We start from the raw sequence: 115,343 nt of genomic DNA, 5'->3' as shown, positions 1-115,343 counted from the left end.
GCACGCGATAAAACTTCTGCTGCCCAATCTGAAGACTGTTGCTGCTTAGAAATATTAACATTTAGCAGTTCACTACAAATTTCTTTTAATCCATGGCGATCAGTATAGGTACGCGTGAGTTTTGACGCAATCTTTGTACAAAAAACGGCATCTGGCATAACACCAAATGTATGCGCTAAAATAGCAAGATCAAAACGCCCAAAATGAAATATTTTGGTAATTGTCTTATCTTCAAGCAATTTAACCAAATTGGGAGCACTTTTTTGTCCTTTGGCAATCTGTATAACGTCAGCAGTACCATCTCCAGAAGAGAGCTGAACAACACATAAACGATCACGGCACGGTTGTAATCCTAAAGTTTCAGTATCAATCGCAACAGCATCAATTTGATAATTATCTAAGTTTGGTAAATCACCTTGATGAACGCGGATCTCAGTCATTTACCCTCCTATTTGCTAAAGCCACAAGAATACGCGCCCAAGAGCGTTGCCCTTTATGAAACGATTTTAGATTATATTTTTCATTAGGTGAATGAATACAGTCATCATTTAGTGCAAAACCAACCAAAACACTTTCCATGCCAAGAATTGATTTAAAATCTCCAACAATCGGAATTGAACCACCCATGCCCGTTAATAAAGCCGGATTGCCCCACTCTTGTGATAAAGCATCCTTAGCTGCTTCGATAAAAGGAGAATTATAGGGAAGCTGAATTGCTCGAGAAGCACCATGATTCTGAAATACAACTGTACAATCTGCAGGAAGTAGACTACGTACATAATCACGAAAAGCTTGACGTATTTTCTCTGGATCTTGCTTGTGTACTAAACGAAAAGATACTTTTGCACTCGCTTGAGAGGCAATAACCGTTTTTACCCCTTCTCCTTCATAGCCACCACTAATACCATTAATTTCTGCTGTAGGCCGCGTCCATATGAGCTCTAAAATGCTCCGTCCTTTTTCACCAGAAGGGATGGAAAGCCCAATAGGACCAAGAAAATTTTCAGCATTGCAATTAAGCTCATTCCATGATTGCAAAATATGTGGAGGTGTTTCTTCTACTCCATCATAAAAGCCAGGAAGCGTTACCCTATTATTTTCGTCATGAAGTCCTGCTAGAATCTTAGTTAAAATACGAATGGGATTGGCTGCTGCTCCTCCAAAAGCACCCGAATGCAAATCACGATTAGCAGCAGTAATTGTAACCTCTTCTGCCAGAATCCCCCGAAGAGCAACAGAAACAGTTGGTGTATCTGTATCCCACATCCCTGTATCGCAAACCAATGCACAATCAGCTTTCAATTCATCCCTATTTGCTTTTAAAAAAGGTATAAGAGAAGGAGAAGCACTCTCTTCTTCACCTTCGCATAAAATAGTAACTTTGACAGGAAGCTGCCCCGTTTCTTGCTTAAATGCACGACATGCTTCAATAAAAGTCATGAGCTGACCTTTGTCATCTGAAGCTCCACGAGCACAAATAACTTTTTCTCCATTTCTTTCTTTTAAAGAAGGTGTAAATGGATCATCCTCCCATAAACTCAGTGGATCAACAGGTTGAACATCATAATGTCCATAAAACAACACATGCAGACAATTCTCTGAAGGTCCTGGATGATGCCCAACAACCATTGGATGCCCTGGTGTATCACAACGTGAAGCTTCAAAGCCAATGCTTCTTAAATCCTCTACTAACCAATCAGCTGCTTTACGACACTCATCCTTATAAGCCGAGTCTGTAGAAATTGATTGAAAACGTAAAAGAGAAAAAAGGCGTTCAAGGCTCTTTTCTATATTCTGATCAAGATGGGTTAGTACTTTATTAAGCATAAAAAAAACTTTCAGTTTTAACAAAATTGTATAAATGACTTTAAGCCTCTTGTAGGATTTTGCAAGACATCTTATTTATTTTTGACACTGTAAGCAGTAAAAGCTTGAACGCCCAGACTGCACAATACGTACAATAGGCATTCCACATTGCAAACATTCCTTGCCTTCTCGTCCATAAACTGAAAAAGCGTGTTGAAAATAACCAAGTGAGCCATCTGTATGAATATAATCACGTAAAGAAGACCCACCAGAAGAAATCGCTTCAGTAATCACATTGCGTATATTGTATGCTAAGGAATCTGCAAATTCGCGTGCAATTACAGTTTTCAGTGCCAATGTAAATGCACCACGCTGTGGTGACAGTTGGCTACGCCAAAGCGCTTCGCAAACATAAATATTCCCAAGACCCGCAACAATTGACTGATCAAGCAAAGCTGCTTTAAGCGATGATTTCTTATTAACAAAAGCCTTTTGTAAATAACGACCAGAAAATGCATGACTCATAGGCTCAAGTCCTAACTTCTTTAAAAGCGGATGCTCATAAAGCCTGTCTGTATCTGCTAAAAGTATAAACCCGAAACGACGAGAATCATTATAAGTGAGACGATAAACTTTACCGCTTGTCGCTTGAATATTCATTACAAGGTGATCATGCGCAACCAATTTGCCCATAGGAAAATATTGTTTTCCTAACAGCTTATCCTCTATGCGCCACGACCCTGACATTCCTAAATGACTTAAAATTGTTTCATCCTGTGAAAGATGAAACAATAAATATTTTGCACGTCGATTAAGTTCCATGATTGTCCTGCCCATAAGTCGCTCAGAAAACGCCTCTGGAAAAGGAAAACGCAAATCTCTACGATTAAGCGTGACAGATAGTATCTTGGCACCAGTTACAACCGGCTCAAGTCCACGACGAACCGTTTCTACTTCAGGAAGTTCAGGCATTCATTTTCTTAATGATTACACATTGGAAAATAAAGTGTTATTGAATAATACAATGATATTAAGCCCACTCTCCCTTACGAAAAACAGGAACTTTTGCACCATCTTGCGTAATACCATCTATGTCAATTTCACCTGATCCAATCATCCAGTCAATATGTATCACACTTTTATTACCGCCACGCGCTGCAATCTCTTCTGCTGTCAATGATGCTCCATCCAAAAAGCACTTGGAGTAACATTGCCCTAATGCAATATGACATGCAGCGTTTTCGTCAAATAATGTATTATAAAAAAGGAGTCCACTCTTAGAAATCGGTGAAGAATGTGGAACGAGAGCAACTTCGCCTAATCGACTCGCCCCCTCATCACTTTGCAAAACCTTTTGCAAAACTTCCTGCCCCATTGAAGCACGGGCATCAATAATACGCCCTGCTTCAAAACGCATCTCAATATTATCAATCAATGCTCCTTGATAAGAAAGTGGCTTCGTCGCACGAACAAAACCTTCAACCTTATAAGCATGGGGAGTAGTGAATACCTCCTCTGTCGGAATATTAGGGTTGCAGACAACCCCATTTTGAGCAGCCGATGCACCACCATGCCATTCATGATCATCTGCCAAACCAACTGTTAAATCAGTACCTGGTCCGATAAAATGCAGAGCAGAAAAACGTTGTTCATTAAGCCAAGATGACCGTTGCTTCAAAGTTGCATTATGTATACTCCACGCATGCACCGGATCCTCTTCTGTAACACGTGAAGCAGAAAAAATTGCATCAGCTAACCTCTTAATCGCCTCATTAAGCGGCAAAGAAGGGAATACCGCCTCAGCCCATCCCGCCGTTGGATAAGAAACAATCGACCAGTTCATGACAAAATTTGATATTTTTTTGAGAGCAGGCTGATAAGCCATTGACGTAGCCTTATTCAATCGCGCTACCTTATTCGAGTCTTGATTAGAAAGAAGAAAAGGATTATCACCAACAACAGCTAAACGCGCAGCCCCATTTCCAAAAGCCTTCGCCATTCCCTCATAAAGCCAAGAAGGAGCACAATCAAAACTAGAAATATGCGCATTTTCAAAACGGGTAAGCGATAACACATCATCACTAAAAAGTGGCGTAATTACACCAGCACCAACCTTATAGGCATGATATGCAATACGCCGAACAAAAGGTAATGCTGAAACTGGAGCAGTCAAAACAAGATCCTGCCCCTCTTGTAAATTCAGCCCAACTTTTACTGTAATTTCTGCAAGACGATTAAGCTCTTCACGTGAAATTGTTTCATGAATATCAAAGTACATCACCAATACCCTTCGTTGGATTATGAATAAGATTACCGGCTTCTGTACCGTTCTTCTAACATTGCAACAATTGCATTTAACTGATCTGAGGAAGGCATAGTATATGCCACAACCGATTTATTTTCCTCTTTCTTATCTGTACGATTAGGCGCAGATGCGGGAATAGGAACTTTATCAAGCTGTACCATAATAAAAGGTGCGGTATGCGCTTTTTTCACCTGCACTAACTCTATTGAAGGAGATACATTTTGCCTTTCCTCTGCTTTTATTTCTTTACTTTCTAAACTTGCATCCATAAAATTCGGCACATTGCCAGAACGTTCTTGGGCAAAAGCATAAGCAACATCATAAGGGCGATTATTAGCAGGAACCTGAAGCGATCCATCACGCGCACGCTTTTCATAAAAGGCATTGCCTCCCGCAACACGAACATAGTGCATGTTTTTATAAGGGAAAGATAAACCGGCAGTATGAAAAAACATGGCATTTTTAATTTTCTTATCCCGTTCACCACGCAAAACAGCATCAGCTGCCTCTTTAACACGAGCAACAGATGCCGGTTCCGTCATAGGACGCGTTAAAACACCGGGAGCGAACTGCTTATACTGACCAACTACACCACAAATCGTCTTTGGATAAGCAGTTGAATTAACACGATTCATAACAACCGTTCCAACTGCAATCATTCCTTCACGACTTGTGCGATTTGACTCAAAATACATTGCACGCATGAGACACTGGCGCTCTGTCAATGGATACATCACTGTTTCTGTCTTCTTATTATCATTCACTTTTCCAGCATCAAAATGATTTGAAGCACACCCGACAATAACCAACGGTGCTACACAACAGGCAACAAAAAAAGTCCAACGATTTTTTTTCATCTTATGCAACATATTTCCATGTCTTTGAAATATTCAAAATTTGAATAAGTTTTAAATGTATATTCACAGAAAGTATACGACTAATTGTTACGACTTAGTAAAATTTTAATACAAAAAGTAATGAAAAGGCATTTATGCAAAATAAAAATAAAAAATTCTTAATCTACTGTACAAATTAAATCAATATTGCCCTTATTGATGATCAGATGTAGCTAGACAATATAAACCCTCACGCTTCACTCGCAACAAAATACTAATTTCTCAAAAAAACTATCTGAATATTTGTACAAAAAAAAGATTGGGGATTAAAACCGTTTGCGTTCTATACTGAAACTCCTAACACGACTATCCCCTTTGCTATGAATTTTAACAAAATGATCAGAAAGAAGCTTTCCCTCCGACTAAAAAGTAAATGATGGCATCACTCGGATATGAAAATATGCCAAACTACCTAACAAAAATCCGCAATATCAGCTTTTAAAAACCTCTTTGCTTTTTCTCCATCGCTCATCATGCGCACATCAAATCCTTCTCCGGCTTATAAAATGCACAATGCTTCCTTTTGTCCAGCGCAAAAGCATTTTATGCATCTGAGAAAAAATTTTAATCTATTTTTTCTCATCTATTCCAACTTTATATGTAAGATCATCACGAGGACGATCAGAAGACATATGGTAACCAGTTATAATATAGTGCAGTGTTTCAGCAATATTGGTGACATGATCACCAATTCGTTCAATATTTTTTATACAAAAAAGTAAATGCGTACAAACCGTAATATTGCGCATATCTTCCATCATATAAGTTAAAAGTTCACGAAAAAGAGAGGTATACAGAGCATCAATTTTTCCATCTCGCTCACGTACTGCATCAACACGATCCAATAAGCGACTCGTGTAAGCACCCAATACCTCCTTTAACTGATTTTGTGCTAAAGCTGTAATCGTTTCAAGCCCACAGTAAAAAGTTTTGGGTTGACGTGTTTCTGCAATAGCAACCGTTCGCTTAGCAATGTTTTTGGCCATATCTCCAATCCGTTCAAGATCAGAAGAAATGCGGATAGCTCCAACAATTTCACGCAGATCAACAGCCATCGGTTGGCGTTTACAAATAATGGTAATCGCTTTTTCATTGATGTCGCGTTCTGCTTTATCTAAAAATAAATCATCAGCAATAACTGTAGTAGCAAGCTGAAGATCACCACATACAATCGATGTTATAGAACATTCAATCATTCGTTCTGCATGAGACCCCATTTCTATAACTTTTTTTTCCAAATAGTTTAGTTCTCTATCGTAAGAACGGACAGTATGATTCATAGACATGCCCTATACTCCTCAATTCACCTATCCAAAACGCCCCGTAATATAATCTTGCGTACGTTTCTCTTTCGGTGAGGTGAATATCATTTCAGTTGCACCAACTTCTACTAAATACCCCAGATGAAACATGGCTGTATATTGAGAAACACGAGCTGCCTGCTGCATTGAATGTGTTACAATGACGATTGTATAATCCTTTCGTAAGGCATCAATAAGCTCTTCAATACGTGCCGTTGCAATTGGATCAAGAGCTGAACAGGGCTCATCCATCAAAATAACTTCAGGACTAACGGCAATAGCACGTGCAATACATAAACGCTGTTGTTGCCCTCCTGACAAACTGGTCGCTGCCTCATGAAGGCGATCTTTTACTTCTTCAAATAAACCCGCCTGCCTTAAACTCTTTTCAACCACATCATGCAATTCGGCACGCGATTTAACTAAACCGTGAATACGTGGGCCATAAGCAACATTCTCAAAAATAGATTTTGGAAAAGGACTAGGCTTTTGAAAAACCATACCAACACGCGCACGCAATTCTACAACATCAATTCGCGAATCATAAATATTTTCCCCATCTAAGGTAATGAGGCCGGTTATTTTAGCGCCTTCAATTGTATCATTCATACGATTAAAACAACGCAAAAAGGTCGACTTTCCGCACCCTGAAGGACCAATTAAAGCCGTAACTTGTTGTTCGGGGATATCCAGAGTAATACCATGGAGTGCTTCTTTGTCTCCATAAAAAACCTTCACATCCTGTCCACGCATTTTAACCTTCATTACAAAATTTACCTTACTTTAAAACACAAACTGTATCGAAATGATTACTTTTCTAAGTTACTGGCGCCGTTCAAATCGCCGACGTAAAAATACAGCAGAAATATTCATGAAAGCGAGAAAAATCATTAATACGATAATAGCACCCGAAGTTTTTTCGACAAAAGCGCGTTCTGCTTCACCCGCCCACATAAAAATTTGAACAGGCAAAGCTGTTGCCGGATCCATTGGTGTAGTGGGAATATTTACAACAAAAGCAACCATTCCAATCAAAAGCAAAGGTGCCGTTTCACCCAGAGCCTGAGCGACACCAATAATCGTACCAGTCAAAATACCAGGGGCAGCCAAAGGAACGACATGATGAAAAACCATTTGTGTTTTCGATGCTCCCAACCCTAAAGCTGCCGCACGAATAGAGAGAGGCACAGCCCGTAAAGCAGAACGCGTCGCGATAATGATCGTTGGGAGCGTCATAAGAGCTAAAACAAGCCCTCCAACGAAAGGTACTGAACGCGGTAACCCGAAAAAATTAACAAAAACAGCAAGTCCTAAAAGACCAAAAACAATCGAAGGAACAGCTGCAAGATTATTGATATTAACCTCAATAAAATCTGTAAATTTATTTTTGCGTGCGTATTCTTCAAGATAAAGAGCTGTTGCTATTCCTATTGGGAGCGAAACTAATAAAACTATGGCTATCATGTAAAAAGAGCCGATTATCGCAACACCTAATCCCGCAGTCTCAGCGCGACTTGAAGCACCAAATGTAAAAAAACCAAAATTGAATGTTTTATAAAGTGTACCGTCCTGAGCTAAACGTTTCATCCATTCTACTTGGCGATTAGAAACTTTGCGTCTTTTCTCTGCTACATGCAAATCAATCTGTCCTTTATAGGCAGAATCAATGTCTGCAGCCGCTAAAACTTTGATTTTTTGCGTTGTTCCAATGAGCTTTGGATTCTTTGTCACCATTTCACGGAGTTGAATGCGTACACTGTTTGAAAACATGCGGTTAACATCCCGCAATGATGCTCGATCATTTTGATCTAAATCAAGCTTTTTTGCTAAAGCATTGCGTACAAGAAGCGGATAATTAGCAGTTACTAATAGCTGTGGATTTGTCTCACGTTGACCACTTGGATCGATTATCTTTTCATCTAAATAAACTGATAATGATATTTCACTTTGAAAAAAAGCCGTATACCCTTGACTAATGATAGACCATAAAAGAGCAGATAGAAAAAACAAACCAATAAAAATAGCAATCAGACCATACATACGGAAGCGACGCTCAGCCCAATATCGGCGTTTGAGACCGATATTGCGACGATGCAAAAGAAAATCCTCATTCATTCATATTGTTCCCGATATTTGCGTACAATGTAAAGAGCAAGAATATTCATCAAAAGAGTTACAATAAAGAGCGTCATTCCCAAAGCAAAAGCTACAAGAGTTTGTGGAGAATTAAACTCAAAATCACCTGTTAATTGATTAACAATCTTAACCGTCATTGTAGTCATCGCTTCGAATGGATTAAGTGTCAAATTTGCTGCAACACCTGCGGCCAAAACCACAATCATTGTCTCCCCAATTGCACGTGATGCCGTCAACAAAATTGCTCCCATAATTCCCGGAAGCGCTGCCGGTATAACGACCTTTTTAATCGTTTCAGATTGCGTTGCTCCTAGCCCATAAGATCCTTCACGCAAAAAACGTGGAACAGCTGTGATAACATCATCCGATAAGGAAGAAACAAAAGGAATCAACATAATTCCCATCACAAATCCCGCCGTCAAAACACTTTGGGCCATAATAAAACCAACACCACCAGAAAGAGAAATAGAGAGATCTTGTAAAAATGGTCCTACAACTTTCAAAGCAAAAAAACCGTAAACAATGGTTGGAATACCAGCAAGCACTTCTAACAATGGTTTTACAATTGACCGCAATCGCGTAGAAGCATATTCAGCCATATAAATGGCAGAAAATAATCCAATAGGAACAGCAAAAAGCATTGCCACAAACGCAATATAAAGTGTGCCAGCAAAGAGTGGTATGAGACCAAATTGCCCCACTTCATGAGCTGAACCGCTCGCTGAAAAACGCGGATCCCAAACCGTTCCCAAAAAGAAATTGGAAAAGGATACAGACTGAAAAAAACTCATTGTCTGAAAGAACAGAGAAAGCGCAATAGCAGCTGTTGTCAAGACCGCAACTATAGACGCGCAAACCAACCCAATAACGATTAAACATTCAACTTTATTGCGCGCACGCTGGCGCGGAGCAACTTGCATAATACCAAAGATAAAGCCACACAACGCAATTATAAAAAATAAACTATGACCAATAAACCGCAGCTTTTGAGAAGAAGAAAACCATGACTGTACTATCCTTAACACATCATCTGTTGCTGCATGAGGTAAAACAAATCCCTTCGCCAATAATTGTGCACGCACTTCTTCATACGAAGCCGTAACAAGGTCCCCGTCAAAGTGGTGAATAATTTTGACCAAACTGCGGATAGTCCCTAAAACAATATCACGATTAACAACCTCTGTCAGGCGTGCACTATACGCCACAACCTCTCGTGAGGCACTATACTCTAAATAAATTGCACTCCCACTATCCCAAATAATTAAAAAAACAAGAGCTGGGATAACAGTTATCAAGAATGTCCACCAACCATAATAATATGTACGTGAATGCATCTTGTATTGTGCGTATTCAAGAATGCGAGCCCGTAGATAAGAAATACAAAAGCCAACAAACCCAAGAATCAACAGTAGAAAAATAATGAAGGAAATGCGCATATTATCTTTCAATTTTTTCAAAAAACAGCAGCCAAAACTCTTACATCGCAAATTTAGAAAATTATTTCAAAATCATCACTTTACTAGCAGAAAATGCAGAGCGCTGCGCTTGCCTCTCCTCTTCAGAAGCAATAACCAAACCATATTCAGCCAATGGGCTACCTGGACCAATCATTTGATCAGAAAGAAAAAATTCAACATATTCCCGCAAACCTGGAATGATATCTAAATGCGCTTTCTTAACATAAAAGAAAAGTGGACGAGAAATGGGGTATTCACCACGAGAAATTGTTTCAACGTTTGGTGCAAAACCATTAATATTTGCAACCTTTAGCCTATCAGCATTATTTTCATAAAAAGACAAACCAAAAACACCAACTCCTGTTTTATTAGAAATCAGACGAGCAAATGTTTCAGAATAATCACCATCAATATCAATGGCTTTTCCATCTTTACGCACAGCAACACAGGCAGCATGAATTGCCTTATCATCCATCCCCATAGATTTCATCGCATCAAATGCTCCACTGGCTTCACAGCCCACAGCTAGCAATTTTTCTTCAAAAACTTCACGCGTTCCATGTTTTTCTCCAGGAATATAAGCTGCTATCGTCCAGTCAGGAAGAGTGCTATTGACTGCATTCCATTTCAAAACTTTATTTGGCTGCAATTTTCCATCCACAACAACCTGCGCAGCGAGTGCTCTATAAACATCCACTGGCTGCAATTTCCAATCAGGACCATTTATATTGGTTGCAAAAACAATGCCATCATACCCGATGCGTATTTCCTCCACATCTTTGACACCAGCATCAAAACAAGACTGTAATTCACTAGGCTTCATTGCCCGAGAAGCATTAACGATATCAACAGCACTCTCCCCAATGCCACGGCAAAACTCTTTAATACCAGCACCTGAGCCACCCGATTCAATAACAGGAACCTTAAAATTAGGGTACATTTCCCCAAATATCTCAGCAACGATTTTTTGATAAGGTAAAACGGTAGATGAACCAGTAATCTGAATTTGATCACGTGCATTGCCAATATTCACTGACAACAAAACCGCGAAAACCAGTCCCACTCCAACTGATAACAATCTGCTCATTCATACACTCCCTAAAATATCAACCAAGATCTCTTGTTTCTATCATACGATAATAAGGATTTTAATTCACATTTGCAGTATGACAAATATAAAAAGCGACATTTATAATTTTTCTGACAAAATCATATTTGGTTTTCGGTTCAAACAAATTTCATTTGAACGTTTAAACTCAACAACATCCCAGAAAAGATGAGCAACATCTGCACCACCAAAGCGTTTAATTTCACGAATACCCGTAGGAGATGTCACATTGATTTCTGTTATATAATCTCCAATAATATCGATCCCTACAAGAAGAAGACCACGTTCACGCAAAGCTGGAGCAAGACGGTTACAAATTTCATGATCACGTTCTGTTAAATCAACATTTTCCGCCTGCCCTCCAACATGCATATTAGAGCGCACATCCATTTCTACTGGAACGCGATTAATTGCTCCAACAGGTGTACCATCAAGCAAAATAATCCGCTTGTCCCCTTTTCGCACTGCATCCAAATAACGCTGTACAATAAAAGGTTCGCGATAACTTTTTGCAAACATTTCTAAGAGTGATGGTAAATTGCGATCATCCTGTTTTAAATGAAAAACATCTGTGCCCCCATTTCCATAGAGTGGTTTAATAATGATGTCGCCAAACTTAGCTCTAAAATCAGTTATTTCTGCAATATCTTTTGTAATTAATGTTTCTGGCATCAAATCAGAAAATTCAGTAACAAAAATTTTTTCTGGGCTATTGCGCACCCATGCTGGATCATTCACAACCAATGTCTTAGGATGAATGCGTTCTAACAAATGCGTTGTGGTGATATAATTAAGATCAAATGGTGGATCTTGGCGTAAAAGAACCACATCCATATTTATTAATTCTGTGCGTACAGACTCTCCTAATTGATAATGATGCCCCTCTTCATCGCGTACAATCAACGGCTCTAATCGTGTAATCACACAACCATCGCGCATCGACAAGCAATCTGGTGTATAATGAAAAAGTGAGTGTCCACGTTCTTGTGCTGCTAATGCGAGCGCGAATGTTGTATCTCCTTGAATCCGAAGCGTTGAAATATGATCCATTTGAATGGCAATTTTCATAAATAAAACCTCCTATGACTGACAGAGCTTGGTCTATACGCCATAAATTTAGTAAACAATAAAAGAACTATGACAAGAGAAAGCCTATGATACAAGAAGATGATATAAAATTAAGCAACCAAGAAATTGAACGCTATGCACGCCACATCCTTTTGCCTGAAATTGGTGGAGCGGGACAACAAAAGCTCAAACTTGCACGTGTCCTTGTCATTGGTGCCGGTGGTCTTGGTGCTCCTGTTCTAACTTATTTGGCTGCAGCAGGCATTGGAACCCTTGGAATTGTTGATGACGACATCGTTTCGCTTTCCAATTTACAACGTCAAGTGATTCACAAAACAAACACGATTAACCAAAAAAAAACTGAGAGTGCCAAAGCCACTTTAAAAGAAATTAATCCCCATATTACAGTTGAAAAACACAATCTAAGACTGGATAAAAGTAATGTGGATAAATTGTTAAATGCCTACGACATCATTGTTGACGGTAGTGATAATTTTGCCACGCGCTACCTGCTTGCTGATCACGCTGCCCAATGCGCAAAACCCTTAATAAGCGGTGCTGTAGAACGTTTCAACGGCTCACTAACAGTGCTCATGCCTTATAAAGACAATAATCCTCACTACCGCGATTTATTCCCCAATCCACCAGCTCCCGGTACTATTCCGACATGTGCTGAAACCGGAATCATAGGTGCTTTACCCGGGGTTATTGGAACACTACAAGCAATGGAAGCAATTAAACTTATCACAAATATTGGTGAACCCTTAGTGGGAAAAATTCTCCTCTACAATGGATTATCAGCACAATTTCGTGTAATCGCCTATAAGCGGCCAGATCCCAATGCAAATACAGCAGCCATTAAAGTCTGCGTATAAAAACTTTTGGAACGAAAAAAATATAATCAGCAGAATCATCGTCAACCATCTCTTTACTGTGCTTAATAATCACTCCAGGTTTCAGTACTTTAACGATCTTCAAATCATGACTGATAAAAACAGAGAGCCCAAATGATATCTTTGCTGTAGAGGAAGTAAAAGAGCAATGCTCTGCACCTGCACATTTATATCAAGAGAAGATATTTGTTTCATCAAGCATAATAAAACGTGGTTTGATAATGATTGCGCGTGAGAGAGCAATCCGCTGTCTCTGTTCACGAGAAAACTCATGTAGTTAAACGGGGAAAAGGAACCATCACCTCTCATGCAAAGCTTCAATATATTAATAATCTCCTCTTTTTCAATATTCTCACAACTTCTGAGAAAGTTCTTTTCTCTACACTCTTGAATAAAAGCAAAGTTGCAGTTTTTCAAAGAAATCTCAAAAACTGTGTTCGGTGAAATAAACCAGATTCAGCAGTAAAGAATTCTGTGTGACTTCCGTGCGCTTCATTCAGTCATTTGCTACATAGAAAAACTTCTTGCAGCAGATTGTCATGCTTCATGAGTAAAACACATCCTAATCATTTTTCTGATCTATAAAATTTCAGAAACAATTACTTTTTAAACCGTATTTTCATATAGTTTTTTTCAAAATAGATTTACCAAAGAGCGCCATCCACTTGATGGTGACTAAACCACACATGAAAAAAGTCAAAGTCGGTAGTACAAGGTAATAAGATGGTGAAATTTTTGCAGGAAGAAAAGAGATGGCGCTTAATACCGCTATTGAAAATATTCTTCCGCTAAAAGATGCCGCCCCGACAATGCCAGAAATATGTTGGGATTGTTTTTGGTTAAGCTCTGAAAAAAACAAGCTCTTTGCTCCTATCGGTACAGTGCAAATAAATCCATGAATTAACGAAAATGCGATAACTGACGCAGCAATTTGACTACTCTGAACGAAAAAATAAAGAGCCATACACATAAGGGCAGAGAAGAATGAAAAATACTTTATAGAGTTCTTATATTTTTTATCAAATACGTGATATTTCGACATCAGTGAATTGGAAAAATATTGCGCTGAGAAGGCTCCGATATGACAGCACATGAGGACCAGCATCTGCGAGCTTTTGAGGTGGTCAATTTTCCCACCTGAGAGTATTATAGGCTGCCAGAAATGATAAATAACCTGGATGCCAGCGCTGAACAGGCACATCAGCAAAATAAACCATGTTCCTCCCACGGTGTTTTGAAATATCCAGAGCGTTTCCTTAGCATTTTGCAAGATCGTCTTTGTTTTTGTTCCTTCACCCACAGATATTTTTTCTTCAGGAACAATAAGAAATATAAAGAAAATTATTCCCATCATCAGACTTGAGATAAGATATCCCATGAAATATTGCCCAGAATAATAGATCGTTGCAATTCCTAGGACACCACTGATAATGCTACCAAAAGAGTTTATTCGGTGAGAAAGATGCGCATAATGCGAAAAGCGGTCTTGTCTGTTGCCTAGAGAATGGTAAATCCATCCGTCAATGGCACTGGCAATGAAGCAAATCCCCGCTGCATAGAAAATTTGTGCAACGATAAGCATTATCATATTGGGGGCTTGAAGACAGAGAAGATAAAACACTGCCGTCATAAAAACTCCAGCTGTGACTGAGTATTTACGTCGATACCTGTCAGCGAAAACAGCACACGGAAAATCAAGAAGCAAAACGGTTATCGAAAAGACGACTTGCAGCAAAGCCAATTGAGAAAGGGTAACCCCCATAGATATTAGAAAAATAGCGTGATAAACACCGATTAGCATTCGTATCGCATGGTAAGATCCATGGGTTACAGCAAGCGTTTGAGGTCTGTTCATTGTTTTGTTCCACAAACTTTGCAGTGAGGGTTCTTTTTTAAGGAACGCTCTTCTGTGAAAAGTTTGCTACTCCATATCCCCACACGGCGATCCGTGGAAAGGAGATCACCATAACCACCCAAAAATTTAAGAGCATCGTTAGCACACATGGCAGCTGAAAGAGCATTCACAGGAGGAAATGTTGCAACTTTAAAATTATTATTAATAGAAGCGCAAGCCTCATAGATTAAACCATCGCTTTTTTCGGGGAGATTTCCTATGGATGAGCTGCATGCATAGCAACCTGTTTTTTCAGGTATGTAAAAAGGTCCCAATATAGCAATGTCATTGACATAACCGGAATTTATATAAGCTTGTTGATTTTTTACACACCATTGATTTATCCATGGTACCAGATGGTCAGGTTCATCAGCAGAAATGATCCACAAATCGGCTCTGGGCAATTTGTTGATATCTTCTTTCGTCGTGATTGACATTTGTAATTCACTAACCTCACTTTGATTGTTTCTTCGTGTCAGCTCACGTCGAAGAACGGTTGTCTTAGGAAGTCCAACATCTTGTTCAGTAAAAAGAATTTGTCTGGTAAGGTTGGTTATCTCGATCACATCATTATCGACAAGAATTAATTTTCCCACACCAGAAGATGCAAGTATCGCTGATACATGATTACCGATTCCGCCACATCCTAAAATAACCACCACTTTGTGTGAAAGGGTACGTTGAACAGACTCTGGATCCATACCGTAACTTTGATAATGGAGATGATTTCTGGAATACCGATGATTGAAGATATTGTCCGATGTCTCCGCTAAAACAAGGAAATGGTTAGAAAAAAGAAAGTCAAATGCGTGGTTAAAGTCTTCTCTTAACATGATGGATGATAGCGCAGTATAAGCTTCTTCCACCGTCTTTTTCTCAATCCATTGTGCGGCGAGAAGTACAAAATTTTCCCAGTCTTTTTTCTTGTTAATAACAAACTGCTTTGAACCAGCACCGAAAATTGCATCGTCTTTACGGACAAGAACGCGGGTATATTTTCCCAAAATATATTGCTGTTCCATTGCTCCCCCCACTTATTCATTATAATAAACTTTTCCCTGAAAAGTCATTCCAGGGAAAAGAACTCTACTTATCAATTAAAACCGATATGATCCATGACATCCCCCCCCTTTATACTTATATGTTTTTATTATGCATCACTCATGTGACAGAAGCGAATCTTTATCAAAACATAATTATTGTCAATACACTATATGGCATAAAGTGCGCATCTTTACAAAATATGGATAGAACTCCTTAGAAAACAGAAAATACCCCAATGCATAGTAAGACTCTCTTTTGCCTTCGGAAAGATCAGGGAAGCTTGTGCTTGTTGGGCTTTATTTTCTATGGCACTTAGTTAGTTAGCTAACTTCAACAAAATTCAAATGACATATTCAACAGTATTTATTCACCTTCTTTGATAGAGATGAGAGCAATTTTATTTTCAAGCGAAACTCTCAATGGAATTTTGTTTGATGCTTTTATTTCCCAACTTCGATTGGATTATTTTGATTCAATCAATCACAGGCATATTGTGTTTCACTCCCAAAATTAGAGAGAAAGAATGGAGCTGAAACTTTTTTCACCAATGCACAATTTTTAAGTGGCTACCGAATTTAACGCATTCCCCACTTCTTTACCAGATAAATTTTGGGTAATCTATTTTTATTCTTGAAAATGAAAATCTTCTGATAAAATAATGCGTTTTGAGAAAATTAAGTTGCTTTTCTGAGCATAATTAACTGCATGAATCTCAAAATTTTAATTGAATGTTCTTCATAATAAAAAAACTACCATCTACCAACGATAAACCAACGAGGTAAGTATAAATACCTGCATATTTTTATGTTACATAGTGGATCAATTGGGCAACAAAAAGTAGATTGATGCGTGGATTAAAAAACACATTAAAATCAAAAATAAAGATCTAAAAAACAACCACATCTCTTTCTAAAGTGATTTACTTTTGGAATATTTCATCTTTATTCTGAGATGATTTGCCTTCTTTATTATCCATTGGCAAAGGAACAGGATGATCAGATAAACTACGTAAATAAAGTAAAAGATCGGCACGATCTTGGTCATTTTTGATCCCACGAAAAGACATTATTGTTCCTGGAAACGTTTCACGCGGCGAATGCAAATAACGATCTAAAGTCACAAAGTCCCATTTCTGATCAGAGTTGGTACGCAACGTCCGTGAATAAGCAAAGCCTGGTGCAGCGGCCAAAGGACGGTTAACGATCTCCCAAAGGGTTGGACCAACACGATTGGAACTATCACGTCCAGAAGTATGGCATATGGCGCATTGGCGAAAAACTTTACGTCCATTTTCAAGCTTCCCCTGTTGAAGACGATCACTCAATGACAAAGAAGGAGAAGATGCCTGTTGTTTTTTCTTAAGCACATTATTTTCTGTAACTGTATGAGAAGGTTGAACCGATGCAGAATTATCGTAGAGCATATCGCTGAGTGTGGAAATTCCCACCACAATAAGCAACACAAAAAGACAAGCGCAACCAAAAGAGGTTATTGTCGAACGATTCATAAAAATTCAAACATTTATATTTTCACTACCGCTTTTATTTTAAGCTTTTTCAATATAATACACAACTTATAAACACAGCAACACACGGCATTTGGAATTTTGTAATGACACTTGAACCGATTATTTTGATTCCTGCCCGTATAGGCTCAACCCGTCTACCTCAAAAAGCTCTCGCTGAAATCTCTGGAAAACCGATGATTGTTCATGTTGCTGAACGAGCGAAAAAAGCCGCATTAGGACGTACTATCGTTGCAACAGATCATAAAGATATTGCCAAAACCGTTACAGCTTATGGACATGAATGTATCATGACATCTCGCGATCATAAATCTGGATCAGATCGCATTTATGAAGCTTTAACCCATATTGATCCTGAACAACGTTACAATACTATTTTGAATCTACAAGGTGACCTACCAACGATAACGCCTCGTGAAATCATCAGTGCTTTACGCCCTTTAGAAAATAGCTTAACTGACATTGCAACCTTGGGTGCTAAAATCATTGAAGGAGATGAAAAAATAGATCCGAATGTTGTCAAAATTATTGGTACACCGCTTTCCCAAAATCGCCTTCGTGCTCTTTATTTTACCCGAGCAACAGCGCCTTATGGAGATGGTCCTCTTTACCACCATATTGGAATCTATGCCTACCGCCGCAAAGCACTTGAGCAATTTATAGCACTCAAACCCTCACCGCTTGAGCAACGTGAAAAACTTGAACAATTACGTGCACTAGAGCATAATATGCGTATTGATGTAGAAATAGTGGATACAATTCCCTTAGGAGTTGATACGCAAAGGGATCTTGAGAGAGTACGCAAGATTTTAGCATGAAAATACGTAACAAAACCAATAAAATTTCCTTCCAAGGAGAATACGGCGCCAATTCCCATATTGCTTGTTCTAATATGTTTCCCAATATGGATGCTATACCCTCTGCTACGTTTGAAGACGCACTTAACTTAGTGGAAAACGAACAAGCCGATCTTGCCATGATTCCTATTGAAAATACTCTTGCTGGCCGCGTTGCGGATATTCATCACCTGTTACCGCAATCATCCCTCTATATTATTGGTGAATACTTTTTACCTATCCATTTTCAGCTCATGGTTTTACCCGGTGTTACACATGAAGAAATTAAAACCATTCACAGCCATACACATGCTCTTGCACAATGCCGTAAAATCATACGTAAAAATGGCTGGAAACCTGTCACTTCTGCTGATACAGCTGGAGCTGCAAAATTTATTAAAAAAAATGGAAAGCGTTCACAAGCAGCCTTAGCTCCTCTGATCGCAGCAGAACTTTATGGACTTGATATTCTTGAAAAAAATGTTGAAGATAGTCCTCATAATATTACCCGTTTTGTTATCCTTTCACGTTCTCAAAAACATGTACCAAAACCGCAAAACGGCGAAAAAATCATTACTAGCATTCTTTTTCGAGTCCGCAATGTCCCAGCTGCCCTTTATAAAGCTATGGGAGGATTTGCTACAAACGGTATTAATATGACAAAATTAGAAAGTTACCAAATTGGTGGAAACTTCAATGCAACACAATTTTTTGTTGACATTGAAGGACACCCTGAAGATCCCATGATGCAACTCGCTTTGGAAGAACTCGCTTTCTTTTCTGCTGAATTTCGCATTATAGGTATTTATCCATCTAAAAATGATCGCACGCCACATAGTGAAAGACAATTAGATAACTTCTCTTTATAATAGACAAAAAATGGATTTATAAAAATAATTTATTGTTTTGCGTCTTAAGTTAGAACTTCGGATATAATAAGATTCTCTCATTTCAAATCCCTGTTTATGTTGAATCAATCAAAATCATCCGCTTTCACATCACAAGAGGGACTGGGTTTGAACAAAAAACGTTTTAGAAAGAAGTGAAAATACTTCTTATGAGCCACCTCAATACAAGAGGTGTCGCAACATTAGGAGGTGGAAAAGAGTATGTAGTACTGGCTTCTACCTTTATAAGCGTAAAGATGTTGCTGAACAATGGATTTTGCGTTATGTTCTTCACGAGTTGCGCCATAAAATGAGCTTAAGAATAAAGAGAGGTATCTCTTTAAAATACTGAAGAAGAAAATGCGCGGCAGCATCTACTTACAGAATAATTTAATCATCTAGATAGCATCCCTTCTCGAATTTATATAATAATGAATCCAAGTTCAACCAACACAAAAACATGCCATAAATACAAATATTGGGAATGAAAGTTTGCTTTAGCCATCATGCCCCTTATATAATAGTAAGGAGTGCATTGAGAATACAAGCGATCTTTCACAGTGATTTATCCTGAAGCAATAAATATAAAGCTTGAAAATGAGGTCAAAGACAATTAAATTACTACATGATAACATCAAGTAAAAGTGCTTTTAAACACTGCGGTTTAAGCATTTTTCAAGGCCGTTTTTATAAAGCTAAAAAATGTAGTTTAGCTCTGCATTTCCCAGTTAAATTCAACCTTCGTATATTCATCAAAACCGATACAAATTAATCGATTTGTGGGATAACAAGGGAAAACGCGATGAAAAGAATTTTCACTCAAGGATTATTAGCTGTAAATATGCTGGTTTTCTCCACTGTTGCATTTGCTGGATTTGGTGAAAACAAATGGAATTTTGCGCCGAACGAAAGTGTTACAATTGGTATGCCTAGTACAATACAACAAGGCTTCGAGTGCGGTTGTGAGAAATTTAACCCCGAGACAGTATCGTTTACTTTATCGTACACAGCTTCTTCTGATTTAGAAAAATTAAAAATTGTTGCTGACGATGAAAATAAAATAACGCATGATAAAGAAAATAAAATATTTATCCTTAAAGATGTAAAGTCTCTCGTTTTAGGCTTTCCTGGGTCGGGGAGCTATATTTTTAAAAACATTACTAACACAGATGTTATTGGCATAGAGTGTGATGCAGGGGATTTTTAATAATATTTTCTATAGTACCTAATTTTGAAGGAGGTTGCTTAATTATTTAAGCAAATCTTTTTTTTAAGCAGGCTTAATGAATTCTCAAAGCTCACTTTGTCATGAATTTGAATTTCAATAGATCTTCAACAAAGTCAAATTTCTTAACAAAGTTGGCTATTGTAAAAATTTTACAATTTTAAAGCAGATGGAATTGTTCTGTAATTTCTGTAAGCTGTTAATCAATTTATAAACTAGCTACAAACCACATCGCCTATAAACCATATTATAGCAAAAAAACAACTAAATCATAAAACTTGCACTTTTATGCTCTGTAAATGTATTCTATACTTTGTCAAATACAGAAAAAATGTGAAACACACACGCCAATTCAGCAACAATCTTTTCCTTCGATTTTCTAACTTCAGCTTATTGAACGACCTCTTATACTTCCCCTTTCTTTAATTACTGCAAACTAGCTATAATTCTGTGAGCAGATTTAACAAATTAAGCCCCTCTGCCACTATTTCCTAACCAACGAGCATCTTCTTACAGCTAATCGTTATGTTAACAAAGTAAATACCTTGTTCATACCAGATAAATGTGGAGCGCTCTTCCAAGGGAAATTGATACCCCATATTTGTAATTCATAATATGAGAATTAAGTCCAAAGGAAAAATTTTCGGTTGTTCTGTCCATATTTTTCGTTTCTTAGCTTGATTTTTTATTTTAAATCGACAATATGTAACCGGGAGGTTGGTGATGGACGAGCCGCTCGCCAACTGGGTCAGGTCTGGAAAGAAGCAGCCCCAACGAGTTCTGGTACGGGTCATCGTACCAGCCTCCTATTTTGCTGGATAAATCATACTTTTGTCGTTTTTCAGTATATGATCTTCAATCTTCATAGCACCATGTATATACAGTTCATAGCACCATGTGTATACAGCAAGTAAAGGGTTCTTTGTTGTTTTTAGGCAAATAATCCTGTTTCTTAAAAAAATAAATTGATTGAGAAAAAATCCTTTTATATTAGATTGCAGTATTAGCTCGTGCCTGCGTGTTATCGAAATGTACTAAAAAGAGCTTCAAAGTTGGAATTATTGATGAAAAATATGTCGGTAGAAACAACCTATCGCGTTCTTGCTCGCAAATATCGACCTCAAAATTTTTCCGACCTCATTGGTCAAGAAGCAATGGTGCGCACCCTCACTAACGCCTTTGAAACAGGACGCATTGCACAAGCTTGGATGCTAACAGGAATTCGCGGAGTGGGGAAAACAACAACAGCGCGTATTTTAGCACGTGCGCTCAACTACAAAACAAAAGATATTGACCAACCAACGACTGTATTGAATACACTTGGTGAACATTGCACACAAATCATCGAAGGACGCCATATCGATGTTATAGAAATGGATGCAGCTTCACATACGGGTATTGATGATATTCGTGAAATTATCGAACAAATACGTTATCGTCCTATTTCTGCACGCTATAAGGTTTATATTATTGATGAAGTGCACATGCTCTCAACACAGGCATTTAATGGTTTATTGAAAACACTTGAAGAACCACCGCCACATGTAAAATTTATTTTTGCAACGACAGAAATTCGCAAAGTTCCGATTACAATCCTTTCTCGTTGCCAGCGTTTTGACTTACGGCGTATTGAATCAACAGCTTTGGTCGCTCATTTGCGCCAAATTGCTAAATATGAAAATGTGGAAGTAGAAGATCAAGCGCTCTTCATGATCGCACGTGCTGCAGAAGGTTCTGCACGTGACGCACTGTCCATTTTTGATCAAGCAATTGCTCATAGCAATTGCAATGTTAGCGCTGTTGCAGTACGCACAATGCTAGGATTAGCTGATCAAGCACGTATTATTGATCTGTTTGAATTCATCATGAAGGGCAACGTTGTAAATGCATTGCATGAATTGCGCAGCCAATATGATGCAGGTGCTGATCCTCTCACTATATTGACAGAATTGGCTGATTTCAATCATCTCGTCACACGTTTACGTTTTACACCAGAAAAAGTCGAAGATCTCTCGCTTACTGAGAATGAGCGTTTGAGAAGCTTAGATTTTTCGCAAAAACTTTCTGTTCCTGTTTTGTCCAGAAACTGGCAAATGTTACTCAAAGGCTTACAAGAAGTTAGTCAAACCACGCGTCCACTTCAAGCTGCTGAAATGTTACTTATTCGTCTGGCTCATACTGCTGATCTGCCAACCCTTGATGAAGCTTTAAAAAAGCTTGAGCAAGAAAAAACATCTCTCACAATTGTCGAAAATTCTTCTCATCAAAAATCCACAAATGCAAATAATACAACAAAAATAGCAGTTGTAGATGCCCATCCTTTTCTATGCGTTTCAAACACACCAACAAACCAAGCAGATTTAAAAACACCCTCGAAAAACCAATTAAACCACTCCTTACAATCAGAAGATTCATTGAAGGTTCAAACTACCAAAAGCACTCAATTACCTGAAATAAAAGACGTTCTTGAAATGTCCCCGTCTGTTGCACGTTCTGAAAATATTGTAAATTTACCGCTTCCTTCTACGCAAACAACAAAGGAAATTATTGAACCCAAAACTATAGTTATTGATTCCCTACACGATATTATTAAATTAGCTGAACAGTATAATGAAATCTCTTTTAAACTCCTTGTTAAAGAATTTGTTCATCCTGTTTCTTTTGAACCAGGACATATTACTTTAAGGCTTGCTAAAGATGCTCCACGTTCACTTGCCAGTGATATCAAAAAAACGCTATCTCAATGGACTGGAAAACGTTGGACTATAACCTTTGTCAATGAAGGAGGAGGACCAACCCTACAGGAAGAAAGTGTTGCTATCCAAAAAAAACTTTTCTCTAATGCAGAAGCAGATCCGGATATCGCGAAAATTCTCAACTATTTCCCAGAAGCAAAAATTGTCGATATTCGCCTGAATAAACAAGAAAACGATCTTGATTTACTCCCCAATACCTTTAAAAATGCTGATACCTTTAAAAATGAAAGTGATATCAATGATGAATAAGGATACCTATTCCTATGCGTGATATGATGAGTATGATGAAAAAAGCCAAAGAAGTGCAAGAAAAAATGCAGCAAATTCAAGAAGAAATAGCGAATTTGCAAGTGACTGGCATTGCCGGCGGTGGACTTGTCAGCGTCACCTTAAACGGTAAGAATACCATAACCGCAATCAAAATTGATCCTTCACTCCTCAAACCTGAGGAAACTGAAATTCTTGAAGATCTCATTATGGCAGCCTATAATGAAGCCAAAACAAAAATTCAAATGGCTATGGAAGAAAAAACCAAAAGCATGACAGCAGGGCTGCCACTCCCATCAGGTTTCAAACTTCCGTTCTAACGAACTGGATTTTATTTAATCCCTTGGAACAAGAGTATGTCTAAACACATCGCAGGACCTGAGATTGAGCGTCTCATTCAGCTTTTAGCGCGGATACCAGGTCTTGGGCCACGTTCGGCACGCCGTGCTGCACTTCACCTCATCAAAAAAAAGGAAACATTGCTTGAACCTTTAGGAGCAGCAATACAAGCAGCTGTAGAAAAAGTCTGCATTTGTTCTATTTGTGGAAATGTAGATACAACGAATCCTTGTTCAATTTGTACAGATCCTCGCCGCGATGATACAACAATTATTGTTGTTGAAGATATTGCTGATCTTTGGGCTCTTGAACGTGCCAGAACTTTAGCTGCACGTTATCATGTATTAGGCGGAAGACTCTCCCCATTAGATGGGATAGGACCTGATGAACTCAACATCACCTCCTTAATACAGCGCGTTTTACAAAATCAAATTACAGAGATTATCTTAGCCGTGAATGCTACAGTTGAAGGACAAACAACAGCTCACTACATCACTGATCAACTCACTAATTGTTCAGTTAAAATTACTCGGCTTGCCCATGGAGTGCCCGTGGGGGGTGAACTCGATTATCTTGATGATGGAACCTTGGCTGCAGCCTTACAAGCAAGGACTAATCTTTAAAACTCGCTTCTAATGCCTGTTATCACTTCCTATCTGCTATTGCTGCTTTATTTATGGGGGAATATTAAAATGCTAAAGAAAAAGCTTTCACTTTTGAACAATTTTGGACCGGGTACCTAGTATGTCTGCTCATATCCGGCTTAGCTTATGGTTTAGAAGTTCTAGAAAAACAACTTTTTTCAGAGCCGTGGTTCGAAAGCCTTGTTTTGGCAATCCTCTTAGGATCTATTATCCGTAGCTGTTTTAATCTGCCGAAATATTTTCAAGAAGGTATAACCTTTTGTGCAAAGACACTTCTTGAAATTGCTATTGTTCTTCTAGGAGCAAGCATTAGCATCCATACAGTTCTTTCAGCCGGTTGGAATTTGCTTGCTAGCATTGTATTCGTTATATTTATAACTATCCTCATCAGTTTCGTTCTAGGCAGACTTTTTGGACTTTCTGCAAATTTAGCAATGCTGGTCGCTTGTGGGAATGCCATTTGTGGCAATTCAGCTATTGTTGCAACTGCTCCTGTTATCCATGCAAAGCATGAAGATGTAGCAGCATCAATTGCCTTTACTGCCCTTTTAGGAGTTCTAATTATTTTACTTCTCCCTTTTTTACATCCGCTTTTGAATTTGTCATTTAGCCAATACGGTGTGCTTGCAGGCATGGTTGTTTATGCTGTACCACAGGTTTTAGTAGCAACAGCATCTGTTTCTTTTGTGAGTGTTCAAATTGCAACAATTGTCAAATTGGTGCGGGTTTTAATGTTAGGTCCTGTTATTTTTAGCCTGTCAATCATCTATCGCCAAACGGCACACACACATTTTCGTTTACACACCCTCGTCCCATGGTTTATCATAGGTTTCATTATCATGATGCTTATTCGTTCAAGCGAGCTTATTCCTGAAACGGCTATAAACCCGATCAAATTTATTGCTCAATTGTTTACAGTTATTTCAATGGCAGCTTTAGGATTAGGTGTTGACATCCGCTCATTTAAAAAAGCAGGAAGGCGCGTTATTTTAGCTGCAACTTCCTCCATCCTCTTTCTCAGTGCTTGCAGCCTTATCATGATAAAATTGATTGATCTGAACCATATAACATTTTGAAAAATATGCTCTCAAATTGGTTTTTCAATTACTTTTTTAATACACAGTTGCTTGTAACTGAGCAGCGTAGTATTAAAATGCTTAGTGCATCAAAAAAAAACTCTGTTCTCATCAAAAGGAAGTTTTTACAAAGAGTTCATGGAATAAACTCTTATTGGAAAAAAGACATGTGATCTCATGATTTCTTCCCTTCAAATGGTTGTTGCTTACTTTTTTCTTTCAACAAAACATAATGAAAGGTAAATAAATGCTTCCGCATTTAATAAGAAAAAGATATTACATTTTTGCAAAAAAACTCTATCTCACTGGAGGTATCTTTTTCGTGTAAACGAAAAAGATACCGCGCAAAAACATATTGAATATTGGTTGCACATAAAAAATAATTCAAAAAACAGCGTGTTTTATAAGTTTTATAACTTTCTTAAATTATTGCAAAATGCATTAACAAAATAAAAAACAGTAAAAAATACAGCAGGCCTTTTGTTTATCATATTATTCAACTACAATATTCTTATGCTTATCCTTGCCATAGACACCGCTTCAATCTATTGCGCTGTTGCGCTCATTCGTCATAAATCCATCATTGCACGCATCAGCGAACGCATGAACAAAGGGCACGCAGAAAAACTTATTGGACATATTGCACAAGTAATCGACCAAGCCAATATTACTCTTGATCAAGTTGATCGTATTGCTGTCAATATTGGACCTGGATCATTCACCGGTGTGCGTGTAGGCGTTTCAACAGCAAGAGCTTTAGCGCTAGCGCTGGAAATACCAGCTGTTGGCATAAGCGCACTTGAAGCATTGGCAGTACAGGCGGCAGATAAAAATACTACGTTAGCAATCACTGTTGTCATTGAAGCCGGTAGAGATATGTTCTACCATCAGAATTTTAACCAAGATCTCACCCCTTTAGGAGCACCTGGCTTAAAAACAATTGAAAATATCATTGAAGATTTACCACAACAAACAAGACTAACCGGTCCAGCAGCTAATATCGTTGCACTGTATATTAAAAACAATCAGATCAACAAAAAAGCTGTACTAGATCAAATCTTATGCGAAGCGGCTGATATTGTAAGTTATGCTCACCTTGCTGCAAGCAAACAACCACAAGAACGCCCCTCTCCGCTCTATTTACGTAATGCTGATGTTAAACAACAAACCGGTTTTGCTTTACCAAGAAAAAAATAATGTCCAAATTTTCATTAACAAAAAAGCGTTTTTGGATTGCTCCACTACAAGCAAATGACAGTGCTTCCCTTTCTCAAATTCATCAGCATTGTTTTATCCCTTCTTGGAAAAAACAAACATTTGATCATTTCTTACAAGATCACTCTATCTTCGGATACAAAGCCTCTCTTATTGGGCAACCTGATCAAATCTTAGGCTTTTGTCTATGCCGTCTTATTCTTGATGAAGCAGAAATCATCACAATTGCTGTCCAACCTCATTGTCGTCGACAAGGAATTGGCCATCTGCTTATCGATAGTACACTTCGCTATCTTCAGCACAAACACGCTATAAAACTCTTCCTAGAAGTAGAAGAAACTAATCTTTCTGCTTTAAACCTTTACCAATGTTTCGAATTTCAAAAAATTTCTAAACGCCCCGCCTACTATCAATCAAAAAACAGCCGCATAGATGCAATCATCATGCAAAAAACTTTTAAGCAAACAGATTGAGATTTGCGTCAAAAACATTTAGATATGCGCTATGAATAAAAATCCTAAAAATACGCCCCCTGTTGCTCCTAAAAAGGTTTTTATCAAAACCTATGGGTGTCAAATGAATGTTTATGACAGCCAACGAATGACTGATAGTCTCAGTTCACAAGGTTATGTCGCTACACAAACACCAAATGATGCCGATCTTATTCTTGTCAATACCTGTCACATCCGTGAAAAAGCAGCAGAAAAACTCTATTCTGATCTTGGTCGCTTGCGCATAATGCGTCAAGAACGTACAGCTGATAATCCCTTGATGATTGCCGTAACAGGTTGTGTTGCACAAGCGGAAGGACGTGAAATTTTGCGTCGTGCACCAACAGTGGATCTTGTCATTGGACCACAGATGTATCACCGCTTGCCAGACTTGTTAGAACAAACCAAACAGGGGAAAAAAATTGTCGCAACAGATTATGCTGTTGAGGATAAATTTGCGCATTTGCCACCTCATAATAAACGTGCCGTAAGAAAACGAGGCGTTAGCGCGTTTTTAACAGTACAGGAAGGCTGTGATAAATTTTGCACTTTTTGTGTTGTTCCCTACACACGGGGTAGTGAAATATCGCGATCTGTCGAGCAAATTACCGAAGAAGCCCGCCAACTCATTGAAGCTGGTGTCAAAGAGATTACCCTCCTTGGACAAAATGTCAACGGTTGGCACGGGCAAAGTGCTAACGGTAAAACTTGGCGTCTTGGTGATCTTCTCTATCATCTCGCTAAACTGGATGGTTTAAAGCGTCTCCGTTACACAACTAGCCACCCACGTGATATGGATGACAGCCTTATTGCTGCACACCGAGATCTTGACATATTAATGCCTTATCTGCATCTCCCTGTCCAATCAGGTTCGGATCGCATCTTAAAAGCAATGAACCGTCAACATAAAAGCGTTCATTATCTTCATCTTATCGAAAAAATTCGTACCGCACGACCCGATATTGCTTTTTCAGGCGATTTTATTGTAGGATTTCCAGGAGAAACAGATGAAGATTTTGAAGAGACTATTAAACTTATTAAGCAAGTGCAATACAGCTCAGCCTATTCTTTCAAGTATTCTCCTCGGCCTGGAACAATTGGTGCAACAATGAAAAATCATGTTGATGAAGCTGTGAAAGATGCTCGGCTTCAACATTTACAAATCCTTCTCCTTGAACAGCAAAATGCATTTTTGCGCTCCAAAATTGGTCAAACAACCGATGTTCTCATTGAAAAAGCTGGACGTCATTCTGGGCAAATGGTAGGTCGTTCACCTTGGCTTTTGCCTGTTGTAGTGGATACAGAGGCTTGTACAGGAACCGTAATACCAATTCATATAAAAAATGCGAGCTCAAACAGTTTTGTCGGCGAAACAACAAATGTATAATATATTTCTGAAATCTTGTTCAAAAAATAAATTTTAGAAAATTTTTTTATTTTTGAAAAAAATGATCACACTTCAAATTTACACTCTATACAAAGAATGGTTGTTTTTTATAAAATTTACTCAGAAAAGTTTGCAAAACTTTGTAGATATGGGAGAATAGGTTGAAAGATTCAACCGAAAAAATAAAGCGCGTTAAAGAGGAAATAAGTATTTTCCCTGAGAATAATATTATCTCAGAAAAAGAAAATGCATCCGATGTTAATCACATTGTTTTAATTTTTGAAAATAATAGATATGCGAAAGCAGTATTTGGTAAATTCGACGAAAATCTTGCTTATATCGAAGAAAAGCTTGGACTTAGTATCCATCCACGCGGCAATGAAGTTTTAATCCATGGCAAAACTACTGCCACAAAGCACGCGCAATATGTGTTACAGCAGCTTTATGAACGTGTTAAAACACACCAAGAGCTCACTTTATCGGATATAGAAGGAGCGATTGCCATGGCAAATTTGCCACATAAACAGCAAGAATTGTTAACCGCAAACCAACCTGCAACAAAATATATACCAGCACGGTTGAGTACCCATAAAAAAACAATCCATGCACGGACACCGACACAAGCTGCTTACATACACGCAATGGAACGCACTGAACTTGTTTTTGGTATAGGACCAGCAGGAACAGGCAAAACATATCTTGCTGTTGCTCATGCTGCAATGCTTTTAGAACGTGGTATCATTGAACGAATTATCCTCTCACGTCCGGCTGTTGAAGCTGGCGAACATCTTGGTTTTCTTCCCGGTGACCTCAAAGAAAAAGTCGACCCATATTTACGTCCACTTTATGATGCTCTCTATGATATGATGCCCGTCGAAAAAGTAGAACGCATTTTAGCCTCTGGTGTCATCGAAATTGCTCCTCTTGCTTTCATGCGCGGACGAACACTTACTCATGCAGCTATTATTCTTGATGAAGCACAAAATACTACACCCATGCAAATGAAAATGTTCCTCACACGTCTTGGAGAAGGAGCACGCATGATTGTTACCGGTGATGTAAGCCAAATTGATTTGCCTGCGGGACAAAAATCAGGTTTAATCGAAGCAATACGCATTCTTTCCAATGTAGAAAATATTGCAATTATTCGTTTTAATGAAAAAGATGTTGTGCGCCATCCTCTTGTTACCGCTATTGTGCGTGCTTATGATCGTGATTCTGGGGCACAAAATAAGGAAATACCACCTTCATATGGTGCACCCCAAAAGCGAATTTGATTTGTCATGATTACTATTGATATAACTGTTGAGAGCACGGGGTGGAATGATGAAAAAATGCTTTATAATATCACTGAAAAAGCATTAAAAACAACAATGCATCATGTTTCATTAGAAAATGTTATAAGCGAAATTAGTTTGCTTTTTACGGATGACAAACATATGGCAAAGATCAATGCGCTATGGCGCAATAAAAATAAACCCACAAATGTATTATCTTTTCCTGCTTTGCCTCTTAAAGCTGGAGATCGTCCTGGGCCGATGCTTGGTGACATCATTATTGCACGAGAAACCGTTGTTCTTGAAGCAGAGAAAGAAGGAAAATCATTTCAGGACCACTTAACGCATATGATCGTCCATGGTGTCCTCCATCTTCTTGGCTATAATCATGAAACAGATGATGAAGCGCACCACATGGAAAAGCTTGAAAGAGAAATTCTTCAAAAGCTTTCTATAAAGGATCCCTATGCTGAATTATCTTAACAAATATCACAATCATATAATTTAAAGCACCTTATGCCTCTATTATAATAAAAAAAGTCTAGAAAATCTCAAAACCATGGCAAACAAAGTAAATGCACAAAATAACAGTCAAACATCTTCTAATATTGAAGAACATCCCTCTCAAAGAACAAATCACACGGAAAAAAATTCTCTGATAAATCATTTATTTTCGTTCTTACGTGGCCGTAATTATACCTCACTGCGCGATGATCTTACCGTTGCTCTCACTGCTGACAATGAAAAGGACACTGCCCTCTTCTCACCTGAAGAACGTACTATGCTCAATAACATCTTACGCTTGCGTGAAGCACGCGTTGATGATGTCATGATTCCACGTTCTGAAATCCAGGCATTAGAAATAAATACCCCTCTTGGAGAAGCTCTTCAATGTTTTGCAAAAATTGGTCATTCTCGCATCCCCGTTTATGCTGAAACCTTAGATGATCCGAGGGGAATGATCCATATCCGCGATATCCTTAATTATATAACGCGCTTTATTATACAATCAGTCCAGACAGAGCAAACATCGAATGCACTGCAGTTAAACCATGCAGATTTACATACTCCAATCGGTGAGTTGGACCTGATTCGAACAGTTCTCTTCGTTCCTAGCTCCATGCTTGCAAGAAAATTACTGACACGAATGCAAGCCACACGTACACAAATGGCTTTAGTCATTGATGAACATGGTGGAACAGATGGTTTAGTTTCTATGGAAGACATTGTCGAATTAGTTGTTGGTGATATCGAAGATGAACATGATAATGTCAACAATGCTATCGTACGTGAACCCAATAATAAATGGCTCGTTGATGCAAGAACCGAACTAGAAGATGTGGAAAAAGCTCTTGGTCCAGATTTTATCGTAGGAGAATATGGGGATGAAGTCGATACTATTGGTGGTTTGATTGTCTCCATTCTTGATCGCATTCCTGCAAAAGGTGAAATCGTTGAAGCGGTACCAGGCTATCGATTCCGTATTTTAGAAGCTGATAAACGTCGGATTAAGCGATTACGCATTTTTCGTATCTCGGAGAATGAAAATTTTAAATAAAATGTCATCTCCAAAGAATAGCCGAGTGTTTTTAAACAGTTTCATACTTTTCTTGCTTTCCACTACTGGTTGGCAACGGCAAGCAGTGCTATTTGTGTGTGGTGCGTTTACATCTTTTGCGCTTCCACCCTTTTATTTAACACCTCTCTGTTTTTTAACCTTTCCCATCTTTATTGTTTTACTTGATACAATAAATACCATCCAAAACAATAAAAAACGCCTTCTGACCTATGCTTTAAGCTATGGAGCCTTTGGCTTCGGTTATTTTATTTGCGGCCTTTGGTGGCTGTGCAATGCTTTGTTGACAGATCCAGCTGCTTTTGGTTGGGCAGTGCCATTTGCTATTTTGGGCCCTCCCATCTACCTTTCTCTTTACTGGTTTTTTGCTGGGTTTATTGGCGGTATGTTATGGACAAAGGGAATAGCACGCTTTTTTGTTCTAGCTTTTGCGCTGGGATTAGCAGAATTGTTGCGCGCAATTTTGTTCACAGGCTTTCCGTGGAATGCTCTTGGCTATACAGCTATGCCAACCCCTATGCTCATGCAATCTGATGCACTCGTAGGACTTTACGGAATGAATATTCTTACCGTCTTAGCCTACAGTTTACCAGCTGTTTTATTAACCGATGAAAAAAAGAAATCCGCACTTTTTCTTTGCTTAGCACTTATATTACTTCACAGTGGTTTTGGGTTTTATCGTCTTAATAGCGCGCCTAACATAGCTGATTACAAAAAAAATAGTTATTGGGTGCGCATTATTCAACCTTCTATCCAACAAAACATAAAATTGAGTAATACTACACGAGAAGCTATATTTACAGCTCATACGGAACTAACTGCGACATCCACAGCGGATCAGAATCCAGAACCCGACTTTATCATATGGCCCGAAGCATCCATTCCTTACCTTCTCGATGATAACTCTGATATCACAATGCGCATTGCATCTCTTCTTAAGCCCAAACAATGGGCTATTATTGGCGCTATACGTGCTAGTAATGATCCTGCCAATGCACAAACCCACTATTTTAACACAATTGCAGTCATTAACGCTAAGGGTGATATTTTAAACACTTCTGATAAACTTCACCTAGTTCCCTTTGGTGAATATCTTCCCTATCAGAATCTATTGAAAAAAATTGGACTGCATATCCTTGCTGATAATATTGGAGGATATAGTGCTGCAAGTGTGCGCAAAACTGTCATGATGCCAAACGGTTTTTCTTATCTTCCGCTGATTTGCTATGAAGTAATATTTCCCAATGAAATGACTTTTAAAGGCGCCTCTCCTCAAGCAATCATTAATGTTACAAATGATGCATGGTTTGGCGTAACACCCGGACCATACCAACATCTTCAACAAGCACAGCTTCGTGCAGTTGAATTGGGAATTCCCCTCATACGAGCAGCTAATAATGGGATATCCACTGTCATTGATTCTTATGGACGAATCATTGTAGCTCTCCAGCAAGATGCTGTTGGCATTATTGATTCACCGATCCCATCATCTATTTCCCCTATAGGAAGCAATGAATACAGAATATTCTCTACTTTCATCTTATTTATTCTTATGCTACTGTGCCGCGTTTGTTTTGGTTCTACAAAACAGCTTAAATGATCGAACGCCCATTTATGGTATCATGTTATATATACCACTAGCGTTGGGAAAAAGTGTTAAATATTATTTTATTGTATAATAAATCAACATCACATAAATCTGATGTTGATTTGGAAGCGAATTGTTGAAAATTTAAAGAGTTGCATTATGACCGAAACTAGAAAAAAACCCGATCCCATAGATATCTATGTCGGAACCCGTATTCGTCTACGTCGTAATATTTTAGGACTCACCCAAGAAAAATTGGGAGAAAAACTAGGCATCACTTTCCAACAAATTCAGAAATATGAAAAAGGTACAAACCGTATTGGTGCAAGTCGTCTTCAAGCTATTGCAGAAATTATGGATGTACCTGTTTCTTATTTTTTTGATAAAGGTCTTAATACCGAACATGTGGAAGGCTTTGCTGAAAGCGATAACAATTTTATGGACTTTTGCTCTAGCAGTGAGGGAATCCAACTTATGCGCGCTTTCACTAATATATCTGATGCTAGAGTGCGTCGAAAAATCATTGATTTAGCAAAAGCACTTTCTGAAGAAGATCTGAAAAACAAGCTATAAATTAAAAATATATTCTTTCTCTCACTCATCTCATAAATCAGCATTGACGATTTGTCATGGGATTGGCAAATAAAGGCGACTTTAATAGAGTGTTGGTTTTCTTTTTTGAAGGAGTTCCTATGCCGCATCAAGATTATCTTTTTACGAGTGAATCAGTATCGGAAGGACACCCTGACAAAATTTGCGATCGTATTTCCGATGAAATCGTTGATATGATCTATAAAGAAGCTCAGAAAACTGGTACTGATCCATGGTTAGTACGAATCGCTTGCGAAACTTTAGTAAGTGTAAATCGTGTTGTTATTGCCGGTGAGGTACGTGTTCCTGATACTCTCTTAAAAAAAGATAAAAATAAGCAATTTATCTATGATGACGCTGGTTTCCCATGCATTAATCCTACCCGTTTTCGTACAGCAGCGCGCCGTGCTATTCGTGCAATTGGTTATGAACAAGTGGGCTTCCATTGGAAAACCGTTAAAATTGATGTTCTTTTGCGCCCCCAATCAGCTGATATTGCACGAGGAGTTGACAACGCTGCGGATCGACATGGTGAAGAAGGTGCAGGCGATCAGGGTATTATGTTTGGATATGCTTGCCGTGAAACACCAGATCTCATGCCCGCGCCAATTTATTATGCACATAAAATTCTAAAACTTCTTGCCAAAGCCCGCCATAAAAAAGAGGGAGAAACCGGGAAATTAGGACCAGATGCTAAAAGCCAAATAACAATACGATATAAAAACGGAAAACCTATAGAAGTAACATCCATTGTTCTTTCAACACAGCATTTAGATGAGAGTTGGGATTCCAATAAAGTCCGTTCAGTGGTTGAGCCTTATATTCGTCAAGCTTTGCATGATATTCCTATTTCGGATCAATGTAGTTGGTACATTAATCCAACAGGAAAATTCGTTATTGGTGGACCTCAAAGCGATGCAGGACTAACGGGGCGCAAAATTATTGTTGATACTTATGGAGGCGCAGCACCCCATGGGGGAGGAGCTTTTTCAGGCAAAGATACAACAAAAGTTGATCGTTCTGCAGCTTATGCTGCACGCTATCTGGCTAAGAATATTGTTGCAGCTGATTTAGCAGAACGATGCACCATTCAACTCTCCTATGCAATTGGCGTTGCACAACCCTTATCTATTTATCTTAATCTGCATGGAACGGGGAAAGTGGATGAAAGTATTATTGAAGCAGCAATCCGCAAAATAATGGACCTTTCACCGACAGGCATCCGAAAACATCTTAACCTCAACAAACCGATTTATGCAAAAACAGCCGCTTATGGTCATTTTGGACGTGAACCAAAGCATGATGGTTCGTTTTCATGGGAAAAAACCGACCTCATTAAAACACTTCAAACAGTGATTAAAATACCATGATTGTAAAAAACGCGCGTACATGTGAAGCCTTTTTTGGTCGCCGGTATGGAAAACGGTTACGCAATAGTCAGCTTACGCGTATAAAAATACTTCTCCCAACTCTTAACATTGATTTAAATAATTCTGCACCTTTAGACCTAAAGTCCTTATTTTCTAGGAAAGTAAGAGAAGTGCGACTTGAAATTGGCTTTGGCGGAGGTGAACACTTGCTCCATGCAATGAAACATTTTCCACAAACCGGTTTTATCGGTGTAGAACCCTTCATTAATGGCATGGCAAAAATGTTAATGTCTCTTGAACAACATCAACAGCATCACAATCATCTTCGCCTCTACGATGATGATGCTACACACCTCCTTGATTGGCTCCCAAATGCATCACTTGATGGAATAGACCTCTTCTATCCTGATCCATGGCCTAAAAAAAAGCATTGGAAACGGCGCTTCATCAACATAAAAAATCTTAACCGTTTCGCTCGCGTTCTTAAAACAGGCAAAAAATTTCGCTTTGCTAGCGATATAGAGAGTTATGTAAATTGGACCCTATATCATTGTACACACCATCACAGCTTTGAGTGGGAAGCAGAAAATCCTAAGGATTGGAAAACACCTTATCCGCTATGGCTAAGCACCCGCTATGAAGCAAAAGCTCTCCGCGAAGGGCGAATACCTGCCTATCTTACTTTTATTAAAAAATAAATGATAAAACGCTTTTATATAAACAACTTGAAAAACTTTGAATTTAAGAGTATCAATGGGTAAATTCTTGATCTTATGATGAGGAGTGGGCCATCTGGACCCGCTCTTTTTTATGTCATAAAATTGATGAAGCTAACTTGGATAAAGTGTATGAGCGAAACTGAAAGAATGAGTGATATTGATGAACCGCGTCTATTTGAAGAGAACGGCATCGAAGCACATGTTGCTGCTCTTGTTACGCCATTGCTTAAACCTTTAGGTTTTCGTTTGGTTCGCGTAAAACTCCTTGGCTTAAATGGTTTAACGCTTCAGATTATGGCCGAACGCGTTGATGGCTCTATGACAATAGAAGATTGTGAAACTGTTAGTCGAACTGTTTCTCCCCTTCTTGATGTACAAAATGTTATTGAACGCAAATATCATTTAGAAATTTCATCTCCTGGAATTGATCGTCCATTGGTAAGAAAATCTGATTTTTTTCATTGGCAAGGGCATATTGCAAAAATTGAAACTAAAATAACAATTGATGGACGCCGAAAATTTCGTGGAACACTCGCAAATATTACGCAAGATGGCTTTACCTTAAACACCGATAAAGCGGCCTATGGAGAAGCCCTGTATGTTCCTATTCCTTTTAATGACATCATCGATGCGCATTTGGTGCTTACTGATGAACTTATTCGCGATGCGTTGAAGAAAAATAAAGATTTAAGTCAACAATTCATTCCAGAAGATAATCTTAACGTCTCAAAAAAGGCGCGAAATTACAAGAATTAATATCACTGGGATAATGCCCATCGTGTGGCACAAAGAAGGAGAAAATCGATGGCTACAAGCGCTAACAGGCTTGAAATACTGCAAATTGCAGATGCTGTTGCACGTGAAAAGTCGATTGACCGTGAAATTGTCATTTCTGCAATGGCCGATGCTATTCAGAAAGCGGCGCGTTCTCGTTATGGTCAAGAAACCAATATCCGTGCTGAGATCAATTCAAAAACAGGTGAAATTAAATTACAACGTCTGCTTAAAATTGTTGATGTCGTTGAAGATTATACATCTGAAATTACTTTATCTGATGCACTCAAACGTCAAGCGGACGCCAAAATTGGTGATTTTTTTTCCGACCTTTTGCCTCCTATGGATTTTGGACGCATCGCAGCGCAATCTGCTAAACAGGTTATTGTACAAAAAGTACGCGATGCAGAACGTGATCAACAATACGAAGAATTCAAAAATAAAATTGGTGAAATTATTTCCGGTACGGTAAAACGTGTGGAATATGGCAATGTTATTGTCGATCTAGGACGTGGTGAAGCTATTGTACGACGTGATGAATTAATTCCACGTGAATCCTTCCGCTATGGAGATCGTATTCGTGCGTTTGTTAATGATGTGCACCGCGAACCAAGAGGTCCGCAAATTTTCCTTTCACGCACGCATCCTCAATTTATGGTAAAGCTTTTTACCATGGAAGTGCCAGAAATCTATGATGGTATTATAGAAATTAAGTCTGTTGCCCGCGATCCAGGTTCACGTGCTAAAATTGCTGTTGTCTCACGCGATGGTTCAATTGATCCCGTTGGAGCCTGTGTTGGGATGAGAGGAAGTCGTGTTCAAGCCGTTGTTGCAGAATTACAAGGCGAAAAAATTGATATTATTCCTTGGTCACCTGATGCTGCGACATTTATTGTCAATGCACTCCAACCTGCTGAAGTTTCTAAAGTAGTCCTCGATGAAGATGCAGAACGTATCGAAGTCGTTGTACCTGATGACCAGCTCAGTCTCGCTATTGGTCGACGTGGGCAAAATGTTCGCTTAGCTTCACAACTAACAGGATGGAATATTGATATCTTAACGGAAAAGGAAGAATCTGAAAACCGTCAAAAAGAATTTACTGAACGCAGCAAGCTGTTTATGGAATCTTTAGATGTTGACGAAATGATCGGGCAGGTTATGGCATCAGAGGGCTTTTCCTCCATCGAGGAAATTGCCTATATTAATCTTGAAGAAATCGCTTCCATTGATGGTTTTGATCATGAAACTGCTGCTGAAATCCAAAACCGTGCGCGTGAATATCTAGAACAAAAAGAGAAAGAACTTGATGAAAAACGTAAAAAACTCGGTGTTTCTGATGAATTGCGAATACTTCCTGGAATGACAAATGCTATGTTGGTAGCTATTGGCGAAGATGGTGTAAAAACAATAGAGGATTTTGCAGGCTATGCAGTCGACGATTTGGTTGGCTGGAGAGAGCGTAAAGAAGGTCAAACACAGAGTTTTTCTGGTATTCTAACCTCGTTTGATATTACACGAGCTGATGCAGAAGCTATGGTTTTAGCTGCACGCGTGCGAGCAGGTTGGATAGACAAGGCTGATCTTATTACAGAAAATCCTGCAAAAAGTGAAAATTTTGCAGAAAATGAAAAAATAGATAATTTGAATGTGGATACACTTTAAATGAATGAACGGACCTGCATTGTGACAAGAAAAAATGCTTCAGCAAAAACGCTGATCCGTTTTGTTATTGGTCCCAATAATCAAATTGTCCCTGACCTTAAATCCAATCTGCCTGGGCGTGGCGTCTGGGTCTCTTCCCGCCGCTCTGCTATTGAGGAAGCGATCAGACAGAAAGCTTTTAACAAAAGTTTTAAAACAGATGTTGAGGTTGCATCAAATCTTGCGCATATTGTGGATACACTTTTGCTAAAATCTGCTCTTGGAAGTCTTTCCATGGCGCGAAAAGCAGGCGCCGTTGTCATGGGAGCAACCAAAGTTGATGCTGCTATACGCTCTGGTCAAGTCGTCCTGGTGCTGCATGCCAAAGAAGCTACAAAAAATGGGAAACAAAAAATTTCACAAGCTATTCATACAATACAGAAAAAAACAAATCAGAACATAAAAATTACATCTTTATTTACAAGTGATGAAATGAGTGTAGCTTTTGGAGCTAATCTTGTGATGCATGCTGGTTTATTAAATACGAAGGCTGCAGAAGCATTTCTCAAAACATTACATAAGCTGATCACCTACCGTGATGATAAGTACAGTAAGCCTGGTGAGATGACGGCACAAGCCGTGAAGGAAATACAATGAGTGAGAATAATAACGACAAAATAACAGTCAAGAGGACACTGACTTTAAAACGGTCAGCCCTAGAAACTAGCACGGTCAAGCAAAATTTTAGCCATGGCCGTACAAAGGCTGTCGTCGTCGAAACCAAGCGGCGCAAAATTACGCGGCCTGATGAAAAAGTTGAAATATCACAGCCAATTACTAAACCACATGTGGCTCCTCAACGCTCTAAACCACGCTTCGAAGAAACTAAGCCAAGTGAACCTGTGGCTAAAAGCAATCTTTCATCAGCTGAAATGGAAGCTAGACTTCGTGCGTTAGAAGAAGCTCATATCCAAGAAAGAATAGCGCGTAAACAAGCCGAAGAACAAGCAAAACGCGCTAAAGAGCTTGAAGAAAGCTTGCGGCAGACAATTCAAGAAACTGAAACACATCAAGAAGAAAAAAACCAAAATCTTACGGTACAAACTCCACCTCTTCCCCCTGTTCACTCCCAGATAGAAATGATAGATATTCCTATCACGCCTAAAAATATAACTGTAAATGAAAAACGCAAAACAGATGATAAAGATGATGATCGGCATAACCGACGCGCTACCCCTGCTAAATCAGAAGTGCGTGCACCAAAAGTTGTAAAAGGTGCCGATGAACGACGTCGTGGAAAGCTAACTCTCAATAGTGCATTGGACGAAGAAGGAAGCGCACGTGGGCGTTCAATGGCTGCAATGCGCCGCAGGCAGGAAAAATTTAAACGTGCACAAAACCAAGAACCAAAAGAAAAAATTTCTCGTGAGGTTATTCTTCCTGAAACCATCACCATTCAAGAACTCGCACAGCGCATGACTGAACGTTCCGTTGATGTGATTAAATTTCTGATGAAACAGGGACAAATGATGAAACCCGGAGACGTTATTGACGCAGATGTTGCTGAGCTTATCGCTGTTGAATTCGGCCATACTGTTAAACGTGTTTTGGAATCTGATGTGGAAGAAGGCATCTTTAATATAATTGATAATCCTGAAAAAATGCAGCAACGTCCACCAGTTGTAACAATTATGGGCCATGTTGACCATGGAAAAACTTCTCTTCTCGATGCTATTCGAAAAGCGAATGTTGTTTCTAGTGAAGCGGGGGGTATTACACAGCATATTGGTGCTTATCAAGTAGAACACAACAGTCAAAAAATTACCTTTATTGATACACCTGGACACGCCGCCTTCACAGCTATGCGTGCTCGTGGAGCCCGTGTTACGGATATTGCCATTCTAGTTGTAGCCGCTGATGATAGTGTTATGCCGCAAACAATTGAATCAATTAATCATGCTAAAGCTGCTGGTGTACCCATTATTGTCGCGATCAATAAAATTGATAAACCAGCTGCTGATCCCCAAAAAGTACGCACGGAACTTTTGCAACACGAAGTTTTTGTTGAAACTATGGGTGGAGAAACTTTGGAAGTCGAAGTTTCTGCTAAAACCGGACAAAATCTTGATAAACTTCTCGAAGCTATTCTCCTTCAAGCTGAAATTCTTGATCTAAAAGCAGATCCCAAACGAACTGCAGAAGGTGTTGTTATTGAAGCAAAACTAGATCGAGGTCGTGGATCTGTTGCAACTGTTCTTGTGCAAAAAGGCACATTGCATCCTTCTGATATTATTGTTGCCGGCAATGAATGGGGCCGCGTACGCGCTTTGATTGATGACCATGGACGTCATATTAAAGAAGCACTCCCCTCTACACCCATCGAAATTTTGGGCATGCAAGGAACACCACAAGCTGGTGACCGTTTTGCTGTTGTCACGCATGAAGCAAAGGCACGAGAAATTTCTGAATATCGTCAACGATTAGCACGTGATAAAGCTGTAGCTCGCCAAACTAGTTCTCGCGGTTCTCTTGAACAGATGATGACAAAATTACAAACTACAGGTGTGAAAGAGTTTCCCCTTATTATTAAAGGAGATGTTCAAGGATCTATTGAAGCAATCGCCTCAGCATTAGAAAAACTAGGAAATGAAGAGGTACGTGCACGCATTGTGCATTCTGGTGCTGGAGGTATTACTGAAAGTGATATTTCTCTTGCTGAAGCTTCCAACTCTGCTGTAATTGGCTTTAATGTTAGAGCCAACAAACAAGCACGTGATTGTGCTAAAATACAAGGAATTGAAATTCGCTATTATAACATCATTTATGATCTCGTTGATGATATAAAAGCTGCTATGTCAGGATTGCTCTCACCAGAGCAGCGTGAAACTTTCCTTGGTAACGCCGAAATCTTGGAAGTCTTTAACATTACAAAAATTGGGAAAGTTGCTGGATGCCGTGTTACAGAAGGTAAAATAGAAAGAGGAGCAGGTGTCCGCCTTATCCGTGATAATATTGTCATTCATGAAGGAAAACTTAAAACACTCAAGCGCTTCAAGGATGAAGTCAATGAAGTGCAAAGTGGTCAAGAATGTGGAATAGCATTCGAAAACTATGAAGATATGCGTGCAGGAGATATTATTGAAATTTTCCGAGTGGAACATATTAATCGCACATTATAAAATACTCCAATGCCTTTACTCTTTCGTAAAATGAGAAAAGTTAGTAGGATTTATAGGCAGTTATTCTTTCTTATCCCTTAAAGTGGTAAAGGAAAGAGGAATTGGAAAAAGGTTAAAGCTTTCATGAAAAATGCAAATCCATCACAACGACAATTAAGAGTCGGAGAGCAAGTGCGCCACGCGGTAGCCCATATATTGCAGCGAGATATTTTAATTGACGATGTTCTGAAGAATATTATGATTTCTGTCTCTGAAGTACGCATGTCACCAGATTTGAAAATTGCCACCTGTTTTGTTTCTCCTCTCACCATTCTTAATAACGCTTCTCATGATGATGTTGTTAATGTCCTTAATAAATATAGCCGCTTTATCCGTGGAGAAATAAGTCATTCGTTGCGACAAATAAAATATATGCCTGAACTGCGTTTTCGTCTTGATAGCAGTTTTGATAATTTTTCAAAAATTGATGCCCTACTCCGCTCTCCTGAAGTAGCACGCGATCTCAGCCGTACTGATAAACATGAGGATTAAAAAACATGACACGGCAACGCAAAAAAAGAGGCCGTTCTGTTTCTGGCTGGGTCATATTTGATAAACCAAAAGGAATGGGATCAACAGAAGCTGTCTCACAAATCAAATGGCTTTTTCATGCACAAAAAGCAGGACATGCAGGTACGCTTGATCCACTTGCCTCTGGTATCCTGCCAATTGCATTAGGCGAAGCAACCAAAACTGTTCCCTATGTCATGAAAGGTAAAAAAACCTATCGTTTTAACGTTGTTTGGGGAGAAGAGCGCTCCACAGATGATCTAGAAGGTGAAATAACAAAGACATCTCTCAAACGTCCAACTCAACAAGAGATACTTGCCCTCCTCCCTAAATATACGGGTGTTATTTTGCAAACACCCCCGCAATTTTCGGCAATCAAAATTGCTGGTAACCGCGCCTACGATCTAGCGCGTGAAGGTAAATTTATTGACATTCCGGCACGCCAAGTGGAAATAGAAACTTTCAAATTGATCGAAAGCACCACCAAAGAGCATTCTATCTTTGAAATAACCTGCGGAAAAGGAACCTATGTGCGCTCCTTAGCACGTGATATGGGTCGTGATCTCGGCTGTTATGGGTATATTGGTGACTTAAGGCGTATCGCAGTAGCGCCTTTTTGTGAAGATGATCTCGTTACATGGGATGAGCTAAAAGCAATGATATTAGATAAAAGTACAATAAATGAAAATAGCGCTCTTTCGCAAAAAAAATTCACAATGCTTGATGAACTCTTAATTGAAACAGTTGCTGCTCTGGATTGTCTCTCTCATTATCCCCTTAGTGAAATCCAAGCACAGCAGGTCATGAGGGGAAATTCAGTATTCCTCCGTAATCACAATGCACTCATTGATGAAGATGAAGTTTGTGTAACCTACAAAAGTCAACTTCTTGCTATAGGTATTCTTGATAAAAACCAATTCAAGCCAAAGCGGATTTTCACAATTTAATTAATATATTTTTCTCACGAAAGCTTCTTGTGGAAAAATATTTTCCTATATCGATAAAGAAAACGAAACTATCCTGATTTCTCTATATTTGCACTCTTGACATCAAGGTAACTGGTCAGCAGAAGGCTTTAGATGCATCTCACTAGCGTGCGGTATCGTCTGCCGTTCAATCATACGATGTACTCTTATACCGTTAGGTGCACGATTTAAGTGACGCAGAAGCTGATTCACCTCTGCATCTGCTTTTATGCGGCGGTGATTATGACGTAAATAATCTACCCATGTTGGCATATGATAAGCTTCTGTCCAATATTCAGGCCTTTCAAGATCGCGTAAGAGAACCCATTGGCGAGCACCATCACGCAAACGAATATGGCGACGACGTGTCATCACTTTGAGAAACTCTTCGAGATCATTTTCATGAATTTGATAATCGATCATAATCATGATCGGACCACTTTGCGCTTTTAAATCTAGCAAAAGCTCTGGTTCTCTGAAATGATCAAGAGGATCGAGATCTATCTGGGGAATTTCTTGAATTCTAAATTTTATCCCCGCAAAGGCTCCCAAAATTAGAAATAGAGAACAAATACTCAAAGCAATTGTTGGAGAATAACCATCAGCCAGCCCTCCCCAAATTGCACTTCCTATAGCCATTCCTCCATAAGATGCCGTTTGATAAAGGGCTAAAGCACGTGCAACAACCCAGCGCGGTGTAGAAAGTTGTACAGATGTATTAAACAACGACAACGCCAAAACCCAACATAAACCTGCAGGAAATAAGGCAAGATGACTTACAATCAGTGAACGGCTGATTGCTAAAAAAAAGCAGGAAAAGGCAAAACCAATAAATGCACTTGCAATAATCGTCTCTAAACGAAAATAATGCCGTACAGATGAATTAATAATACCAGCTGTCATTGCTCCCAAACCAAAACAACCGAGCAATGTACCATAAAGAAGTGCACTTCCTTCTAGAACTTTATGTACAACAATTGGTAAGAGTGCCAAAATCGAAATCGCCCCAATACCAAAAAGGAACGCTCTCACCATAATATTAAGAAGATTAGGCGACATCGCAACATAACGCAAACCATCTGCAACAGCTCCTAAAAGTCTCTCCCGTGGCAATGTATTATTTTCACGGCTCTGTTTCCATAAAAACAAAGCACTAATTAAAGGAATATAACTTATTGCATTAAACAAAAAAGCTGCGGCTGCACCCAAACTAGCAATGACAGCACCACCAATAGCAGGACCTACACTCCGCATCAAATTAAAACCAACACTGTTCAGACTAACGGCCGCAGGAATATTGTCCCTGCTCACAATGTCTCCTATCGTTGCTTGCCAAGAAGGATTATAAAATGCAGTTCCACACCCAATCAAAAACGTAAAGCATAACAAAATCCAAGGTGTTAGCCCCCCCACATAAGCTAAAACAGCCAAGCTCATTGATATAACCATCATCATAATCTGCGCACACAACATAATTTGACGCCGATTAAAATTATCAGCTAATGCCCCTGCCATCAGAGAAAAGATAACAAGTGGTAATGTTGTAGCACTTTGAACAAGCCCAACCATGGAATGCGAGGAACTAATCAACGCCATTAACCAACCTGCCCCTACAGCCTGTATGAGCCCGCCTAAATTAGAAACGAGAGTAGATGTCCATAAATTTCGAAATACCGAATTACGAAAAAGCTCTAATATTGAAATACTCTGCATCTTTTGCCTCCAAATCGGTATTCTATCGCTTTTATTCCACACACACTCTGTAAAAAAGCAATTTTTGTATCAAAAGGATGCATAATTCTTTAAAAATTTTCCATAAAAGATCCATAAAATCAATCTTTCAAAATCCAACCCTTTATTGAAGAAGCTCTTCAAGATGTTTTCAAGGGCTAGTATTTTAACCTTCTTTCCTATATAAGTGCCAGAGTAAGTAAGAGTCTCTGACTCTTCTTGTTCTATAACAGACCCTTGCTGAACGACATCTCGGCTGTGGGTGGCTTTTGTTTCTTCGTTTTTTGAAAGGATAATACGATGTCGATTACAGCTGAACGTAAACAAGCTCTTGTCGCGGAATACGCAAATAAAATTGGTGATACGGGATCTCCAGAAGTGCAGATCGCTGTACTTTCTGAGCGTATTTCTAATTTGACTAACCATTTCAAATCTCACAAAAAGGATAATCATTCTCGTCGTGGTCTTTTGAAGATGGTGTCTCAGCGCCGACGCCTGCTTGATTACCTTAAAGGAATTGACCAAGATCGTTACCAGACACTTATCAGGAGGTTAGGTTTGCGTCGCTAAAAGAAAAATGGGTGGAGAATATTTCTAAACAAATCCACCCATTTTTTCAATTTGCCGCTTTAGTATAAGAACTTTAAAAACTGATAAGTAACCATCATGGGGCAGGATTGCTAGTTGCTTTGCGTTTGAATTGCGATTTATTCTTCATTTTGTCGCAAAAAGACAGAAGTCTCTTGTTGTCCTGCCCATAGCTTTAAAATATGCTACGCAAAACCAGAATGTGAGCACTTAAAGATGTCAACACTGGTCGTTAAGGATAAAAAATGTTCAAAACGCATAAAATAGAAATTGAATGGGCCGGTCGGCCACTCACCCTCGAAACAGGGAAAATAGCCCGTCAAGCTGATGGTGCAGTAATTGCCACCTATGGTGAAACCATTGTTTTAGCTACCGTGGTGTCAGCAAAAAGCCCAAAACCAGATCAAGATTTTTTTCCACTTACCGTGAATTATCAAGAAAAATCCTATGCTGTTGGTAGAATACCTGGTGGTTATTTAAAACGTGAAAGCAGGCCAAGTGAAAGTGAAACATTGATTTCACGTTTAATCGATCGTCCCATTCGTCCCCTCTTCGCTAACGGTTATAAAAATGATACGCAAGTCATTGTTTCCGTGATACAGCATGACCTTGAAAATAATCCCGATATCCTTGCGATGATTGCATCTTCTGCCGCATTAACCCTGTCAGGTGTTCCTTTTATGGGCCCCATTGCTGGTGCGCGCGTTGGTTACTGTAATGGACAATACGTTCTCAATCCCCATATCGATGAAATGCCTGAATCAAAACTTGATCTTGTTGTTGCCGGAACAGAAAGTGCTGTATTGATGGTTGAATCAGAAGCACAAGAATTGCCTGAAGACATCATGTTAGGTGCAGTTATGTTTGGGCACAAAGGTTTTCAACCCGTTCTTGATGCCATTATCAAACTTGCCGAAGTTGCTGCAAAAGATCCGCGCGATTTCATTCCCGAAGATCTCTCTGATCTCGAAGAAGCTATGCTGAAAATGGCCGAAGAGGATATAAGAAAAGCTTACCAAATTACTGATAAACAAGAACGTTATGCCGCGATTGATGCACTTAAAACAGAAGTCATCAATAAATTTATGCCCGAAATGGAAGAAGACTGTAAATTCAGTGCAGATCAAATTGCAACCGTTTTCAAACAGTTGCAAGCAAAAATTGTTCGCTGGAATATTCTTGATACAAAAAAGCGTATTGATGGCCGTGACCTTTCAACAGTACGTCCCATCCAATCAGAAGTTGGTATTTTGCCTCGAACACATGGATCAGCACTCTTTACCCGTGGAGAAACACAAGCAATTGTCGTTGCAACACTAGGAACTGGAGAAGATGAACAATATGTGGACTCCTTAACGGGTATGTATAAAGAAACATTCCTCCTCCATTACAATTTCCCGCCATTTTCAGTAGGTGAAACAGGACGCCTTGGCTCTCCTGGCCGTCGCGAGATCGGCCATGGTAAACTGGCATGGCGTGCTATTCATCCTATGTTGCCGAATAAGGAATCTTTTCCTTATACCATTCGTGCTGTCTCAGAAATTACAGAATCCAATGGATCCTCTTCAATGGCAACAGTTTGCGGAACCTCTCTTGCTCTCATGGATGCCGGCGTTCCTCTGGCACGCCCGGTTGCAGGGATTGCCATGGGCTTGATTAAAGAAGGTGAACGCTTTGCTATTTTGTCTGATATTTTAGGGGATGAAGATCACCTCGGAGACATGGATTTTAAAGTAGCAGGAACAGAAAATGGTATTACTGCTTTGCAAATGGATATAAAAATTGATGGTATTACAGAAGAAATTATGAAAATCGCACTTGAGCAAGCCAAAGGCGGCCGAATCCATATCCTTAACGAAATGGCCAAAGCTTTAACCAGTGCACGTGATGAACTTAGCGAATTTTCTCCACGCATCGAAGTTATGAACATTTCTGTTGATAAAATCCGCGATGTTATCGGTTCTGGTGGCAAAGTAATCCGAGAAATTGTCGAACAAACTGGAGCTAAAATTAATATTGAAGATAATGGAACAATTAAAATCGCTTCTACCGATGCTAAAACCATCGAAGCAGCCAAGCGCTGGATTCATTCGATTGTTGATGAGCCTGAAGTTGGTGTTATCTATCAAGGAACAGTCGTAAAAACTGCAGAATTTGGAGCATTTGTAAACTTTTTTGGCTCACGGGATGGCCTCGTTCATATCTCTCAACTTACATCAGAACGCGTTACAAAAACAACAGATGTTGTTAAAGAAGGTGATAAAGTCTGGGTTAAATTAATGGGCTTTGATGAGCGTGGTAAAGTTCGGTTATCGATGAAAATTGTCGATCAACAGACTGGAAAAGAAATTACTGGTGATGATTCGATAAAAACAGAAAAAGAAAATTGCTTGGATGAAAAAAATAAATCTGAAAACAAGCGCCGTCGTAAGAAAAAAGAAGAGTAATCCTCTCCTCTTACCATAAAATTAAATGCCATCCCAAAATTGGAATGGCATTTTTCTTTGAAAGAACCACATGTGTTGTTATTTTTACCTTTTGAAAATTATACACTCCCCTATCCTGATTCAAGCCAAACTTGGCTAGGTGTTGGTTTAACTGAACTCCCCTCTCTACAATGGAGACAAAATTTACAAGTTATAACGCCTTGGCGACCAGACTTTTTAAAATTTACCAATGCCCAATTTCGCTGTTCTCCCCAAATAGATCAAACTTTCACCTATGATGGCGCACTTTTGTATTTAAGCAAATATCGTGGTTTCAACCAAAATTGTTTTCTTGATTTATTAGAACGTGTGAAACTTGGCGGATGGATTGTTATCGGTGGAAATAAAACTACCGGTGCTGCATCAATGATGAAATGGGTCAAGACAATTGTCCCCATTACTGATAAATTATCCAAAAATCATGGATTAGTATTCTGGCTTCAAGTTCCAGAACAGATAGATAGACAGAATATTACACATTTGCGCTCACCACCCCTCACTTTTGAAAATAAATTTCAAACCACTTCTGGTATGTTCTCGCACGGTCGTATTGATCTAGGCTCTGCTGCACTCGCTCTGCATATGCCGCAAATTATTTCAGGGAAGACTGCCGATTTTGGTGCTGGCTGGGGCTTCCTTTCTTACACTGCACTTGAAAGAAGTAAAAAACTAACCGCTCTCGACCTTTATGAAGCCGACTACAACGCTTTGAGAGCAGCCAAACAACATCTCAAACACATGAAAACCTCTCTTCCGATTCATTTTTATTGGTATGATCTTGTGCATGAACCAATCACAGATTTGTATGATACAATTATTTCAAACCCACCGTTTCACACACAACAAACTACAGATGTTTCATTGGGACAGCATTTCATTATAAATGCTGCAAAATACCTAAAACCGGGTGGCAATCTGCTTCTTGTTGCCAACCGCCACCTACCTTACGAAGCATTATTAAAAAATCTCTTTCGCACAGTATTGATACATGAAAAAGCTCATGGCTTCAAAATTATCGAAGCACGCCGTTAAACAAAAACAAGCGATCACTCTAAAGAATGAAACGTGAAAGATCGACATCAGCAGCAAGATCACCTATAGATTGTCTGACATAAGCAGCATCTATTTTAAACGATGTTCCAGCTTTATCGGGTGCAGTAAAAGAAATTTCATCCAAAACGCGCTCCATCACCGTTTGCAAACGACGTGCTCCTATATTTTCAATTCTTGCATTTAAATCTACGGCAATATCTGCTAAAGCATCAATTGCATCATCGGTAATTTCTAAGTGAACCTCTTCCGTTGCCATTAAAGCAATATATTGTTTAATCAGACTAGCTTCAGGTTCAGTCAAAATACGTCGTAAATCTTCCCTTGTTAAAGCATTTAGCTCGACACGAATAGGCAAACGACCTTGCAGTTCTGGCAATAAATCAGAAGGCTTGGAAACATGAAACGCGCCTGAAGCAATAAAAAGGATATGATCCGTTTTAATTTGCCCATATTTTGTACTAATCGTTGTTCCTTCAACCAGAGGCAAAAGATCGCGTTGAACGCCTTCACGCGAAACGGCAGCACCTGCTCCACCATCTCGAGTTGCAATTTTATCAATCTCATCGATAAAAACAATTCCATCATTTTCAGCAACACGGAGCGCTTCTTGAATAATTTGATCCTGATCAAGGAGTTTCTCAGATTCATCCTCAATGAGCGGCTTAAAAGCATCCTTTATTGTTGTTTTGCGGATTTTCGTACGACTCCCCATTTTGCCAAAAATATCTGACAAATTCATTATTCCCATTTGCGCGCCAGGCATACCAGGAATATCAAAAGTTGAAGCACTGTTGCTGTTATTATCAGCTACTTCAATTTCAATTTCTTTATCATCCAATTCACCTTCACGCAACTTTTTACGAAAGCTATCACGGGTAGCGGGGCTTGCTGTTTTACCAACAAGAGCATCTAAAACGCGTTCTTCGGCATTAATATGCGCTTTTACTTTTACTTCATCACGTTTTTTTTCACGCACAAGAGAAATCGCAATCTCAACAAGATCACGAATAATTTGCTCAACATCACGCCCCACATAACCAACTTCAGTAAATTTAGTGGCTTCTACCTTAACGAAAGGTGCTCCAGCAAGTTTTGCTAATCGACGCGCTATACCTGTTTTCCCAACACCTGTTGGTCCTATCATCAAAATATTTTTAGGCATAACCTCTTCACGCATCGGGCCATCAAGCTGTTGCCGACGCCACCGATTGCGCAGCGCAATAGCCACAGAACGTTTGGCATCATTTTGGCCAATAATAAAACGATCAAGTTCAGAAACAGTCTCACGAGGGGAAAATACAACACACATTCAAATAGCTTTCTCTAAAGAAGATAATTCTGCATCCAATGTTTCTATTGTGAAATGATCATTGGTGTAAACACAAATTTTAGCGGCAATATCCATAGCTTTACGGGCAATGGTTTCTGCATCTAAATCCATATCCATGAGTGCCCGCGCAGCAGAAAGAGCAAAATTGCCTCCAGAACCAATTGCCATGATTCCGTCTTCTGGTTCTAAAACATCACCAAGCCCTGTTAAAGCTAAAGTTATTTTCTTATCAGCCACAAGCATCATTGCTTCAAGACGACGCAAATAGCGGTCTGTTCGCCAGTCTTTTGCAAGTTCTACACATGCACGCATCAACTGATCAGGATATTGCTCAAGCTTAGTTTCTAATCTTTCCAGCAATGTGAAAGCATCTGCTGTAGCACCTGCAAAACCAGCGATAACCACTCCGCTCTTCCCAAGACGACGCACTTTACGTGCATTGCCTTTCATAATCGTCTGCCCAAGTGAAACCTGACCATCACCGGCCATTACTACTTTACCACCTTTTCGTACAGTAATAATAGTTGTACCATACATTATGTCTGGCTTATGTTCTGCCATAAAGAAACTCCTTAATATTGAACTTCTCGTTAATATTGATTTCTTTGCATCAAATGTAAAATTCAATCACTATTTTCTTTATTTAAGAACATATACAGCAAAACACAATGATTTAGCACAACTCAATTCGTTGCAATAAAAAAAATGATACCATTGTTGTCAATGCAAATTGTTGCTAAATAACTTTATGTAAACAGTTTGCGCCTTGTAGAGGAAAAGTTATGAAAAAAATAGCCATAGGAACATTAGGCGGAACGATTGCAATGGCTGCTGACAGTTTTGGCCAAATGCAACCAACTTTAACTTCAGATATACTCATCAAAAGTGTTCCTGATTTAAATAACGTTGCTGACATTCATGCGCAAACATTAACGCAATTACCCAGTGGATCTCTATCTTTCAAAATTCTTTTTGAAATAATAGAATGGGCAACACAACAAATAAAAGCTGGCGCAGAAGGTATTGTTTTAACTCAAGGTACTGATACACTGGAAGAAACAGCTTTTTTTCTTTCCCTCTACTGGAAGAGAGCTGAGCCCCTCATTGTAACTGGTGCTATGCGTATACCCTGTGAAGCAGGTGCTGATGGACCTGCTAATATTTTGGCAGCAACCCGCGTTGCTACTGATCCACAAAGTCGAAACAGAGGCGTTCTCGTTGTAATCAACGATACAATTCATTCACCTTATTGGCTTCAGAAAAGTCATACCGTCAAAGTTGAAACATTCCAATCAGGTTTAGCAGGTACTTTAGGAACTATTTTGGAAGGAAAATTGATTTATTTCAATGATCGAAATTTCTTCCCAACAACGTTTGATCTTCCCCAAAATGATGATCACCAAGTCGCTCTCCTCTATTCCTCTTTATCTTCTGATACACAGTTAATGAAATTCTGTCTTGAAAGTGGGTATTATGCTGGACTTGTCATCGCTGGTTTCGGTTCAGGACACTGTAGTTTTCAAGCAGCTGACATTGTGCGACAATATGCACCAAAAATGCCAATCATTATTGCTAGCCGTTGTTGTAATGGACCAACAAGCCGTATAACTTATGGTTATAAAGGTTCAGAAACCGATATGATCACGTCCGGTGCTCTTATGTCTGGTTATTTATCAGCAGTAAAAGCACGTCTACTTTTATGGGCTTTTTTAGCACAAGGACACTCATTGGCACAAATCAATGCACAATGGAATGATTGGACTATAAGTTAACTAAAAATTATCTCCTATCTCAAAAGGCGAGAACATGCAAAATAAAATTCGTTTAAATACAAAAAAAGCTGCTTTTTTGTCCCTCATCATTGCTGCTGTAAAACAAACTTCGACCAATACAAATGACTGATATGATTTTATCACAAATTGAGCAAGAAGATAAACTGGTCAAGCCCATTTCTGATCTGCATTCACCCTATAGTATCTTTACTGCACAGGAATGGTCTCAATTTCGTGCAGATACACCCCTCACTTTGACCTTTGATGAAATCAAGCGTTTACGTTCAATTGGTGATCCGATTGATCTTAAAGAAGTGCAGCGCATTTATCTTTCTTTGTCGCGTCTGTTATCATGCCATGTTGAAGCAGTACAGGAACTCTTTCAAAAACGTCAGCAATTTTTACATCCAAAAGAAACTCCCAAAACTCCCTTTATCATTGGAATTGCTGGCTCTGTTGCTGTAGGAAAATCCACAACTGCTCGTATTCTTCAAGAACTTTTGAAGCGTTGGACATCTAGTTTTAAAGTTGATCTCATTACAACCGATGGTTTTCTTTATCCTAACGCTGTCTTACAGCAAAAAAATCGTATGAATCGTAAAGGATTTCCTGACTCCTATGATATCAAAAAATTGCTGAACTTCCTTTCTGCTATAAAAGCCGGTGTTGGTAATGTCAGGGCTCCGCTTTATTCTCATATGACTTATGATGTTCTGGAAGATCAGACAATTACCATTGACCGTCCCGATATCTTAATTATTGAAGGAATTAATGTGCTACAGGTCAGTGATCTTCCTACGGACGGGAAAATCATTCCATTCGTTTCAGACTTTTTTGATTTTTCAATCTATGTAGATGCTGAAACAGAAGTGATACGCTGCTGGTACTTAGAACGTTTTAAACGTTTACGCAAAACAGCTTTTAAAAATCCTGAATCCTATTTTCACCGTTATGCATTGTTGAGTGAAGAAGAAGCTTTAAAAATCGCTGAAAATATTTGGCAAACGATTAATTTGAAAAATTTACAAGAAAATATATTGCCAACACGACCACGATCTAATCTCATTCTACGCAAAGGAAAAAAACACTTGGTTGAATATGTCGCACTGCGACGACTATAAGGATTCTTTAAATATGCATATACATTCCATTCATTTTACATCAAAACGTGTCAATAATAGTTGTCCCGTCTTCTTGGTAACCCCCAAAAATCTTGCGGATTTATCACTTGATGCGTCAACAAGAGCATGGATAAAGGTGAATGACTTCACTGGCAAAGCGGGACAAATACTCTTCGTTCCTCATGAAACAGGGCATTTAAAAAAAGTTTTATTTGGACTTGGCAATGGTGAGGAGCCTTTTATTACAGGGATTCTTGCTAAAAATCTCCCCGCTGGTCAGTGGCATTTAGAAGGAGCAGCCTCCCATGAAATTAATATCTATCTTGGGTTGGCATTCGGAAGCTATCAGTTCAACCGTTATCGTAAAAATTCTTCCCTCAAATCACTTTCAATTCATGTCAACGACACGGTTGATCTCGATGAGCTTCAACGTCTTTATGAAACTGTCTTTTTTGTCCGTGATCTCATCAATATTCCAGCTAATGATATGAATCCTGATACTCTCGAGAAAGAAGCCCGTCAACTGGGAGAAACCTATAGTGCTCATGTTGAAACTATTCATGGAGATGAACTCTTAACACATAATTTTCCGATGATTCATGCCGTGGGACGCGCCGGTAGCACTGCACCACGACTGATTGAATTACACTGGGGACAAGAAAACCACCCTAAAATAACATTGGTAGGTAAAGGTGTAACCTTTGATACTGGAGGTCTTGATATTAAATCAGCCAATAACATGTCGCTTATGAAGAAAGACATGGGAGGAGGAGCTCATGTGTTGGGGCTGGCTAAACTTATCATGGATGCTAAATTACCCTTCCGTCTGCGTGTTTTGATTCCAGCCGTTGAAAATGCAATTTCTGCCAACGCTTACCGACCAGGCGATATTCTCCAAAGTCGTAAAGGTTTAAGTGTTGAAATTGGCAATACAGATGCTGAAGGTCGACTTATCCTTGCCGATGCACTCACCTATGGTGATGAAGAAAGTCCGCAATTCATGCTTTGCATGGCGACTTTAACAGGAGCAGCACGTATAGCATTAGGACCAGATCTTCCTGCATTTTATTGTAATGATTCAATATGGGCGCAACAAATTTCTCAATCTGCTCAGTCTGTTTCTGATCCTCTTTGGCAAATGCCACTTTGGAAACCCTATCAGGAAATGTTATCGTCACCAGTTGCTGACCTTAACAATATAAGTGGAAATAACTATGCTGGCTCCATAACCGCTGCTTTATTTCTTAACTTTTTTGTTGAAAAAGCCAAACATTTTGCACATTTTGACCTTTATGGATGGATTCCAAAAGAAAAACCAGGCTACCCTGTTGGCGGTTCTGCACAAGCTATTCGTGCTCTTTATAACCTTTTTAAAAATGAAGTTTGACACAAAATAAACATATAAATAGATAATTATGGAAATTGAAGGGCGATTGTTCTTCACCTTTAATTGTGTTTTGTAATTTATTTTGGGTATAAAAATCCTACCAATAGTGGTTAGCGCGAGCCCATTTAAAGGTAAAAAATAAAAGGTAAAAAATGTTCTCTAAAGATCCTAGGTTAAATGCATTCAGAGATGATCTAGCAGACAAACGTCTTGAAAAAGAAGTTACAGCTCAGCGTTTTGTGCAAGGTGAAATAAGACGCGTTAATGTACCTGTTGCTGGACTTTTTAAAGAAAATAGTAAAAAAAGTGAAATGCAGACAGAGTGTTTATTGGGAGAAGAACTTCGCATCTTTGAATACGGGGAAGTTATGTCGTGGGGACAATCTCTCAAAGATGGTTATGTTGGCTATATTGATACAAAAGCGCTTTGTACATCAACCGTAAAACAAACACATGTTGTTTCAGCCCCACGTACTTTTCAATATTTCCAAGCTGACTTGCGTGGACCAGTAGAATATGCTTTATCCATAGGAAGTAAGGTAAGCGTTGTTGATGAAATTGAAGTCCGTGAAACCAATTATTCTATACTTGAAAGCGGGAAAGCAATCATTAGCAATCATCTCAGTCCGATTGGCAAAGTTTATAAAGATTATGTTACAGTTGCTGAAATGTTGATGCATACACCTTACCTTTGGGGTGGAACCAGTGGTTTTGGAATTGATTGCTCAGGACTGATCCAGCTTTCTATGATAATGGCTGGTCATGTGGTTTTACGTGATACTGACATGCAACAAAAAACTATAGGAAATCAACTCTCAGAAAATGATAAACTTCAACGAGGTGATTTGATTTTCTGGAAGGGTCATGCCGCTATTATGGTTGATCATGAAAATATCATTCATTCAAATGGTTTCTCTATGGATGTTATGGTCGAACCACTGGAAAAAGCAATTACACGTATTGCTCAAAAATATCAACGATATCCTATAGAAAAACGCCGTCCAACACTAGGAATATAGTACGTGCTTTTGATATTAAGCATAAGAGACAAGTAACTACGGTATTACGTTTTTCCATGAGTCCGCTTTGAATTTTTATAACGGGGTAAGTTGTGACTAATTTCTGATCTCATATGAAAGAAAAGTACCTTCACAAAATTATTTATGTTGAATAGGCTTAATCACTTGGTCTTTTCTCAAACCTTATATTCAACATTCACGCATTTTGGGGATATTGGAAAAACCAGTGAACTGATTTTCTGAATGGCTTTTATTAAAATACTGCATATTAAACACAACATATTAATTCACAACAATAAATTATTAACACGCATACTGAATTAAATCTCTTGATAAGATCATATTTCATTGTTTAAGATACTCTTACTCTGAAACAGAAAAAACTCTTCAATAACAGGTCAGGAAAAGAATTACAGCGTCTTTATTTTGAAAGAAGATGAAATCATACAGTAAAAATTACTGTTCAGCTTCACCATTTCTGTTTCGTTCAACTCCATAGCTTTCAAAAGTACTAAGCACAATATTTTTTAAATAATAGAGATTATGCAGTGTCTTACGTTTTTTTATGGAATCTAGATCTTCATGAAAATATCCTCATACCATTGTATTGCTCAGTCGCGTACTTACTTAGATAGCTTTACTTTCTCCTAATTTCATCTCTCAGCGCTATCCTCTATAAATATATAACGCAAAATGCGCTAAGGACCACAATCTTTATTATGTTTGTGAAGCCATATAACAGCCTCATCATATTCAGCCTACCGTTAGTGTTGCATTTACTCTTATATTTAAACAGTTTATTGGTCGTATGTTTCATCCATTCTAAAAATACTTTTAAAGTCACACGCCCTCTTATAGACCTGTCATTAAACAATGAAATATGATCTTATCAAGAGATGTTGATTTAATATGTGTAATAATAATTTACATTATCGATCAATAGGTTGTCATAGAAGTATATCATGGTAACGCTTCAGAAGTGGGTCATGTAAAAAAGAAAAATCTTCAATAAAAACTGCAAAATCCTTCCTTCAAAAGAATCTTCTGAAATCTCACCTATCATCAATGTCTCATGAAACAGACTGCTTTTATTTGTAAGCGGCATTTCCTCTTGTGAATAAATCTTTGATTTATAATGATAATTTATCGTTTTGCATATTGAGTGAGAGACCCTAATACCGTAGGATTCTTTCATTTCAAATCTGTTATATTGAATCAATTAAAATCACTTTCTTGCATGCCACAAGCGAAGCTGGCGTGTGGGTAAAAACACTTAAAAAAAGGAATAAAATGCCTCTAACGAACCGTCTTAATGCAAAAACTTTCTAACATTGAAAGCTGGAAAATAGGATAATGGCGGCGGCTTGCACCTTTATAAGCATAAAGATAGTGATGCATAATAGTTTTTAATATCATTCACGAGCGCCGTTATGAGATAGGCTTAAAGATATTAAGAGATGTCTCTTTAAAATAAGTGCATGAACGTGCAACACCATGGCCTTCTGTTTTTTCTGAAGGACATGACTCCATTAAAAAACGTGATAAACAAAAGCGCGAGGCAATGCGTAATCTCTATTCCTAACACATTAAAGAAGGAAATTTTTCAATACTTTAACCAATGGCTTATCAGCATCAGGCATAGGATATTTATCAAGATCGCCAATAAAAATCCATTTTAAATTTTGCCCTTCTCGTCCTTGCACAACACCTTTATAATGGTAACAAAGATACAATGGCATTAAGAGATGAAATGTTTCGTAGCCATAACTCGCAAATGTTAAAGGTAATAAATTATCTGCCTGAACATGTATACCAAGCTCTTCCTCTAATTCCCGAATCAACGATGCTTCTGGAGTTTCACCTTGCTCAATCTTACCACCAGGAAACTCCCATAAACCAGCCAATGATTTTCCCTGAGGACGTTCTGCAAGCAAAACACGATTAGCTTGATCCAACAATGCGCATGCAACGACAAGAAGAAGCGAACTTTTTATAGGCATATTGCTCTCCAACAGAGATAACTGTTTCTTCTATCATAAACCCCTATTCCAAGACGAAAGAGTTCAAATACCTAGTCCTCTTCGAAAGATATAAAGATATCCGATATCAAATTTATAGTGTATCAGTTAACTTCTATAATCGCCATTGATCATAACGTACTCCTGCGTTAAATCGCAAGACCAAACTGTCGCTTTACCAACACCCAATCCGATATCAACACGTATTGTGATGTGTTTACCTTGCATATAAGTGCCGATTGTCTCCTCACGATACTCAGGATCTCGTTCACCATTGATCGCCAAACGATGTTCTCCAAACCAAATCGTCAACAGATCACGATCTACTTCAACACCTGCCTTACCCACTGCCATAACCACCCGTCCCCAATTGGCATCTTCACCGGCAATGGCTGTTTTTACAAGTGGTGAATTTGCAATTGATAGAGCAACAGTCTTAGCAGCACTATCTGTTGTGGCACCAGTTACATTAACTTCAATTAAATGACGAGCACCTTCGCCATCACAAACAACTTGTAATGCAAGCTCACGCAAAAGCCCACTCAATTGCTTTGCGAATACCTCATAACGTGGATCAGATTTACTCATGAGAGGCAGAAAATTCCCCTTTACTTTTCCTGTGGCAAACATCATCAATGTATCTGATGTTGAGGTATCACTATCGACAGTGATCGAATTGAAAGATCCCTGAACTGCCTCTGATAACATGGATTGAAGTATATCCGAAGAAATATCTGCATCACTTACAACAAAGGAGAGCGTCGTCGCCATATCTGGTGCAATCATACCGGCACCTTTTGCAATCCCGTTAATGGTGACAGTCTCTCCCCCACAATCAAATCTGCGCGTAGAAAGTTTTGGAAATGTATCAGTTGTCATAATGGCTTTTGCAGCCTCCAACCAGTTTCCTTCTTCTGCTGTCGCCGCCATATTTGGTAAAAGATTTACAACGCAGGCAGCATCCATCGGCTCACCAATAACACCCGTAGAAGCTATAAAAATTTCATTTTCTTTAACCTTTAAAGCGCTCGCTGCAGCACGCGCTATTGAATCTGTTGTTTGTTTTCCTTTGCGTCCCGTAAAAGCATTTGCATTCCCAGAATTAACAACAACACCCCGAGCAACTCCATGGGGAAGTGATGCGCGACAATGATCCACAGGAGCAGATGGGCATTGTGAGCGCGTAAAAACACCTGCCACACTGGCTGGCTCATCGAATAAGATGAAAAGAAGGTCCGTACGACCTTTATATTTAATCCCAGCTTCAGCTGTTGCTATCCGCACACCAGATAATGGCGGAAGCTCCTGTATATTTCTAGGAGATAAAGGAGATATTTTAAAAACCACAGAACGCTTCTCATAAAAAAACAGATGAAATGATTACAGATAAATGTCCTTTAGCAAAAGACAGCTAGGCTTTTTGAACAAAACAAATCTATCAAATAGCCTAGCTTGACAAAGGCTTTCATAATTATCAAAAGGTATTATTCCGTTTCTTCTTCATCAGATGTCTCATCCGGAAGTGGCGTCTCATTTTGATTAAGCGATTGCATCAGTTTCACAACATTAGGATCAGGATATTTCACATCTATCTTGCTACGCAACTCAGCAATCAATTTTTGGTAGCGCTCTTTTATCAACTGTGTACGCAACATCTCTTTAACATCATCAAATACAGGAGGTTGCTTTAAACGGCGATCTTCTACCTTAATAACATGCCAACCAAAAGGGCTTTCAATGGGTTTTTTTGTGTATTCGCCAACTTTCAAACCAAAGGCAGCATCTTCAAAAGGTTTGACCATTTGACCATGACTAAAATAACCAAGATCGCCTCCAACAGCAGCTGAACCATCTGTTGAATTCTTTTTTGCAACCTCTTCAAAACTTTCCCCTTTATTTAAACGCTTAATGACAGCTTCTGCCTCTTTTCTTGTTTTGACCAAAATATGGCGTGCTTTAATCTCATCCTCTTTGGGTAAAGCAGCAACTTCCTTATTGTAAAGTGTTTCCAAATCACTGTCCGTAATCTGATCAACAACCATCTGTTTAAAATAAAGCTGCTGAAGAACATTGTCACGCATAACTGCCATACGTTTATTGTAAGCTTCAGTCTTATCAATACCCTTCTGAATAGCTGCTTTAGCAAGTATTTGCATATCCAAGTAAGCTTTTAAGACTGTTATACGACGTTGTTCATCAGGAAAACGCGCTAAATTAGGATTTATTTCGAGCGCTAACTCATCCAATTGCCCTGCTGTAACATTCTTGCCATCAATAACTGCCATAATATGAGAAGGAGCAACTGTTTTTTCAGAAGTTTTTTCCAAAGTCTTTAAATCATCTGACGCAGACTTCTTGCTTTCTTCAGCCACTGCTCCTAAACTCGTGCTCACCAATAAAGTTGATGTCAAAAACAGCGTGATAAAGTTGAATTTCATAAATATACTCCTTAAAAATAAACGCATGCCCAAGATCGCAATTTTCCTTATCATAACATTTTAAACTCTAAACAGAGATAAATAAACTAATAATTTTGTTTAAAAAAAAACACAAACTTTTCCTTACATGTTAATTTGTCCTCCCCCACCTCATGATGCTGAAAAAAGGCTAAAAAAATGATCATATAGAAAATATCATTTTACACCCTAAATTACTCTGTAATATGCCAACTAAACAGCATTACTAAAGTTGACATAGTGCGCTTATCCCCTTATCTCTACTTTACAATTGAAGTGAAAAATTGCGTACCAACAAGTATAATGATACCATCTGCGTTCGGTTATAAATACCTTAGGGAATGTGGAGTATGGGGATAACATATGAAGTACCCAACAATAGTGACAACAAATAAAAGAAAGGGCCAGAGATGGTCAGTTTAGGTGTTTTTGCACGTAAATTTTTTGGTTCAGCTCATGAACGACGCCTCAAGGCTCTTCGCCAAAAAGTCATAAAAATTAATGCTTTGGAAGAAAAGTTCCAAAAATTGAGCGATACACAACTCTGCCAAAAAACCGATGAGTTTCGTAAACGTCTCATGGAAGGTGAGACCATTGATTTGCTTTTACCAGAAGCTTTTGCAACTGTTCGTGAAACAGCAAAACGTGTTTATGATATGCGTCCTTTTGATGTACAGCTCATTGGTGGAATGGTGCTTCATGATTGCGGCATTGCGGAAATGCGCACCGGTGAAGGTAAAACATTAATGGCCACTCTGCCAATTTATCTCAATGCATTGGAAGGAAAAGGCGTTCATGTCGTGACAGTAAACGATTATCTTGCAAGTCGTGATGCTGAAACAATGGGAAAAATCTTCGGTTTTCTAGGGATGACAACGGGGGTGATTTTGCATGATCTTGATAGTGATGCCCGTCGAACAGCCTATGCATGTGACATCACTTATGCAACAAATAATGAATTGGGTTTTGACTATCTACGCGATAATATGGCTTTTGATCGTAGTCAAATGGTCCAACGTGGACATCATTATGCAATTGTCGATGAAGTTGATTCGATTCTCATTGACGAAGCGCGTACCCCTCTTATTATTTCTGGTCCTCTAGAAGATCGTACAGAGTTCTACAACCTTATTGATACATTTATTCCTACATTAACTCCAGAAGACTACGAAATAGATGAAAAACAAAAAACAACAACTTTTACTGAGATCGGTACTGAAAAAATTGAGAAAATGCTTGAGAAGGCAGGACATCTTAAAGGTGAAAGTCTCTATGATATAGAAAATGTTACTGTTGTCCATCATATCAATAACGCCCTAAAAGCCCATAAGCTGTTCGTCCGTGACAAAGATTATATTGTGCGCAATGGTGAAATTGTTATCATTGATGAATTTACAGGTCGTATGATGCCAGGGCGGCGTTACTCTGAAGGACTTCATCAAGCGCTAGAAGCTAAAGAACATGTTGCTATTCAACCAGAAAATCAAACGTTAGCTTCTATCACTTTTCAAAATTATTTCCGTATGTATAGAAAATTGTCTGGTATGACTGGTACAGCTACAACAGAAGCTGAAGAATTCAGTAATATTTATGGTCTTGACGTTATCGAAGTACCAACAAATTTACCGGTACAGCGTCGTGATGAAGATGATGAAATTTATCGAACAGCAGAAGAAAAATATCGTGCTATTGTGCGTGATATTCGTCAAGCGCATGAAAAAGAACAACCTATTCTCGTTGGAACAACTTCTATTGAAAAGTCAGAACAACTGGCAGAACGTTTGCGAAAAGAAGGTATTACTGATTTTAGAGTTCTAAATGCCCGCTATCATGAGCAAGAAGCATATATTATTGCACAGGCAGGGGTTCCTGGGGCATTAACCATCGCAACAAATATGGCTGGTCGCGGTACTGATATACAACTTGGCGGTAATGTCGAGATGCGTATTAGACAAGAATTACAGGATATGCCTGAAGGTCTAGAGCGAACTGTTAAAATTGAAGAAATAAAAAAAGATGTCACGAAACTCAAAGAAAAAGCATTAGCTGCTGGCGGACTTTATGTTATTGCTACTGAACGTCATGAAAGTCGTCGTATTGATAACCAGCTTCGTGGTCGTTCTGGCCGTCAAGGTGATCCTGGTCGCTCAAAATTCTTTCTCTCCCTTCAAGATGATCTTATGCGTATCTTCGGCTCCAACCGTATGGATAGCGTGCTGCAAAAGCTCGGATTGAAGGAAGATGAAGCCATTATCCATCCATGGATTAATAAAGCCCTCGAAAAAGCGCAAAAGAAAGTTGAAGGACGAAATTTTGAAATTCGTAAAAATTTATTAAAATACGATGATGTTATGAATGACCAACGGAAAGTTATTTTCGAGCAACGTATGGAGGTCATGAACGCAGAAGATCTAACTGAAATGATTTTTGAAATGCGTAACGAAGTGGTTGAAGATCTTGTAGAAACCTACATTCCAGCTGGAACATATTCTGAAAAATGGAATGTAAAAGCTTTACAAGAAGAAATTCAACAACTCTTCAATCTTGAGCTTCCAATAGAAGAATGGGCAAAAGAAGATGGAATTGCTGAAGAACAAATTTTAGAACGCGTATCGGATGCTATTACTAAACTCGAAAACGAGCGTGCTGAACGTTATTCTCCAGAAATTATGGCTTACTTTCATAAAGCTATATTACTTGAAACCATTGACACGTTATGGCGTGAACATTTGGTAAATTTAGACCATCTACGTTCCGTTGTTGGTTTTCGTGGTTATGCACAACGAGATCCACTCAACGAATATAAGACAGAATCATTTGAACTCTTTCAGACCATGCTCAGAAATCTGCGCAGAAATGTCACTTCTAAACTTATGCGTTTCGAGATCATTCAGCAACCTACAGAACCACTCCACCCTGAGCAAACAGATGCTGACAACTCTGTCTCGAACAATCAAGGTAAAGAAAATGATCCCCAGTTGTGGGCACGGACACAAGAAAATAGGTTTGTTAACCCGAAAGATCGTAACCCAAATGACTTAACCACATGGGGAAAAGTTGGGCGGAATGAGCGGTGTCCTTGCGGTTCAGAAAAAAAATACAAACACTGTCATGGCGCCTTTGTCTAAAAAGCAAATAGTTCAAATGAATAAAGAGCGAAATTATGAACAAGAATTACGCACTGCGGGTTTAAGAGTAACGCGCCAAAGGCGTATTATTCTTGATATTTTAGCAGATACAAATGATCATCCAAACGCATTTGAAATTTTTCAGCGCGCCAACAAAATAGATTCTAGCATTTCGCTGTCAACTGTTTACCGAACAATGAAAATATTAGAAGGAAACGGGACGATTCACCGCCATACTTTTAGTGGTGGACCATCTCGTTTTGAACAAGCAGATGGGCAACACCATGATCATCTCATTGATGTAGATACAGGACAAGTCATTGAATTTCAATCGGACATCATTGAAAAAATCCAAGAGGAAATCGCTAAATCTCTTGGTTATGACATCATTCATCATCGTCTTGAACTTTATGGAAAAAAACACAATTCTTAAATTAGTAATTTCATACATATAGCCAAAAAGCTCTTCATAAAAATAAGTTTTTATATAAGTTCACCTTAATAACTTATAGTTTTCATTGGCAAGAAAGTTTTTCTGCTTTATTACCCCTTTTTATAGGATGCTATAAAGCAATCAATCGTTAGTATTATTAATAAATTAGGCCAATATTGTCATGGTTTCTTTGCCACAAGATCGTATGAGACAGCTTGAAAAGCGCTTTGAAATAATTGAAAGCCAAATGGCTGAAAACCCCAATGCTGAAACATATGTAAAACTAGCTTCTGAATACGCAGAATTGCAACCAATTGTTAGTTCCATAAGAACATTAAATGCTCTCTACGTAGATATTACAGAGCTGGAAACTATCATCAATGACAAATTAACAGATGTGGAGATGCGTAATCTTGCTCAAGAAGAATTGCCATTATTATGGCAAAAAATTGAACAGCTTGAGCAAGAACTTCAAATTCTTCTTTTGCCCAAAGATGTTGCTGATGAAAAAAGTGCCATTATTGAAATTCGAGCAGGGACAGGCGGATCAGAAGCAGCGCTTTTTGCTGGTGATCTTTTCCGCATGTATGAACGTTATGCCAATACGCATAATTGGAAAGTTGAAGTCGTTTCCCTTAGTGAGGGTGAAGTTGGCGGATATAAAGAAATTATTGCGACCATTTCAGGAAAAGGTGTATTTTCTAAACTGAAGTTTGAATCAGGTGTCCATCGCGTGCAACGCATCCCTGAAACAGAGACAGGGGGGCGTATCCATACATCCGCTGCCACCGTCGCAGTTCTTCCAGAAGCCGAAGAAATTGACATTGAAATTCGACCAGAAGATATTCGCATCGATACAATGCGTGCATCTGGAGCAGGAGGACAGCATGTCAATACAACCGATTCAGCTGTTCGTATTACCCATATTCCAACAGGAATTATGGTCGTGCAAGCAGAAAAATCACAACATCAAAACCGAGCACGTGCGCTCCAAATTTTACGTGCACGCTTATTTGATATAGAAAGGCAACAAGCGGAGCGTGAACGCTCTGCATCCCGTAAAAACCAAGTGGGCTCTGGTGATCGTTCTGAACGTATTCGCACCTATAATTTCCCACAAGGACGTGTTACTGATCATCGTATTAATCTCACGCTGTATAAACTCGACCGCATCCTAGAAGGAGATCTTAATGAGCTTATCCATGCACTCATATCCGATTACCAAACTACACTTCTTACTGAAATGGCTGATAATGGATGAACGATTATTCTCTCAATAATATCATTCGCAAAACACAAGAAAAATTGCGCACTCAGGGGATTTCTGAAGCAAACCTTGATGCAAAAATACTTGTTGAATGGATAACAGATACAAATCCATCTGACAGAATTTGCCAACCAGATATGCGCCTTTCTTCTGAACAAATTATGCAATTAGAAAAAGCTGTACAACGACGTATTTCTGGTGAACCTGTCTACCGTATTATCGGGACTCGGGAATTTTATGGCATATCTTTTACGTTATCTGAAGATACTTTAGAACCACGGCCTGACACAGAAACGCTGGTGGATCTTGTTTTACCGCTCCTCACAAAACATGTAGAAAACTCGAGAAAAACAACACTGCTTGATATGGGAACAGGAAGTGGCGCCATTGCTATTTCGATTCTTAAACACATTCCCCAATCCTACGCAGTAGCTGTCGATATTTCTGAAGATGCTCTCAAAACAGCAACAAAAAATGCACAAAATGCGAAAGTCGTGCATCGCTTTACACCTCTTCTTAGCGATTGGTTTCATTCTGTTACAGGTCGATTTGACCTCATCATTTCCAATCCCCCTTATATCCCAGAAACAGATATTAAAAAACTTGCAAAAGAAGTGCGTTTACATGATCCATTGCGCGCTCTAAACGGTGGGAAAGACGGTCTTGATTTCTATAGAAAGCTTGCACATGAAGCAAAAAACTACTTAAAAACAAAAGGTTCTGTGGCTGTCGAAATCGGATTCTTTCAAGAAAAAGAAGTTTGTAACCTGTTTGAAAAAAATGGTTTTCAGTGTCTAGAAATGCGTAGAGATTTGAGCGGTATCCCCCGCGCACTTCTCTTTACATATAATCCTTAAAATTCCCAATCGTCATCCGTGGTAGCAACCGCCTTGCCAATAACATAGGAAGAACCAGCTCCTGAAAAGAAGTCATGATTTTCGTCAGAGCTTGGTGATAATGCTGCCAAAATAGCAGGATTAACACGACAAACTTCTGGTGGGAAAAGCGCCTCAAAACCTAGATTCATTAATGCTTTATTGGCATTATAATGAAGAAAAACTTTAACATCTTCTGTCAATCCAAGTGCATCATAAAGATCTTCAGTATATTTGCATTCAATATTATAAAGGTCAAAGAGCAAGTTAAAAGCAAAGTCTTTAATTTCCTGCTTTTTAACTTCATCGAGCTTTGCAAACCCTAATTGAAATTTATAACCTATATAATAACCATGTACAGCTTCATCACGAATAATAAGCCGAATAAGATCAGCTGTATTGCTCAACTTGGCGCGGCTAGCCCAATACATAGGTAAATAAAAACCAGAATAAAATAAAAAGCTCTCAAGTAAAGTCGAAGCAATTTTCTTTTTTAGTGGATCATTCGCTTCATAACGCTCAAGTACTAATCTGGATTTTTTTTGCAAATGAACATTTTCTTCTGACCATCTAAAAGCGTCATCGACTTCTACTGTCGAACACAAAGTTGAAAAAATAGATGAATAAGAACGTGCATGAACCGCTTCCATGAAAGCAATATTCGTCAACACTGCCTCCTCATGCTCCGTTATCGCATCAGCCATAAGCGAAATGGCTCCTACGGTATTCTGAATTGTATCTAGAAGAGTTAACCCTGTAAAAACCCGAATTGTTAGCTGACGCTCTTCTTCAGTCAAGCTTGACCATGAAGGAATATCATTGGAAAGAGGAACCTTTTCAGGCAACCAAAAATTTCCAGTCAAGCGATTCCAAACTTCAAGATCTTTCTCATCATGCAATCTATTCCAATTGACAGCGGAAACAACAGGATTTTTGGTTGTAATCTTTGTCATAATGATTATCTCCTACAGACTACACGAAACACAGCCATCCACCTCTGTCCCACTCAACGCTACTTGGCGCAATCGTACATAATAAATACTCTTTATGCCTTTTTTCCAAGCATAAATTTGCGCGCGATTAATATCACGCGTGGTGGCCGTATCAGGAAAAAATAATGTTAGTGAAAGACCTTGGTCAACATGCTGTGTAGCAGCGGCATAAGTATCAATAATTTTTTCAGGACCAATCTCATAAGCATCCTGATAGAAATTCAAATTTGTATTATCCATATAAGGAGCAGGATAATAAACGCGTCCAATTTTGCCTTCTTTGCGAATCTCAATCTTTGAAGCAATCGGATGAATAGAAGATGTCGCATGATTAATATAGGAAATAGAACCCGTAGGCGGCACTGCCTGAAGATTCCGATTATAAAGCCCATACTCAATAACTGATTTCTTGAGTTCTTGCCAATCCTTGTGGTCCGGTATAACGATATTATTACGTGCAAAAAGTTCTTGTACAAGCGCAAACTGCGGTTTCCATTCCTTCTCAATATATTTAGTAAAAAAACTGCCATCTGCGTAAGCAGATTTTTCAAATCCTACAAACATTTTTTGACGTTCACGTGCGATCAAATTGGAAGCACGTATTGCATGATACGTCACGGTATAAAAATAGATATTAGTGAAATCAATCGCTTCTGGGGATCCATAATAAATCTGTTCACGTGCTAAAAAACCATGCAAATTCATTTGTCCCAAACCAATCGCATGGCTTTCAGAATTGCCTTTCGAAATAGAAGGCACACAAGCAATATCGCTCATATCGGAAACAGCAGTAAGAGCACGAACAGCAGTTTCTACCGTCCGCCCAAAATCATCACTTTCCATTGCTTTTGCAATATTCATGGAACCAAGATTACAGGATATATCACTCCCAACAGTACGATAAGTTAAATCTGTTTCTAGTTCACTCGGCTCACTCACCTGCAAAATTTCCGAACATAAATTGCTCATGCTGATACGTCCAGCTATTGGATTAGCTCGGTTGGCGGTATCCTCAAACAAAATATAGGGATAACCCGATTCAAATTGAATTTCTGCTAATGTCTGGAAAAAGATACGTGCACTTATTTTCTTTTTACGAATCTTTGCGTTATCAACAAAAGATCGATAATGCTCTGTTAAAGAAATATCGCTAAAAGGCTTTCCTGTGACGTGCTCAATATCATAAGATGAGAATAGGTACATATCCTCATTATTACGTGCAAGCTCAAAAGTAATATCAGGAATAACCACACCAAGCGACAGAGTTTTAATTCTGACCTTTTCATCAGCATTCTCGCGCTTTGTATCCAAAAATTTCATAATATCTAAATGATGTGCATGCAAATAAACAGCACCAGCACCTTGACGTGCACCAAGTTGATTAGCATAAGAAAAAGAATCTTCTAAGAGTTTCATGACAGGTAATACACCTGAAGATTGGTTTTCTATTTTCTTGATCGGTGCCCCTGCTTCCCGCAAATTTGTCAAACACAGCGCTACACCTCCCCCACGTTTTGAAAGCTGTAAAGCTGAATTGATCGAACGACCTATCGATTCCATATTGTCTTCAACCCGCAACAAAAAGCATGATACTAATTCGCCACGTTGTTTTTTTCCTGCATTCAAAAACGTCGGTGTCGCAGGTTGAAAGCGTCCTGTAATAATTTCATCTACAAAACTCTCAGCAAGAGCCTTATTCCCCTGAGCTAAATATAAAGCCACAAGGCAAATACGATCCTCATAACGCTCAAGATAGCGCTTCCCATCAAAAGTCTTCAATGTATAGCTGGTATAATACTTAAATGCGCCCAAAAAAGTAGGAAAGCGAAACTTAAATGCGTAAGCGCGTTTAAAAAGCCTCTTGATAAAAGAAAAGTCATAAAGCTCAAACAAAGCTTTTTCATAATAACCTTCTTCTATCAAGTAGTCTATTTTTTCCTTAAGATTATGAAAAAAAACCGTATTTTGATTAACATGCTGGAGAAAATACTGCCGTGTAGCAAGCCGATCCATATCAAATTGAATATGACCATTTTCATCATAAAGATTAAGCATTGCATTCAGCGCATGATAATCCGTGATCTGATCCGATTTCTGCGATTGTTCTATACCAACTGTTTCCAAAATCTTTCCAATCCCTTCTTTACACAAATAACGTCTTCATCCGTTCCACGCAGCTCAAAACGATAAAGGCAAGGTACAAAACATTTTTCAGCAATGATCTTGCTCGCTAAATTATAATAGCGACCGAAATTACGATTCCCTCCACCAATGACACCACGAATTAATTTGCGGTTCTCACTTACATTGAGAAAACGAATAACTGCTTTCGGCACAGCCATTCTCCCTTCCCCATCTGCATAGGTAGGAACGGCCAACACATAAGGTTCATCAACTAACACAGACGGCTTTTTTTTATCAATTTTGAAGAGTCGTTGACCAAGTTGAGAGACAAAATGTTCAGTATTACCCGTTGCACTCGAATAATAAACAATAAGTCCCATTAAACACAAAGACCACTAATCATATCTGGTCTAAAACCAGACCAATGATTTTCACCACAAACGACTACAGGAACCTGACGATACCCCAAGGATTGAACAAAATTGTATGCTTGTTCATCACGGGAAATATCTACAACACGATAATTAATACCTTTAGCATCAAAGGCACGGCGGGTAGCATCACATTGGACGCAAGCTGGTTTGCTATAAATAGTGATCGGCATTTTCTTTAACTTTCACAATTCGAAAAAAAATCAACCCTAAAAGAGTTAATTTTGACATGTTTATAGATACTCAAGAATAACAAAAAACAGCAATCGTACGCAAACACGTATGGCTATACTCTCGTTCAAATTAATATATAGCTTTCTGAACTCAACAGAAACCCTCATCAAATAAATTATAACGAGAACAAATGATTCCTCTACAACCTAAATTGTAAAATCCGCCAGTTATAAAACAACCTTTTGTTTGCACTATAATTCCCTCCTGCTGCCTAAAAAACTAACGACCCCTAAAACGCCTCCAGCAGCCGCTCCTCAATACTTTAGCTTTACTCTTTTATGACAAAAATCAACTCACAAAAACGAAAGGAAATTCTCCTAAAGAGATTTCAGCAAAAACACTGCTCTCTTCTTATTCAATAAACCTTTTGACATTATGGAAATAACTTAGATACCAAACGAAACACACTGCACCCTCACTTGTGCTTATTTAGAATCATCAATCATTTTGATACTATATATAGTATACACACTCTCTGTTTCGTCAAGGAAAATTCAACCATTATTTTGAATTTTCCACGATCTTCCCACCCAAATACTCAACTTCCAAAACAATTAATAATATAACATTTTATTGACAAATGTAATTATATAACATAACTATTTGAAGTAAAATAATCAACGATGGTATGAGATTATGGGACTGCATTTCGACAGTGCAACATTAGGCTATATGAACAAAATAGCAATAAAGAGCTTTTCAGCAAAACTGTTGGCAGGCTCTTTAGTTGCTATAACAGGTGACAATGGTTCTGGAAAATCTACACTGCTTAAAGCCATTGCTGGCTTCATTAAACCTATGAGTGGTAAAATTACAAAACCAAAGAAAAATCGTATTGCTTATCTTCCTCAGCAATGTGACATCGATCGAACATTTCCAATTGATGTAGAAGCACTCATCAAAACAGGATTGTGGTCTTTCTGTGGATTATGGAAAAGCCAGCGCCCTTATCAATATAAGATTCAGAATGCACTTGAAATGGTTGGGCTCTCAAAACTCGCAACCAGATCACTTGACGCTCTATCGGGAGGACAATTACAACGCGCGCTTTTCGCGCGTATCATTGTACAAGATGCTGATATTATCTTACTCGATGAACCTTTCAATGGTGTCGATCGCAATACTCAAAAAGACCTTCTGGCTTTAATCACTCATTGGCAACAACAAGGCCGAACAATTCTTACAGCACTCCATAATCCCCTCATTGTGCAAAAACATTTTCCTCAAATGATTCAAATTCAGGAACAAAACGCCTTTTATGGTGAAACAACACAGTTTTTCAAAGACAAAATTCATCATGTTATGCTACCTCTCATATCTAACTCTTTTCATATCAGCGCGCAAAAACAATGTCTTCCTATCAATATTGGATCGTAATACGTGTACGCATTTTTTCTTGCACCCTTCGTTGATTTCCATTTTATGCAAAGCGCCTTAATCGGTTCGATTCTTTTGTCCATCAGTGCCTGTCCCGTCGGGGTATTTTTGATGCTACGCGGAATGAGTCTAACAGGAGATGCTATATCTCACGCTATTCTTCCTGGTGTTGCAACTGCTTTTTTCCTTTGTGGCTTTTCCCTCATATCTATGACACTTGGCGGAATCTTAGCTGGCATCATTGTTGCGGTAGCAACTGCCTTGATTTCACGAAATAGCGTCCAAAAAGAAGATGCATCAATGACAGTCTTTTATCTTATTGCGCTAGCATCAGGCATCATTATTATCTCGCTTAAAGATTCAAAGATTGACCTACTTCATCTCTTATTTGGCTCAGTACTTGCACTTGACACACAAGCTCTTTGGCTAATCACGATTATAATGCTGATTACGGTGTGCAGTCTATGCGTATTGTGGCGTGCGCTCGTTGTAGAAAGCTTTGACCCCCTCTTTTTTAAAGCACTCTCTCCCTTAAGCAAATATGTTCATATAGCATTGCTTGGACTTGTGGTGTTAAATCTGGTTGGCGGTTTCCAGTCACTAGGGACATTGCTTTCTGTCGGCATCATGATGATTCCAGCAATTACAGCTCGTGTTTGGCTTTCTCGTCTTGTCCCTATTTGCATACTCTCCACCTTTTTGGGAATTATTGCCAGCACATGCGGTTTACTGCTTTCTTTTCATCTGTCACTACCCTCTGGTCCAGCTATCATCATTGTCGCAGGGGTTATTTATCTTCTTTCCTGCTTTATAAGTCCACGTGGTTTTATTGTGGCATGGTTTCCCCATCTTTTTTATACTTCCCCCTCACCTTAAGGAAATAACGTGCCTAAATTTTTTCAACAATTTGTTTTGCTTGGAGCTTTCTTGTTGCTTGGCTTTTCCCCATTTTTTGCTTCTGCACATAATAAGCTCAGAGTTGTCGCAAGCTTTTCTATTCTTGCAGATTTAATAAAAAACGTAGGAGGCGACCGTATTTCTATGACCACTTTTGTCGGTCCCAATGCTAATACTCACATTTATGAACCCACTCCCCATGACGTTAAAGCTCTTAAAAATGCTCATATTATTTTCATCAATGGGCTTCATTTAGAAGGTTTTATCGATCGACTCATTACAGCAAGCGGCACAAAAGCACTTCTTGTTGAAGTTAGCACCAACATTTCTCCTCTCGAAATTAAAAATAACGAACACAGTGTTGAACACCATCATCACAGCAGTATCGATCCACATGCTTGGCAAACTATCCCTAATGTCGTGATTTACGTTAAAAATATCGCTAATGCTTTGTGTAAAATCGATCAACGATTCTGTGCAAGCTACAGCAAAAATGCCAATGCCTATATCCAAAAACTTAATGAAATGCAGACAATGATCACAGAACAGATTGCTACTCTCCCGGAAGATAAGCGTATTATTATCACATCTCATGACGCCTTTGGCTATTTTGCTCAGGAATATGGCTTCACCATACTTGCACCCCAAAGTACTTCAACAGAAGCTGAAGCCACCGCAGCAGATGTAGTCAAACTTATCAAACAAATTAAAACGAATAAAGCAGCTGCACTGTTTGTTGAAAATATCTCTAATCCTCGTCTCATAGAACAGATTTCAAAAGAAACAGGTTTAAAAATTGGTGGAACACTCTATTCCGATGCATTATCAGATGAAAATGGCCCTGCTGCAACTTATCTCGATATGATGGAACATAACGTTAAGACGATCATCGACGCGATAACAAAGCATTAAGACTTATCATTTATAAAATGACACTCTTTTATAAGAGGGCACCATCATGCTCTTTACCAACTCGCAATTTTGCTAACACTCTTGCATTGCGAAAGTTCATAAAAGACATATTTACTTCTTTCTAAAACGATTTTTATCCACAATCCCATTTGCGACGCGCAAGGGAATGATTGTGATTGATTCAATATTTAAGAAGGGTTGCAATAGGAAAAGATGTTTCAATACAAAAATGGTTAATTGTCGTTATAAATCAATATTTATATCCTGTGAATAGTAAATACGAATACTGCACTGCCCTAATTATAATATTTACTGTTTTTCCTTTAAGCTTTCCCACTGTGTTTCTTATTTGTACCCTCTCAGTTTTTTATCCGACAGTGACCTTGTCAATACACGATAGCTATTACAAAGGAAAAACTAATAAGTTTAAACAAATTCGTTTGACCTTTTGGTGGTTCCTGTTTAAATGAAGTAGCATATTTCTGGAATAAAGCCATCACGGCATGTTCATGTGTAATATTATAAATCTATGGGAAATCTGTACTTCATCACTTCGGAAAGGGTGAGCTATGAGTCGTTTTTATCTGTCTATAGCAGCATTTATCGCTGCTATCAGCGTGACAACAGTTGTTTTTGCGCAAACAAAAATCAGCTTTTGGCATTCTATGAGCGGCGAGCTAGGAAAACAAACTGAAAATCTTATTAACGACTTTAATGCTAGTCAATCTCAGTACAAAGTTGTTCCTTCATTTCGTGGTGAATATGAAGAAGGCATGGTTTCACTCATTTCGGCATTTCGTGGAAAGCAACAACCGGTTCTCGCCCAAATCTATGAAGTCGGCACTGGAACCATGATGGCTGCAAAAAGTGCTGTTTATCCTATTTATCAACTTATGACTGATACAAAACAAGAATTCAATTCTGCAGATTATTTGCCTGCTATAAGTGGTTATTACTCGGATGTTCAGGGACGAATGTTGTCTATGCCATTCAACGCTTCAACACCAATCCTTTATTATAATAAAGATATTTTTAAGAAAGCAGGACTTGATCCAGAACAACCACCAAAAACATGGCAAGATGTCGAAAATTTCTCCAAAAAAATTCTTGAAACTAAAGCTGCGACCTGTGGTTTCACGATGGCTTATGCATCTCAATGGATTGGCGTAGAGAATTTTTCAGCTTTGCACAATATTCCTTTTGGGACTAAAGAAAATGGGTTTAGTGGTCTTGATTCAGAGCTTACCTTTAATGGGCCTTTGCAAGTGCGTATGTGGACCGACCTTAAAAAATGGTCTGATCAAGGTATTTTCCGCTATGGTGGTCCTGCCGGCGCATTAGATGCAACACCAATGTTTATGACACAAAATTGTGCAATCTTTATGCAATCTTCAGGATCGCGTGCTGGTATCGTTTCCGAGGCTCAATTTAATGTTGGATTTGGTATGCTGCCCTACTATGATGATGTAGAAGGTGCGCCACAAAACTCAATTATTGGTGGTGCCTCTATTTGGGCTTTGAACGGTCATACTCCTGAAGAATATGCAGGTGCAGCTGCTTTCCTTAAGTTTCTCTCAAAAGCAGATAATCAAGCTAAATGGCATCAAACAACAGGTTACCTTCCAATCACCAAAGCTGCTTACGAATTGAGCAAAGAACAACGTTATTACGATAAAAATGTTGGTGCAGATATTGCTATTAAACAGATCACTCTCAACCAACCAACTGTTAACTCAAAGGGTATAAGATTTGGAAATATGCCGCAAATTCGTTCTATTCTTGATCAAGAATTAGAAGCTGTTCTTAGTGGCTCAAAAACACCAAAAGATGGATTAGATGAAACCATTAAACGTGGTAATAAACTTTTACGTGAATTTGAGAAAGCCAATCGTTAAGACTTAATTATTATCATTAAAGAGTAAAAACTCAACCAAGCAGTTGAGTTTTTTCAATTTTTTTGTTCACCCTTAAAGACTCTATATTTAAAGAGCCCCTACGAATGCAAGAAAAACATGCATATTTCAAAAATATTCTACTTTCTTACTGGCTGCTTTTTCCTCAGCTCCTTGTGACTTTTTTATTTTTCTTTTGGCCCGCTGTCCAAGCAATAAAATCGTCTTTCGAGCGTGAAGATCCTTTTGGTTTTACGACAACCTTTATCGGTTTTGAAAATTATGTGACAATTCTTTCTGATCCCATTTATATACAATCACTGCTCACAACCGCAATATTTTCCATCTCTGTCACTGTTGTTGCAATGGCGATATCGCTTCTTTTGGCTGTCTGTGTTGATCGTGTTATCCGAGCAAAAAAAGCTTATACAACGCTCTTGCTTTGGCCCTATGCCGTTGCTCCAGTATTGGCAGGTATATTATGGTTGTTTATTTTTCATCCAACTATCGGAATTGTTCCTTTTCTTCTTGGAGAAATAGGTATTATATGGAATTATCGTATTAATGGCACTCAAGCCATGATCCTTATTGTGATTGCAGCCAGCTGGAAACAAATCTCCTATAATTTTCTCTTTTTTCTTGCAGGTCTTCAATCCGTTCCACGTTCTCAAATAGAGGCAGCAGCAATTGATGGCGCTAGCCCTTTTAAACGATTTTGGACTGTAGTTTTTCCGCAGATTTCACCAACAACCTTTTTCCTTCTCATCGTCAATATCCAATATGTTATGTTTGATACATTTGGTATTATTGATAACATAACCTCTGGAGGCCCTGCACGTGCAACAAGCACTCTCGTTTACAAAGTGTATGATGACGGTTTTGAAAACCAAATAATTGGAGCATCATCAGCACAATCAACAATATTAATGTTGATGGTTATTGTCTTAACATTTATCCAGTTCCGCTGGATTGAGCGCCGCGTACAATATTAGGAAGCAAATCATGGTTGAAAATCGCCCTGTTATGAAATTTTTAACCCATATAACTCTTATTGTTGGTATCGTCATTATTTGCTTTCCGGTTTACGTTGCTATCATTGCATCAACTCATAGTTCAGCGGCATTTAGCTCAGGAACACTTCCTCTTTTACCGGGAAAATATGCTCTGGAAAACTATAAGACGATTTTTGGTGATGGCCTTGTGCAGCTTGGTCTGCCTAATCTCTGGCCACTTTTAATGAACTCGCTCATTATGGCACTTGGTATTAGTATTGGAAAAATTATTATTTCACTCTTTTCTGCTTATGCAATTGTTTACATGCGCTTTCCTTTCCGCAAAACTGCTTTTGCCCTCATTTTTGTCACGCTGATGCTACCTGTCGAAGTTCGTATTATCCCAACATATGCAGTGGTCGCACAGTTAGGCATGATAAACACCTATGGCGGAATGATTATTCCACTCATTGCATCCGCAACGGCTACATTTTTATTTCGCCAGTTTTTTTTAACTGTTCCTGATGAACTTTTAGAAGCAGCACGTGTTGATGGTGCAGGACCATTTAAATTTTTTAAAGATATTCTTCTTCCTCTTAGCAAAAGCAATATTGCCGCCTTATTTATCATTATGTTCATTTATGGATGGATACAGTATCTCTGGCCTCTTATCGTTACAACTGATCAAAATCATCAAACTGTTCTTATTATTCTAAAACAGCTTGTCGTAGAATCACTTCAACATGATCCTCAATGGAATATACTCATGGCAGTATCGGTTGTTGCCATGGTACCGCCTGTTCTTGTTGTCATCTTTATGCAGCGGCTTTTTATCAAGGGCCTTATTGAAACGGAGAAATAACTGTGGCCATAATTCAGTTATCAAATATCAAAAAACAATATGACAATGGCATCCTAGTCATTGACGATTTAAATTTAACTATTGCGGATAGTGAACTTCTTGTCCTTGTCGGCCCTTCAGGATGTGGTAAATCAACCTTATTACGAATCATTGCAGGACTCGAGAAAGTCACTTCAGGTGAACTTTATATTGACAATGAGCGTATCAATGATCGTGAACCTGCTGATCGTGATATTGCTATGGTTTTTCAAAATTACGCCCTTTATCCCCATATGACAGTTCGTGGAAACTTAGAATATGGTCTCAAAAATCGTAAAACACCTAAGGACGAAATAAATAAGCGTATCGCACATGCTGCAAAGCTTTTGGAGATAGAGCCGTTTCTTGACCGCAAACCACGACAATTATCAGGAGGACAACGCCAACGTGTTGCAATGGGACGTGTGATTGTACGTCAACCACGTGTCTTTCTCTTTGATGAACCTCTCTCAAATCTTGATGCAAAATTGCGTGCTCAAATGTGTATTGAGATTAAAACTCTACAGCGCTCATTAGCAACAACTAGCCTCTATGTTACCCATGATCAACTAGAAGCTATGACACTAGCCGATCGGATAGTCGTTATGAATAAAGGAGCTATCGAACAAATTGGAACTCCAATGGAGATTTACGATACCCCAGCAACAAAGTTTGTTGCTGACTTTATTGGTTCTCCTCCTATGAATTTTCTTGATCGAAAAATTCTAGAACAACATTTAAATCATTCATTTTCTTATAACGAAGAAACTGATCTTTTAGCATTCAGACCAGAAGTAATCTTATTGGGCGAACATCCAGATCAAGGACCTGTCTTTCATACACAAATTGAATTTATCAAACCTATAGGAACAGGATGTCATGTTTTAACGCGTTGGAATGGCGCTATTTTTACCCTTGAAATAAAAGAGCGCCTTACAAGCGAGTATGGTAAAATAATAAGCTTTACCGTCCCTTATCAGAATTTTCACACTTTTAACAAAACCACTGGGAAACGCACAAGTAATAAGTAAATAAAGTAAAAATCTTGCTCTTCTCAGCACCTTCCGCAAATACTTCTTACTTTCTTCTTATTAATCTCACTTTTTTAGGATATATCGTTTTTTTTGTATTACAAATGAATGTTTTTTATCTTTGTGCACGTAATTGTAAAGCAAGATCAGGTTGATCTGTCGTGATATAATGTACAGGCATATCAAGCCAATACGATAAGCGAGCTCTCCCATTTATTGTCCACACCCCTACAGTAAAGCCAGCTTCAAGCGCAGATTGAATAAAGCCCCGTGAGACAATGGAACCATCTAAACTCAAATCAGAATACCCCAATCTTTTCCATTCAGAAAAATGACGGTGCATATCACCTTCAAAACTATCAATACATGGACCAGATGTGATTCCTGCTTCAATAAAGGGACGAAGAATCGTAGGATCAAAACTAATGGCAGAAACCCGTCCTTCTAAATTTCTGCTTTTAATCAACGCAAGCGCTTTTTGAGATAAAATCGTTTCACGCTCAACTTCACCACATGTTTTTATCTCAAGATGCAGAGCGACATTGGTTGGTTCCAAAAGATCAAGCACCTCTTCTAATAAAGGGGGAGCTTCAGCACTCCCTTTTACACAAAGTTGTTTGCGTGTTTCATTATCAATGTCATGAATATATCCTGTTTTTCCAACCAATTGTTCTAGACGAAAATCATGAAATACAACTACCTCACCGCTTTTCAGCAAATGAACGTCACATTCAATTTCATCAACACCCAAGACAACTGCATGGCGAAATGCCGAAAGTGTATTTTCAGGATAAAGATTAGCTCCACCACGATGTGCAACAATTTTTTTTTCAGACATGCAAAATCTCACACTTTCCAATTTTAAAAGATATTTGTTAATACTCATACATCATGATTTTGAAAAACCATACCAGATCTACAGCAATTTTTTAAGAAATTGTTCCCTTTTACTTAATTCCCCAAATAGCAAATTCTAAACAACATTCTCTTCTTAAAAAGATCGCACTTCATTTCAATTATTCCCATTCAATCGTGCCAGGAGGTTTTGAGGTCACATCATAAACTACACGGTTAATACCCCTCACTTCGTTAATAATACGTGCTGCTGCCTTGCCTAAAAATTCCATACTATACGGATAGAAATCAGCACTCATTCCGTCCACAGATGTTACTGCACGGAGAGCACAAACAAATTCATAAGTGCGTCCATCGCCCATAACACCAACAGTCTGAACAGGAAGAAGAACAGCAAACGCCTGCCAAATTTTATCATAAAGACCAGCTTGACGGATTTCATCAAGGTAAATAGCATCCGCTTCACGTAAAATTTCTAATTTTTCACGTGTAACTGCACCTGGACACCGAATTGCAAGACCGGGCCCTGGAAAAGGATGACGGCCAATAAACTTCTCCGGTAATCCTAATTCTCTCCCTAGCAAGCGAACCTCATCCTTAAATAGCTCACGTAACGGCTCTACAAGTTTCATGTTCATTCGTTCCGGTAACCCCCCTACATTATGATGACTTTTAATTGTTACTGACTTACCAATCGCTGATACACTCTCAATGACATCTGGATAAAGCGTGCCCTGCGCTAAAAATTCTGCACCTCCTATTTTTTGGGTTTCTTCTTCAAAAACTTCAATAAAAAGGCGGCCAATCGTTTTGCGCTTTTTCTCTGGATCTGTCTCACCTTCTAGAGCATTGAGAAACATATCGGCCGCATTAACGTGAATAAGCTCTATATTATAATGATCTCGGAATAATGTAAGAACTTCTTGAGCCTCATTTTTGCGCATTAATCCATGGTCTACTAAAATACATGTTAGTTGATCTCCTATCGCTTCATGGAGGAGCACAGCCACAACTGATGAATCCACACCACCTGAAAGACCACAGATAACACGATTTTTTCCAACTATTTGCTGTATCTTAGCAATTGCTTGCTCTCGATAAGAAGCCATTGACCAATCGCCTTTAAGACCAGAGATTTTATGAACAAAATTTTGCAACAGCTTTTCGCCATCCGGTGTATGAACAACTTCCGGATGAAACTGCACTGCGTAAAGGCGCCTTTCTTCATCAGCAATAGCAGCATAGGGAGCACCTTTTGATATTCCGATAACACGAAACCCTTTTGGTAAAGCCGTTACATGATCACCATGACTCATCCACACTTGATAAGAGGAACCTTTTTCCCAAACACCATCAAACAGTGGACTGTTTTCTTGCACTTGCAAAAAAGCGCGCCCAAATTCACGCTCATTTCCCACTTCAACCTTTCCACCAAGCTGGACACACATGACTTGTTCACCATAACAAATCCCAAGAACAGGAACACCAATTTCAAAAATTTCCATTGGAGCACGCGGCGAACAGTCATCGTTAACTGAATAAGGACTACCTGATAAAATAACAGCTTTAGGTCTTATACGCTTAATACCTTCTAAAGCTAATTGAAAGGGAACAATTTCACAATAGACACCCATTGTTCGCACCCGCCGTGCAATAAGTTGTGTAACTTGTGAACCAAAATCAATAATAAGAACAGTGTCTAAATGTGTTGTGCTCATAGAAAACCAATCAATAATTGTAAAAGAGGAACAATGAGATTGTATTATTCAATCTTTCACTTTTCACAAGCCTATTCACTTGAAAAAAGATTATTCTTGTAAAATTTAAAATAAAAAATGCAAAAAATATCTATCAATGTTTTTTTTGCAACACAGATAAAAAGAAACCATCTGTTTTTGTTGTTGCTGGCGATAAAGTAAGTCCATAATTTGAAAAATTCGGTTGCACAGGCGAAAAACTAAAATGCTGCTGCCAAAGTGTTCGCATATTTATTGGATAAAAATTGAAATGCTGTTGAAGAAAGTGAGAAATTTGTTCCTCATTTTCATCCACAAAAAGAGAGCACGTAATATAAACTAAGCGCCCGTTTGGTTTAAGATAGTCTATAGCCTTATTTAAAATAGCTCTCTGCTCCAATTGGCGCTTTCTTAGCTGTTTTAACGTCAAAAGCCATTTGGTATCCGGACGCCGCCGCCATGTTCCTGTACCACTACATGGTGCATCTAGCAAAACTATATCCATCTGACCTATTAATGGCTTCAATTCTTCTTCCTGTACATGTGGCCGTACATTACAAACACCAGCGCGTCGAAGACGATCAAAAATTCGAGACAAGCGAATTTTATCTGAATCATAAGCATAAATTTGACCCTGATTCTTCATATTAGCAGCTAAGGCTAATGTTTTTCCACCAGCCCCAGCACAATAATCCAATACCTGCATATTGGCTTTTACTTCTACAAGGTGAGCAACAATCTGAGATCCTAAATCTTGTATTTCAAAGTGCCCCTTTTGAAAAGAAAGTTCCACTTGAAGATTAGGATGACGGCCAAAGTTTTCAATCGGTGCTATCCTTAAAGCCTGCGGAAACCATGATAAAGACTGAACTTTATTTTTTTGTAATGCTTTAAGCACCTTTTCTGGCGTTGCCTTCAAGCTATTCACGCGTAGATCTAAAGAGGGACGTGTTGCTAATGCAGCAGCTTCAATTACCCAATTGTCGGCAAATAAAGGACGTAAATGATCCTGACACCATTGAGGAATATCACCCCGAATATAGTCTGGCGCATCAACTAATTGCCGTTTTTGCCATGATTGGCGCTGCCTACTCCCTAATAACTGCGGTGCAAATCGATCTCCTTCTAATTCACCATCAATTTGTTCAATCGTCATTTTTCCAGCATCTAATAAGGTGCCGAAAACGATATCTCTCATATCATCACTGTTCATACGCCATTGTAAAGAATAACGCCGTCTTAAGACATCATAAACGATTGTACCAATTGCTGCGCGATCACCTGCTCCAGCAAAGCGATGAGAAAGCCCCCAAGCTTTTAAAACTTCACCTGCAGGACAATGCCGAGTTTCTATCTCTTTTAGAATATCTATTGCAGCCTGCAAACGCCCACCTAAGCGCATTCATTTCTCCCATTAAATTTCTAAAAATTCTAAATAATTTAAGCAGGAAAAAAATTATTTTTCTTACTGCCAGTGGACTTTCTCAAACTTATCCAAAATTTGCATTAAAAACCCAAAGATTCTGATCACGCTTTTTCATAGTATTCAAATTCTTCATCTTATACGCTGCACATTCACATTTTCTGTTCTTCTACAATAAATGCGATTTCTCTGACACGTAAGAAACAGGCTGTTATTCATAAAAAAATTCTTCTCATTATGAATATGCAACAACCATAAAATCCTCATTATTCGGTAAAATAAGTGTTGAGCAACTTTATATAAACAGTATTCAGTATAAAATATCGCACATTTTAAAATGCTATCTTCTTTAAAATCTAGAGAAATATTTCTGTCAAAACCATGCACATTCATCGTATTTTCAACAAAACAGAAGGCAACTTTTTAGAAAATGCTTGGAACTACTATCTGGCATGACCGTTTTTACTGTACTGGCTTTATGCCAGATAATTTTAAAGGAGAAAATAATGAACACTTACAATAATGGGAAAACAACTTCATCTAAAAGTCGCCACAATACAGTCCCCTCAAACAATGGAAAGAAATCCGTCCAAAGTGATCCTGCAAACACTCGCCAACGCGCGTCAAAGATGGAACGGAAAACTACAAAAAGTTAATCTTTTTAACTTCACATAACCTACGGAAGGAATTGGAGTATTAACCTCCACTTCCTTCTTTTGCACTTTTGAGAATATTGTAAAAAATCACAAAGTAACGAAAATAGTCATTTGCGGACATTTTCTAAAAGGTTTTTATACTCTTTCAATTTTCTACTCTTTCAAAATGACTCTAAGCTGTTACATATCAAACAGGACGCCGATAGTTTGGACTTTCCCGTGTGATAGCAACATCATGTGTATGGCTTTCATGAAGTCCAGCATTCGTAATACGAACAAACGTTGCTTTTTCACGAAACTCCGCCAAGTCTTTGGCCCCAACATAGCCCATAGAAGCACGTAACCCACCAGCCAATTGATGGAGAACCGATGCTATAGGTCCCTTATAAGCAACTTGCCCTTCGACTCCTTCAGGAACCAATTTAAGTACATCACGAACTTCATCTTGAAAATAACGATCTGCCGATCCCCTTGCCATAGCACCAACGGATCCCATGCCGCGATAAGCTTTAAAGGATCGCCCTTGATAAAGATAAACTTCGCCAGGGCTTTCTTCCGTACCAGCTAAAAGGGAGCCAATCATAGCAGCACAAGCCCCACCTGCCAAAGCTTTAGCAAAATCACCTGAAGCTTTTATCCCCCCATCAGCAATAACGGGAATACCTACCTTATCAGCAATTTCTGCAGCACTCATAATAGCTGCAAGCTGGGGAACACCTACACCTGCAACAATTCGCGTCGTACAAATAGAACCAGGACCAATACCAACTTTTACAGCATCTGCACCACTATCAATCAAAGCCTGTGTTGCTTGAGGCGTCGCTACATTACCAGCAATAACAGCTGGAGAAAATGCCATTTTTTTAATACGTTCAACCGTTTCTAATACGCGTTGAGAATGCCCATGAGCAGTATCAATCACCAGGACATCAGCGCCTGCATCAATTAATCGTTCAGCCCGCTCAAACCCATCGTTCCCTACACTACTTGCAGCTGCAACACGCAAGCGGCCTTGCGAATCTTTAGCAGCGTTTGGATTTAATTGTGCTTTCTCAATATCTTTGACTGTTATCAAACCAACACAGCGATCTTGTTCATCTACAACCAATAATTTCTCAATTCGATGATGATGTAAAAGATACTTCGCTTCATCCAGTTGAACATTTTCACGCACTGTGATCAGATTTTTATGCGTCATTAATTCATAAATTTTTTGTTGTGGATTTGATGCAAAACGTACATCTCTATTCGTCAAAATGCCAACAAGTCGACCAGCAATTCCACCTTTAGTACCATCTTCAACAACCGGAATACCCGAAATACGATGAAAGCGCATCAAAGCTTTCGCATCTTCAAGTGTTGCATCTGGCCCAATTGTCACCGGATTAACAACCATCCCAGACTCAAATTTCTTCACTTGACGGACTTCCTCAGCTTGCTCCGCAGGAGACATATTGCGATGAATAACACCAAGACCACCAGCTTGAGCCATAGCAATTGCCAAACGCGATTCCGTCACGGTATCCATTGCAGCAGAAAGCAATGGCAAACTTAGTTCGATATCAGCCGCGATACGCGTTTTAAGATCTACCTGGCTAGGCATAACAAGAGAATGACCCGGCTGTAAAAGCACATCATCAAAAGTCAGTGCCAATGCACCAGTCCCTGTTTCAACAATTTTTGCCATAGCCAAGTTCCTTTAATAAAAAAGCACCGCAAGTAGCTTTAAATACAACTGCGGCTCTCATAAGTTGCGGATTGGCAGCGAATTATGCCATGCTAAAAATAAAATGAAAAGAAAAATAATTTTTTAATGTATAATTTGTTAGGTCTATAATTGCGATTCAATGGGTAACCAACTCATTACTTTTGCAAACGCTCGACGCCAAAAACTGCTCTCTGGTTCATAATCAATACTGAAGTGTCTTTCATTTTCGATAAAATCCCAATAAATACGGTTATTATCACCAAGACGGAGATGATAACTCATTTCACCAGTCGTTTCCTCAGAAAAAAGCAAATCCAACCTCGCTGTAATCGGTGCACATTCAAAAAGAATGCCCATTTCTGTATTCAGCGCAGCTGACCGAGGATCAAAATTTAAAGACCCAATAAAAGCAGTTTTACGATCAACTAAAAAAGCTTTGGTGTGTAAACTTGCCCTACTTGATCGAAATAATCGCAATCCGTGATTATCTCCATCCGGTTTTAACTCATAGAGTTTAACACCACCTTTCAATAAGGCCTTACGATACGACACATAACCACCATGCACGAGTGCCACATCAGTGGCTGCCAAAGAATTTGTAAGAATTTTGACATCAACGCCTTTTGAAACCAAGTTACTCAAATTCCGCGTACCTACCTTACCTGGAACAAAGTAAGGTGATGTAATTTGAACCGTTTTTTTGGCTTCTCCAATAACTTGGGAGAGTGCCTTCATAAGCCAATTTCCTGCTTTTTTACGCAATGCTTTTTCAGGAGGATCAGAAAGAACAACCACTTTATCTGCTAAAAATAATCGCTTTCCTGTCTCGATAAAACATTTAAAATTAATATGTTCGTTGACATAGTCTAGATAAACTTTTGCAACTTTGGAATCACGAAATTTTTGTAATTTATCCTTCCAATAACCAAGATCGCCTGCACTTTTAGGAGCGACCAAAGTATGAATCGGTAAAACGACAGCGCTATTCCAAAAGTCATCAAAGATGTTTTCTACCTTTTTAACCGAGGGACCAATTAACATCAGATCTAAATCTCGAAAATGTGATTCTTCACCCGCGTCAAAATAAGAATCTGCAAGATTGCGTCCTCCTACAAAAGCCACTCGGCCATCCACAATAAAAGCTTTATTATGCATTCTGCGTGTTACAGTGATTGCCCGCAATATAATCTCTAAACCACGGCGTAACCCACCCTTACGTGATCGCCCTGGATTAAACATTCTCACCTCAATATTAGGATGTTTATCCAGGGCGATATAAGCTGGATCACGCGCCTGAGCATTAATATCATCTAAAAGAAGGCGTACCCGAACACCACGATCAGCTGCCTTCACTACTTCACTTAATAACAACCGGCCTGTTAAATCATCATCCCAAATATAATACATCAGATCAAGACTACGCCCAGCTTGTGCTGCTCCTATTGCACGAACACAAAACGCATCCAAATTGCTGATGATGAGTGAAAGGGCATCTTTATCAACCCCTAATCCATCTGTTTCTTCTGCTAATTTACTTACTATACGATCAAACTTGGTTTCATCTTTTTTAACATTAAACGCATAAGAGCACTCCCCCTTAGCATTTTTCATAAAACGTCCATAGGTATAGATCGCCAACATAGACGCCATAAAAAAAAATATGATAAAACTGATAATAATCTGTAACAGAGTCAAAGAGGGATCAACTTTCCATTTTTAAGCCATCGCACCACAATAGACACAAACCACAACCTTAAAACCAGTGTAATCAATGATTCTATCTTAATCGTGTAAAAGGTAGGATGCCATCTTTTGCTTAAGAGAATATAAACCCAACAACATGACCTAGAATTTTAGCTTCCGTGCTAAAAACTATAAAAGCTACCCCTCTCACCTTAAGTGCAAACTTAACCAAAGTTATGAAAATGAAATAAGAAATAGAGCGTTGAAAATAATTCAATCAAACAAAAGCCATTCTCGTTGAATTCACAAAAATACCCTCAATGCTTAAATGCTGCAATAAACAACACTCCTTCTAAATGCTGAAATGCCTTCCCTGCTTCACCAAAAGCACAACACTTTTCCCGAAAATCACGATTCCCATGAATAGAGATTTGTCGTGGATTCTACTTCCGTTCTTTACTGTTCATTACTCTCAAAACCTCTATTTTGCGATAAAGTGTAGAGCGCCCTATACGAAGACGACGCGCAATTTCACTCATATGTCCCTTATAATGTTTAACCGCTCTCTCAATGATATCATGCTCCATCTCAGAAAAAGTACGAACATGGCCATCAGCATCCAAAAATTTTATCGATTCTTGTTCATTATCTTCTTGCACATTACTCTCAATGATATTTGGAATACTCATTAACGAATTTCCCATTAATTGTGGAAAATCCCGAACCGTTAACAATGGCCCCTCACTTAGTAAAATCGCACGAAATAAAAAATTCTCAAGTTCACCTCGGTTACCAGGCCAATCATATTGCATAAGCAATGAAAGAGCGGATCCTGCTAAACCATGTACATGCGAACGCCCCGTTTCAGTAATAATGCGGTCAATCAAGCGTTGCGTAAGATCTGGAAAATCATCCCTCAGTTCTCGTAAAGCAGGAACACTTATAGATAATTGGGAAAATTGTTCAAATAAACTACGCAAAAATACGTCTTCTTTAACCAGATCCGTCAATCGCGATGTTGAAATAGCAATAATCCGAAAAGGAAAAGCTTTACCCTCTGTAACCTTTTCCCTTTCTTTAAGGTAATCAGCAAAACGCTTTTGCTGTATGGGTTCGAGTCGATCAACATCACAAAGGCAAAGTGTGCCCTTTTCAAGAGAAGAAACGAGTGGTAAAAATTCTTTAAACCAATGGCGATTTTCTTCTTCTGGATCAACAATAGCTGTACATTGAAAGCGAATGAAAGCTCCTTCAGATAACAAACCCTCATGATGAATAATGCGGGCTAATGTTTCACGACCGGTTCCAACTTCACCTTCTATCAAAAGATTCTGTAAAGAAGCCGCTGCTCTCTTCGATTGCTCTAAAACTATCTGCATTGCTCTGCTTTTTATGCAAAGATCAGAAAACCGTAAATGATTCTCATTTTTTCGCCGAATATAACGGACCTCACGCTCCAATGCAGATATGAGAGCAAGAGTATCCAAAGTGACTCTCAACCGTAGTAATGTAACTGGATAAATCCAATAATCAACAGCTCCAGCTGCTAAAGCTTTCTGGAGTAATTCTTGATTCTCTTGTTGTGCTATCACAACGATAGGAACAGTAACACCAGCAACTCTAATCATTTTAATCAAATCACCCACACTCAAATCGCTCATGACAACATCAAGGAGTGCAAGCACAATATTTTTACGTCTGTGTAAAAGATCAATCGTACGGAGGCCATTTTCTGCTTCAATGACACGATAACCAAAACCTCGGAGCATAGCAGAAAGCTCTATACGCCTCCCATAATCTTCACTCGCAACAAGAATGGGACCAACCATAATTTAATAATCTCCTTTGAGACTACTAAGCGGCTTAATGTAAGAATTATTGCAAAGCATAAGAAATATTTCACCTCTTGTGTTTCACATAGCAAATTCATCAAGCTGTTAATTAAATACAACATTAAGGCAATTTTTTCCATTTTTTTGCTTTTTCATTGATTTTCATCAAATTTTTCATATTGACTAATAGAACAATTTAACAATGTTATAGAAGCTAAAAGAGCTGAGTAACAAAAATCGAGTGAAAAAAATGAAGCACACCTACCGTATTTTATGTCTTACAATTACCGCTTTAGTATTAGGTGCCTGTGGCTTTTCGCAATATTATGGACAAAATATGCCAACTGGAATCGACGGTAAATGGATTGATGAAAACGGTATCATTTCTTCTTTCAGCAATGGTGTATTTGAAACACGAGCAGCAGATACAGAAGAAAAACTATCAGAAGGCACGTATAATTATGTCAGTGCTCAACATATAGAAATTGAAATACGCTCCATTCTCCGTGGAACCATATCTAAAGTTAGTTGTATGATATCGTATAATGCAACACAGCTTCTCTGTACATCACAGACAGGATCACAATTTTTTCTTAAGCGAAAATTTTAAATAAAATAAAAATCAAGACTTTTATTTTATGAAACATGTAGAACATGTATATAAAAGAGGTGATCAAATCTCTCATCCTGATGAGAGTCTCCTCTGTAATACCCTGCGATCCCTATAGGATCATCTATAAGAACAATTTGTATTACACCAAGAAGATAAAAGCTTGTACTGGACAAAATTTGGACTAGTTCTGCTCTAGATTCTTCGCCTTTGAACGTTAAGACCTGCCCATTGCATAAATTGATATAATTTGATATTTCTGGAAGCACTTCAATACAAAAAAATAAAACTTTTATTCACCTCTCTCCCTTATATTCTAGGTACTCAGAAAGAATGCTAACGTCCTGTTGAAATACATCCAACGGTTTCATAAGGCTTATCGGGAAGTTGTTCATAGTCACTGGATCTCCAACATTAACCCAGAAAAAAATTACGTCTCGACAACACTGCTACTGCCAATGTTTGAATTTCTTTTACGAAATCTAAGTTGTTTAAACTAAACTGCGTAACCTTCATCCATTCAACACCAATTAAACTACTTTTGACATTATCATCTATATGGCTTTCATTAATTTTATTACGAAGAAAATTTCTCCGCAAAGCAACTATCTCATGAAAATTTACTAATGGACTAACACCTGTAGATGCTTCACAGAAAAAATTTTGTTTTATATGAACAATTTCTTAACCTAAGCTGCACCAATGCGCAAAAGATCATGAAAATGAACAATTCCCACCGGTTTCTTATTTTCAACCACGAAAAAAGCACCAATATGGTGATCATTAATAAAAGCTGTCGCTGCACCAACCAATGTATTCGGCTCAACAATTTTTGGATCCTTCGTCATTACCTCATCAACATTAAATTTTGATAAATTAAAGTGCATGTTGCGTGCGAGATCACCATCCGTGACAATCCCTATTAATTCACCTTTTTGATTTACAACACCAACACAACCAAAATGTTTTTTAACCAAAACATTCATAGCTTCAGTCATGCTTGTACCTTGCACAACCAAAGGAATACTGTCACCTTCATGCATAATATCACGCACATATTTAAGGTTTGCACCAAGAGAACCACCAGGATGATAAATCTTAAAATCCGTTGCGGTAAAACCACGCATTTCCAAAAGAGCAACAGCTAATGCATCTCCCATTGCCAATTGCATAACTGTTGAAGTTGTAGGAGCAAGCCCATGGGGACAAGCTTCTTCTACCTTTGGCAACAAAAGTACAATATCAGCTTGTCGTCCTAATGTAGAGTGTTCCCCAGCTGTCATTGCAATAAGTGGCGTACGAAAACGTGCAGCATGGTTTATAATGCCACTTAATTCCAAGGTTTCACCTGACCAAGACAAGGCAAGAATAACATTATCAGATCCAATCATACCAAGATCACCATGATTGGCTTCTGCAGCGTGTACAAAAAAAGCAGGTGTCCCCGTTGAAGCTAAGGTTGCAGCAATTTTTGTCCCTATATGACCACTTTTACCAAGACCGGTAATCACCACATGACCATTAGCACTTCCAATGGTTTGCACAGCAGCTTCAAAAGAGAAAGAAAGGCTTCCAAGAAGAGCTTCCTCAAGAGCTACAAGCCCCTGTTTTTCACTCTCAAGTGTTTTAAGCGCCGATTTAACAGCACCTTGCAAACCCAACATAAGAGAAGACCGTATTGTCATGATCTAATTCGATAAATGAAATTAAATGAGAGATCTATAATCATTTTTCAACTTTAATGGTTTTTAGTAAATTTTTCAATGAAACAGAAACTTGGCTATGCATATCAGCGCGTGCCAAAGAAAATGCGACGTTGGCTTCAATGAAACCAGCTTTGGAACCACAATCAAAAGTAAGTCCCTCTAACTGGAAACCAAAAAAATCCTGCTTTTTTGAAAGCCGTACCATCGCATCTGTTAACTGAATCTCATTTCCTGCTCCTCGTTCTTGATTGGAGAGAATATTAAAAATTTCTGGTTGCAAGATATAACGCCCATTGATGTATAAATTCGACGGAGCTGTTCCTTTTGCTGGTTTCTCTACCATTTTTGTGATTTTAAAACCATTTGCAATCTGTTTACCTTTGCCAACGATACCGTATTTATGCGCTTCTTTAAGATCACACTCCTGAACAGAAATAATATTCCCTCCTCCTGTTTTTTCATAAAGATTGATCATTTCAGAAAGGCAGCCCTTTTTAGCTTGAATCAGCATATCTGGTAACAATAAAGCAAAAGGCTCCTTTCCCACTAATTCACGCGCACACCAAAGAGCATGCCCTAGCCCCAAGGGTTGCTGTTGCCTTGTGAAAGAAGTCATCCCTGGTGAAGGTTGTAAATCTTGTAAATGCTCAAGCTCTTCCCTTCTGCCGCGTTCAGCAAGTGTTGTATATAATTCAATTTGCGCATCAAAATAATCTTCAATCACTGCTTTATTCCGTCCAGTGACAAAAATAAAATGCTCAATACCAGCTTCACGTGCCTCATCTACAACATATTGAATAACAGGCTTATCAACAATCGTCAGCATTTCTTTGGGAATTGTTTTTGTTGCAGGAAGAAAACGTGTACCAAGACCTGCTACGGGAAATACTGCTTTACGGATTTTATGCACTCTTCACCATCCTGATTAACTCTATAGATTTCTGATTTCATTTATCATATTTCTTAATTAACGCATTAAAAAGATGTCTTATTATTTTGCTTTTCATTATAATGCATAGCAAAAAGGTGAAGGGGTAGAAAATTTATTCGAGAGTACTTTCTTAGCACAAATAATTCATTTCAGATTTTCTGGTAAACTTGATAATATATTTAATTAAACCAAATAAAAAAATGAAATCATTCTAGGATAAAAATATTTAACATTAGCGGGAATTTTAAAATGCAAAAAACAAAATTTAAAGTATTCTCCTCTTTGGGGAAATACATAAATCGAAGAACTTATGTCATCTGTTCAGCTTTTATTCTTTTTACTTTTTCAATGTTTTTTGCTTCACTTTTACACGCTGATAATGGCTTTAAACGCTGGATTGAAGAATTTAAAAAAACAGCTTTAGCCAATAATATTTCATCATCTACATTTGAGATGGCTTTTAAAAACGTCCATGCAATTGACATCGAAGTTTTAAAAAGAGCAACGTATCAACCAGAGTTTGTTGATCCTTCATGGAGCTATTTTGATAAACGCATTAACGATATCGCAATTATGGAAGGACGACGTCAAGCCAAAAAATGGGGGAAGTGGCTTGCAAGAATTGAAAAGCGTTTTGGTGTTAACCGCACTATTCTTCTCGCTATTTGGTCAATGGAAAGTAACTATGGAAAAGTTTTAGAAAATACAACTGTGATGCGTGATGCCATTCGTTCATTAGCAACCTTAGCCTATGCAGACCCAAAGCGTGAAAAATATGCGCGCACACAGCTTATTGCTGCAATGCAAATTTTACAAAGCGGTAACATTCATCGCTCTCAACTCACCGGATCTTGGGCTGGTGCACTCGGACACACGCAATTTATTCCAACCAGTTACATTGCTTATGCTGTCGACATGGATGGCGATGGATACAGCAATATTTGGACATCAATTCCAGATGCTCTTGCTACTGCTGCTAATTTACTCCATATGAATGGTTGGCAATCTGACCTTCCTTGGGGAGTTGAGGTTAAATTACCACACGGAAAAACATTTCCTGAACATTGGCTTTCCTTTAAGCAATGGAAAAAATTAGGCGCTCGGCATGCACATGGAAAATCTTTTCCTTCTCCATCTGAACTCGCAATGTTGAAATATCCTGATGACCCCAAAGGACCTGCATTTTTAGTAACAAAAAACTTCTTTGTTATTAAACGCTATAATAATTCGGATCGTTATGCTTTAGCTGTTGCGCTATTAGCTGATCGCATTGCTGGACGTCCTGGATTAGTCCAAGATTGGGAAAGACCATTTAAGCCTATTACTTTCAAAGAGCGTATAGAATTACAATCTCGCTTAACTGCACTCGGTTATTATGATGGAAAAATTGATGGAAAAATTGGTCCAGCTTCTAAGCAAGCAATTAAAGCTTTTCAGCTACGCCATGGCTTAGAAGTAAACGGCTATCCAAGCTATGAAGTTCTTTTTATTCTTAGAAAACAATAATCTGGAGTAAGCTGCTTGTTCTATTTCCGCCCGATATATTTAATTTTTCTTCTTTTCTCTCTTCTTGCCGTAAATATTATTCACCCTCCACAAAGTAAAGCAACAAATTTTTTTAAGTGGTTGCTGCAAAATAAGAAACAAGAGCAAACACAACAACAGCCACGAACTACGAAACAAAAAATTTACGAACCACAAAAAAAAATTGTAATACAAAAACCCGTGCAAAAATTGAAAAATACAAATGCAAAACGAATTCTCGTCATAGGTGATTTTGTAGCTTCTGTTGTTGCCAATGAACTCAGAAAACTGTTTATTGATGATAACGATATTATCATCATAAATAATGCGGTACCATCTTCTGGCTTAGTTCGAACTGATCACACTTCTTGGAAAAGCAACATTCCTGAACTCATCGATAAAAATAAACCTGATGCTATTGTTATGATAATAGGTGCAAATGATAACCAACCAATCATAGGCTCTCATGGTGTATTAAGTACTCTTCAACCAGAATGGATGGACATCTATAAGCAAAGAATTATTGAAGTTACTGCAAGCCTGCATAATTCCGGAAAACCATGGATATGGATGGGACAACCAGCTTTTGAGAGCAATAATTTAACACAAAAAATACAAATCTTTAATGAGCTTTATAAAAATGCAACAGAAGCCGCAGGAGGATATTTTGTCAATATTTGGGATGGTTTTATTGATGCACAAGGTCAATTTTCTTTTTCAGGTTATGATATCAATGGGAAAATAACCAAACTCCGTACTAATGATGGTATTAATTTTACTTTTGAAGGAAAACGAAAACTTGTTTCTTATTTAAGAAAACCATTAAAAATTATTTTAAATCGTCATGTCTTGCACCCTGAGGATACAAACTTTACCAACGCAAATATTCTGCAACCTATACAAAGCTTACACAATATTAAACGCCAACCACCAATAAGCCTCGATGATATGGCGCAACAAAATACCCACTTACTAAACAAACTCGATCACAACCTTATAAAAAAATCATGGTCATTCTCAAATGGCCATCAAAAAGATAGAGCTGATAATTTTTCTTTTCCGTGATGCCTGTTTAAAATATAGAGTTTCATTTTATTCAAAAACCAAAAGCTGAATAAAATAAAAAGCGCTATTTTCATATGATCATGATAAGAGTTCGTGTAAATTTCAACAGCAAAAAGACAAAACGAATATAACGGTATGGTCTAAACCATACCGTTATACTTTACAGTCCACGTTTGTTAATCATAGCCTCTGGTGAAGGCAACCGCCCTCGAAAAGCTTTATAAAGCTCCTCTGGATCACGGCTTCCTCCAGCAGAATAAATAAAACGTTTCAACCTATCAGCGAGCTCTGAATTAAAAACATCTCCCGTTTCCTCAAAAGCTTGAAAAGCATCAGCATCAAGCACTTCCGACCACATATAAGAATAATAACCAGCAGCGTAACCATCTCCTGAAAATATATGGTTAAAATGTGGAGGACGGTGACGCATAATAATTGTATTAGGCATTTGCAGCTTTTCTAATTCCTGACGCTCAAAAATTGTTGGATCAATTACCTTTTCTCCTTGATGAAAAGCCATATCTACTAGGGCAGATGAAGTAAATTCAACTGCAGAAAAACCAGCATTAAATGTCTTTGCTAACAAAACCTTATCCATTAATGCTTGCGACATAGGATGTCCTGTTTTTGCATGCGTAGCATAAGACTTTAAAATCTCTGGTGCGGTTAACCAATGTTCGTAAAGTTGGGAAGGAAGTTCAACAAAATCGCGCGAAACTGCTGTTCCCGCTATAGATGGCCATGTTACATCAGAAAGCAAACCATGTAATGCATGCCCAAATTCGTGGAAAAGCGTACGCGCATCATCCAATGATAAAAGAGCAACCTCCCCTTTGGGGGGTTTAGCGAAATTACAAACATTATAGATAATAGGCTTTTGTCCGCCATTCAATTTATGCTGCGTTTGCAGCCTGCTCATCCATGCACCAGACCGTTTTGAAGAACGTGCAAAATAATCACCGATAAAATATCCAAGCAGGCTTCCATCAGATTTTCTTACTGCCCACAAACGTGCATCAGGATGCCAAAGTGTAACAGCCTTTTTTTCTTCAAATGTAATCCCAAAGAGTTTTTCTGCTACTGCAAAAGCTGCTTCAATTATGCGATCAAGTTGAAAATAATATTTAACTTCAGCTTCATCGAAAAAAAACTTTTCGGTGCGTAATTTTTCAGCATAATAACGCCAATCCCAAGCTGCTAAGGGCTCATTACTTCCCTGATTTTTTGCAAAATCTTGTAATTCAGTTTGTTCATGAACCGCTTTAGCTCTTGCTCGTTCCCATATGGGCATAAGCAAATTCATAACTGAATCAACATTCTTCGCCATGGTATTATCAAGCTTCAAGTCTGCAAAGGATTTATACCCTAGCAATTTAGCCTGTTCATCTCGAAGCGCAATAATCTCTACAATAATCGTTCGATTATCATTATCATTACTATTTTCACCCCGTTGAGACCAAGCTTGAAATGCTACTTCACGCAAGTCTCGACGATGAGAGAATTTCAAAAAGGGTTCAACAACTGAGCGTGCCAATGTTAATGCATAAGCTCCTTCATTGCCCCTTTCACGCGCTATTTCCTTCATTGAAGCAATGAGGTCATCTGGCAAACCAGATAAATCTTTTTGTTTTAAAAATAAAATCCACTCAGCTTCATCTTTTAAGACATGCTGACCAAAATTAGCACTTAAAAAAGCAAGCTTTTCATTAATTTCAATGAGCCGTTTCTTACCCTTTTCATCAAGTTTTGCACCATTACAAACAAACTTTTTCCACCATAACTCAAGCACACGTGTTGTTTCACTATCATACATGCCCTGCTGCGCTTGTTTATAAAGCACATCTATTTTCGCAAATATTCGTGCATCCATCATAATTTTCGAAGAATAACGAGAAAGTTTTACAACAAATTCTTGTTCTAACTGCTGAATCAACGCATTACTATGAGCACCTGAACGCAAGAAAAATATTGAACATACACAATCAAGCGCTTTGCCAGAAAGCTCAAAAGGTTGCAAAAAATTCTCAAGCGTTGCTGGTTCTTGCAGCGTTGCAATTATCTCTACTTCTTCTTCTGCTTCTTTAAGCGCCTGTTCAAAAGCGGGTTTAAAATCTTCATCATTTATTAAAGAAAAATCAGGAAGCCCTGAAAATCCTTTCCAGTCCAGCAATGCTGCTTTTGTCATAATATTCTCTATCTCCATTATAAATTTTAAGGTGTAACAATGTCTTTATGACACACATTGATAATAGTTATAAAATTATTTACTATGCTGCAAAAGTGTCTTTCAGCCCTCTATTTTAGTAAAGATGCAAAGGATGTTTTTTATCATAAGGAGATAAACAAAAATCAAACCCCCTACGTACCTGATTCATAAAATTGTTTATAACCTGTGATCTAATCTTGACTTTAATTTAAATATTAACAATTGGAAATGCAATTGAGAGGGGTTTTTTGTTAAATCTTCCATAACTTTTTTTTCTACCCATCCATATATTTGAATTCATAATTCCCCAATATTTCGGAAGGTACTTTATCATGACTGAAATCAGAACGACCTTCGACTTCAAAAATTCTTCTCCTGAAGCCCTCGCCGAAGAATTAAAAAATTATCATTTTGCTGACTCGATTGATATCATTAATGATCTCGATATCATGGAACGTGTAGCTATTCTTAGCCTTCTACCTCTTGATTATGTTATTGAACTCTTTGACAAACCAGAACTTGAACAACCAGCAGCTATTCTTGAACTTCTTCCTGTAAACCGCTCTGTTGAAATTCTTGATGGTATGTCCGCAGATGCCGCTGCAGATGTCTTTCAAGAAATGGAGAAAGAAACCCGCACGCGGCTTTATGCCTTACTTAAACCCTTAACGCGAGCTGAACTCAAAAAACTCACAAGTTATCCTGATCATACAGCTGGTGCGCTGATGACAACAGAGTTTATAGCAGTGCCAGCAAACTGGAGTGTAAAAAAAACTCTTGATCACATTCGTGATGTTGAACGAACACGTGAAACAGTTTACACAAGCTATGTCATTGATCCTAAAACAGGAACCCTCCTCAAAGCTATTTCCCTGCGTAATTTAATTCTTGCTTCACCTGATGAACAGATTCTAAACGTCGTCACGCATGATACTCCTATTACAATATCCCCCTTCACACATCATGAAGACATTGCTCGTCTTTTTCAGCGCCATGATCTTCTCTCTGTACCGGTTATTGATGACGGAAATCATGTCATTGGTATTGTAACAGTCGACGATGTTCTTGATACAATGGTTGATGAAATGAGTGAAGATGCCTATAAATTCGGAGGTATGGAAGCTCTCAATAAGCCCTATATGCAGATCAATTTTCTTGGAATGATGAAAAAACGTGGGGGTTGGCTTGCTTTACTCTTTGTCGGTGAAATGTTGACAGCCAGCGCTATGCAATATTTCGAAGCAGAACTTGAAAAAGCTATTATCCTTACACTGTTCATTCCTCTCATTATGAGTTCAGGAGGAAACTCCGGTTCACAAGCTACATCCCTTATTATTCGTGCATTAGCTTTACGTGAACTCACGCTTAAGGACTGGTGGAAAGTCATCATTCGTGAAATTCCAACAGGCTTGTCTCTTGGTCTTTTACTCGGAATCATTGGAGTTATGCGCATTGTTTTTTGGCAACAGCTGGGTATCTATGACTATGGTAAACATTGGGTTGCTGTTTCGATAACAGTAGGCACAGCTTTGGTCGGAATCGTTACATTCGGTTCCTTATCCGGCTCTATGCTTCCTTTTATTCTTAAACGTTTGGGATTTGATCCAGCAAGTGCTTCAGCCCCCCTTGTTGCAACTTTAGTTGATGTTATGGGGATTGTAATCTATTTTTCTGTTGCAGCCTTCATTTTATCTGGAACTCTACTCTAAGACGGGAAGAAAAAACGCTTCTCATGCCAATAAAATGATTTTTTCTGATTCATAATTAAGAAAGGTATAAATAAGGAAATATCACTGTATTTAGCACTCTAATTCAATAGAAATGATGATTATATCATTAAAAAAATACCTTAATAAAACAGTAATGCAGTGATTTTTGATATTAATTTAGAGGCAACAGCTAAAGCATGCGCTTTATGATAAAAAAGCAAATTTTATTATTTTTTTCTCAGTACATACTTGATGTGAAAGCTTATACATTCAAAAGTTTTTGAAAAAAATCCCCAACGCTTATAGAGCATTAAAAACCTTTTCAAACACTTTTCCATAAAAATATTTCCTCCTCTTCCAAAATTATCAAAAAACGTGTAAAACATTTTGTAATAGTTAAAGGTAAGGGACGCAAAAGCTTTACCTCAAATGAAATTTCATTAAACGAAAAGAAGAAAATTTATGCAATTGCGTAACATTGCCATTATTGCCCATGTTGACCATGGAAAAACAACACTTGTAGATGAACTGCTCAAGCAATCAGGAAATTTCCGTGATAACCAACGTACCAGCGAGCGTATGATGGATTCAAATGACATTGAAAAAGAACGCGGGATTACAATCTTAGCGAAGGTGACATCTGTTGTTTGGAAAAATACCAGAATTAATATTGTTGACACTCCTGGACACGCTGATTTTGGTGGTGAAGTTGAACGTATTCTCAATATGGTAGATGGAGCAATTGTACTTGTTGATGCGGCTGAAGGTCCTATGCCACAAACCAAATTTGTCGTCGGTAAAGCATTGAAAGTGGGATTACGCCCTATCGTTGCTATTAATAAAATTGACCGCCCTGATGCACGCGCTGACGAAGTTATTAATGAGGTTTTTGACCTTTTTGCTGCTCTTGACGCAACCGATGAACAGCTTGATTTTCCTATTCTCTACGGGTCTGGTCGCAATGGATGGATGGCTGAAGCTCCTGAGGGACCAAAAGATCAAGGACTCAGTCCTTTGTTCGATCTTGTAACGCGCCATGTTCCTTCTCCTACCGTAGCGGAAGGACCATTCCGCATGATCGGAACTATCCTTGAAGCAGATCCTTTTCTAGGCCGAATTATTACAGGTCGCATTCATTCGGGATCTATTAAACCCAACCAAAGTGTCAAGGTTCTTGGGCAAGATGGAAAACTTTTAGAAACTGGGCGTATTTCAAAAATTTTGGCATTTCGTGGATTAGAGCGGCAACCTATTGAAGAGAGTATTGCCGGTGATATTGTAGCAATTGCCGGCCTACAAAAAGGCACCGTTGCTGATACTTTCTGTGACCCTGCGGTCAATGAACCTCTTACCGCTCAACCAATCGATCCTCCCACTGTTACTATGAGCTTTCTAGTCAATGATAGTCCCCTTGCAGGAACTGAAGGGGATAAAGTAACAAGCCGTGTCATCCGTGAACGTTTGTTAAAAGAAGCAGAAGGCAATGTAGCCCTTAAAATTGAGGAATCAGCCGATAAAGATTCTTTCTATGTTTCAGGACGAGGAGAATTGCAACTTGCAGTTCTCATTGAAAATATGCGTCGTGAAGGGTTTGAACTTAGTGTTTCACGTCCACGCGTTGTTATGCAAAAAGATGAAAACGGAATAACTCTTGAACCAATAGAGGAAGTTGTCATCGATGTTGATGAGGAATATTCTGGAACTGTCGTGCAAAAAATGTCCGAACGCAAAGGCGAAATGGTTGAGTTGCGTCCCTCTGGCGGCAATCGTGTACGCCTTGTTTTTTATGCACCAACTCGTGGTCTTATCGGCTACCAATCTGAGCTTTTAACTGACACACGTGGTACAGCAATTATGAATCGCCTCTTCCACGCCTATGAACCTTATAAGGGAGATATTGGTGGCCGTGTCAATGGCGTTATGATTTCAAATGATAACGGTGAATCTGTCGCTTACGCTCTTTTTAACCTTGAAGACCGTGGACCTATGGTAATTGATGCTGGTGTTAAAGTTTATCAGGGTATGATTATTGGTATACACTCACGAGATAACGACTTAGAAGTAAATGTTTTAAAAGGAAAAAAACTAACCAATATGCGCGCCTCTGGAAAAGATGAAGCCGTCAAATTAACTCCTCCACTTAAAATGACGTTAGAACGTGCACTATCGTGGATACAAGATGATGAACTTGTGGAAGTAACTCCTAAAAATATTCGTCTACGCAAACTCTATCTAGATCCAAATGAACGCAAACGTTTTGAAAAAACACGCTCATCAATTTCAACCTAATTTTATAACTTCCTCAGTCAAATATTTTTTTGTATCTCGTTTAATTATACTCCAGAAAGGATATTTACATGAATATTCAGGAAATACCCGTTGGTAAAAATCCACCTGAAGACATCAATGTTATTGTTGAAGTCTCTGTTGGTGGTCAGCCAATAAAATATGAAATGGACAAAAAATCCGGAGCATTATTTGTTGACCGCGTCCTTCAAACATCAATGGTCTATCCCGGAAATTATGGCTTCGTTCCGCATACACTTTCAGAAGATGGTGATCCAATTGATGTTCTTATCTGTAATACCCGTCCACTTATTCCTGGTTGTGTCATCAATGTTCGTCCAGTCGGAGTTTTGATTATGGAAGATGATGGAGGTAAAGATGAGAAAATTATTGCTGTCCCCACCCCAAAAATCACACAACGATATATCAATATCCACGATTACACAGATCTTCCCCAAATTACACTAAAACAAATTGAGCATTTCTTCGGACATTACAAAGATCTTGAACCTGAAAAATGGGTTAAAATTGAGGGGTGGCGTGATAAAGATTGCGCACGTAACTTAATTAAAAAAGCTATTGAGCGCAATAATGGAATATAATTATTCTAAAAAACAAAGCCTGTTTTTTAAACAGGCTTTTTACTTATTTTTGCGTAGAACTATTATAATCTCCTAAAGATTGTAATATCTTTGTTAATTCTTCTGAATATCCTGAAAAATAAAGTTGTTTGTAGCGTGATGTCGCGCCACTCTTAAGAGCAATACAAGAAGATGGAATTTTCCATTGCTTAGCCAGAAATTTAATGAGTGCTTTATTTGCTTTCCCATCTTCAGGAACAGCGCGAATCCGTATAACCAAATACTGCTTTCCATCATCCCTGCACTCAACCCCCATTATTCGATCAATAGAAGCCTTTGGAGAGAGATGTACAAACAGACTCAAACCATGAGTATCATCACCTTGATAAAACATCTTCATGCATCTCGCGCAGTATTTTATAGATACATGCCCGCATAAGCACGCCACATAAAGGTGCGAATAAAATAAATAATTATGAACACTAAAATCGGTGAAATATCAACCGCTCCAAGGTTTGGCAAAAACCGTCGGATACGACCTAAAATTGGCTCCGTAACGCGATATAGAAAGTTTCCTATTAAAAAAATAAAACGATTACGCGTGTTCACAATATTGAATGCATAAAGCCAAGAAAAAATAACACTTGCGATTAAAATATCAATATAAATTTTGAAAATCAGATCAATTACCTGAAGCAATGCATAAATCACTCTTTATCCCTCTTTTAGTCAATGGAACAGAAAATCACATATAAAGCATTTATGAAAATAAACCTGTTTATCGAATAATGGCATTGCACCCTCCCCTGTTAATGCCTTTTTATATCAACAAGAAATACGCATATCACATTCTTCATCTTTATATCATAATGGAAACCTAACAAATAGTGGAATAAAAATAGCTGGTCAAAACGAAAGCAATGAGGAACACTCCAAAGAATCTTCAAAAAACTTTGAAGATCTCTTTTGGTAGAATGATTTTGCCATTTTAGCTATAAATCTGCTGCAAAAAACGCTCAAACTAAAAACGGCCTTAAAAGGCCGTCTTTGTTTTGTCTCTAAGATTACTTCTGCAAAGCAATCAAACGATTAAGTGCATTACTAAAACCATTCAGCTGAACGAACAAATCATTTAAAGCTGGTTCGCCTGGAGCAGCAACTGTCATAGCCAACTTCAAATGCTTTCCAGCGCGTAAAGCTGTTACATAATTTTTGTCAAAAACGATTGGAACAACGCAACCTGCTGGCACACAAGTCCGAATACCAGTCTCGATAACAGATTTCCCCTCATCGACTTGTAAACGAACAGGCTTAGAGACCAAAATGCCAAAAGGAACTGTCAAATTACCAGATACAACACCATCAGCACTGAGAATAACATTCATAGCCACAACGACACGATTCTGGTCATTCATCTCTTGACGGTGCATAAAACAAATCTTTTTTCCGTCCTGTATACCACAGTTAATGCTCCATAAACCATAAGTTTCGGTTAAAGAAGAAGCACCATTTGGCAATGTAGCTGCAGGAGCCTTCGTTGCAGTAGACTTTGAATCTGATGCAAACGCTACAGAAGAAATACTCAAGAGAGTAAAAACTACAAATAAATTAAATATTTTTTTCATTTCATATTCCAGTTCTTTACATAAAAGAAAATTACATTTATTATTTTTTAAAGTTATGCATATATAAACTATCTTTATGCATAATATAAAGCTGTCTTAATGAAAAAAGAGCTTTCTATAATTATATAGCTTTTATAAGCATCTAAGGCTACCTCGAAATTCGTTAACAACTTTTATGTAAACATGCTTTTTAAAAGAAACTACTGTAGAAGGAAGAGTTTCTAGATCAACCCATTTCCACCGATCGAATTCTGCTTTATTACCATCTGGCGGTGGATTAATCATGATTTCAGAAAGTTCTCCTGTAAACTGAAAAGCAAACCATTTTTGCATTTGTCCACGATATTTATTATTTAATACACCTCCAATAAGTTCTTGTGGAAAATCATAATGGAACCAATCCTGTGCTTCCTTGATCAGCTTTACAGAACGGATACCGGTTTCTTCGTAAAGTTCGCGACACGCTGCCTCTAATGGCTCTTCATCCTCATCGATCCCCCCTTGAGGGAGTTGCCAACGATTAGATATTTTGGTCTCTGCATGAGCGCACGTCATTAAACGGCGCCCTACCCAAACTTTACCCTCATGATTAAAGACAAGGATTCCAACACCTTTCCGATAAGGAAGAGCACTCACATTAACAACTGCATCCATTCAATTATCCCCACAAAAACATAAACTGTATACACCCCTTCTCACTTTAAAACATCCTTAGTGGGATCTGGTGGAAATGCTGCATGTGCCATTTCACCCCGTAAAAGCTTATAAGCCTCTTTCAATTGGGTATCTTCCTTAGGATCTTGCGGAACGAAAGCAGCTGAACCAGATCCTTTATTATTTTCTCGTTTCCCTTTGATATGCCCTTTTAACTCAGATTCACCAAGCTTTACATCATAACCTTTGTATTTTTCAGGGAGTGGTTGTTCTACAATAATATCAGGTGTGATCCCAGTTCCCTGAATTGAAGTTCCAGCTGGCGTGTAATAAAGCGCTGTTGTTAAACGTAAAGCACCATTTTCACCCAAGGGAATAATTGTTTGAACAGATCCCTTGCCAAAAGATTGTGTGCCTAAAATTGTAGCACGACGATGATCTTGTAAGGCACCTGCAACAATCTCAGAAGCACTTGCTGAACCACCATTGATGAGTACAATAAGAGGCTTCCCGTTGATGATATCCCCTGGCTTAGCATCAAATCTTGTTACATCATTCTTTTTGCGCCCACGAGTCGATACAATTTCACCTTTGTTGAGAAAGGCATCCGAGACACTAACAGCCTGATCTAAAAGTCCACCTGGATTAAGCCGCAAATCAAGAATATAACCCTTCAACTTGTCTTGAGGAATTTTAGACTTAATATCTTTAATTGCAGCCTGAAGATTGCCAAAAGTCTGCTCTGAAAACTGGATAAGTCTTAAATACCCAATATCACCCTCAACACGATATTTCACCGCTTTCACTTTAATGATATCACGAACAACCTTAATTTCAAGCGGTTTATCAACGCCGGAACGAATAATTGTCAACGTAATCGGTGTTCCAGGAACACCTCGCATCTTATTAACAGCTTCATTCAATGTTTGACCATTTGTCTGTACACCATCAATTTTTGAAATGAGATCCCCTGCCAAAATACCTGCTTTTGAAGCAGGTGTATCATCCATTGGAGAAACAACTTTAATTAAGTTCTTCTCCATGGTCACTTCAATACCCAGTCCTCCGAATTCTCCTTTCGTAGAATCACGCATGTCCTTAGCTTCTTGAGCATTCATATAAGATGAATGAGGATCAAGTGATGTGAGCATACCATTGATAGCATTTTCAATAAGTTTTTTATCATCTGGAACCGTCACGTATTGTATACGTACGCGTTCAAAGATATCGCCAAATATGGCTAGCTGTTTATAAGCATCACCCTCATTATTCGCAGCAACAGACTGCACCATGATCATTGAACTGGCGCCGAGCAATACCCCAGCGACCAAAAGAATAACTTTACGAATCATTTTGGTTCCTTTTCGTTTTTTCAGTCCGCCACCAAGGAGTTGGCTTCACAGGTTTCCCCTGTTTTCTAAACTCAATGTAAAGTATTGGAGCAGTTTTTCCTATATCCAATGCAACACTGTTTGCAATAAATTGCATCGCCATCATACCAATAGGCTCACCTGAAAGAACAAATTGCCCCTGCGTTACGTTGATTTTTGACATCCCGATAAGAACGATATGATAACCATTTCCAACATTGAGAATAATCAACTGTCCGTAAGAACGAAATGGTCCAGCAAAAGCAACAAGAGCATCAGCAGGTGCTACCACAACAGCTTCTGATTCTGTTTCAATCATTTCACCAAAGCGCGTAATCTGCGAACTATTATTAATGCGTTGAATTTTCTTTCCCAAAACAGGAAAAAGCAAAGAGCCTTTTCGGCTTTCAAAACTGCTCTGCTCTAACAATTGTAAATTTTTTCGTACCTGTACAGATATATTAGAACTAAGTTTTGACTGACGGTCAAGCTCTAAAATTAATTCTTCCAAAGACTGCGCTTTTTTAAGAAGAGAAATGTTTTTTTGTTGCTGCTCTGTAAGTTCTTCTTCAGATCTTTTTTGTAGTTTGGCTTTTTTGTCTAATAAAAGCTCTAGATTCTTTCGTTGCTCTGCTTGATTTTGCATTTTAGTCTTTAGAGCGCCGTATTCCCTAGCAATTGCATTGCTCAAATTGGTCAACTCTTTAAGGCTCTCAGTTAAAACCTGTATTTTTTCTTGCATTTGAGGTAAAATAGCTCCTAATAAAACAGAACTGCGCACAGAAGTTAATACATCCTCAGGACGCACCATAAGAGCAGGAGGTGGATTCAACCCTATACGTTCTAAGATGGCAAGAACTTCAGCAAATTCGGCGCGACGACCTTTTAAACTTTGATCAACTTGTATCCGCTTTACTATCATCTTTTTAAGTTTTTCTTCCCTTTCAGCAATATCATTTGCTACTGCACGTTCTATCTTAGCAGCTTTTATTAATGCATCGCTTAAAGCGTGTTGATCTTTTTTTAAACGCTCAACTTGCTGAGCAAGAAAAGCAACACGCTCACGCGAAAGAGAAATACTTTGGCGAATTTCTCCCAATTCTTTATGTGCTGTTGCACTACTCACTGTATCTTCGGCATGCGATACAGACAAGCAAAACCCCACACTTAATAGTAACACGACAAATATCGCGCATCCCTCATATAAATATTGCATCTTTTTATGAAGAAGCTTCTTCATTTGCCTAACCATTAAGCCTCATCGTGTAAACTAGAAATGCTTTAAATGGTGTCAGCTAAAACAATATTAATAAATACATAAATAAGTGCTAAAAATTGCACAAAAATATTAAAAACGATGATAAGGATGATTACTCGCAATTGTTACAGCACGATAAAGCTGTTCGGTAAGGAGTATACGTGCAATTTGATGCGGCCACGTCATAAAACCAAAAGACAAAAGAAAATCAGCACGATTTCTTATCTGCTCATTATGCCCATCAGGCCCCCCCAAAGCAATGATTACATCACGAACACCTTCATCACGATAAAACCCCAATTTTTCAGCAAAAGCAGATGATGAAATCGACTTTCCACGCTCATCTAATACAATTAATCGACACTTTTCAGGCAAAAACCCAAGAAGGCTTCTTCCCTCTTCTTCCATGCGTTGGCATGCCGTCTGAGCACGACTTTCTGATATCTCATAGAGTGTTTTTAAATGAAATCCTACAGCACCAGAACTTTTAGAAAAACGGTCCAAATAATGGTCAACCAATTTGTGCTCCGCACCCTTTTTCATGCGACCAACAGCAAAAATAGAAATTTGCATGTCAATGATCCCCAAAGAGAACCGATTTTGCATTATTTAAGTCAGGAACGAGCCACATCTTTTCTAAATTATAAAAGAGACGAACTTCTGGACGAAAAAGGTGAACGATAATATCGCCTGTATCAATCAATACCCAATCACCTCCAGCAAGCCCTTCCACGCTCACTCGACCATATCCATTGTCTTTCCAAGTACATAACAAATGGTCAGCAACAGAAGATACATGACGCTGTGAATGTGCTGAAGCTATAACTATATAATCAGCTAAAGACGACCTGCCCTGAATATCAATTGAGACGATATCTTCTGCTTTTGTATCATCTAAACTTTTGAGAATAACTTTGAGACCATCACTGGCAGAAAAGATTTTTTTTTCTGCCGAAGGTACAATACAATAAGAGTGTTTTTGTGAAATGTTTTCCAGACTAATATCCTTTCTTATCATTTAGAATAGAGAAAAAAGAAGAACTTCCCCAAAAAGAGAAGCAGAATCTTATAAAATGTTCAAGCAAAATCATTCCCCTTTAAACGAAGATTCGTTGAAGACTGAAAAGACAGAGGTCCATGCAAATAAGTCCAAGCCGGTGGTTTCATAAAAGGTAATCGTACACTCTCCCTCTCATCTAAACGAAAATAGCGGTAAATATGCGCCATAGGAGAAGAAAGTGCTGACATATGCACAAAAGGACGATCGATAATCGCTATAGGAAGCATAGATATGATATCACGCCACCGATACCAATGATGAATTGTTGCCAAACTATCTGCACCCATAACCCAGACAAAATGCACATCACGGTAATGCGCAAGAATATGAGAAATCGTATCTACCGATACTGTGCTGCCTATCGCCTGCTCAAAACCTGTTACACGAATCTTCGAATGATCAATGAGTTCAACACTTAATTGCATTCTCTCTTCTAAAGATGGTAAATGTGTACAATCTTTTAAGGGGTTTCCCGGAGTCACCATCCACCATAATTGATCAAGGCGCAAACGCCGAATTGCAATTTTTGCAACAAGAAGATGCCCTGCATGCGGTGGATTAAAGGACCCACCAAAAAGGCCAACAACATTGGATCTTTCCACATGTGGTATGCGATCCTTCCATGGGAGGAATGGCTGTTTCAAGGTCTAATCTGTCCATTTCCTTTAATATGATACTGAAATGATGTCAGTTGTTCAACACCTATGGGTCCACGCGCGTGCATTTTTCCTGTCGCAATACCAATTTCCATTCCAAAACCAAATTCACCTCCATCAGCAAATTGTGTAGATGCATTATGCAATAAAATGGCTGAATCCAAATGATTAAAAAAGTTCTCCACCACTTCCATATCCTCAGCAATAATCGATTCAGTATGTCCTGATGAATAACGCTTGATATGGGCAATGGCTCCTTCAACACCCTTAACTGTTTTAACAGAAAGAATTGCATCAAGATATTCACACGACCAGTCTTCTTCACATGCTAATTTAGCCTCTGGCATTAACAAAACGATATCTTCTGTTGCGCGAATTTCACATCCGTTCTCCTGTAAAACAACAAGAACAGGAAAAAACTTTTTTAATGCCTGGCTGTCAATTAAAACCGTTTCAACAGCCCCACATATGCCAGTACGCCGCAATTTTGCATTCAGTACAATATCACGTGCCATATTTAAATCTGCTGATTTATCAATATAAATATGACAAAGTCCCTCTAAATGTGCAAAAATTGGAACACGTGCATCAGATTGAACACGCGCAACAAGATTTTTTCCTCCACGGGGCACGATCACGTCAATCGCTCCATCTAATCCTTTGAGCATCTCTCCAACTGCATCGCGATCTTTCGTTCCAACCATTTGAATTGCATCTTTAGGGAAACCAGCTTCTACTAATGCTCTCACCAACACCGAATGAAGTGCATGAGCAGAATGAAAACTATCCGAACCACCGCGTAAAATTGCAGCATTTCCAGCTTTTAAGCACAAAACACTTGCATCAATGGTAACATTTGGTCGACTCTCATAAATAATACCAATCACACCAAGAGGTGTACGAACACGACTGATATGAAGCCCATTTGGGCGCGTCCATTCACTCATCACTTGACCAACAGGATCAGGCAAACAAGCAACTTGCCGGACACTCTCTATGATTGCACGCAAGCGGCCTTCATCTAACTTTAATCGATCAATCATCGCTGCCTTTAAATTATTCTGAGCAGCATTCACTAAATCTTGATGATTAGCCCTTAAAATTTCATCTGATTGAGCCTCTAAACCCAAAGCTATCATTTTCAAGGCTTTGTTCTTTTGTTCAGAAGACATAACTGCCAACGCCGCAGCAGCATGACGTGCTTTTTGCCCCATATCCTTCATTTGTTCTTCTAAAGTCATAGTATCATCCACTCTGCCAAAACAATAAATTAAGATAAAAGATAAATCTTTAAGCAGAATGAGTTAAGCAGCGTACAACCATATCATTACGATGCACCATAGCAGAACGCGCTTCATATCCAAGGATAGATACAATTTCTTCACTTTTACGCCCCATAATGCGTACAGCTTCATCTTTGCCATAACTCACAAGCCCACGAGCAATCTCAACTCCATTCGCATCAACAATTGCAACCGTATCTCCACGATGAAATATCCCATCAATCGCTACGACTCCTGCAGCTAATAATGATTTTCCCGATTCAAGAGCCTGAACAGCTCCCTGATCAATCGTCAAAATACCAGATGGTTCTAAATGACCAGAAATCCACGTTTTCCAAGCATTGATAGACTTTTCACCAGCAGCAAAAAAACTTTTGCGTTCCCCTCTGTCAATCGCTGCAAGAGGGTTCATACGCTTACCTGAAGTAATAATCATAGCTGTTCCAGCAGAATTCGCTATTTTCCCAGCATCAAGCTTGGTCTTCATTCCTCCCCGAGAAAATTCTGAAGCAGCAACATCTGCCATTTTCTCAATATCACTCGTGATTGATGCAATAAAGGGAATAAATTCAGCCGTTGGATTACACTGTGGAGATTTCGTATAAAGACCATCAATATCTGATAAAAGTATCAAAAGATCTGCCCCCATCATCGTTGCCACACGTGCCGCTAAACGATCATTATCACCATAACGAATTTCAGTTGTTGCAACAGTATCATTCTCATTAATAACGGGTACCGCTCCAAAACGCAAAAGCACATTAATCGTAGCGCGTGCATTGAGATAACGTCGTCGTTCTTCCGTATCAAATAAAGTGAGCAAAATCTGACCAGTTTTTAATCCATGTTGAGCAAGAGCATCACCATATGTTTTAGCTAATTCAATTTGCCCCAAAGCAGCACATGCCTGACTCTCCTCCAACTTCAAAGCACCCTTAGGAAGATGCAGCAATGTTCTCCCTAAAGCAATAGCTCCTGAAGATACCAATAAAATCTCAACGCCGTTTTGACGTAACTCAACAACATCACTTATCAAACTCTTAAGCCATTGAGCTCGTAAACCTGTCTGAGGATCAACTAAAAGCGCAGATCCAATTTTGACCACAATGCGTTTATAGTGTGAGAGCTTTTGCAACCCAACTGCCATTTTATTCAATTTTGATATCTCCTTCGACATCCTCTTTGCGTGCCATTTCAATAATGTGTGCACCAGCACGCAGCACATTTTCTAAACCTTCGCGACTGACCGCAGAAAACATCATTACAGATTTACCCGTTACTCTTTGCAAAACCTCCTGTTTGGCTTTACGCTCCTCAACGGTCAGAGTATCTATCTGGCTTAAAGCTACAATTTCAGTCTTATCACTCAGATTATTTCCGTATGCCTCGAGTTCATTACGCACAATCTGGTATGCTTTTGCCACATCTTCTTCTTGAGCAGAAATCAAATGAAATAAAACACGACAACGTTCTACATGCCCTAAAAAACGATCTCCGATCCCAACGCCTTCATGTGCTCCTTCAATCAAGCCAGGAATATCAGCCAACACAAATTCACGAGCATCAATGCGGACAACACCAAGGTGAGGATAGAGAGTGGTAAAAGGATAATCTGCAACTTTTGGTTTTGCAGCCGTTACTGACGCTAAAAAGGTTGACTTTCCAGCATTCGGTAAACCAATAAGCCCAGCATCAGCAATTAACTTCAAACGAAGCCAAAGTATGCGCTCTTCTCCAGCTAAACCCGGATTTGCACGGCGAGGCGCCCGATTCGTAGATGTTGTAAAATGAAGATTCCCAAAACCACCATTCCCTCCTTTTGCAAGACGATAACGTTGTCCAACTTCCGTTAAATCACAGACTAATGTCGTATTATCTTCTTCAAAAATTTGTGTCCCAACCGGCACTTTCAGGATAATATCATCCCCCTTTTCACCCGTCATATTACGACCCTTGCCATGCCCCCCTGTTTTTGCTCTAAAATGCTGCTGGTAGCGATAGTCAATCAACGTATTAAGCCCATCAACAACGAGAGCCCAAACATCACCACCACGTCCTCCATTGCCCCCATCAGGACCGCCAAATTCTATGAATTTTTCACGACGAAATGATACTGCCCCTGCTCCTCCATTACCAGAACGAATATAGACTTTAGCTTGATCAAGAAATTTCATTGGAAACACTCACCGAGGAATCAATCCCTTTACCTCTATAGGTAATGCATCAGTTTTACCAGTTTTTCACCATTTACAAAAGAAAAACTATAAATAAGTAAGTACATTTAAACTTTCTGAAAAGAAGAAGTTATTGTTCGATTTCTGTTTTTGCTTTAAATTCAAGTGCCAGAAGATAAAGCTCCACTGATTCCATCCGGCTCGCAGGTGGTTTAACATGATGGACTGTTTTAAAGTTCTGTTTCAATTTATTGAGAAGAGTATTTTCTGCTCCACCTTGAAAGGCCTTTGCTAGAAAATGTCCTCTAGGCCTGAGAACCGAAAGAGCAAAGTCGGCAGCAACCTCACATAAATAAATCGTCCTTAAATGATCTGTCTGACGATGTCCTGTTGTTGGTGCCGCCATATCAGAAAGCACAACATCCGGCTTTGTCCCTAAAGCATCAATTAATTTCTGCGGTGCATCTGCATGCAAAAAGTCCATTTCCAGCATTACAACTCCAGGCAAAGGGTCGACATGCAAATAATCAATACCAACCACGCTAGGTTTTTCGTCACTTGACCCTACTATACGCCCAGCCACCTGACACCATCCACCTGGCGCTGCTCCCAAATCAATAATCTTTTGACCTTTTTTGAGAAACTGATAGCGCTCATTAATTTCGATTAGCTTATAGGCTGCACGCGAACGATAACCATCCACTTTCGACTGATGGACATAAGGATCATTGAGATGCCTCTCTAACCACCGCCGTGACGATGCTTTAATAGTTCCTGCTTTTTTCTTCACACGCTGATATAATTCATGCGATCCTGAACCACCATATCCACCAGTCGGTGTTTTTGTCGTTTTTTTCATAGCTATTCATTATCTCCATATTCTGATAACTCGCTAACGCTTGAAGCCTCTTTTCTTCCTATGGTGACACCATACACCATCGCGTAACATCAGCTCTATCAGAATTCCTTCTCTCAATCCACGATCAGCAACTCTTAAACGCTGACTAGGCCAAACTTCTCGTATAACGTCTAAAATTGCGCAGCCAGCTAAAATTAAATCTGCTCTCTCTCGCCCAATACAAGGATTTGTTACACGTTTTTTTATATCCCATGACAATAAGCGTTTCGTCATAAGAGTAATGTCTGCATCATTCATCCAAATGCCATCAATTTGTTTCCGATCGTAACGCTCTAAATTAAGGTGTATTCCTGCTAAAGTCGTAATTGTTCCAGAGGTTCCCAAAAGATGAAATCTTGATCCTTGAGCTAGTGTCCCTAATTTATAACGATCTGAAAATTTATTTAAAAAACCCCGCACATAACTTTTCATATTTTCAAAATCTTCTAAACTAATATCATTACCTCCAAAGCGCTCAGCAAGTGTGACAACACCAACAGGAAGAGAAGTCCAAGCTGTGATCTGTTCAGCTAGATGTAAAGAACGCTTTTTGGAAACATCCAGGAGTACAATTTCCGATGATCCACCTCCAATATCAAAGAGTACAATTGCATCGGTATTCGGCTCAACAAGCGTACCACACCCTGAAACAGCAAAACGCGCTTCTGTTTTTTGATCAACAATTTCTAATTTAAGTCCAGTCTCATCCAAAACACGCTGAATAAAATGTCTCCCATTTTTAGCCGAACGACAAGCTTCCGTTGCAACTAAGCGATAACGTCTAATATGCCTTTGTTTTAGCTTTAAACGACAAACTTTTAATGCTTCAATCGCCCGATCCATAGCTTTTGTATTAAGAAAGCCGTTGCTTACCAAACCTTCTCCTAACCGTACAATACGTGAAAAACCATCAACAACCCTAAAACAACCCGGTTTACTAGGAGATGCGATAAGAAGACGACAATTATTGGTTCCTAAATCAAGTGCTGCGTAAAGAGGAGGAGATTTTAACTTAGAAAACCTTCGGAAAAAAGCAGTTGTCTGATTTTTTGTTTTAACGCCTAAAATTACTCGACTACGGACTTCACAAGCTGTGTCCGATTGAATAAGTACCTGTTTCTGTTTCCAATGTCTTTTTCGCTGTTGTTTTTTTACATCGACAAAAACAGAGCTTGCCCCCGTCTGTAACATTGCAGAAGGTTTATTTTCGTTGCCACCATGATGACCACACAATTGCCCTGCTCTAATACCATACGCTCTCCCTCGCTTTGGCTCTTTTGAACCATAATCTAACGGAGTCATTTTTTCTTATCCTTTGAGCGTTTTCCCCCCAATAAGCAAACGCGAAAATTATTCTGTTAAATGCTAAAAGCTAAGCGCAGCAATGCTGTATCAAATTACTGATATAAAGAAAATATTATTATTTTCTATCATCGAAATTTTCTACAATAGCATATTCCCTTTATGAACTTGAAATTGTGAATTAATCGTTTAAATTGGCATTCATTTCTGTAACCGCACACCTCTTTTTGTATAATTCACATTAAATTTGTTTCTAAGAAAATCTCTTATAAAGAATATTGCAGATATACTGACGAAAAAGAAGATTTTTAAAGACTGCTCTTTAAGAGGAATTTTGTTTAAAAAGGAGAGCTTATAGTTCAAGGAATTCTTTAAACCCCTATTCTTCTTTGTCTTCACAATACAAAAGCATCGTGAGGAATCACGCTATTACCTTTAAATATTGCAACATCTTAACTGCAATCTGTTGATGTTGGATAAAATTGCTCTAAAAGCCGTATAAGCTTTTACAAAAAAAATTAACCTCTCTCTTGTCCCCAAAGTAGTATTCTCACTTATTTTTCTTAGTTTTCAATTGGCCTACTCTCATTGATTTTTACTGTTAACGATTAACATAATTCACTCTATAAGCGCTATGAAAAAGCTCCAACTTGACTTTTTATTATATAAAAAGATTATTTTATTGTGATTTTACATTTATAAAATATGCTTTTATTTGAATAAAGCATCTCTTATCATATTGATATGAATCTCTCTCTCATTGTACTCTTCATTTAGATCTGAAAATACAATGCAACGATTTATGAAAAAGTAAGTCTTCTAAAAATTTATCTACACAGTCTATCGTTGTAAAGAATAAAGCGCTGCACTCAGCCCTTTAAATGGTACAGTAAAAGAAAATATCTTTCCCTCTTTCACCTTATAAGAAATACGTACTTTTTTATCCTGCTCTATTTGTTTACTAAAAATTGGTCCTATCGGCGACTGTGCCAAGCAAACCTCTTCATTACATTGCGTATAACGAATGACAACAGGCTTTTTAACACCTTCCATAAACATTTGAATAGGAATATTTATATCAGCATTTGGCAATGTTCGAAAGAGCATTACGGCTTGGCCATTTTTCGTAGAAACAAGAGACCAACTAAAAATAGTATTATCTTCCTGATCATGAACGGTCTGCGTCACATTACATATGCCTTGCTTAAGCTTTTGTTTTTCATCACAAATCAAAGTCCAATTATCAAATTGCATAATGACCCGACGCGTCTCCCCAGAAGCTCCACTAGGAACTGATAAGTGCGGTGGATGCACCGTATAGACACTATTATTTTCGCCAGCAAAGCCTTCACCCTTACCTAATAAGACAAGAGTGAACAAAACCTTAGCCAAAATATTTCGCTTTTTTATAATTATACTCGTTTTCTTCATCTTCACCTCAGTCTCAAAGTAATCCCTGCGCCTATCCCCCAGTGGCCTCCAGCACTCGTGATAGATACATTGGAACGAATATTTCCATCTTCAGACATATAGCCAGCACCAATAGCAAAGGCAGATTGGCTGTGCCATACGCCCGTACCAAATGAAACACTTAACTTTCCTGGTGTATCATCATAACTTAAGTTAGAGACTGCTAAACCAATAGCAGCAGCTTGTCTTGCTTCTTTCCGAACATCCTCAATGGCATAATTTAACACCTCAAACTTCATATCTGTATAAGCTTTCGCCTCGTTAACGCCATTATTGACAAAACTACTGACTTGCTCATCCGTATACTTTTTCGCATCATCAAGAACTATCTTCATCTGCTGATCCGTATAATCATGCAACTGACCGCCATTAACAGCTTGCCTAGAGCCTTCTTCAATTCTACCATCCTTAACATTCTCAATCAAAACTGGTTCACTTTCATTCCCACCTTTGAGAGTGATGCTATTGGTCTTTTGCCCATCCCCATCTTTGTCATAGTTAACAGCTCCATCCGTGACCGCAATCGTGATATCTTGTACCTGTTGATCAATCGTATCTACCCTATTCTCAACATCTTTTAACTTCTCATTCGTCTGCCAAAGCTGGCCACCATTCACAACCTCTTGCGAACCTTCTGCTATCTTACCATCCAATACATTCGTAATCTTACTCGCTTCCCCTTTATGAAGAGCGTCATACGATCCTGTTTCTTCACTCCAATTCAAACTATTCGTATCAATATTATCCGAAACCTCTTTTATACGCTCGTTGATACTCGTCATACTCTCACTTACACCATCAAAGGCACTCGCTACATCATGATAGCTCTTCTTATCAGCTAAACTACCATCTGCATTGAATTGCAAAACCTTGAAACTAGGAGCTATCCACTGACCACCAATATACCCTGCTCCACCACCAAAATAGGCCGCTAGTGTCTTATTCAGAGAATAGAGCTGATCACCATTTACAGCATCCATTGAGTTAGCACAAATATCTCCAGCCTGAAGAGATGTAAGCTTGCTATTGGTTGTGTTTCCTTCTTCTCCATGCGTCGCTATAAACACACCTTTACTCTTGTCCCACAACAAGGTATCACCTTGAACTGCTTGCGTAATATTCGTGATTTGTTCATCAAATTTTTTGACCACATTCGTCAAATGCGTATTCACATTACTAATATTCTTATCAAGACCCGCAAACGCGCTACCAACATCGCTGTATGATTTTTCTTTTATATTACCATCAGCATCAACACTAGAAACCTGATATGTCGGTCCTATAAATCTACCATCTGTAAATGCCGCACCACCACCCAAATATGTTGCTACATCCTGCGTTATTTTATTAATCTGAAAACCATTAATCGCATCATACGAATTCTCAGCAATCTTACCAGCTTTGACATTATGAAGTGCAACTTGTTCTTTACTTTTACCACCCAAAGTCACGCTCGTATAATCAACATGATCATCTTGGTTATCGTAATGGACCGCAAATGCCCTCGTATTTCCAATACTCTCAGAAAGGTTCTTCACATTTTCATCAAGTTGCGCTTTGTTAACAGCTTCATTACCAACCTGCGCTGCCTTCACACCGGAAAATGTCCGATCTGCACCTTCATTGTTTGCAAGAGTGATCGCACTACCCTCTTTTTCTCCACCAATCTTGATGAGTTGTTTCTCGTCATCCCACTTAACAAGGCTATCACCTTTTACAGTATTAATTTCATTATTAATCTCTTTATGAACATTTGTGAGAGAATTGCTGACACCAGCAAAAGCAGATGCCACATCAGGATAGTTCTTATCTTCTGTTGTGCCATCTTCTGTAACACTCTTAACCGTGAAGGTCGGAGCACTCCATTGACC

General features: G+C 38.6%; 97 protein-coding genes, 1 other RNA gene and 1 pseudogene (1 of these 99 cut by a window edge). 50 read left to right on the top strand and 49 right to left on the bottom strand.

Features of this window, described 5'->3' with window-relative positions; translation table 11 throughout:
• The 11 genes from MCQ_RS00505 to gshB form a co-directional block, all read right to left on the bottom strand.
• A protein-coding gene (locus tag MCQ_RS00505) for a ribonuclease D (RefSeq protein ID WP_006922889.1) crosses the window boundary here: on the bottom strand, window positions 1-440 show its 5' portion. Its footprint begins 181 nt before the window's first position; only the first 440 of its 621 coding nucleotides appear in the window; the start codon lies at window positions 438-440; its stop codon lies off the left edge, out of view.
• Window positions 433-1,827 carry a M20/M25/M40 family metallo-hydrolase gene (locus tag MCQ_RS00500; RefSeq protein ID WP_006922887.1) on the bottom strand — a complete coding sequence of 465 codons (1,395 nt, stop codon included), beginning with the start codon at window positions 1,825-1,827 and terminating at the stop codon, window positions 433-435. The genes MCQ_RS00505 and MCQ_RS00500 overlap by 8 nt, the downstream gene beginning before the upstream one ends.
• Before the next feature lie 75 nt (window positions 1,828-1,902).
• Window positions 1,903-2,778, bottom strand: coding sequence for a bifunctional DNA-formamidopyrimidine glycosylase/DNA-(apurinic or apyrimidinic site) lyase (gene mutM, locus MCQ_RS00495; protein WP_006922885.1), 876 nt, complete (start codon window positions 2,776-2,778; stop codon window positions 1,903-1,905).
• 58 nt (window positions 2,779-2,836) lie between these two features.
• Complete coding sequence (locus MCQ_RS00490) at window positions 2,837-4,084, bottom strand: aminopeptidase (protein ID WP_006922884.1); 1,248 nt, start codon at window positions 4,082-4,084, stop codon at window positions 2,837-2,839.
• A gap of 32 nt (window positions 4,085-4,116) precedes the next feature.
• Window positions 4,117-4,968 (bottom strand): cell wall hydrolase, encoded by an 852-nt coding sequence (locus MCQ_RS00485; RefSeq protein ID WP_006922882.1) that lies wholly within the window; start codon window positions 4,966-4,968, stop codon window positions 4,117-4,119.
• Window positions 4,969-5,576: 608 nt separating this feature from the next.
• Entirely contained in the window at window positions 5,577-6,293 is a 717-nt protein-coding gene (phoU, locus tag MCQ_RS00480) for a phosphate signaling complex protein PhoU (protein WP_006922880.1), read from the bottom strand.
• Window positions 6,294-6,314: 21 nt separating this feature from the next.
• On the bottom strand, window positions 6,315-7,073 hold the full coding sequence (pstB, locus tag MCQ_RS00475; RefSeq protein ID WP_035007624.1) for a phosphate ABC transporter ATP-binding protein PstB: 759 nt from the start codon (window positions 7,071-7,073) through the stop codon (window positions 6,315-6,317).
• Between the two features lie 57 nt (window positions 7,074-7,130).
• Window positions 7,131-8,423: a phosphate ABC transporter permease PstA gene (gene pstA, locus MCQ_RS00470; RefSeq protein ID WP_006922877.1), complete on the bottom strand. Its 1,293-nt coding sequence runs from the start codon at window positions 8,421-8,423 to the stop codon at window positions 7,131-7,133.
• Complete coding sequence (gene pstC / locus MCQ_RS00465; RefSeq protein WP_006922874.1) at window positions 8,420-9,880, bottom strand: phosphate ABC transporter permease subunit PstC; 1,461 nt, start codon at window positions 9,878-9,880, stop codon at window positions 8,420-8,422. Before pstC ends, pstA begins: the two co-directional genes overlap by 4 nt.
• A gap of 61 nt (window positions 9,881-9,941) precedes the next feature.
• Window positions 9,942-10,988 (bottom strand): PstS family phosphate ABC transporter substrate-binding protein, encoded by a 1,047-nt coding sequence (locus tag MCQ_RS00460; protein ID WP_006922873.1) that lies wholly within the window; start codon window positions 10,986-10,988, stop codon window positions 9,942-9,944.
• Window positions 10,989-11,090: 102 nt separating this feature from the next.
• A complete protein-coding gene (gene gshB / locus MCQ_RS00455) occupies window positions 11,091-12,077 on the bottom strand; it encodes a glutathione synthase (protein ID WP_006922870.1) in 987 nt (328 codons plus the stop codon).
• 86 nt (window positions 12,078-12,163) lie between these two features.
• Here gshB and MCQ_RS00450 point away from each other — a divergent pair, with 86 nt between their 5' ends.
• A complete protein-coding gene (locus MCQ_RS00450) occupies window positions 12,164-12,952 on the top strand; it encodes a molybdopterin-synthase adenylyltransferase MoeB (RefSeq protein ID WP_006922868.1) in 789 nt (262 codons plus the stop codon).
• Between the two features lie 637 nt (window positions 12,953-13,589).
• Here the strand turns inward: MCQ_RS00450 and MCQ_RS00445 are convergent.
• The 3 genes from MCQ_RS00445 to MCQ_RS00435 form a co-directional block, all read right to left on the bottom strand.
• Window positions 13,590-14,825, bottom strand: coding sequence for an MFS transporter (locus tag MCQ_RS00445; protein ID WP_006922867.1), 1,236 nt, complete (start codon window positions 14,823-14,825; stop codon window positions 13,590-13,592).
• Complete coding sequence (locus MCQ_RS00440; RefSeq protein ID WP_006922866.1) at window positions 14,822-15,886, bottom strand: HesA/MoeB/ThiF family protein; 1,065 nt, start codon at window positions 15,884-15,886, stop codon at window positions 14,822-14,824. Before MCQ_RS00440 ends, MCQ_RS00445 begins: the two co-directional genes overlap by 4 nt.
• A 941-nt stretch (window positions 15,887-16,827) precedes the next feature.
• Window positions 16,828-17,415 carry a c-type cytochrome gene (locus MCQ_RS00435; protein ID WP_006922865.1) on the bottom strand — a complete coding sequence of 196 codons (588 nt, stop codon included), beginning with the start codon at window positions 17,413-17,415 and terminating at the stop codon, window positions 16,828-16,830.
• 104 nt (window positions 17,416-17,519) lie between these two features.
• Between MCQ_RS00435 and MCQ_RS00430 the strand changes: the two genes are divergently transcribed.
• From MCQ_RS00430 to truB, 24 genes and pseudogenes are all read left to right on the top strand, one after another.
• Entirely contained in the window at window positions 17,520-18,251 is a 732-nt protein-coding gene (locus MCQ_RS00430; protein ID WP_006922864.1) for a 3-deoxy-manno-octulosonate cytidylyltransferase, read from the top strand.
• Window positions 18,248-19,138 (top strand): prephenate dehydratase, encoded by an 891-nt coding sequence (locus tag MCQ_RS00425; RefSeq protein ID WP_006922863.1) that lies wholly within the window; start codon window positions 18,248-18,250, stop codon window positions 19,136-19,138. Before MCQ_RS00430 ends, MCQ_RS00425 begins: the two co-directional genes overlap by 4 nt.
• An 820-nt stretch (window positions 19,139-19,958) precedes the next feature.
• Window positions 19,959-20,363, top strand: a complete 405-nt coding sequence (locus MCQ_RS00420; protein ID WP_006922862.1) for a hypothetical protein — start codon at window positions 19,959-19,961, stop codon at window positions 20,361-20,363.
• A gap of 730 nt (window positions 20,364-21,093) precedes the next feature.
• Window positions 21,094-21,191, top strand: an RNA gene (ffs, locus tag MCQ_RS08630) — signal recognition particle sRNA small type.
• A gap of 254 nt (window positions 21,192-21,445) precedes the next feature.
• On the top strand, window positions 21,446-23,386 hold the full coding sequence (locus tag MCQ_RS00415) for a DNA polymerase III subunit gamma/tau (RefSeq protein WP_006922861.1): 1,941 nt from the start codon (window positions 21,446-21,448) through the stop codon (window positions 23,384-23,386).
• Window positions 23,387-23,400: 14 nt separating this feature from the next.
• The gene (locus tag MCQ_RS00410) at window positions 23,401-23,724 is read left to right on the top strand and encodes a YbaB/EbfC family nucleoid-associated protein (RefSeq protein ID WP_006922860.1); all 324 of its coding nucleotides are present in this window, start codon (window positions 23,401-23,403) and stop codon (window positions 23,722-23,724) included.
• Between the two features lie 36 nt (window positions 23,725-23,760).
• The gene (gene recR / locus MCQ_RS00405; RefSeq protein ID WP_006922859.1) at window positions 23,761-24,366 is read left to right on the top strand and encodes a recombination mediator RecR; all 606 of its coding nucleotides are present in this window, start codon (window positions 23,761-23,763) and stop codon (window positions 24,364-24,366) included.
• A 69-nt stretch (window positions 24,367-24,435) separates the two neighbouring features.
• A pseudogene (locus tag MCQ_RS00400) lies at window positions 24,436-25,463 on the top strand (YeiH family protein).
• Between the two features lie 513 nt (window positions 25,464-25,976).
• A complete protein-coding gene (tsaB, locus tag MCQ_RS00395) occupies window positions 25,977-26,660 on the top strand; it encodes a tRNA (adenosine(37)-N6)-threonylcarbamoyltransferase complex dimerization subunit type 1 TsaB (RefSeq protein WP_006922857.1) in 684 nt (227 codons plus the stop codon).
• A complete protein-coding gene (rimI, locus tag MCQ_RS00390; protein WP_006922856.1) occupies window positions 26,660-27,151 on the top strand; it encodes a ribosomal protein S18-alanine N-acetyltransferase in 492 nt (163 codons plus the stop codon). The genes tsaB and rimI overlap by 1 nt, the downstream gene beginning before the upstream one ends.
• Window positions 27,152-27,182: 31 nt before the next feature.
• On the top strand, window positions 27,183-28,556 hold the full coding sequence (gene miaB / locus MCQ_RS00385) for a tRNA (N6-isopentenyl adenosine(37)-C2)-methylthiotransferase MiaB (protein WP_006922855.1): 1,374 nt from the start codon (window positions 27,183-27,185) through the stop codon (window positions 28,554-28,556).
• 161 nt (window positions 28,557-28,717) lie between these two features.
• Window positions 28,718-29,833, top strand: coding sequence for a PhoH family protein (locus MCQ_RS00380; protein ID WP_006922854.1), 1,116 nt, complete (start codon window positions 28,718-28,720; stop codon window positions 29,831-29,833).
• A gap of 6 nt (window positions 29,834-29,839) precedes the next feature.
• Window positions 29,840-30,316, top strand: a complete 477-nt coding sequence (gene ybeY / locus MCQ_RS00375; protein ID WP_006922853.1) for an rRNA maturation RNase YbeY — start codon at window positions 29,840-29,842, stop codon at window positions 30,314-30,316.
• A gap of 76 nt (window positions 30,317-30,392) precedes the next feature.
• Window positions 30,393-31,391 carry a hemolysin family protein gene (locus MCQ_RS00370; RefSeq protein ID WP_006922852.1) on the top strand — a complete coding sequence of 333 codons (999 nt, stop codon included), beginning with the start codon at window positions 30,393-30,395 and terminating at the stop codon, window positions 31,389-31,391.
• Entirely contained in the window at window positions 31,375-33,009 is a 1,635-nt protein-coding gene (gene lnt / locus MCQ_RS00365; RefSeq protein ID WP_006922851.1) for an apolipoprotein N-acyltransferase, read from the top strand. Before MCQ_RS00370 ends, lnt begins: the two co-directional genes overlap by 17 nt.
• 147 nt (window positions 33,010-33,156) lie before the next feature.
• Window positions 33,157-33,570 (top strand): helix-turn-helix domain-containing protein, encoded by a 414-nt coding sequence (locus MCQ_RS00360; RefSeq protein ID WP_006922850.1) that lies wholly within the window; start codon window positions 33,157-33,159, stop codon window positions 33,568-33,570.
• A 119-nt stretch (window positions 33,571-33,689) separates the two neighbouring features.
• Entirely contained in the window at window positions 33,690-34,958 is a 1,269-nt protein-coding gene (metK, locus tag MCQ_RS00355) for a methionine adenosyltransferase (protein ID WP_006922849.1), read from the top strand.
• Window positions 34,955-35,656, top strand: coding sequence for a tRNA (guanine(46)-N(7))-methyltransferase TrmB (locus MCQ_RS00350; RefSeq protein WP_006922848.1), 702 nt, complete (start codon window positions 34,955-34,957; stop codon window positions 35,654-35,656). The genes metK and MCQ_RS00350 overlap by 4 nt, the downstream gene beginning before the upstream one ends.
• Window positions 35,657-35,782: 126 nt before the next feature.
• Complete coding sequence (rimP, locus tag MCQ_RS00345) at window positions 35,783-36,433, top strand: ribosome maturation factor RimP (RefSeq protein WP_035007756.1); 651 nt, start codon at window positions 35,783-35,785, stop codon at window positions 36,431-36,433.
• Window positions 36,434-36,481: 48 nt separating this feature from the next.
• A complete protein-coding gene (nusA, locus tag MCQ_RS00340; protein ID WP_006922846.1) occupies window positions 36,482-38,113 on the top strand; it encodes a transcription termination factor NusA in 1,632 nt (543 codons plus the stop codon).
• The gene (locus MCQ_RS00335) at window positions 38,114-38,749 is read left to right on the top strand and encodes an RNA-binding protein (protein ID WP_006922845.1); all 636 of its coding nucleotides are present in this window, start codon (window positions 38,114-38,116) and stop codon (window positions 38,747-38,749) included.
• Window positions 38,746-41,271, top strand: a complete 2,526-nt coding sequence (gene infB / locus MCQ_RS00330; protein WP_006922844.1) for a translation initiation factor IF-2 — start codon at window positions 38,746-38,748, stop codon at window positions 41,269-41,271. Before MCQ_RS00335 ends, infB begins: the two co-directional genes overlap by 4 nt.
• A 123-nt stretch (window positions 41,272-41,394) precedes the next feature.
• Window positions 41,395-41,802: a 30S ribosome-binding factor RbfA gene (gene rbfA, locus MCQ_RS00325; protein ID WP_006922843.1), complete on the top strand. Its 408-nt coding sequence runs from the start codon at window positions 41,395-41,397 to the stop codon at window positions 41,800-41,802.
• Between the two features lie 5 nt (window positions 41,803-41,807).
• Window positions 41,808-42,767, top strand: a complete 960-nt coding sequence (truB, locus tag MCQ_RS00320; RefSeq protein ID WP_006922842.1) for a tRNA pseudouridine(55) synthase TruB — start codon at window positions 41,808-41,810, stop codon at window positions 42,765-42,767.
• A 102-nt stretch (window positions 42,768-42,869) separates the two neighbouring features.
• On the opposite strand, the gene MCQ_RS00315 is transcribed toward truB, so the two are convergent.
• Window positions 42,870-44,498 carry an MFS transporter gene (locus tag MCQ_RS00315; protein WP_006922841.1) on the bottom strand — a complete coding sequence of 543 codons (1,629 nt, stop codon included), beginning with the start codon at window positions 44,496-44,498 and terminating at the stop codon, window positions 42,870-42,872.
• 318 nt (window positions 44,499-44,816) lie between these two features.
• On the opposite strand from MCQ_RS00315, the gene rpsO reads away from it, so the two are divergent.
• The 3 genes from rpsO (at window position 44,817) to MCQ_RS00300 (ending at window position 48,622) form a co-directional block, all read left to right on the top strand.
• Window positions 44,817-45,086 carry a 30S ribosomal protein S15 gene (gene rpsO / locus MCQ_RS00310; protein ID WP_006922840.1) on the top strand — a complete coding sequence of 90 codons (270 nt, stop codon included), beginning with the start codon at window positions 44,817-44,819 and terminating at the stop codon, window positions 45,084-45,086.
• A gap of 263 nt (window positions 45,087-45,349) precedes the next feature.
• Complete coding sequence (pnp, locus tag MCQ_RS00305; protein WP_006922839.1) at window positions 45,350-47,551, top strand: polyribonucleotide nucleotidyltransferase; 2,202 nt, start codon at window positions 45,350-45,352, stop codon at window positions 47,549-47,551.
• Window positions 47,552-47,623: 72 nt separating this feature from the next.
• A complete protein-coding gene (locus tag MCQ_RS00300; protein ID WP_035007617.1) occupies window positions 47,624-48,622 on the top strand; it encodes a class I SAM-dependent methyltransferase in 999 nt (332 codons plus the stop codon).
• 19 nt (window positions 48,623-48,641) lie between these two features.
• On the opposite strand, the gene hslU is transcribed toward MCQ_RS00300, so the two are convergent.
• Both hslU and hslV read right to left on the bottom strand, forming a co-directional pair.
• Window positions 48,642-49,952, bottom strand: coding sequence for an ATP-dependent protease ATPase subunit HslU (gene hslU / locus MCQ_RS00295; RefSeq protein WP_006922837.1), 1,311 nt, complete (start codon window positions 49,950-49,952; stop codon window positions 48,642-48,644).
• Window positions 49,953-50,534, bottom strand: a complete 582-nt coding sequence (hslV, locus tag MCQ_RS00290; protein ID WP_006922836.1) for an ATP-dependent protease subunit HslV — start codon at window positions 50,532-50,534, stop codon at window positions 49,953-49,955.
• A 221-nt stretch (window positions 50,535-50,755) separates the two neighbouring features.
• Here hslV and MCQ_RS00285 point away from each other — a divergent pair, with 221 nt between their 5' ends.
• The 4 genes from MCQ_RS00285 (at window position 50,756) to MCQ_RS00270 (ending at window position 55,272) form a co-directional block, all read left to right on the top strand.
• Window positions 50,756-51,745: an asparaginase gene (locus tag MCQ_RS00285; protein WP_006922835.1), complete on the top strand. Its 990-nt coding sequence runs from the start codon at window positions 50,756-50,758 to the stop codon at window positions 51,743-51,745.
• Between the two features lie 131 nt (window positions 51,746-51,876).
• Window positions 51,877-52,866: a type I pantothenate kinase gene (coaA, locus tag MCQ_RS00280; RefSeq protein ID WP_420021776.1), complete on the top strand. Its 990-nt coding sequence runs from the start codon at window positions 51,877-51,879 to the stop codon at window positions 52,864-52,866.
• 13 nt (window positions 52,867-52,879) lie between these two features.
• Entirely contained in the window at window positions 52,880-54,253 is a 1,374-nt protein-coding gene (locus MCQ_RS00275) for a leucyl aminopeptidase family protein (RefSeq protein WP_006922832.1), read from the top strand.
• 152 nt (window positions 54,254-54,405) lie between these two features.
• A complete protein-coding gene (locus MCQ_RS00270; RefSeq protein ID WP_006922831.1) occupies window positions 54,406-55,272 on the top strand; it encodes a C40 family peptidase in 867 nt (288 codons plus the stop codon).
• A gap of 1,586 nt (window positions 55,273-56,858) precedes the next feature.
• On the opposite strand, the gene MCQ_RS00260 is transcribed toward MCQ_RS00270, so the two are convergent.
• The 3 genes from MCQ_RS00260 to MCQ_RS00250 form a co-directional block, all read right to left on the bottom strand.
• Window positions 56,859-57,272, bottom strand: coding sequence for a (deoxy)nucleoside triphosphate pyrophosphohydrolase (locus MCQ_RS00260; RefSeq protein WP_006922830.1), 414 nt, complete (start codon window positions 57,270-57,272; stop codon window positions 56,859-56,861).
• Between the two features lie 126 nt (window positions 57,273-57,398).
• Complete coding sequence (argJ, locus tag MCQ_RS00255) at window positions 57,399-58,637, bottom strand: bifunctional glutamate N-acetyltransferase/amino-acid acetyltransferase ArgJ (protein WP_006922828.1); 1,239 nt, start codon at window positions 58,635-58,637, stop codon at window positions 57,399-57,401.
• Between the two features lie 137 nt (window positions 58,638-58,774).
• On the bottom strand, window positions 58,775-59,728 hold the full coding sequence (locus MCQ_RS00250; protein ID WP_006922826.1) for a peptidylprolyl isomerase: 954 nt from the start codon (window positions 59,726-59,728) through the stop codon (window positions 58,775-58,777).
• Between the two features lie 428 nt (window positions 59,729-60,156).
• Here MCQ_RS00250 and secA point away from each other — a divergent pair, with 428 nt between their 5' ends.
• The 4 genes from secA to prmC all read left to right on the top strand — a co-directional run bounded on the left by secA (window position 60,157) and on the right by prmC (window position 65,431).
• Entirely contained in the window at window positions 60,157-62,874 is a 2,718-nt protein-coding gene (gene secA / locus MCQ_RS00245; RefSeq protein ID WP_006922824.1) for a preprotein translocase subunit SecA, read from the top strand.
• A complete protein-coding gene (locus MCQ_RS00240; RefSeq protein ID WP_006922822.1) occupies window positions 62,813-63,307 on the top strand; it encodes a Fur family transcriptional regulator in 495 nt (164 codons plus the stop codon). Before secA ends, MCQ_RS00240 begins: the two co-directional genes overlap by 62 nt.
• A gap of 181 nt (window positions 63,308-63,488) precedes the next feature.
• Entirely contained in the window at window positions 63,489-64,568 is a 1,080-nt protein-coding gene (prfA, locus tag MCQ_RS00235; protein WP_006922819.1) for a peptide chain release factor 1, read from the top strand.
• Window positions 64,565-65,431, top strand: a complete 867-nt coding sequence (gene prmC, locus MCQ_RS00230; protein WP_006922817.1) for a peptide chain release factor N(5)-glutamine methyltransferase — start codon at window positions 64,565-64,567, stop codon at window positions 65,429-65,431. The genes prfA and prmC overlap by 4 nt, the downstream gene beginning before the upstream one ends.
• Here the strand turns inward: prmC and nrdF are convergent.
• Genes nrdF through nrdH form a run of 4 tightly spaced genes read right to left on the bottom strand, consistent with a single transcriptional unit; the run spans window position 65,428 to window position 69,169 of the window.
• Complete coding sequence (gene nrdF, locus MCQ_RS00225) at window positions 65,428-66,402, bottom strand: class 1b ribonucleoside-diphosphate reductase subunit beta (RefSeq protein WP_006922814.1); 975 nt, start codon at window positions 66,400-66,402, stop codon at window positions 65,428-65,430. The genes prmC and nrdF overlap by 4 nt on opposite strands.
• 12 nt (window positions 66,403-66,414) lie before the next feature.
• Window positions 66,415-68,565, bottom strand: a complete 2,151-nt coding sequence (gene nrdE / locus MCQ_RS00220; protein WP_006922813.1) for a class 1b ribonucleoside-diphosphate reductase subunit alpha — start codon at window positions 68,563-68,565, stop codon at window positions 66,415-66,417.
• Window positions 68,547-68,945, bottom strand: a complete 399-nt coding sequence (nrdI, locus tag MCQ_RS00215; RefSeq protein WP_006922812.1) for a class Ib ribonucleoside-diphosphate reductase assembly flavoprotein NrdI — start codon at window positions 68,943-68,945, stop codon at window positions 68,547-68,549. The genes nrdE and nrdI overlap by 19 nt, the downstream gene beginning before the upstream one ends.
• Complete coding sequence (gene nrdH / locus MCQ_RS00210; RefSeq protein WP_006922811.1) at window positions 68,945-69,169, bottom strand: glutaredoxin-like protein NrdH; 225 nt, start codon at window positions 69,167-69,169, stop codon at window positions 68,945-68,947. The genes nrdI and nrdH overlap by 1 nt, the downstream gene beginning before the upstream one ends.
• A gap of 697 nt (window positions 69,170-69,866) precedes the next feature.
• Between nrdH and MCQ_RS00205 the strand changes: the two genes are divergently transcribed.
• The 7 genes from MCQ_RS00205 (at window position 69,867) to MCQ_RS00175 (ending at window position 77,211) form a co-directional block, all read left to right on the top strand.
• Entirely contained in the window at window positions 69,867-70,607 is a 741-nt protein-coding gene (locus MCQ_RS00205; RefSeq protein WP_006922807.1) for an ABC transporter ATP-binding protein, read from the top strand.
• A 3-nt stretch (window positions 70,608-70,610) separates the two neighbouring features.
• Window positions 70,611-71,483: a metal ABC transporter permease gene (locus MCQ_RS00200; protein ID WP_006922806.1), complete on the top strand. Its 873-nt coding sequence runs from the start codon at window positions 70,611-70,613 to the stop codon at window positions 71,481-71,483.
• 9 nt (window positions 71,484-71,492) lie between these two features.
• On the top strand, window positions 71,493-72,416 hold the full coding sequence (locus MCQ_RS00195; RefSeq protein WP_006922805.1) for a metal ABC transporter solute-binding protein, Zn/Mn family: 924 nt from the start codon (window positions 71,493-71,495) through the stop codon (window positions 72,414-72,416).
• A gap of 569 nt (window positions 72,417-72,985) precedes the next feature.
• On the top strand, window positions 72,986-74,311 hold the full coding sequence (gene ugpB, locus MCQ_RS00190; protein ID WP_006922803.1) for a sn-glycerol-3-phosphate ABC transporter substrate-binding protein UgpB: 1,326 nt from the start codon (window positions 72,986-72,988) through the stop codon (window positions 74,309-74,311).
• Window positions 74,312-74,415: 104 nt separating this feature from the next.
• A complete protein-coding gene (gene ugpA / locus MCQ_RS00185; RefSeq protein WP_006922801.1) occupies window positions 74,416-75,300 on the top strand; it encodes a sn-glycerol-3-phosphate ABC transporter permease UgpA in 885 nt (294 codons plus the stop codon).
• A gap of 10 nt (window positions 75,301-75,310) precedes the next feature.
• Window positions 75,311-76,162, top strand: coding sequence for a sn-glycerol-3-phosphate ABC transporter permease UgpE (ugpE, locus tag MCQ_RS00180; protein WP_006922799.1), 852 nt, complete (start codon window positions 75,311-75,313; stop codon window positions 76,160-76,162).
• A 2-nt stretch (window positions 76,163-76,164) separates the two neighbouring features.
• Complete coding sequence (locus MCQ_RS00175; RefSeq protein WP_006922798.1) at window positions 76,165-77,211, top strand: sn-glycerol-3-phosphate import ATP-binding protein UgpC; 1,047 nt, start codon at window positions 76,165-76,167, stop codon at window positions 77,209-77,211.
• A gap of 115 nt (window positions 77,212-77,326) precedes the next feature.
• On the opposite strand, the gene MCQ_RS00170 is transcribed toward MCQ_RS00175, so the two are convergent.
• The 3 genes from MCQ_RS00170 to MCQ_RS00160 all read right to left on the bottom strand — a co-directional run bounded on the left by MCQ_RS00170 (window position 77,327) and on the right by MCQ_RS00160 (window position 81,204).
• Complete coding sequence (locus tag MCQ_RS00170; protein WP_006922796.1) at window positions 77,327-78,049, bottom strand: glycerophosphodiester phosphodiesterase; 723 nt, start codon at window positions 78,047-78,049, stop codon at window positions 77,327-77,329.
• Window positions 78,050-78,227: 178 nt separating this feature from the next.
• Complete coding sequence (guaA, locus tag MCQ_RS00165; protein ID WP_006922794.1) at window positions 78,228-79,784, bottom strand: glutamine-hydrolyzing GMP synthase; 1,557 nt, start codon at window positions 79,782-79,784, stop codon at window positions 78,228-78,230.
• Window positions 79,785-79,917: 133 nt separating this feature from the next.
• Entirely contained in the window at window positions 79,918-81,204 is a 1,287-nt protein-coding gene (locus tag MCQ_RS00160) for an RsmB/NOP family class I SAM-dependent RNA methyltransferase (protein WP_006922791.1), read from the bottom strand.
• A gap of 527 nt (window positions 81,205-81,731) precedes the next feature.
• Here MCQ_RS00160 and MCQ_RS09250 point away from each other — a divergent pair.
• Entirely contained in the window at window positions 81,732-81,881 is a 150-nt protein-coding gene (locus tag MCQ_RS09250; RefSeq protein ID WP_006922790.1) for a hypothetical protein, read from the top strand.
• A 187-nt stretch (window positions 81,882-82,068) separates the two neighbouring features.
• On the opposite strand, the gene guaB is transcribed toward MCQ_RS09250, so the two are convergent.
• From guaB to MCQ_RS00145, 3 genes are all read right to left on the bottom strand, one after another.
• Complete coding sequence (gene guaB / locus MCQ_RS00155; RefSeq protein WP_006922789.1) at window positions 82,069-83,568, bottom strand: IMP dehydrogenase; 1,500 nt, start codon at window positions 83,566-83,568, stop codon at window positions 82,069-82,071.
• 144 nt (window positions 83,569-83,712) lie between these two features.
• Window positions 83,713-85,284, bottom strand: a complete 1,572-nt coding sequence (locus MCQ_RS00150) for a phospholipase D family protein (protein ID WP_035007613.1) — start codon at window positions 85,282-85,284, stop codon at window positions 83,713-83,715.
• Between the two features lie 431 nt (window positions 85,285-85,715).
• Window positions 85,716-87,101, bottom strand: a complete 1,386-nt coding sequence (locus MCQ_RS00145) for a sigma-54-dependent transcriptional regulator (RefSeq protein WP_006922787.1) — start codon at window positions 87,099-87,101, stop codon at window positions 85,716-85,718.
• A 253-nt stretch (window positions 87,102-87,354) separates the two neighbouring features.
• On the opposite strand from MCQ_RS00145, the gene omp10 reads away from it, so the two are divergent.
• Entirely contained in the window at window positions 87,355-87,714 is a 360-nt protein-coding gene (omp10, locus tag MCQ_RS00140; RefSeq protein ID WP_006922786.1) for an outer membrane lipoprotein Omp10, read from the top strand.
• 689 nt (window positions 87,715-88,403) lie between these two features.
• Here the strand turns inward: omp10 and MCQ_RS00135 are convergent.
• Together MCQ_RS00135 and galU are read right to left on the bottom strand one after the other, a co-directional pair.
• Window positions 88,404-89,399 (bottom strand): KpsF/GutQ family sugar-phosphate isomerase, encoded by a 996-nt coding sequence (locus tag MCQ_RS00135; RefSeq protein WP_006922785.1) that lies wholly within the window; start codon window positions 89,397-89,399, stop codon window positions 88,404-88,406.
• Window positions 89,400-89,439: 40 nt separating this feature from the next.
• Entirely contained in the window at window positions 89,440-90,330 is an 891-nt protein-coding gene (gene galU, locus MCQ_RS00130) for a UTP--glucose-1-phosphate uridylyltransferase GalU (RefSeq protein WP_006922784.1), read from the bottom strand.
• 270 nt (window positions 90,331-90,600) lie between these two features.
• On the opposite strand from galU, the gene MCQ_RS00125 reads away from it, so the two are divergent.
• Both MCQ_RS00125 and MCQ_RS00120 read left to right on the top strand, forming a co-directional pair.
• A complete protein-coding gene (locus tag MCQ_RS00125) occupies window positions 90,601-91,857 on the top strand; it encodes a lytic murein transglycosylase (RefSeq protein ID WP_006922781.1) in 1,257 nt (418 codons plus the stop codon).
• A gap of 15 nt (window positions 91,858-91,872) precedes the next feature.
• Window positions 91,873-92,940: an SGNH/GDSL hydrolase family protein gene (locus tag MCQ_RS00120; RefSeq protein WP_006922780.1), complete on the top strand. Its 1,068-nt coding sequence runs from the start codon at window positions 91,873-91,875 to the stop codon at window positions 92,938-92,940.
• Between the two features lie 160 nt (window positions 92,941-93,100).
• On the opposite strand, the gene MCQ_RS00115 is transcribed toward MCQ_RS00120, so the two are convergent.
• A complete protein-coding gene (locus MCQ_RS00115) occupies window positions 93,101-95,125 on the bottom strand; it encodes a M3 family metallopeptidase (RefSeq protein WP_006922779.1) in 2,025 nt (674 codons plus the stop codon).
• Between the two features lie 353 nt (window positions 95,126-95,478).
• Between MCQ_RS00115 and mgtE the strand changes: the two genes are divergently transcribed.
• From mgtE to ppa, 3 genes are all read left to right on the top strand, one after another.
• Window positions 95,479-96,855 (top strand): magnesium transporter, encoded by a 1,377-nt coding sequence (gene mgtE / locus MCQ_RS00110; protein WP_006922778.1) that lies wholly within the window; start codon window positions 95,479-95,481, stop codon window positions 96,853-96,855.
• A gap of 462 nt (window positions 96,856-97,317) precedes the next feature.
• Window positions 97,318-99,144, top strand: a complete 1,827-nt coding sequence (gene typA, locus MCQ_RS00105) for a translational GTPase TypA (protein WP_006922776.1) — start codon at window positions 97,318-97,320, stop codon at window positions 99,142-99,144.
• Between the two features lie 68 nt (window positions 99,145-99,212).
• On the top strand, window positions 99,213-99,743 hold the full coding sequence (gene ppa, locus MCQ_RS00100; protein WP_006922774.1) for an inorganic diphosphatase: 531 nt from the start codon (window positions 99,213-99,215) through the stop codon (window positions 99,741-99,743).
• A gap of 43 nt (window positions 99,744-99,786) precedes the next feature.
• Here the strand turns inward: ppa and MCQ_RS00095 are convergent, their stop codons facing one another.
• The 16 genes from MCQ_RS00095 to MCQ_RS00020 form a co-directional block, all read right to left on the bottom strand.
• Window positions 99,787-100,116: a DUF167 domain-containing protein gene (locus MCQ_RS00095; protein ID WP_006922772.1), complete on the bottom strand. Its 330-nt coding sequence runs from the start codon at window positions 100,114-100,116 to the stop codon at window positions 99,787-99,789.
• Between the two features lie 23 nt (window positions 100,117-100,139).
• Complete coding sequence (locus MCQ_RS00090; protein WP_006922770.1) at window positions 100,140-100,433, bottom strand: YggT family protein; 294 nt, start codon at window positions 100,431-100,433, stop codon at window positions 100,140-100,142.
• 353 nt (window positions 100,434-100,786) lie between these two features.
• Window positions 100,787-101,347 carry an invasion associated locus B family protein gene (locus MCQ_RS00085; RefSeq protein ID WP_006922768.1) on the bottom strand — a complete coding sequence of 187 codons (561 nt, stop codon included), beginning with the start codon at window positions 101,345-101,347 and terminating at the stop codon, window positions 100,787-100,789.
• 132 nt (window positions 101,348-101,479) lie between these two features.
• Window positions 101,480-102,001, bottom strand: a complete 522-nt coding sequence (locus MCQ_RS00080; RefSeq protein WP_006922766.1) for an RNA pyrophosphohydrolase — start codon at window positions 101,999-102,001, stop codon at window positions 101,480-101,482.
• Window positions 102,002-102,042: 41 nt separating this feature from the next.
• Window positions 102,043-103,353, bottom strand: a complete 1,311-nt coding sequence (locus MCQ_RS00075; RefSeq protein ID WP_006922763.1) for a S41 family peptidase — start codon at window positions 103,351-103,353, stop codon at window positions 102,043-102,045.
• Window positions 103,343-104,623, bottom strand: coding sequence for a murein hydrolase activator EnvC family protein (locus tag MCQ_RS00070; RefSeq protein WP_006922762.1), 1,281 nt, complete (start codon window positions 104,621-104,623; stop codon window positions 103,343-103,345). The genes MCQ_RS00075 and MCQ_RS00070 overlap by 11 nt, the downstream gene beginning before the upstream one ends.
• 96 nt (window positions 104,624-104,719) lie before the next feature.
• Window positions 104,720-105,202, bottom strand: coding sequence for a 23S rRNA (pseudouridine(1915)-N(3))-methyltransferase RlmH (rlmH, locus tag MCQ_RS00065; protein WP_006922760.1), 483 nt, complete (start codon window positions 105,200-105,202; stop codon window positions 104,720-104,722).
• A 1-nt stretch (window position 105,203) separates the two neighbouring features.
• Complete coding sequence (rsfS, locus tag MCQ_RS00060; protein WP_006922759.1) at window positions 105,204-105,647, bottom strand: ribosome silencing factor; 444 nt, start codon at window positions 105,645-105,647, stop codon at window positions 105,204-105,206.
• 59 nt (window positions 105,648-105,706) lie between these two features.
• Window positions 105,707-106,300, bottom strand: a complete 594-nt coding sequence (locus tag MCQ_RS00055) for a nicotinate-nucleotide adenylyltransferase (RefSeq protein WP_035007754.1) — start codon at window positions 106,298-106,300, stop codon at window positions 105,707-105,709.
• Between the two features lie 29 nt (window positions 106,301-106,329).
• The gene (locus tag MCQ_RS00050; protein ID WP_006922757.1) at window positions 106,330-107,586 is read right to left on the bottom strand and encodes a glutamate-5-semialdehyde dehydrogenase; all 1,257 of its coding nucleotides are present in this window, start codon (window positions 107,584-107,586) and stop codon (window positions 106,330-106,332) included.
• 49 nt (window positions 107,587-107,635) lie between these two features.
• Window positions 107,636-108,775: a glutamate 5-kinase gene (gene proB / locus MCQ_RS00045; RefSeq protein ID WP_035007609.1), complete on the bottom strand. Its 1,140-nt coding sequence runs from the start codon at window positions 108,773-108,775 to the stop codon at window positions 107,636-107,638.
• 1 nt (window position 108,776) lies between these two features.
• A complete protein-coding gene (gene obgE / locus MCQ_RS00040) occupies window positions 108,777-109,802 on the bottom strand; it encodes a GTPase ObgE (protein WP_006922755.1) in 1,026 nt (341 codons plus the stop codon).
• A 130-nt stretch (window positions 109,803-109,932) separates the two neighbouring features.
• Entirely contained in the window at window positions 109,933-110,661 is a 729-nt protein-coding gene (locus MCQ_RS00035; protein WP_006922754.1) for an RlmE family RNA methyltransferase, read from the bottom strand.
• A gap of 33 nt (window positions 110,662-110,694) precedes the next feature.
• Complete coding sequence (locus MCQ_RS00030) at window positions 110,695-112,002, bottom strand: Ppx/GppA phosphatase family protein (protein ID WP_006922753.1); 1,308 nt, start codon at window positions 112,000-112,002, stop codon at window positions 110,695-110,697.
• 840 nt (window positions 112,003-112,842) lie between these two features.
• Window positions 112,843-113,433 (bottom strand): invasion associated locus B family protein, encoded by a 591-nt coding sequence (locus MCQ_RS00025; protein ID WP_006922751.1) that lies wholly within the window; start codon window positions 113,431-113,433, stop codon window positions 112,843-112,845.
• Between the two features lie 2 nt (window positions 113,434-113,435).
• Window positions 113,436-115,343: Vomp family autotransporter (locus tag MCQ_RS00020; RefSeq protein WP_006922749.1), on the bottom strand; the 1,908-nt coding region annotated here is incomplete at its 5' end.

Origin of the sequence: Candidatus Bartonella washoeensis Sb944nv (genome assembly GCF_000278135.1) — a bacterium.
In the GTDB taxonomy this organism is placed as follows: Bacteria; Pseudomonadota; Alphaproteobacteria; order Rhizobiales; family Rhizobiaceae; genus Bartonella; species Bartonella washoeensis.
This window is presented reverse-complemented; position numbering and strand designations above follow the sequence as displayed.

Bases quoted from the DNA above. Each gene is read 5' to 3' on its own strand.
- MCQ_RS00500 (WP_006922887.1), bottom strand. From the start codon at position 1,827: ATGCTTAATAAAGTACTAACCCATCTTGATCAGAATATAGAAAAGAGC.
- mutM (WP_006922885.1), bottom strand. From the start codon at position 2,778: ATGCCTGAACTTCCTGAAGTAGAAACGGTTCGTCGTGGACTTGAGCCG.
- MCQ_RS00490 (WP_006922884.1), bottom strand. From the start codon at position 4,084: ATGTACTTTGATATTCATGAAACAATTTCACGTGAAGAGCTTAATCGT.
- MCQ_RS00485 (WP_006922882.1), bottom strand. From the start codon at position 4,968: ATGAAAAAAAATCGTTGGACTTTTTTTGTTGCCTGTTGTGTAGCACCG.
- phoU (WP_006922880.1), bottom strand. From the start codon at position 6,293: ATGTCTATGAATCATACTGTCCGTTCTTACGATAGAGAACTAAACTAT.
- pstB (WP_035007624.1), bottom strand. From the start codon at position 7,073: ATGAAGGTTAAAATGCGTGGACAGGATGTGAAGGTTTTTTATGGAGAC.
- pstA (WP_006922877.1), bottom strand. From the start codon at position 8,423: ATGAATGAGGATTTTCTTTTGCATCGTCGCAATATCGGTCTCAAACGC.
- pstC (WP_006922874.1), bottom strand. From the start codon at position 9,880: ATGCGCATTTCCTTCATTATTTTTCTACTGTTGATTCTTGGGTTTGTT.
- MCQ_RS00460 (WP_006922873.1), bottom strand. From the start codon at position 10,988: ATGAGCAGATTGTTATCAGTTGGAGTGGGACTGGTTTTCGCGGTTTTG.
- gshB (WP_006922870.1), bottom strand. From the start codon at position 12,077: ATGAAAATTGCCATTCAAATGGATCATATTTCAACGCTTCGGATTCAA.
- MCQ_RS00450 (WP_006922868.1), top strand. From the start codon at position 12,164: ATGATACAAGAAGATGATATAAAATTAAGCAACCAAGAAATTGAACGC.
- MCQ_RS00445 (WP_006922867.1), bottom strand. From the start codon at position 14,825: ATGAACAGACCTCAAACGCTTGCTGTAACCCATGGATCTTACCATGCG.
- MCQ_RS00440 (WP_006922866.1), bottom strand. From the start codon at position 15,886: ATGGAACAGCAATATATTTTGGGAAAATATACCCGCGTTCTTGTCCGT.
- MCQ_RS00435 (WP_006922865.1), bottom strand. From the start codon at position 17,415: ATGAATCGTTCGACAATAACCTCTTTTGGTTGCGCTTGTCTTTTTGTG.
- MCQ_RS00430 (WP_006922864.1), top strand. From the start codon at position 17,520: ATGACACTTGAACCGATTATTTTGATTCCTGCCCGTATAGGCTCAACC.
- MCQ_RS00425 (WP_006922863.1), top strand. From the start codon at position 18,248: ATGAAAATACGTAACAAAACCAATAAAATTTCCTTCCAAGGAGAATAC.
- MCQ_RS00420 (WP_006922862.1), top strand. From the start codon at position 19,959: ATGAAAAGAATTTTCACTCAAGGATTATTAGCTGTAAATATGCTGGTT.
- MCQ_RS00415 (WP_006922861.1), top strand. From the start codon at position 21,446: ATGAAAAATATGTCGGTAGAAACAACCTATCGCGTTCTTGCTCGCAAA.
- MCQ_RS00410 (WP_006922860.1), top strand. From the start codon at position 23,401: ATGCGTGATATGATGAGTATGATGAAAAAAGCCAAAGAAGTGCAAGAA.
- recR (WP_006922859.1), top strand. From the start codon at position 23,761: ATGTCTAAACACATCGCAGGACCTGAGATTGAGCGTCTCATTCAGCTT.
- tsaB (WP_006922857.1), top strand. From the start codon at position 25,977: ATGCTTATCCTTGCCATAGACACCGCTTCAATCTATTGCGCTGTTGCG.
- rimI (WP_006922856.1), top strand. From the start codon at position 26,660: ATGTCCAAATTTTCATTAACAAAAAAGCGTTTTTGGATTGCTCCACTA.
- miaB (WP_006922855.1), top strand. From the start codon at position 27,183: ATGAATAAAAATCCTAAAAATACGCCCCCTGTTGCTCCTAAAAAGGTT.
- ybeY (WP_006922853.1), top strand. From the start codon at position 29,840: ATGATTACTATTGATATAACTGTTGAGAGCACGGGGTGGAATGATGAA.
- MCQ_RS00370 (WP_006922852.1), top strand. From the start codon at position 30,393: ATGGCAAACAAAGTAAATGCACAAAATAACAGTCAAACATCTTCTAAT.
- lnt (WP_006922851.1), top strand. From the start codon at position 31,375: ATGAAAATTTTAAATAAAATGTCATCTCCAAAGAATAGCCGAGTGTTT.
- MCQ_RS00360 (WP_006922850.1), top strand. From the start codon at position 33,157: ATGACCGAAACTAGAAAAAAACCCGATCCCATAGATATCTATGTCGGA.
- metK (WP_006922849.1), top strand. From the start codon at position 33,690: ATGCCGCATCAAGATTATCTTTTTACGAGTGAATCAGTATCGGAAGGA.
- MCQ_RS00350 (WP_006922848.1), top strand. From the start codon at position 34,955: ATGATTGTAAAAAACGCGCGTACATGTGAAGCCTTTTTTGGTCGCCGG.
- rimP (WP_035007756.1), top strand. From the start codon at position 35,783: ATGAAGCTAACTTGGATAAAGTGTATGAGCGAAACTGAAAGAATGAGT.
- nusA (WP_006922846.1), top strand. From the start codon at position 36,482: ATGGCTACAAGCGCTAACAGGCTTGAAATACTGCAAATTGCAGATGCT.
- MCQ_RS00335 (WP_006922845.1), top strand. From the start codon at position 38,114: ATGAATGAACGGACCTGCATTGTGACAAGAAAAAATGCTTCAGCAAAA.
- infB (WP_006922844.1), top strand. From the start codon at position 38,746: ATGAGTGAGAATAATAACGACAAAATAACAGTCAAGAGGACACTGACT.
- rbfA (WP_006922843.1), top strand. From the start codon at position 41,395: ATGAAAAATGCAAATCCATCACAACGACAATTAAGAGTCGGAGAGCAA.
- truB (WP_006922842.1), top strand. From the start codon at position 41,808: ATGACACGGCAACGCAAAAAAAGAGGCCGTTCTGTTTCTGGCTGGGTC.
- MCQ_RS00315 (WP_006922841.1), bottom strand. From the start codon at position 44,498: ATGCAGAGTATTTCAATATTAGAGCTTTTTCGTAATTCGGTATTTCGA.
- rpsO (WP_006922840.1), top strand. From the start codon at position 44,817: ATGTCGATTACAGCTGAACGTAAACAAGCTCTTGTCGCGGAATACGCA.
- pnp (WP_006922839.1), top strand. From the start codon at position 45,350: ATGTTCAAAACGCATAAAATAGAAATTGAATGGGCCGGTCGGCCACTC.
- hslU (WP_006922837.1), bottom strand. From the start codon at position 49,952: ATGTGTGTTGTATTTTCCCCTCGTGAGACTGTTTCTGAACTTGATCGT.
- hslV (WP_006922836.1), bottom strand. From the start codon at position 50,534: ATGGCAGAACATAAGCCAGACATAATGTATGGTACAACTATTATTACT.
- MCQ_RS00285 (WP_006922835.1), top strand. From the start codon at position 50,756: ATGAAAAAAATAGCCATAGGAACATTAGGCGGAACGATTGCAATGGCT.
- coaA (WP_420021776.1), top strand. From the start codon at position 51,877: ATGATTTTATCACAAATTGAGCAAGAAGATAAACTGGTCAAGCCCATT.
- MCQ_RS00275 (WP_006922832.1), top strand. From the start codon at position 52,880: ATGCATATACATTCCATTCATTTTACATCAAAACGTGTCAATAATAGT.
- MCQ_RS00270 (WP_006922831.1), top strand. From the start codon at position 54,406: ATGTTCTCTAAAGATCCTAGGTTAAATGCATTCAGAGATGATCTAGCA.
- MCQ_RS00260 (WP_006922830.1), bottom strand. From the start codon at position 57,272: ATGCCTATAAAAAGTTCGCTTCTTCTTGTCGTTGCATGCGCATTGTTG.
- MCQ_RS00250 (WP_006922826.1), bottom strand. From the start codon at position 59,728: ATGAAATTCAACTTTATCACGCTGTTTTTGACATCAACTTTATTGGTG.
- secA (WP_006922824.1), top strand. From the start codon at position 60,157: ATGGTCAGTTTAGGTGTTTTTGCACGTAAATTTTTTGGTTCAGCTCAT.
- MCQ_RS00240 (WP_006922822.1), top strand. From the start codon at position 62,813: ATGAGCGGTGTCCTTGCGGTTCAGAAAAAAAATACAAACACTGTCATG.
- prfA (WP_006922819.1), top strand. From the start codon at position 63,489: ATGGTTTCTTTGCCACAAGATCGTATGAGACAGCTTGAAAAGCGCTTT.
- prmC (WP_006922817.1), top strand. From the start codon at position 64,565: ATGAACGATTATTCTCTCAATAATATCATTCGCAAAACACAAGAAAAA.
- nrdF (WP_006922814.1), bottom strand. From the start codon at position 66,402: ATGACAAAGATTACAACCAAAAATCCTGTTGTTTCCGCTGTCAATTGG.
- nrdI (WP_006922812.1), bottom strand. From the start codon at position 68,945: ATGGGACTTATTGTTTATTATTCGAGTGCAACGGGTAATACTGAACAT.
- nrdH (WP_006922811.1), bottom strand. From the start codon at position 69,169: ATGCCGATCACTATTTATAGCAAACCAGCTTGCGTCCAATGTGATGCT.
- MCQ_RS00205 (WP_006922807.1), top strand. From the start codon at position 69,867: ATGGGACTGCATTTCGACAGTGCAACATTAGGCTATATGAACAAAATA.
- ugpB (WP_006922803.1), top strand. From the start codon at position 72,986: ATGAGTCGTTTTTATCTGTCTATAGCAGCATTTATCGCTGCTATCAGC.
- ugpA (WP_006922801.1), top strand. From the start codon at position 74,416: ATGCAAGAAAAACATGCATATTTCAAAAATATTCTACTTTCTTACTGG.
- ugpE (WP_006922799.1), top strand. From the start codon at position 75,311: ATGGTTGAAAATCGCCCTGTTATGAAATTTTTAACCCATATAACTCTT.
- MCQ_RS00170 (WP_006922796.1), bottom strand. From the start codon at position 78,049: ATGTCTGAAAAAAAAATTGTTGCACATCGTGGTGGAGCTAATCTTTAT.
- guaA (WP_006922794.1), bottom strand. From the start codon at position 79,784: ATGAGCACAACACATTTAGACACTGTTCTTATTATTGATTTTGGTTCA.
- MCQ_RS00160 (WP_006922791.1), bottom strand. From the start codon at position 81,204: ATGCGCTTAGGTGGGCGTTTGCAGGCTGCAATAGATATTCTAAAAGAG.
- MCQ_RS09250 (WP_006922790.1), top strand. From the start codon at position 81,732: ATGAACACTTACAATAATGGGAAAACAACTTCATCTAAAAGTCGCCAC.
- guaB (WP_006922789.1), bottom strand. From the start codon at position 83,568: ATGGCAAAAATTGTTGAAACAGGGACTGGTGCATTGGCACTGACTTTT.
- MCQ_RS00145 (WP_006922787.1), bottom strand. From the start codon at position 87,101: ATGGTTGGTCCCATTCTTGTTGCGAGTGAAGATTATGGGAGGCGTATA.
- omp10 (WP_006922786.1), top strand. From the start codon at position 87,355: ATGAAGCACACCTACCGTATTTTATGTCTTACAATTACCGCTTTAGTA.
- MCQ_RS00135 (WP_006922785.1), bottom strand. From the start codon at position 89,399: ATGACAATACGGTCTTCTCTTATGTTGGGTTTGCAAGGTGCTGTTAAA.
- MCQ_RS00125 (WP_006922781.1), top strand. From the start codon at position 90,601: ATGCAAAAAACAAAATTTAAAGTATTCTCCTCTTTGGGGAAATACATA.
- MCQ_RS00115 (WP_006922779.1), bottom strand. From the start codon at position 95,125: ATGACAAAAGCAGCATTGCTGGACTGGAAAGGATTTTCAGGGCTTCCT.
- mgtE (WP_006922778.1), top strand. From the start codon at position 95,479: ATGACTGAAATCAGAACGACCTTCGACTTCAAAAATTCTTCTCCTGAA.
- typA (WP_006922776.1), top strand. From the start codon at position 97,318: ATGCAATTGCGTAACATTGCCATTATTGCCCATGTTGACCATGGAAAA.
- ppa (WP_006922774.1), top strand. From the start codon at position 99,213: ATGAATATTCAGGAAATACCCGTTGGTAAAAATCCACCTGAAGACATC.
- MCQ_RS00095 (WP_006922772.1), bottom strand. From the start codon at position 100,116: ATGTTTTATCAAGGTGATGATACTCATGGTTTGAGTCTGTTTGTACAT.
- MCQ_RS00085 (WP_006922768.1), bottom strand. From the start codon at position 101,347: ATGAAAAAAATATTTAATTTATTTGTAGTTTTTACTCTCTTGAGTATT.
- MCQ_RS00080 (WP_006922766.1), bottom strand. From the start codon at position 102,001: ATGGATGCAGTTGTTAATGTGAGTGCTCTTCCTTATCGGAAAGGTGTT.
- MCQ_RS00075 (WP_006922763.1), bottom strand. From the start codon at position 103,353: ATGATTCGTAAAGTTATTCTTTTGGTCGCTGGGGTATTGCTCGGCGCC.
- MCQ_RS00070 (WP_006922762.1), bottom strand. From the start codon at position 104,623: ATGGTTAGGCAAATGAAGAAGCTTCTTCATAAAAAGATGCAATATTTA.
- rlmH (WP_006922760.1), bottom strand. From the start codon at position 105,202: ATGCAAATTTCTATTTTTGCTGTTGGTCGCATGAAAAAGGGTGCGGAG.
- rsfS (WP_006922759.1), bottom strand. From the start codon at position 105,647: ATGATAAGAAAGGATATTAGTCTGGAAAACATTTCACAAAAACACTCT.
- MCQ_RS00050 (WP_006922757.1), bottom strand. From the start codon at position 107,586: ATGACTTTAGAAGAACAAATGAAGGATATGGGGCAAAAAGCACGTCAT.
- proB (WP_035007609.1), bottom strand. From the start codon at position 108,775: ATGGCAGTTGGGTTGCAAAAGCTCTCACACTATAAACGCATTGTGGTC.
- obgE (WP_006922755.1), bottom strand. From the start codon at position 109,802: ATGAAATTTCTTGATCAAGCTAAAGTCTATATTCGTTCTGGTAATGGA.
- MCQ_RS00035 (WP_006922754.1), bottom strand. From the start codon at position 110,661: ATGAAAAAAACGACAAAAACACCGACTGGTGGATATGGTGGTTCAGGA.
- MCQ_RS00030 (WP_006922753.1), bottom strand. From the start codon at position 112,002: ATGACTCCGTTAGATTATGGTTCAAAAGAGCCAAAGCGAGGGAGAGCG.
- MCQ_RS00025 (WP_006922751.1), bottom strand. From the start codon at position 113,433: ATGAAGAAAACGAGTATAATTATAAAAAAGCGAAATATTTTGGCTAAG.